Origin of the sequence: Streptomyces sp. RKAG290 (assembly GCF_023701695.1) — a bacterium.
Taxonomy (GTDB): domain Bacteria; phylum Actinomycetota; class Actinomycetes; order Streptomycetales; family Streptomycetaceae; genus Streptomyces.
Genome location: NZ_JAJOZC010000001.1, coordinates 5913134 through 6026899 on the forward strand (window position 1 = coordinate 5913134; position 113766 = coordinate 6026899).

At 71.1% G+C, this 113766-nt stretch carries 89 protein-coding genes, 3 rRNA genes, 18 pseudogenes and 1 riboswitch (2 of these 111 only partly in view); of the genes and pseudogenes, 60 read left to right on the forward strand and 50 right to left on the reverse strand.

The annotated features are described in order from the left end of the window. Positions 1-694: the 5' portion of an MFS transporter gene (locus LNW71_RS26110; protein WP_250970452.1), read on the reverse strand. 755 nt of this gene lie to the left of the window's left edge; the window shows 694 of its 1449 coding nt (coding positions 1-694); it begins with the start codon at positions 692-694; its stop codon lies off the left edge, out of view. Positions 695-764: 70 nt separating this feature from the next. On the opposite strand from LNW71_RS26110, the gene LNW71_RS26115 reads away from it, so the two are divergent. The 4 genes and pseudogenes from LNW71_RS26115 (at position 765) to LNW71_RS26130 (ending at position 4220) form a co-directional block, all read left to right on the forward strand. Continuing rightward, positions 765-1736: a GlxA family transcriptional regulator gene (locus tag LNW71_RS26115; protein ID WP_250970453.1), complete on the forward strand. Its 972-nt coding sequence runs from the start codon at positions 765-767 to the stop codon at positions 1734-1736. Then, complete coding sequence (locus LNW71_RS26120; RefSeq protein ID WP_374119451.1) at positions 1733-2242, forward strand: N-acetyltransferase family protein; 510 nt, start codon at positions 1733-1735, stop codon at positions 2240-2242. Before LNW71_RS26115 ends, LNW71_RS26120 begins: the two co-directional genes overlap by 4 nt. A 107-nt stretch (positions 2243-2349) precedes the next feature. Continuing rightward, positions 2350-3069 carry a DsbA family oxidoreductase gene (locus LNW71_RS26125; RefSeq protein ID WP_250970454.1) on the forward strand — a complete coding sequence of 240 codons (720 nt, stop codon included), beginning with the start codon at positions 2350-2352 and terminating at the stop codon, positions 3067-3069. 92 nt (positions 3070-3161) lie between these two features. Continuing rightward, positions 3162-4220, forward strand: a pseudogene (locus tag LNW71_RS26130) (aminotransferase class V-fold PLP-dependent enzyme). A gap of 22 nt (positions 4221-4242) precedes the next feature. Here the strand turns inward: LNW71_RS26130 and LNW71_RS26135 are convergent. Continuing rightward, entirely contained in the window at positions 4243-4728 is a 486-nt protein-coding gene (locus LNW71_RS26135) for a MarR family winged helix-turn-helix transcriptional regulator (protein WP_250970455.1), read from the reverse strand. A 155-nt stretch (positions 4729-4883) separates the two neighbouring features. On the opposite strand from LNW71_RS26135, the gene LNW71_RS26140 reads away from it, so the two are divergent. Beyond that, positions 4884-5954 carry an alkene reductase gene (locus LNW71_RS26140; RefSeq protein ID WP_250970456.1) on the forward strand — a complete coding sequence of 357 codons (1071 nt, stop codon included), beginning with the start codon at positions 4884-4886 and terminating at the stop codon, positions 5952-5954. 97 nt (positions 5955-6051) lie between these two features. Here LNW71_RS26140 and LNW71_RS26145 read toward each other — a convergent pair whose 3' ends face one another. The 6 genes and pseudogenes from LNW71_RS26145 to LNW71_RS26170 all read right to left on the reverse strand — a co-directional run bounded on the left by LNW71_RS26145 (position 6052) and on the right by LNW71_RS26170 (position 11845). Further along, positions 6052-7077, reverse strand: coding sequence for a VOC family protein (locus LNW71_RS26145; protein WP_250970457.1), 1026 nt, complete (start codon positions 7075-7077; stop codon positions 6052-6054). Positions 7078-7174: 97 nt separating this feature from the next. Continuing rightward, positions 7175-8068, reverse strand: a complete 894-nt coding sequence (gene thpD, locus LNW71_RS26150) for an ectoine hydroxylase (RefSeq protein WP_250970458.1) — start codon at positions 8066-8068, stop codon at positions 7175-7177. Between the two features lie 6 nt (positions 8069-8074). Continuing rightward, positions 8075-8473 (reverse strand): ectoine synthase, encoded by a 399-nt coding sequence (locus LNW71_RS26155; RefSeq protein WP_250970459.1) that lies wholly within the window; start codon positions 8471-8473, stop codon positions 8075-8077. A gap of 65 nt (positions 8474-8538) precedes the next feature. Then, positions 8539-9800: pseudogene (gene ectB / locus LNW71_RS26160) on the reverse strand (diaminobutyrate--2-oxoglutarate transaminase). 90 nt (positions 9801-9890) lie between these two features. Beyond that, positions 9891-10421, reverse strand: coding sequence for a diaminobutyrate acetyltransferase (gene ectA / locus LNW71_RS26165; RefSeq protein WP_285802198.1), 531 nt, complete (start codon positions 10419-10421; stop codon positions 9891-9893). Between the two features lie 317 nt (positions 10422-10738). Then, a complete protein-coding gene (locus tag LNW71_RS26170) occupies positions 10739-11845 on the reverse strand; it encodes an aminotransferase class V-fold PLP-dependent enzyme (RefSeq protein WP_250970460.1) in 1107 nt (368 codons plus the stop codon). A gap of 116 nt (positions 11846-11961) precedes the next feature. On the opposite strand from LNW71_RS26170, the gene LNW71_RS26175 reads away from it, so the two are divergent. Continuing rightward, on the forward strand, positions 11962-13062 hold the full coding sequence (locus LNW71_RS26175; protein WP_250970461.1) for an amidohydrolase family protein: 1101 nt from the start codon (positions 11962-11964) through the stop codon (positions 13060-13062). 326 nt (positions 13063-13388) lie between these two features. Further along, positions 13389-14510 carry an SCO1860 family LAETG-anchored protein gene (locus LNW71_RS26180; RefSeq protein ID WP_250970462.1) on the forward strand — a complete coding sequence of 374 codons (1122 nt, stop codon included), beginning with the start codon at positions 13389-13391 and terminating at the stop codon, positions 14508-14510. Between the two features lie 129 nt (positions 14511-14639). Here LNW71_RS26180 and cobC read toward each other — a convergent pair. From cobC to cobM, 5 genes and pseudogenes are all read right to left on the reverse strand, one after another. Next, a pseudogene (gene cobC, locus LNW71_RS26185) lies at positions 14640-15746 on the reverse strand (Rv2231c family pyridoxal phosphate-dependent protein CobC); the annotation flags it as partial. Beyond that, positions 15718-16629 (reverse strand): sirohydrochlorin chelatase, encoded by a 912-nt coding sequence (locus tag LNW71_RS26190; protein ID WP_250970463.1) that lies wholly within the window; start codon positions 16627-16629, stop codon positions 15718-15720. The gene LNW71_RS26190 and the pseudogene cobC, both read right to left, overlap by 29 nt. 50 nt (positions 16630-16679) lie before the next feature. Further along, positions 16680-18395 (reverse strand): precorrin-3B C(17)-methyltransferase, encoded by a 1716-nt coding sequence (cobJ, locus tag LNW71_RS26195; RefSeq protein ID WP_250970464.1) that lies wholly within the window; start codon positions 18393-18395, stop codon positions 16680-16682. Beyond that, positions 18392-19648 (reverse strand): precorrin-6y C5,15-methyltransferase (decarboxylating) subunit CbiE, encoded by a 1257-nt coding sequence (cbiE, locus tag LNW71_RS26200; protein WP_250970465.1) that lies wholly within the window; start codon positions 19646-19648, stop codon positions 18392-18394. The genes cobJ and cbiE overlap by 4 nt, the downstream gene beginning before the upstream one ends. Continuing rightward, positions 19645-20493, reverse strand: coding sequence for a precorrin-4 C(11)-methyltransferase (gene cobM, locus LNW71_RS26205; protein ID WP_250970466.1), 849 nt, complete (start codon positions 20491-20493; stop codon positions 19645-19647). The genes cbiE and cobM overlap by 4 nt, the downstream gene beginning before the upstream one ends. Positions 20494-20584: 91 nt before the next feature. Here cobM and LNW71_RS26210 point away from each other — a divergent pair. Continuing rightward, positions 20585-21306: pseudogene (locus tag LNW71_RS26210) on the forward strand (ZIP family metal transporter). A gap of 5 nt (positions 21307-21311) precedes the next feature. Here LNW71_RS26210 and cobI read toward each other — a convergent pair. The 9 genes from cobI to LNW71_RS26255 form a co-directional block, all read right to left on the reverse strand. Beyond that, a complete protein-coding gene (gene cobI, locus LNW71_RS26215) occupies positions 21312-22052 on the reverse strand; it encodes a precorrin-2 C(20)-methyltransferase (protein ID WP_250970467.1) in 741 nt (246 codons plus the stop codon). After that, a complete protein-coding gene (locus LNW71_RS26220; RefSeq protein WP_250970468.1) occupies positions 22049-23452 on the reverse strand; it encodes a cobyrinate a,c-diamide synthase in 1404 nt (467 codons plus the stop codon). Before LNW71_RS26220 ends, cobI begins: the two co-directional genes overlap by 4 nt. Further along, a complete protein-coding gene (gene cobO, locus LNW71_RS26225) occupies positions 23446-24045 on the reverse strand; it encodes a cob(I)yrinic acid a,c-diamide adenosyltransferase (protein ID WP_250970469.1) in 600 nt (199 codons plus the stop codon). Before cobO ends, LNW71_RS26220 begins: the two co-directional genes overlap by 7 nt. Then, on the reverse strand, positions 24045-26069 hold the full coding sequence (locus LNW71_RS26230; RefSeq protein WP_250970470.1) for a putative cobaltochelatase: 2025 nt from the start codon (positions 26067-26069) through the stop codon (positions 24045-24047). The genes cobO and LNW71_RS26230 overlap by 1 nt, the downstream gene beginning before the upstream one ends. Before the next feature lie 153 nt (positions 26070-26222). Continuing rightward, positions 26223-29900 carry a cobaltochelatase subunit CobN gene (cobN, locus tag LNW71_RS26235; RefSeq protein ID WP_250970471.1) on the reverse strand — a complete coding sequence of 1226 codons (3678 nt, stop codon included), beginning with the start codon at positions 29898-29900 and terminating at the stop codon, positions 26223-26225. Further along, the gene (locus LNW71_RS26240; protein WP_250970472.1) at positions 29897-31438 is read right to left on the reverse strand and encodes a cobyric acid synthase; all 1542 of its coding nucleotides are present in this window, start codon (positions 31436-31438) and stop codon (positions 29897-29899) included. Before LNW71_RS26240 ends, cobN begins: the two co-directional genes overlap by 4 nt. Beyond that, positions 31435-32523, reverse strand: a complete 1089-nt coding sequence (locus tag LNW71_RS26245) for a cobalamin biosynthesis protein (RefSeq protein WP_250970473.1) — start codon at positions 32521-32523, stop codon at positions 31435-31437. Before LNW71_RS26245 ends, LNW71_RS26240 begins: the two co-directional genes overlap by 4 nt. 144 nt (positions 32524-32667) lie before the next feature. Beyond that, positions 32668-32800: riboswitch (cobalamin riboswitch) on the reverse strand. A gap of 160 nt (positions 32801-32960) precedes the next feature. Further along, complete coding sequence (locus tag LNW71_RS26250; RefSeq protein ID WP_250970474.1) at positions 32961-33194, reverse strand: hypothetical protein; 234 nt, start codon at positions 33192-33194, stop codon at positions 32961-32963. 12 nt (positions 33195-33206) lie between these two features. Next, positions 33207-34463 carry an inorganic phosphate transporter gene (locus LNW71_RS26255; RefSeq protein ID WP_250970475.1) on the reverse strand — a complete coding sequence of 419 codons (1257 nt, stop codon included), beginning with the start codon at positions 34461-34463 and terminating at the stop codon, positions 33207-33209. Positions 34464-34699: 236 nt separating this feature from the next. Here LNW71_RS26255 and LNW71_RS26260 point away from each other — a divergent pair, with 236 nt between their 5' ends. The 3 genes and pseudogenes from LNW71_RS26260 (at position 34700) to LNW71_RS26270 (ending at position 38121) form a co-directional block, all read left to right on the forward strand. Next, on the forward strand, positions 34700-35494 hold the full coding sequence (locus LNW71_RS26260; protein WP_250970476.1) for a class II aldolase/adducin family protein: 795 nt from the start codon (positions 34700-34702) through the stop codon (positions 35492-35494). A 4-nt stretch (positions 35495-35498) separates the two neighbouring features. Continuing rightward, entirely contained in the window at positions 35499-36626 is a 1128-nt protein-coding gene (locus tag LNW71_RS26265; protein ID WP_250970477.1) for an alpha/beta fold hydrolase, read from the forward strand. A gap of 185 nt (positions 36627-36811) precedes the next feature. Beyond that, a pseudogene (locus LNW71_RS26270) lies at positions 36812-38121 on the forward strand (hypothetical protein). A gap of 40 nt (positions 38122-38161) precedes the next feature. Here LNW71_RS26270 and LNW71_RS26275 read toward each other — a convergent pair. Both LNW71_RS26275 and LNW71_RS26280 read right to left on the reverse strand, forming a co-directional pair. Further along, complete coding sequence (locus LNW71_RS26275; RefSeq protein WP_250970478.1) at positions 38162-38575, reverse strand: VOC family protein; 414 nt, start codon at positions 38573-38575, stop codon at positions 38162-38164. A 124-nt stretch (positions 38576-38699) separates the two neighbouring features. After that, entirely contained in the window at positions 38700-39590 is an 891-nt protein-coding gene (locus tag LNW71_RS26280; RefSeq protein ID WP_250970479.1) for a neutral zinc metallopeptidase, read from the reverse strand. Between the two features lie 279 nt (positions 39591-39869). On the opposite strand from LNW71_RS26280, the gene LNW71_RS26285 reads away from it, so the two are divergent. The 3 genes from LNW71_RS26285 to LNW71_RS26295 all read left to right on the forward strand — a co-directional run bounded on the left by LNW71_RS26285 (position 39870) and on the right by LNW71_RS26295 (position 43044). Then, positions 39870-41468: an ABC-F family ATP-binding cassette domain-containing protein gene (locus LNW71_RS26285; RefSeq protein ID WP_250970480.1), complete on the forward strand. Its 1599-nt coding sequence runs from the start codon at positions 39870-39872 to the stop codon at positions 41466-41468. A 412-nt stretch (positions 41469-41880) separates the two neighbouring features. After that, positions 41881-42102 (forward strand): helix-turn-helix domain-containing protein, encoded by a 222-nt coding sequence (locus tag LNW71_RS26290; RefSeq protein ID WP_007263382.1) that lies wholly within the window; start codon positions 41881-41883, stop codon positions 42100-42102. Between the two features lie 150 nt (positions 42103-42252). After that, the gene (locus tag LNW71_RS26295; RefSeq protein WP_250970481.1) at positions 42253-43044 is read left to right on the forward strand and encodes an enoyl-CoA hydratase/isomerase family protein; all 792 of its coding nucleotides are present in this window, start codon (positions 42253-42255) and stop codon (positions 43042-43044) included. A gap of 81 nt (positions 43045-43125) precedes the next feature. Here LNW71_RS26295 and LNW71_RS26300 read toward each other — a convergent pair. Further along, positions 43126-43859 (reverse strand): annotated as a pseudogene (locus LNW71_RS26300) (hypothetical protein). Between the two features lie 92 nt (positions 43860-43951). On the opposite strand from LNW71_RS26300, the pseudogene LNW71_RS26305 reads away from it, so the two are divergent. The 5 genes and pseudogenes from LNW71_RS26305 to amaP all read left to right on the forward strand — a co-directional run bounded on the left by LNW71_RS26305 (position 43952) and on the right by amaP (position 46292). Continuing rightward, positions 43952-44442, forward strand: a pseudogene (locus tag LNW71_RS26305) (Asp23/Gls24 family envelope stress response protein). 32 nt (positions 44443-44474) lie between these two features. Then, positions 44475-44666, forward strand: a complete 192-nt coding sequence (locus tag LNW71_RS26310; protein ID WP_136330255.1) for a hypothetical protein — start codon at positions 44475-44477, stop codon at positions 44664-44666. After that, the gene (locus tag LNW71_RS26315; RefSeq protein ID WP_374119452.1) at positions 44663-45025 is read left to right on the forward strand and encodes a hypothetical protein; all 363 of its coding nucleotides are present in this window, start codon (positions 44663-44665) and stop codon (positions 45023-45025) included. Before LNW71_RS26310 ends, LNW71_RS26315 begins: the two co-directional genes overlap by 4 nt. Continuing rightward, positions 45022-45708: a DUF6286 domain-containing protein gene (locus LNW71_RS26320; RefSeq protein ID WP_250970483.1), complete on the forward strand. Its 687-nt coding sequence runs from the start codon at positions 45022-45024 to the stop codon at positions 45706-45708. Before LNW71_RS26315 ends, LNW71_RS26320 begins: the two co-directional genes overlap by 4 nt. Next, positions 45705-46292 carry an alkaline shock response membrane anchor protein AmaP gene (amaP, locus tag LNW71_RS26325; protein WP_250970484.1) on the forward strand — a complete coding sequence of 196 codons (588 nt, stop codon included), beginning with the start codon at positions 45705-45707 and terminating at the stop codon, positions 46290-46292. Before LNW71_RS26320 ends, amaP begins: the two co-directional genes overlap by 4 nt. 67 nt (positions 46293-46359) lie before the next feature. On the opposite strand, the gene LNW71_RS26330 is transcribed toward amaP, so the two are convergent. The 6 genes from LNW71_RS26330 to LNW71_RS26355 form a co-directional block, all read right to left on the reverse strand. Beyond that, positions 46360-47115: an SDR family oxidoreductase gene (locus LNW71_RS26330; RefSeq protein WP_250970485.1), complete on the reverse strand. Its 756-nt coding sequence runs from the start codon at positions 47113-47115 to the stop codon at positions 46360-46362. Between the two features lie 4 nt (positions 47116-47119). Continuing rightward, on the reverse strand, positions 47120-48931 hold the full coding sequence (locus LNW71_RS26335) for a glycoside hydrolase family 15 protein (protein ID WP_250970486.1): 1812 nt from the start codon (positions 48929-48931) through the stop codon (positions 47120-47122). A 90-nt stretch (positions 48932-49021) separates the two neighbouring features. Beyond that, positions 49022-49831 carry an SURF1 family protein gene (locus LNW71_RS26340; protein WP_250972155.1) on the reverse strand — a complete coding sequence of 270 codons (810 nt, stop codon included), beginning with the start codon at positions 49829-49831 and terminating at the stop codon, positions 49022-49024. 71 nt (positions 49832-49902) lie between these two features. Continuing rightward, positions 49903-50136: a hypothetical protein gene (locus LNW71_RS26345; RefSeq protein WP_078852816.1), complete on the reverse strand. Its 234-nt coding sequence runs from the start codon at positions 50134-50136 to the stop codon at positions 49903-49905. Positions 50137-50200: 64 nt separating this feature from the next. Further along, positions 50201-51205 carry a DEDDh family exonuclease gene (locus tag LNW71_RS26350; RefSeq protein ID WP_250970487.1) on the reverse strand — a complete coding sequence of 335 codons (1005 nt, stop codon included), beginning with the start codon at positions 51203-51205 and terminating at the stop codon, positions 50201-50203. 40 nt (positions 51206-51245) lie between these two features. Beyond that, positions 51246-51914 carry a TetR/AcrR family transcriptional regulator gene (locus LNW71_RS26355; protein ID WP_250970488.1) on the reverse strand — a complete coding sequence of 223 codons (669 nt, stop codon included), beginning with the start codon at positions 51912-51914 and terminating at the stop codon, positions 51246-51248. A gap of 124 nt (positions 51915-52038) precedes the next feature. On the opposite strand from LNW71_RS26355, the gene LNW71_RS26360 reads away from it, so the two are divergent. The 8 genes and pseudogenes from LNW71_RS26360 to LNW71_RS26395 all read left to right on the forward strand — a co-directional run bounded on the left by LNW71_RS26360 (position 52039) and on the right by LNW71_RS26395 (position 59771). Continuing rightward, positions 52039-52839 (forward strand): acetoacetate decarboxylase family protein, encoded by an 801-nt coding sequence (locus tag LNW71_RS26360; RefSeq protein WP_250970489.1) that lies wholly within the window; start codon positions 52039-52041, stop codon positions 52837-52839. Next, positions 52836-53734: pseudogene (locus LNW71_RS26365) on the forward strand (SDR family NAD(P)-dependent oxidoreductase). Before LNW71_RS26360 ends, LNW71_RS26365 begins: the two are co-directional and overlap by 4 nt. Beyond that, a complete protein-coding gene (locus tag LNW71_RS26370; RefSeq protein ID WP_250970490.1) occupies positions 53731-55008 on the forward strand; it encodes an amidohydrolase family protein in 1278 nt (425 codons plus the stop codon). The pseudogene LNW71_RS26365 and the gene LNW71_RS26370 overlap by 4 nt, the downstream one beginning before the upstream one ends. Further along, positions 55005-56231: an amidohydrolase family protein gene (locus tag LNW71_RS26375; RefSeq protein WP_250970491.1), complete on the forward strand. Its 1227-nt coding sequence runs from the start codon at positions 55005-55007 to the stop codon at positions 56229-56231. The genes LNW71_RS26370 and LNW71_RS26375 overlap by 4 nt, the downstream gene beginning before the upstream one ends. Before the next feature lie 34 nt (positions 56232-56265). Further along, positions 56266-56979, forward strand: a complete 714-nt coding sequence (locus LNW71_RS26380; protein ID WP_250970492.1) for a VIT family protein — start codon at positions 56266-56268, stop codon at positions 56977-56979. Between the two features lie 151 nt (positions 56980-57130). Then, positions 57131-58041, forward strand: a pseudogene (locus LNW71_RS26385) (sterol desaturase family protein). Next, positions 58038-58706 (forward strand): lysoplasmalogenase, encoded by a 669-nt coding sequence (locus tag LNW71_RS26390; RefSeq protein ID WP_250970493.1) that lies wholly within the window; start codon positions 58038-58040, stop codon positions 58704-58706. Before LNW71_RS26385 ends, LNW71_RS26390 begins: the two are co-directional and overlap by 4 nt. 21 nt (positions 58707-58727) lie before the next feature. After that, on the forward strand, positions 58728-59771 hold the full coding sequence (locus LNW71_RS26395; RefSeq protein WP_250970494.1) for a zinc-dependent alcohol dehydrogenase family protein: 1044 nt from the start codon (positions 58728-58730) through the stop codon (positions 59769-59771). Here LNW71_RS26395 and LNW71_RS26400 read toward each other — a convergent pair. Both LNW71_RS26400 and LNW71_RS26405 read right to left on the reverse strand, forming a co-directional pair. After that, the gene (locus LNW71_RS26400) at positions 59761-61179 is read right to left on the reverse strand and encodes a CoA transferase (protein ID WP_250970495.1); all 1419 of its coding nucleotides are present in this window, start codon (positions 61177-61179) and stop codon (positions 59761-59763) included. The two genes, LNW71_RS26395 and LNW71_RS26400, sit on opposite strands and share 11 nt — an antisense overlap. Before the next feature lie 121 nt (positions 61180-61300). Then, positions 61301-62836 (reverse strand): S8 family serine peptidase, encoded by a 1536-nt coding sequence (locus LNW71_RS26405; RefSeq protein ID WP_250970496.1) that lies wholly within the window; start codon positions 62834-62836, stop codon positions 61301-61303. A 292-nt stretch (positions 62837-63128) separates the two neighbouring features. Here LNW71_RS26405 and LNW71_RS26410 point away from each other — a divergent pair, with 292 nt between their 5' ends. The 3 genes from LNW71_RS26410 (at position 63129) to moaA (ending at position 66317) form a co-directional block, all read left to right on the forward strand. After that, positions 63129-63494: a DUF485 domain-containing protein gene (locus tag LNW71_RS26410; RefSeq protein ID WP_250970497.1), complete on the forward strand. Its 366-nt coding sequence runs from the start codon at positions 63129-63131 to the stop codon at positions 63492-63494. Further along, positions 63491-65128, forward strand: a complete 1638-nt coding sequence (locus tag LNW71_RS26415; RefSeq protein WP_250970498.1) for a cation acetate symporter — start codon at positions 63491-63493, stop codon at positions 65126-65128. The genes LNW71_RS26410 and LNW71_RS26415 overlap by 4 nt, the downstream gene beginning before the upstream one ends. 199 nt (positions 65129-65327) lie before the next feature. Continuing rightward, on the forward strand, positions 65328-66317 hold the full coding sequence (moaA, locus tag LNW71_RS26420; protein WP_250970499.1) for a GTP 3',8-cyclase MoaA: 990 nt from the start codon (positions 65328-65330) through the stop codon (positions 66315-66317). A gap of 68 nt (positions 66318-66385) precedes the next feature. Here moaA and LNW71_RS26425 read toward each other — a convergent pair whose 3' ends face one another. Continuing rightward, positions 66386-66637, reverse strand: coding sequence for a hypothetical protein (locus LNW71_RS26425; RefSeq protein ID WP_250972156.1), 252 nt, complete (start codon positions 66635-66637; stop codon positions 66386-66388). 227 nt (positions 66638-66864) lie between these two features. Beyond that, a complete protein-coding gene (locus LNW71_RS26430; RefSeq protein ID WP_250970500.1) occupies positions 66865-67239 on the reverse strand; it encodes a DUF3099 domain-containing protein in 375 nt (124 codons plus the stop codon). A gap of 246 nt (positions 67240-67485) precedes the next feature. On the opposite strand from LNW71_RS26430, the gene LNW71_RS26435 reads away from it, so the two are divergent. After that, positions 67486-67764, forward strand: coding sequence for a GlsB/YeaQ/YmgE family stress response membrane protein (locus LNW71_RS26435; protein ID WP_250970501.1), 279 nt, complete (start codon positions 67486-67488; stop codon positions 67762-67764). Positions 67765-67857: 93 nt separating this feature from the next. Here the strand turns inward: LNW71_RS26435 and tyrS are convergent. The 3 pseudogenes from tyrS to LNW71_RS26450 form a co-directional block, all read right to left on the reverse strand. After that, positions 67858-69125: pseudogene (gene tyrS, locus LNW71_RS26440) on the reverse strand (tyrosine--tRNA ligase). A 74-nt stretch (positions 69126-69199) separates the two neighbouring features. After that, positions 69200-70592 (reverse strand): annotated as a pseudogene (locus LNW71_RS26445) (metallopeptidase TldD-related protein). Then, positions 70589-72111: pseudogene (locus tag LNW71_RS26450) on the reverse strand (TldD/PmbA family protein). The pseudogenes LNW71_RS26445 and LNW71_RS26450 overlap by 4 nt, the downstream one beginning before the upstream one ends. A gap of 267 nt (positions 72112-72378) precedes the next feature. On the opposite strand from LNW71_RS26450, the pseudogene fabG reads away from it, so the two are divergent. The 3 genes and pseudogenes from fabG to LNW71_RS26465 all read left to right on the forward strand — a co-directional run bounded on the left by fabG (position 72379) and on the right by LNW71_RS26465 (position 74432). Beyond that, a pseudogene (fabG, locus tag LNW71_RS26455) lies at positions 72379-73097 on the forward strand (3-oxoacyl-[acyl-carrier-protein] reductase). 5 nt (positions 73098-73102) lie between these two features. Further along, positions 73103-73870: an enoyl-ACP reductase FabI gene (gene fabI / locus LNW71_RS26460; RefSeq protein ID WP_250970502.1), complete on the forward strand. Its 768-nt coding sequence runs from the start codon at positions 73103-73105 to the stop codon at positions 73868-73870. Between the two features lie 160 nt (positions 73871-74030). After that, the gene (locus tag LNW71_RS26465; RefSeq protein ID WP_250970503.1) at positions 74031-74432 is read left to right on the forward strand and encodes a hypothetical protein; all 402 of its coding nucleotides are present in this window, start codon (positions 74031-74033) and stop codon (positions 74430-74432) included. 90 nt (positions 74433-74522) lie between these two features. Here the strand turns inward: LNW71_RS26465 and LNW71_RS26470 are convergent, their stop codons facing one another. After that, positions 74523-75197 carry a FadR/GntR family transcriptional regulator gene (locus LNW71_RS26470; RefSeq protein ID WP_250970504.1) on the reverse strand — a complete coding sequence of 225 codons (675 nt, stop codon included), beginning with the start codon at positions 75195-75197 and terminating at the stop codon, positions 74523-74525. Between the two features lie 111 nt (positions 75198-75308). Here LNW71_RS26470 and LNW71_RS26475 point away from each other — a divergent pair. From LNW71_RS26475 to LNW71_RS26490, 4 genes and pseudogenes are all read left to right on the forward strand, one after another. Then, positions 75309-76594 (forward strand): annotated as a pseudogene (locus LNW71_RS26475) (CynX/NimT family MFS transporter). Further along, a complete protein-coding gene (locus LNW71_RS26480; protein WP_250970505.1) occupies positions 76588-76731 on the forward strand; it encodes an SGM_5486 family transporter-associated protein in 144 nt (47 codons plus the stop codon). Before LNW71_RS26475 ends, LNW71_RS26480 begins: the two are co-directional and overlap by 7 nt. Before the next feature lie 147 nt (positions 76732-76878). Beyond that, positions 76879-77085 carry a hypothetical protein gene (locus LNW71_RS26485; protein WP_250970506.1) on the forward strand — a complete coding sequence of 69 codons (207 nt, stop codon included), beginning with the start codon at positions 76879-76881 and terminating at the stop codon, positions 77083-77085. Between the two features lie 74 nt (positions 77086-77159). Further along, entirely contained in the window at positions 77160-77678 is a 519-nt protein-coding gene (locus LNW71_RS26490; RefSeq protein WP_250970507.1) for a histidine phosphatase family protein, read from the forward strand. A 103-nt stretch (positions 77679-77781) separates the two neighbouring features. Here LNW71_RS26490 and serB read toward each other — a convergent pair whose 3' ends face one another. Beyond that, the gene (gene serB, locus LNW71_RS26495) at positions 77782-78954 is read right to left on the reverse strand and encodes a phosphoserine phosphatase SerB (RefSeq protein ID WP_374119453.1); all 1173 of its coding nucleotides are present in this window, start codon (positions 78952-78954) and stop codon (positions 77782-77784) included. 471 nt (positions 78955-79425) lie between these two features. Between serB and LNW71_RS26500 the strand changes: the two genes are divergently transcribed. Beyond that, complete coding sequence (locus LNW71_RS26500) at positions 79426-81906, forward strand: FHA domain-containing protein (protein WP_374119538.1); 2481 nt, start codon at positions 79426-79428, stop codon at positions 81904-81906. A 105-nt stretch (positions 81907-82011) separates the two neighbouring features. On the opposite strand, the gene LNW71_RS26505 is transcribed toward LNW71_RS26500, so the two are convergent. The 3 genes and pseudogenes from LNW71_RS26505 to LNW71_RS26515 all read right to left on the reverse strand — a co-directional run bounded on the left by LNW71_RS26505 (position 82012) and on the right by LNW71_RS26515 (position 84853). Next, positions 82012-82740 (reverse strand): transglycosylase SLT domain-containing protein, encoded by a 729-nt coding sequence (locus tag LNW71_RS26505; protein ID WP_250970509.1) that lies wholly within the window; start codon positions 82738-82740, stop codon positions 82012-82014. Between the two features lie 312 nt (positions 82741-83052). Then, a pseudogene (locus tag LNW71_RS26510) lies at positions 83053-84128 on the reverse strand (S-adenosylmethionine:tRNA ribosyltransferase-isomerase). Next, positions 84125-84853, reverse strand: a complete 729-nt coding sequence (locus LNW71_RS26515) for an SDR family oxidoreductase (RefSeq protein ID WP_250970510.1) — start codon at positions 84851-84853, stop codon at positions 84125-84127. Before LNW71_RS26515 ends, LNW71_RS26510 begins: the two are co-directional and overlap by 4 nt. Positions 84854-85082: 229 nt before the next feature. On the opposite strand from LNW71_RS26515, the gene LNW71_RS26520 reads away from it, so the two are divergent. From LNW71_RS26520 to LNW71_RS26530, 3 genes are all read left to right on the forward strand, one after another. After that, positions 85083-86228 (forward strand): GAF domain-containing sensor histidine kinase, encoded by a 1146-nt coding sequence (locus LNW71_RS26520; RefSeq protein WP_250970511.1) that lies wholly within the window; start codon positions 85083-85085, stop codon positions 86226-86228. Continuing rightward, positions 86221-86865 (forward strand): response regulator transcription factor, encoded by a 645-nt coding sequence (locus tag LNW71_RS26525; protein ID WP_250970512.1) that lies wholly within the window; start codon positions 86221-86223, stop codon positions 86863-86865. The genes LNW71_RS26520 and LNW71_RS26525 overlap by 8 nt, the downstream gene beginning before the upstream one ends. Before the next feature lie 147 nt (positions 86866-87012). After that, on the forward strand, positions 87013-87264 hold the full coding sequence (locus tag LNW71_RS26530) for a chaplin (RefSeq protein ID WP_250970513.1): 252 nt from the start codon (positions 87013-87015) through the stop codon (positions 87262-87264). Between the two features lie 169 nt (positions 87265-87433). Here LNW71_RS26530 and LNW71_RS26535 read toward each other — a convergent pair whose 3' ends face one another. Continuing rightward, positions 87434-88213 carry a hypothetical protein gene (locus LNW71_RS26535; RefSeq protein WP_250970514.1) on the reverse strand — a complete coding sequence of 260 codons (780 nt, stop codon included), beginning with the start codon at positions 88211-88213 and terminating at the stop codon, positions 87434-87436. Between the two features lie 198 nt (positions 88214-88411). On the opposite strand from LNW71_RS26535, the gene LNW71_RS26540 reads away from it, so the two are divergent. The 4 genes from LNW71_RS26540 (at position 88412) to LNW71_RS26555 (ending at position 91676) form a co-directional block, all read left to right on the forward strand. Continuing rightward, on the forward strand, positions 88412-89209 hold the full coding sequence (locus tag LNW71_RS26540; protein WP_250970515.1) for an ABC transporter ATP-binding protein: 798 nt from the start codon (positions 88412-88414) through the stop codon (positions 89207-89209). Positions 89210-89331: 122 nt separating this feature from the next. After that, positions 89332-89760, forward strand: coding sequence for an NfeD family protein (locus LNW71_RS26545; protein WP_250970516.1), 429 nt, complete (start codon positions 89332-89334; stop codon positions 89758-89760). A gap of 156 nt (positions 89761-89916) precedes the next feature. After that, positions 89917-90846, forward strand: a complete 930-nt coding sequence (locus LNW71_RS26550; RefSeq protein WP_250970517.1) for an SPFH domain-containing protein — start codon at positions 89917-89919, stop codon at positions 90844-90846. Between the two features lie 62 nt (positions 90847-90908). Beyond that, positions 90909-91676, forward strand: coding sequence for a sulfite exporter TauE/SafE family protein (locus LNW71_RS26555; protein ID WP_250970518.1), 768 nt, complete (start codon positions 90909-90911; stop codon positions 91674-91676). Positions 91677-91737: 61 nt separating this feature from the next. On the opposite strand, the gene LNW71_RS26560 is transcribed toward LNW71_RS26555, so the two are convergent. The 3 genes from LNW71_RS26560 to LNW71_RS26570 all read right to left on the reverse strand — a co-directional run bounded on the left by LNW71_RS26560 (position 91738) and on the right by LNW71_RS26570 (position 93847). Beyond that, positions 91738-92244, reverse strand: coding sequence for an HNH endonuclease (locus LNW71_RS26560; protein ID WP_250970519.1), 507 nt, complete (start codon positions 92242-92244; stop codon positions 91738-91740). 138 nt (positions 92245-92382) lie between these two features. Then, complete coding sequence (locus LNW71_RS26565) at positions 92383-92931, reverse strand: YbhB/YbcL family Raf kinase inhibitor-like protein (protein WP_250970520.1); 549 nt, start codon at positions 92929-92931, stop codon at positions 92383-92385. A gap of 133 nt (positions 92932-93064) precedes the next feature. Then, entirely contained in the window at positions 93065-93847 is a 783-nt protein-coding gene (locus LNW71_RS26570) for a sporulation protein (protein WP_250970521.1), read from the reverse strand. A gap of 73 nt (positions 93848-93920) precedes the next feature. On the opposite strand from LNW71_RS26570, the gene LNW71_RS26575 reads away from it, so the two are divergent. The 4 genes from LNW71_RS26575 (at position 93921) to rrf (ending at position 100336) form a co-directional block, all read left to right on the forward strand. After that, the gene (locus tag LNW71_RS26575; RefSeq protein WP_250970522.1) at positions 93921-94562 is read left to right on the forward strand and encodes a DNA-3-methyladenine glycosylase; all 642 of its coding nucleotides are present in this window, start codon (positions 93921-93923) and stop codon (positions 94560-94562) included. Between the two features lie 589 nt (positions 94563-95151). Continuing rightward, a 16S ribosomal RNA gene (locus LNW71_RS26580) occupies positions 95152-96677 on the forward strand. Between the two features lie 306 nt (positions 96678-96983). After that, positions 96984-100108, forward strand: a 23S ribosomal RNA gene (locus tag LNW71_RS26585). Positions 100109-100220: 112 nt separating this feature from the next. Further along, positions 100221-100336, forward strand: a 5S ribosomal RNA gene (gene rrf / locus LNW71_RS26590). The 16S, 23S and 5S rRNA genes sit together here, the layout of an rRNA operon. A gap of 224 nt (positions 100337-100560) precedes the next feature. Here the strand turns inward: rrf and LNW71_RS36570 are convergent. Beyond that, entirely contained in the window at positions 100561-102141 is a 1581-nt protein-coding gene (locus tag LNW71_RS36570) for a hypothetical protein (RefSeq protein WP_308294522.1), read from the reverse strand. Positions 102142-102171: 30 nt separating this feature from the next. Between LNW71_RS36570 and LNW71_RS26600 the strand changes: the two genes are divergently transcribed. Further along, positions 102172-102954: a tetratricopeptide repeat protein gene (locus LNW71_RS26600; RefSeq protein WP_250972158.1), complete on the forward strand. Its 783-nt coding sequence runs from the start codon at positions 102172-102174 to the stop codon at positions 102952-102954. Between the two features lie 90 nt (positions 102955-103044). Here the strand turns inward: LNW71_RS26600 and LNW71_RS26605 are convergent, their stop codons facing one another. After that, positions 103045-104322 carry a DUF1015 domain-containing protein gene (locus tag LNW71_RS26605; RefSeq protein WP_250970523.1) on the reverse strand — a complete coding sequence of 426 codons (1278 nt, stop codon included), beginning with the start codon at positions 104320-104322 and terminating at the stop codon, positions 103045-103047. 71 nt (positions 104323-104393) lie between these two features. Between LNW71_RS26605 and LNW71_RS26610 the strand changes: the two genes are divergently transcribed. From LNW71_RS26610 to LNW71_RS26625, 4 genes and pseudogenes are all read left to right on the forward strand, one after another. After that, positions 104394-105422 carry an HAD-IIA family hydrolase gene (locus tag LNW71_RS26610; protein WP_250970524.1) on the forward strand — a complete coding sequence of 343 codons (1029 nt, stop codon included), beginning with the start codon at positions 104394-104396 and terminating at the stop codon, positions 105420-105422. Between the two features lie 354 nt (positions 105423-105776). Further along, positions 105777-106736 carry an iron ABC transporter permease gene (locus tag LNW71_RS26615; RefSeq protein ID WP_250970525.1) on the forward strand — a complete coding sequence of 320 codons (960 nt, stop codon included), beginning with the start codon at positions 105777-105779 and terminating at the stop codon, positions 106734-106736. A gap of 101 nt (positions 106737-106837) precedes the next feature. Continuing rightward, complete coding sequence (locus LNW71_RS26620) at positions 106838-107827, forward strand: iron chelate uptake ABC transporter family permease subunit (protein ID WP_250972159.1); 990 nt, start codon at positions 106838-106840, stop codon at positions 107825-107827. Positions 107828-107904: 77 nt separating this feature from the next. After that, positions 107905-108746, forward strand: a pseudogene (locus LNW71_RS26625) (ABC transporter ATP-binding protein). Positions 108747-108816: 70 nt separating this feature from the next. On the opposite strand, the gene LNW71_RS26630 reads toward LNW71_RS26625, so the two are convergent. Then, the gene (locus LNW71_RS26630; RefSeq protein WP_250970526.1) at positions 108817-109164 is read right to left on the reverse strand and encodes an SCP2 sterol-binding domain-containing protein; all 348 of its coding nucleotides are present in this window, start codon (positions 109162-109164) and stop codon (positions 108817-108819) included. A 43-nt stretch (positions 109165-109207) separates the two neighbouring features. On the opposite strand from LNW71_RS26630, the pseudogene LNW71_RS26635 reads away from it, so the two are divergent. From LNW71_RS26635 to LNW71_RS26655, 5 genes and pseudogenes are all read left to right on the forward strand, one after another. Then, positions 109208-109535: pseudogene (locus LNW71_RS26635) on the forward strand (hypothetical protein). A gap of 7 nt (positions 109536-109542) precedes the next feature. Next, positions 109543-110357, forward strand: a pseudogene (locus LNW71_RS26640) (TlyA family RNA methyltransferase). Next, positions 110354-111259, forward strand: coding sequence for an NAD kinase (locus tag LNW71_RS26645; protein WP_250970527.1), 906 nt, complete (start codon positions 110354-110356; stop codon positions 111257-111259). Before LNW71_RS26640 ends, LNW71_RS26645 begins: the two are co-directional and overlap by 4 nt. A gap of 93 nt (positions 111260-111352) precedes the next feature. Further along, on the forward strand, positions 111353-113098 hold the full coding sequence (gene recN, locus LNW71_RS26650; RefSeq protein WP_250970528.1) for a DNA repair protein RecN: 1746 nt from the start codon (positions 111353-111355) through the stop codon (positions 113096-113098). A 5-nt stretch (positions 113099-113103) separates the two neighbouring features. Beyond that, positions 113104-113766 carry the 5' portion of a hypothetical protein gene (locus LNW71_RS26655; protein WP_374119454.1) on the forward strand. 120 nt of this gene lie beyond the right edge of the window, so 663 of the gene's 783 nt are visible here — the first part of the coding sequence; its start codon is at positions 113104-113106; its stop codon lies off the right edge, out of view.

Consider the following 113766-nt stretch of genomic DNA (forward strand, 5'->3'; position numbering starts at 1 on the left):
TCACCGCGAAGGCCAGTGCGGCCAGCGTCAGTACGGCGGTCAGCTGGCCGGGCAGGTCCAGCGGCGCGGGGCGCCGCGGCGAGCGCGGCAGCCGGAAGGTGAGCGCCAGCGCGAACAGGCCCAGTGGCAGGTTGATGAAGAAGATGGCCCGCCAGTCCCAGGCCGTGGTCAGCGCGCCGCCGACGACCGGGCCGAGCGCCCCTGCCGTCGTCCCGCCCGCCGCCCACAGCGACACCGCGCGTCCGCGCTGCGCGGGCTCGGCGTACGCCTGGCGGACCAGCGCGAGCGTCGTCGGCAGGACGACCGCGGCCGCCACGCCCTGGACGACCCGGAACGCGATGAGCGCCGGCAGGTCGGGGGCCAGTCCGCAGGCGGCGGAGGCGAGTGTGAACAGGGCGATCCCGAGCGCGTACGCCCGGGTGGCACCGATCCGGTCGGAGAGCGCGCCCGTGGAGAGCAGCAGCGCGGCGAACGCGATCGTGTACGCGTCGACCACCCACTGCAACCCGGACATGCCGCCGCCCAGATCCGCACCCATCGAGGGGAGCGCCACGTTCACCACGGACGCGTCCAGCATGATCAGCGCGAAGCCGAGGAGGGAGGCGAGAAGGGTGAGGGCGGGGGTGGGCCGGAACCCTTCGGCGGGCAACTCGCGGGAACCGGGAGGGGCTTGTCGGGCATTCTCTGTGGACATGACCTCAGCCTGGCGCCCGGCGAGCGCCTACAGTAGTGGCCTGAATGCCATACCTCCGGAGGTTCTGGCCATGCCGCCTGCGCACCGTGTCGTCGTCATCTCGACACCGCCCGTGTCGATGTTCAACATCGCGATCCCCGAGATGCTGTTCAGCAAGGTCGAGATCGACGGCAGCCCCGGCTACGAGACGCTGTACTGCACCCTGGACCCCGGGCCCGTCCGCACCAGCGGCGGACTCGACGTGCACATCGAGGGCGGACTCGACCTCATCGCGACGGCGGACACGGTGATCCTCGCGGGCGCCGGCTCGCGCGAGGAGCCCGACCCCCGCATCGTGGCCGCCCTGCGCCGCGCCTCGGCCGACGGCAGGCGCATCGCGTCCATCTGCACCGGCGCCTTCGCCCTCGCCGAGGCCGGTCTGCTCGACGGCCGCGCCGCCACCACCTACTGGACGTACACCGATCAGCTCGGCAACCGCTACCCCCGCGTCGACCTGCAGAAGGACGTCCTGTTCGTCCAGGACGGCCCGGTCCTCACCTCGTCCGGATACGCGGCAGGCATCGACCTGTGCCTCCACATCATCCGTACCGACTACGGCGCCGCCGTCGCCAACCACGTCGCCCGCCTCACGCTCGTCGCGCCGGTGCGGCCGGGCGGGCAGACGCAGTTCACCGACACCCCGCTGCCGCCCGAGCGCGGGGTCTCGTTCGCCTGCACCCGCGCCTGGGCGATGCAGCACCTGGACGAGCCGCTGACCCTGACCGACCTGGCCCGCAACGGGGGCGTCTCCGTCCGCACGCTCTCGCGCCGCTTCCACGCCGAGACCGGACTCAGCCCCCTCCAGTGGCTCCTGCACCAGCGCATCGAACGGGCCAGGGAACTCCTGGAGACCACCGCCCTTCCGATGGACCAGGTGGCCCGCGCGAGCGGTCTCGGCACGGCCGACTCGATGCGCCAGCACATCCAGCGCAGGCTGGGCCTCACCCCGAGCGCCTATCGGGCCTCGTTCACCAGAGTGGCCACGGCCGCAACCTCCGAATGACAGGGCGCGTCCCCTTCACCATGATCCGAATAGCGACCCCGGCCGATCTCGACGCCATAGTCCACCTGCACACCGAGGCACGCGCCACCTACTACCGGGGCCATCTGCCCGAGCAGGAGTACGCGGGCGCCGAGGAGGTCGGCCGCAGCAAGGGCGGCTGGGCGAGCGCCATCGACCGGGACGGCGCCACCGTGCTCTGCGCCGAGCGGGACGGCGCCCTCGCGGGGATCGCGGCCCACTCCGTACGCGACGGCGTCATGCACCTCTCCCAGCTCCACGTGGCACCGGCCCACTGGCGCGAGGGCGTGGGGACCGAGCTGCACGACGCGTGCGTGGCGGCCTGGCAGCGGGACGGTGTGACGGAGGCCCGCCTGGAGGTGTTCGTCCACAACACCCGCGCCCAGTCGTTCTACGTGGCCCACGGCTGGACCCCCGACCCGGCGCACCCCCGCGCGGGCACCCACCTGGTGCTGCGCCTCGCGGTGCCGGCCGCCGCGCACCCGTAGCGGGAGGGGCCGGGGAATGACGGCGTCCGGACTCGCGTTCCCCGGGAGCGGAGGGTTCCTCCGTGCTGTGCGAGCAGCCGCCCGAGAGCCTGGAGAGAAGAAGAGTCATGCGCGTCGAGATCTGGAGCGACATCGCCTGCCCGTGGTGCTACATCGGCAAGGCCCGCTTCGAGCAGGGCCTGGCAGGGTTCGCCCACCGCGACGAGGTCGAGGTGGTGCACCGCTCCTTCGAGCTCGACCCGGGGCGCGCCAAGGGCGACACCGTGCAGGTCATCGACATGCTGGCGCAGAAGTACGGCCGCACCCCCGAGGAAGCGCGGTCCATGGAGGCGAACGTCGCGGCCAACGCGCAGGCCGAGGGGCTCGGCTACCGCACCGAGGGGCGCGACCACGGCAGCACCTTCGACATCCACCGGCTGCTGCACCTGGCCAAGGCCCGCGGCCGCCAGGACGAGCTGCTGGGCCTCGCCTACCGGGCGAACTTCGCCGAGGAGCGGTCCGTCTTCGACACCGACGTGCTGGCCGCGCTGGCCGTCGAGGCCGGCCTGGACGCCGACGAGGCGCGCGCGGTGCTCGCCGACCCGCAGGCGTACGCGGCCGAGGTGCGGGCCGACGAGCAGGAGGCCTCCGAGCTGGGTGCCAACGCCGTGCCGTTCTTCGTGCTCGACCGGCGGTACGGGATCTCCGGCGGTCAGCCCGCCGAGGTGTTCGCCCAGGCGCTGGAGCAGGCGTGGCAGGACCGCGCGCCGGTCGTGACCGGCGGGGACGCCGCGGCGTGCGACGCCGACGGGGCGTGCGAGGTCCCGTCCGGCGGGGGCAACGGCTGATCCGCAACGGCCCGCACGCATAAGCATTGCTTGGGGCGACCCCTTAACTATTGGTGATTGACTATGAATTAAGGGGGCTTCAGGCTGAACGCATGACGATCACTTCGCTCAGCCGCGCCGTCGAAGCCGAGTTCGCGCCGGAGACCGCCTACCTCAACACCTCCAGTTGCGGGCTGCTGCCCCGCCGCACCGTCGAAGCCGTGAAGGCCCTCGCCGAGGGGAACGCCACCGGCCGCAGGGACGGTGCGGGCGACTTCGAGGCGGCGGACGGGGCCAGGGAGGGCTTCGCCCGGCTCGCCGGTGTCGACGCCGGCCGGGTCGCGGTCGGCAGCTCGGTCTCCGTCCACGTCGGGCTGATCGCCTGTTCGCTGCCGGCCGGGGCCGAAGTGCTGGCTCCTGAGGGGAGTTCAGCTCGGTCGTCACCCCGTTCGCGGTCCGCGGCGACCTCCGGGTGCGCTATGTCCCGCTGGCGGACCTGGCCGACGCCGTGCGCCCCGGGACCGCGCTCGTCGCCTTCTCCTGCGTGCAGTCCGCAGACGGGCGGATCGCCGACCTGGCCGCGGTGCGGGAAGCGGCCGCGGCCCACGGGGCCCGGACGCTGCTGGATGTCACCCAGTCCGCCGGCTGGCTGCCGCTCGATGCCGGGGCGTACGACTACACGGTCGCGGGCGGGTACAAATTCCTGCTCTGCCCGCGGGGCGCGTCCTTCCTCACCGTCGCCGAGGAGGCGCAGCAGTCCCTGCCGCCGGTCTTCGCCGGGTGGGTCGCGGGCGAGGACCGGTGGGGCAGCACCTACGGGCCGGTCGCGAAGCTCGCGTCCGATGCCCGCCGCTACGACGAGCCGCCCGCGTTCCTCTCGTACCACGGCGCCGAGCAGTCCCTCGCGCTGCTGAACGAGGTCGGCATCGACGCCGTCCATGACCACGCCACCGGGCTCGCGGCCCGGTTCCGCAGTGGTCTCGCCGGGCTGGGGCGCCCGGCCGTGCCGGGGACACCGCCGTCGTCGCGGTGCCCGGACTCGGGACCGGGCGGCGGAACTGGGACGGGCCGGGGTGATGGTCTCCGACCGGGCCGGCAATCTGCGGGCGGCCTTCCACCTGTACAACACCGAGGCCGACGTGGACCGCGCGCTGGACGTGCTGTCGGGCTGACCGCGGCCGGCGGCGTGCGGGGTCAGCGGTTCTCCGGGCAGTCCGCCGTCTCGCGGCAGAGGTTCTCCTCGACCCTGGCCAGCAGCCGCGCCAGTTCCCTGCGCTCGTCCCCGTCCAGGCCTGCGAGGGTGTGCTCCTCAAGATCCGTCCAGGCCCGCTCCACCTCGGAGAGCAGTGCGCAGCTGTTGTCGGTGGCCTCGACCAGGACGGCCCGGCGGTCGGCCGGGTCGGGGCTGCGGCGGACGTGCCCGGACTGTTCCAGGCGCTGGAGCATCTTGGTGACCGTGGACGGATCGAGGTCGACGGCCTTGATCACCTCCGACTGGCGGACGGCGCCCGCGTCCCAGAGGAACATCATCAGGAACTCCTGGCCCGGGTAGAGACCCGCGCTCTTGAGCAGCTTGCCCGCCGCGATCCGGTGGAGCCGCGCGACCCGCGAGACGGCATGGCTGACCGGGCCGCCCCGGGCGGCGCTGGGCAGCTCGGTACAGGCGGGATCGGACTTCATCGGACTCCTCGGGGTGGTGCGCGGCGGGCCCCCGGACCGGCTCCGCCGGCGGCAGCGGGCTTCCTGACGACTTTACCTTGGCCGGCCAAGTAATGCGCTACAGTGGCACACGTCGCAGATGCTTGGCCGACCACATAAATCCTTGGGGGCTCTCCATGACCACCGCATTCGACCCGTTCGACCTGGCCGGCACCCAGCTCGCCAACCGCATCGCCCTGGCTCCGATGACCCGCAGCCGGGCGGGCGAGGGCGGCATACCGACGGACCTCACCGCCGAGTACTACGCCCAGCGCGCCTCGGCCGGGCTGATCATCACCGAGGGTGTCCAGCCGTCCGTCGTCGGCCAGGGCTACCCCAGCACCCCCGGGCTGCACAGCGACGAACAGATCGCCGGCTGGCGCAAGGTCACCGACGCCGTGCACGCCAAGGGCGGCCGGATCTTCGCCCAGATCCTGCACACCGGCCGCATCGGCCACCCGGTGCTGCTGCCCGAGGGGCTCGCCCCGGTCGGCGTCTCCCCGGTCGCGGCCACCGGACAGGTCTTCACGCACGTGGGCCCGAAGGACTTCGTCACCCCGCAGGAGCTGACCGACGCCGAGATCCGGTCGACGATCGCCGACTTCGTGACTGCCGCACGCAACGCCGTGGACGCCGGCTTCGACGGCGTGGAGCTGCACGGCGCCAACGGATACCTGATCCACCAGTTCCTGGCACCCAACTCCAACGTGCGCACCGACGAGTGGGGCGGCTCCGTGGAGGGCCGCATCCGGTTCGCGGTCGAGGTCGTGCGCGCCGTCGCCGCCGAGATCGGTGCCGCGCGCACCGCGATCCGCGTCTCGCCCGGCAACCCGTTCAACGACATCGACGAGCCCGCGCCCGAGGCCACGTACAGCGCGCTGGTACAGGCCATCGAGCCGGTCGGGCTCGCCTATCTGCACGTCGTCGAGGCCACGGCCGCGGACCGGGCGCTGACCGAGACGCTGCGCAAGCAGTTCAACGGCACGCTCGTGCTGAACCCGGCGAGCGAGGGCCCGACCGGACCCGACGCGCTGGCCCTCGTCGAGGAGGGCGTGGCAGAGGTCATCGCGTACGGCGCGCTGTTCCTCGCCAACCCGGATCTGCCGGAGCGGCTGCGCGCGGGCGGCCCCTTCAACACCCCGGACCGGGCGACCTTCTACGGGGGCGACCACCGCGGCTACACGGACTACCCGGTGCTGGGGGCCTGAGGCCGCCCTTTCGGGTCAGGCCGGGCTTGCGTCCCCCGGCGCCGCACCTCGCGGCGTTGTCGTCGGCCGCGGCCTGGTTCTCCCACCGCTAGTGCGGCTACGGCTGCGGAGCCTCCTCCAGCGGCGCACCGTGCCACTTCCATGAGGTGACCCGCTCGCGGCCCGGCAGGTCGGCGCGGCCGGTGGACCAGAGCAGGACGGTCCACCGGTCCCCGTCGTCGGGGGCGTCCGGAAAGAGCCGGGCCAGCACCCGGTCGCACAGGTCGGCGGGCGGCGTCCAGGCCACGCCGAGGCCCTGGGCCAGGTCCTCCATGTGCACCAGGGTCTCCACCACGCCCATGGCGGCGAAGCCCTCCGCGTCCGACACCCCGAAGCCGTGGTACGAGCGGACGTCCGGCGCGGTCGTCCGCACCATCGCCGACAGCAGCGCCCCGCTGGTCTCCAGGGTCTGCAACAGCCCCGCCGTGCCGGCCGCCGGGTCGGCGAAGATTGCGTTGAACGGGCCGCCCTCGCGCCGCGGTGCCCAGTGGTACGGCACCTCGTTCTCCAACGGCGGTGACTGCGGGCCCAGTTGGGCCGCGTACGCGAAGAGGTCGTCGCTGAGGTGCTCGACGGTCTCCCAGCAGTCCCAGGTGAGCGTGCCCGCCGGGATGTGCCAGTCCTGTGCCGACGACTCCTTGAGCGCGGCGACCGCCAGCCGCACCGCCGACGTCACGTCGTCCGCGGTGACCGGCAGCCTGGTCCCGGTCAGCAGCGCGCGCTCTCGCGCACTGCACTCCACACAGAACTCGTTGCCCTCCGGATCGGCCAGGGTCGCCCAGCCGCGTCCGTTGGGCCTGCGATGGTCGCCGACCAGGGTGGCGCCGAGCGCGAGCAGGCGCTCGACCTCCTCGTCACGGGTGCGGTCCTGCGGCTGGATGTCGAGGTGGATGCGGTTCTTGGTGCTCTTCCGCTCGGGCACGGTGACGAACAGCAAGGCGGCGCGAGGCGTCTCGACCAGAGCCTCGGGGTCACCCGGAAAGTCGTCGTCGGCGAGGGAGGCGCCCAGCACCTGCGCCCAGAAGGTGGCGAGCTCGTACGCGTCGGCACAGTCGACGGTGACGTGTTGTACGTGTGAAGTCATGTGGATCACCATCGCTTGTGGCCGGCCCCGGGGTCCACCGGTATACGACGGTGGGGTGGGACGATAATCCGTCCCACCCCACCGTCGTATACCGGCTCTACTTCACCGGCGTGAAGTCCCGCGCCCCGATGAAGTCCGGGCGGCGGATCGGCGCCGCGAACGGCTCCTCGGCCTTGTTCTCCACGCTGTTGAACACGATGAAGACATTGCTGCGCGGGTACGGGGTGATGTTGTCCCCCGAACCGTGCATGCAGTTGCAGTCGAACCAGGTCGCCGAACCGGCCCGGCCCGTGAAGAGCTTGATGCCGTGCCGGTCGGCCATCTTCGTCAGCGCCTCGTCGGACGGGGTGCCCGCGTCCTGCATCTGCAGCGACTTCTTGTAGTTGTCCTTCGGCGTCTCGCCCGAGCACCCGAGGAACGACTTGTGCGAGCCGGGCATGATCATCAGCCCGCCGTTGGTGTCGTAGTTCTCGGTCAGCGCGATCGAGACGGACACCGCCCGCATGTTCGGCAGACCGTCCTCGGCGTGCCAGGTCTCGAAGTCCGAATGCCAGTAGAACCCGGAGGCACCGAAGCCCGGCTTGACGTTGATCCGGGACTGGTGGACGTACACGTCCGAGCCGAGGATCTGGCGGGCCCGGCCCACCACACGCTCGTCGCTGACCAGCCGCGCGAAGACCTCGCTGAGCCGGTGGACCTCGAAGACCGACCGTACGTCCTGCGACTTCGGCTCGATGATCGAGCGCTCGTCGGCACGCACCGCCGGATCGGCGATCAGCCGCTCCAGCTCGGCGTGGTAACCGGCCACTTCGTCCGGCGTGATCAGCTGGTCGACGGTGAGGAATCCGTCGCGTTCGAAGCCCTGAAGCTCCTTCGCGGCGACCGGACCCGGTGCGCCGGGCGCGGACCAGATGACCGGGTCCTGGCGGGGAGTGGTCATCTCGGCGGCGCCGCGCGATGGGTACAGATCGGCGCGTACATCAGTGGTCATGTTGGTTCAGGCCTCCTCGGTCAGCAGTGGGTAGACACCGTTCTCGTCATGGTCCTCCCGTCCGGTGACGGGGGGGTTGAAGACGCACACGCAGCGGAAGTCCGTCTTGGGGCGCAGCGTGTGGTGCTCGTGCCCGTTCAACAGGTACATCGTGCCGGGGGCGATCCAGTGCTTCTCGCCGGTCTCGTCGTTGGTGAGCTCGGCCTCGCCCTCGGTGCAGAGCACGGCCTCGATGTGGTTGGCGTACCACATCGACGTCTCCGTGCCCGCGTAGAGCACGGTCTCGTGGAGAGAGAAGCCGACCTTCTCCTTGGCGAGCACGATGCGCTTGCTCTCCCAGGTGCCGGAGGCGGACTTCACATGCCGGTCGGTGTTCTCGATGTCACTGAACGATCGGACGATCACGGTGGGTCAGTGCCTTTCTCTCTACAGCGGTGTTTCTCGTCGGGCCCGCCCGGGGCGGCCCCGGGTCAGGCGGTCTCGCGGACGCAGCGGGCCAGCGTGCGCAGGCCCTCGTCCAGTTCCTCGGGGTGATGGTGAGCGGCGGCAGCAGCTTCACGACCTCGCTCTGCGGGCCGGAGGTCTCCAGCAGGAGTCCGAGCTCGAAGGCGCGGGCGCAGACGGCCGACGCGCGCTGCGGGTCGTTGAACTCCAGGCCCCACACCAGTCCGCGGCCGCGGAACTGCGCGCTGTCGTGCTCGCCGCAGATCGCCAGCAGCGCGTGCTCGACCTGCTCGCCGCGGGCCAGCGTCTGCTTCTCCATCTGGCCGTCCGCCCAGTAGGCGTCGAGCGCGGCGGCGGCGGTGACGAACGCGGGGTTGTTGCCGCGGAAGGTGCCGTTGTGCTCGCCCGGCTCCCAGATGTCCAGCTCGGGCTTGAACAGGCAGAGCGACATGGGCATGCCGTAGCCGCTGATGGACTTCGACAGCGTCACGATGTCCGGCGTGATGCCGGCCTCCTCGAAGGAGAAGAAGCTGCCGGTGCGGCCGCAGCCCATCTGGATGTCGTCGACGATCAGCAGCATGTCCTGGCGGTGGCACAGCTCCTGGAGCGCGCGCAGCCACTCGACCCGGGCGACGTTGATGCCGCCCTCGCCCTGGACCGTCTCGACGATCACGGCGGCGGGCTTGTTGAGCCCGGACCCCTGGTCCTCCAGGAGCCGCTCGAACCAGATGAAGTCGGGGACCTGGCCGTCGAAGTAGTTGTCGAACGGCATCGGGGTGCCGTGCACCAGCGGGATGCCGGCGCCGGCCCGCTTGAAGGCGTTGCCGGTGACGGCCAGCGAGCCCAGCGACATGCCGTGGAAGGCGTTGGTGAACGAGACCACGGACTCGCGGCCCTTCACCTTGCGGGCCAGCTTCAGCGCCGACTCGACGGCGTTGGTGCCGGTCGGGCCGGGGAACATCACCTTGTACGGCAGGTCGCGCGGCCGCAGGATGACGTTCTGGAAGGTCTCCAGGAAGGCCCGCTTGGCGGTGGTCGCCATGTCGAGGCCGTGGGTGATGCCGTCGCGCTCGATGTAGTCGATCAGCGCGCGTTTCAGCACCGGGTTGTTGTGGCCGTAGTTGAGCGAACCGGCTCCGGCGAAGAAGTCGAGGTACGAGTGGCCGTCCTCGTCCGTCAGGCGGGCGCCCTGTGCGCGGTCGAACACAGCGGGCCAGCCGCGGCAGTAGCTCCGTACCTCGGACTCCAGGGTCTCGAAGACACTCAGGGCGGGCGGGGTGATGGTCACAGCGGGTCTCCTGCGTGAGGGGGGTGTGACGGGCGGTGGTGAAAGGGTGCGGCGACGGGCTGGGAGCCCGTCGGATGGAAGTGCGCGCTCTCAGGCGTGGAACGGGCCGATGCGGTAGAGCACTTCCGGCAGATGACTGCCCTCGGGGAACAGGCCGCCGTCGAAGAGCACCTCGTGCTCCAGTGCCACGTCGTGGCGCTGCGCGTAAGAGGTGAACAGGCGGTCCGACGCCGTGTTGTCCGGCGTGATGGTCGTCTCGACCGAGGCCAGTCCCTGGTTCGCGGCCACCCGTGAGGTCAGGGCGTCCAGCAGCTTCGCTGCCAGACCGGTACCGCGGTGGCCGTGGTCGACGGCCACCTGCCAGACGACGAGCGTCTCGGGGCGGTCTGGCCTGATGTACCCGGTCACGAAGGCGACCGGGTCGCCGGTCTCGTCGCGGGCGACCACGGAGGTCGCCGCGAAGTCACGGCACCACAGCAGGTAGCTGTACGAGGAGTTGAGGTCCAGGACCTTGGAATCGCGGGCAATGCGCCAGATCGCGGCTCCGTCCTCCACTCGTGGGGTGTCGATCGTGATGAATTCGCTTCGGGCACTTGCAAAGTCTGCGGGTGCGGCGGTCATGCGAATTGAATTTACCTAGCAAATTTCAAAATTGCATCGAGGGGAGGGGTTGGCTGAGGCGGTCTGCTGTGTTATCACGCGGGTGCGCGCCCCGGCGCGAATCGGCCTCACTTTCTTCCGATTTGACCCACATTTATCCGGCATAACGCCCTCGGTGTGGAGTCGGTCACAGCACCGTAACTCTCCCGAGACGCGGCCGAATTGCGCGTGACGACGCCGTGGGAACTGGGGCGTTTAGCTACAGGGAAAGCGGGAAGAAGAATGCGGGGAGCTGCTCTGGAAAAGGCAGCTCCCCGCATTGTGAATTACTTCCGGCCTTAGTTGCTGGGCCAGGTTTCCGAAACGGCATTGCGGGCAGCATCGAAATCGACCCGCAGGCCCGTGTCGGCCAGCGCCGCCCCCAGAGCCGCGAGCGAGGAGAGCACCGCGCCCCGCGTCGCGTCCACCCCGTAGTGATTGACCCTGATCATCTCCTTGGACAGCGCCCCACCGCCCGCGATCAGCGGCAGCGACGGGTCGGCGGCGAGCGCCTGCGCGACCAGCCCGGAGGCGTCCACGCCCTCCGGTGTGCGCAGCGTGGTCGCCACCGGCGCCGCGTCCTTCGCCTCGTGCACGTACGGGGTCAGGCCGCCGCCCAGCGCCACCGCGCCGGCCCGGGTGGCCGCGGCCGCCGCGGCGTGCCGGGCCATGAGCGCGTCCAGGCCCTCCGCCTCGATCCGCTCGACGCAGGCCTCCAGCGCCAGCATCTCCAGCTGGGCCGGGGCGTGCAGCAGCGCCTTCCGGCCGCCGTCGATCCAGCGCTCCTTCCAGTCCAGCAGGGAGAGGTAGGAGCGGCGGGGGGCCTGCGGGTTGGCGGCGAGCCGCTCCCAGGCGCGCGGGCTCACCGACACCGCGGACACCCCGGCCGGACCGCCCATCGCCTTCTGCGCGCCGATCACGCACAGGTCGACGCCCCACGCGTCCGGCAGCAGCGGCTCGGCGCCCACCGAGGCGACGGCGTCCAGCATGAACAGCGCCCCGTGCGCACGGACGACCTCGCCGATCTCCGCGACGGGGTTGGTGTTGCCGGTGGCCGCCTCCGCGTGGACCAGCGAGACGAAGTCGATCTCCGGGTGCGCGGCCAGCGCCTGCGCGACCTGGTCGGCGGTGACGGCCGCGTGGAAGGGCACCGCGAGGTCGACGACCTCGGCGCCGCAGTCGCGCAGCCAGTTGCCGAAGGTCTGCCCGTACGGCCCCGTGACGACGTTCAGCGCGGTCGAACCGGGCCGGGCGCCGCCCCTGATGCAGCCTTCGAGGGGGAGCAGCGCCTCGCCCTGCATGATGACGACGTCCTGCTCGGTGGCGAGGAGAGTGGCCACCCGCCGCTCGACGGCGGCGAACTGCGCTGCGGTGAACGGGGCGAGGTCGAGGAAGGGGTGCGTCACGGTGGAGCTCTCTTCGGGATCGGATCGGTGTGCGGCCCACCCTGCGGACCGGGCCTGCACCGAGGGTACCCAGCACCTCACCGACGGCCTGAGGGGCGCCTCGTACAGTGCTGTCCATGAGTGATCACGAGGCGCCGCGGGTGCTGCATGTGAAGGGGCGGGTGCTCGTCGGTCCCGAGGAGGTCAGGGACGAGCTCTGGGCGGTCGACGGACGCATCACGTACGAGCGGCCCGCCGGCGCGGACGGGGCGACGGTCGTCACCGGGTGGGCGCTGCCGGGCCTGGTCGACGCCCACTGCCACGTCGGGCTCGACCACCACGGGGCCGTCGACCCGGCGACCACCGAGAAGCAGGCCGTCGACGACCGGGAGGCCGGTGCGCTGCTCCTGCGGGACGCGGGCTCGCCCGCCGACACCCGGTGGATCGACGACCGGGAGGACCTGCCCAAGATCATCAGGGCCGGCCGGCACATCGCCAGGACTCGGCGGTACACCAGGAACTACGCGTACGAGATCGAGCCGGACGAACTGGTGGCCTACGTCGCGCAGGAGGCCCGCCGCGGCGACGGCTGGGTGAAGCTGGTCGGGGACTGGATCGACCGTGAGGTGGGCGATCTGACCGCGTGCTGGCCGCGCGAGGCGGCCGGGGCGGCCATCGCCGAGGCGCACCGGCTGGGCGCCCGGGTCACCGCGCACTGCTTCGCCGAGGACGCGCTGGCCGATCTCGTCGAGGCGGGGATCGACTGCGTCGAGCACGCGACGGGTCTCACCGAGGAGACCATCCCGCTCTTCGCGGAGCGCGGGGTCGCGATCGTCCCCACGCTGGTCAACATCGCCACCTTCCCCTCGCTGGCGCGGGGCGGTGACGCCAAGTACCCGCGCTGGTCGGCCCATATGCGCCGGCTGCACGAGCGCCGGTACGACACCGTGGGGGCCGCCCACGACGCCGGGGTGCCGATCTTCGTCGGCACCGACGCGGGCGGTGTGCTGGCCCACGGTCTGGTGGCCGACGAGGTCGCCGAACTCGTGAAGGCGGGTGTGCCGGCCCTGGACGCGCTGTCCGCGACGACCTGGCGGGCCCGGGAGTGGCTCGGCAGGCCGGGGCTGGAGGAGGGCGCCCCCGCCGACCTGGTGGTGTACGACGAGGACCCGCGGGCCGATGTGCGCGTGCTGGCCGCGCCGCGCCGGGTCGTGCTGAACGGGCGCGTGATCGGCTGACGGGTGCGGGTCCGGGGCCGCCGGTTGCACTGTGTTGACCGGCAGTTACCGGGAGTCGGCCCGCTCGTTGGACCACTTCTGCGGATGCTCCGGCGCGGTCAACCTTCGAGCCCCCGCGCTCAGTGAAACGGGTGAATTCAAGGAACGCGCGTGCCGGAATATTCGAATGTGTGCCCGGAAACCCCCCTTTGGAGTGAACTCACCTCAGGTATCCGCCAGTTCACCCTCTGTGCGTAAAGATTCACGGAGTCGAGGCCACCGGTGCCCGCGATGTCCCCATTGGACGGCGCCGGTGGCTCCATGTCTCTTGTGGGGGTTCCACCATCTTGAACAGCAACACCTTCCGCCTCGCCGCCCTGGCGGTCGCCGCCGCTCCCGTCGCCCTGCTGGTCGCCGTCCCGGCGCAGGCCGCCACCGCGACCACGGCCACCGGCGGCGGGAAGGCGAGCGCGGTAGTGCTCCGCACCGCACTCGACGTCTCGCTCCTGAACAAGACGATCGACGTGCCGCTCAGGACCACGCTCAATGAGGTGCAGGCCCCGGCCAGCGCCGCGGAGACCGCACTCAGTGTGAAGCTCGACGGCGTCGACCGCGGCAAGCCGTTCGACGTGCTGCGTGCCGATGTGGCCATGGCGGACGCGACCGTGAGCAAGCGCCGGGCCGAGGGCCACAGCAATCTGGCCAGGGCGCGGGTGCACCTGCCCGGTCTGCGGCTGCTCTCGCTGATCGAGGTGGAGCAGGTCACCTCCAAGGCGGTCTGCGAGGTGGGCCACAAGCCCGTCGCCGAGTCGAACGTCCTGGGGCACGTGAGGGTCCTGGGCAAGCGCGTCACGCTCACCGCCGGAGGCACCACGCAGGTCTCGGTCCCGGGGATCGGTGAGGTGACTCTCGACATCTCGAAGACGCACACCACCTCACGCACCGCGGCCGCTGCGGCACTGCGGCTGAAGGTCTCGGTGAACCCGCTCAAGCTGAACGTCGCGGATGTGCAGGGCGAGGTCACGCTCGCCGAGGCCACCTGCGAGACGCCGAAGGGGCACCGCCCGGGCGGGTCGGGCCACGGGGGCTCCAGTGGCGGCGGTTCGTCCGACGGGGGCTCCGACGGGGGCTCCGGTGACGGTGGTTCTTCCGCCGGGGGCTCCGACGGCGGTGGTTCCACCGACGGCGGTTCGAGCAGTGGTGGCTCGTCCGACGGCGGTTCCGGCAACGGTGGCTCGTCCGACGGCGGCAGCTCCGGCGACGGGGGTTCCACGGCCGGTGACTCCGGCTCCGCCGGCGGCGACGTGAAGCCGCAGACCGGGACCGATCAGGCCGCCGCGGCGCCCGATGCCGACCTCGCCGAGACGGGCAGCAGCTCCACCACGCCGTACGTCGCGGGTGGTGCGGCGCTCCTGCTGGCGGTCGGGGCCGGCGCCATGGTCGTGGCCCGGCGACGTGCGCAGGACTGACGCCCGGGGGAGCGGTTCAGGGCCCGAGGGGGCGGCCGGGGGGCCGTAGGAAGAGGGGGAGCGGGGAGCGGTGTTCCGTGGGAGGAACGCCGCTCCCCGCTCGTGGAAGAAACCTGACGGACGGGACCGTCACCGGCTGACCGCGCTCAGCGCCTGGAGAGCCTGGTCGAGCACCTGCAGAAAGCGGTTGGTCGTCGTACGGTCGCGCACGGCCAGCCGAAGCCAGTCGGTGCCGAGCCCCGGGAACGTGTCACCGCGCCGGGCCGCGAAACCCAGCATCCGCAGCCGCTCCCGTATCTCGGCGGCCCGCTCCAGCCGGACCAGGACGAACGATCCCTGGGCCGGCTCCACGACCTGTATCTCGGTGAACTCGCGCAGTCCCGCGACCAGATGGGCCCGGTCCACCGCGATGCGGTCCGCCGCGGCGGCCGCCTCGGCCAGCGCCCGCGGCTCCATGCACGCCTCGGCGGCCGTCAGCGCCGGCGCCGAGACCGGCCACAGCGGCTGCGCCTGTGCCAGTCGGCACACGGTCTCCGGCGCGGCCGTGACGTAACCGATCCGCAGCCCCGCGAGTCCCCAGGTCTTGGTGAGGCTGCGCAGGACGACGAGCCCGGGGACATCCGTCCGGCCGCACAGCGCCTCCTGCTCACCGGGCACCGCGTCCATGAACGCCTCGTCGACCACCAGCGTCCGCCCGGGGCGCGCCAGTTGCTCCAGCACGGCCGCGGGATGCAGCACGGACGTCGGGTTGGTCGGATTGCCGACCACCACTAGGTCCGCGTCCGCCGGAACGGCGTCCGGATCCAGCCGGAAGCCGTCCTCGGCCCGCAGCACCACCCGGCCCACCTCGTGCCCGGCCGCACGCAGGGCGGCCTCGGGCTCGGTGAACTGCGGATGGACCACGACCGGACGCCGGACCGGCAGGGCCCGCGCGATCAGCACGAACGCCTCCGCCGCACCCGCGGTCAACAGGACCCGTTCGGGCGGCAGTCCGTGCCGGGCGGCGACCGCCGCACGCGCCGGACGCCCGTCCGGGTAGGCGGCGAGCGAGCCCAGCGACGCGGCAATCCGCTCCTTCAGCCAGGCCGGCGGGGTACCGGCCCGTACGTTGACGGCGAGATCGGTCAGATCCCGGCCCCGTCCCCGTATCTCCGCGTCACCGTGATGCCGCAGATCGTGCGCGCCCGCGCCTGTCGCGTCGGGGCGTTCAGTGGGAGTGTGCATGACCGCCATGGTGGGGGTGGTGGTGATGGCCGTCGTCGTCAGGGTGGAAGTGCGGCTGCTGCGGCAGTCCCACCTTGTCCTCGAAGCCCGGCAGTGCGATCCGGTACACGCAAGAGTCGCAGTTCATCCGCAGATCGCCCTTGACGGCCTCCCGGTAGCGCTCCATGACCAGATCGAGCAGTTCCTCCGCGGCGCCGATCACCTCGGCCGACCGGACATCCAGCTCCGGATGGGCGGCGGCCCACTCGCCGGTCTGGTGACGCACCCGGTCCGGCAGGATGCCGGTGAAGAGGAAGTACGGCAGGACGACTATGCGCCCCGCACCCAGCTTCACGCAACGGTCCAGACCCGACGGCACATCGGGGGCGGCCAGCGAGACGAAAGCCGTCTCCACACCCGCGTAGCCACGGCCCTCCCAGAACAGCCGCGCCGCCTTGTACACCTCGGCGTTGGCATCCGGGTCCGTGGAGCCGCGCCCGACCAGCAGCACCGTCACCTCGGAGCGGTCGGTGTCGCCCAGCACCTCCTCGACCCGCCGCTCCAGCACCCTCAGCAGTGCCGGGTGCGGGCCCAGCGGACGCCCGTAGGTGTACGAGGTGCCGGGGTGGCGCTCCTTCTCCCGGGTCAGCGCCGCCGGAATGTCGCCCTTGGCGTGCCCTGCCGACACCAGCATCAGCGGGACGGCGGCGAAGTGCTTGACGCCCTGCTCGACGAGCTCGGTCACCGCGTCACCGAGCGGCGGCGGCGACAGCTCGATGAAGCCGCCCGCCACGGGCAGTTGCGGGTTGCGGGCGCCGAGCTCGGCCACGAAGGCACGGAAGGCGGCGGCCCCGCCCTCGTCCCGGGTGCCGTGGCCGGCGATCAGCAGTGCGGGCTGGGCGGACGGGGTGTTCACAGGTTCTCCTCGGTGTTCATGGGGGGTGCGATGCGGGCCGGCGGGGCTGTTCACCGGGCCGCCTCGTCGGCCGTGGCCGACTGCCAGCGGTAGCCGCGCGGGGTGACCATGCGGCCCGCGATCTCACGGGTGGCCGTGTTGCCCACCGTCACGACGGTCATCATGTCGACCGTCCCCGGGTCCAGCGCCGCCAACGACGTCACCCGGCTGCTCTCGTCGGGGCGCGAGGCGTTGCGCACGACCCCGACCGGGGTGGCCGGTTCCCGGTGCCCGGCCAGGATCGACAGCGCCTTCGGGAGTTGCCAGTCGCGGCCCCGGCTGCGCGGGTTGTAGAACGTCACGATGATGTCGGCCTCGGCCGCGGCTCGCACCCGGCGCTCGATGACCTCCCACGGCGTGTGCAGGTCGGAGAGGCTGATCGAGACGTGGTCGTGGCCCAGCGGGGCGCCCAGGATCGCGGCCGCCGCGAGCGCGGCCGTCACCCCCGGCACGCCCACCACGTCGATGTCGGCGCCGGCTTCGGCGAGCGCGGGCGAGGCCATCGCGTACACGCCGGCGTCCCCGCTGCCGATCAGTGCGACGGCATGCCCCTTGCGCGCCTCGGCGACCGCGGTACGGGCCCGCTCCTCCTCGGCGCCGAGCCCCGACTCCAGGATCGTGGTGCCCGGCCGCAGCAGGTCCCTGATCTGGTCGACGTACTGGTCGAGCCCGACCAGCACCGAGGCCCGCCGCAGCTCCTCGCGGGCGCGCGGCGTCAGCAGGTCGCGGGCCCCGGGCCCGAGCCCGACGACGGCGAGGCGCCCGCGCACCGCCCGGCGGACCACCGCGCAGGTGGCCATCGCCGCGCGCCCCTCGGGCTGCGACTTCCGCTTCGGCACGAGGAGTTCACCGCCTCCGGCGAGCGCGGCGGCCTCCGCCACCGAGGGCGTGCCGACGGCGGCGAGCGGCGCGTTCGAGGGGTGCGGCACTTCGATGCGGGCCAGCGCGTCGGCCGGGTACGTACGCAACGGCACGCCGAGCCGGGCGGCGGCGGCCACGATCCCCGGCTCCTGCGCCTTCGCGTCGACGGTCGCCAGCTCCGCGATGCTCAGCGGGGAGAGCCCGGCACCCGCCAGGGCGTCCCGGACCAGCCCGAGCACCTCGTCCTCGGGCGCGCCCTTGGACGCGCCGACCCCGACGACGAGCGAGGCGGGGCGCAACACGGCTTCCTGCGGCCCGAGTTCCAGCACCGTGTCGGTGAGGTGCAGCACGGCCGGGCCCGCGACATCGGGGCCCACGTTCGGCGGCAGCGCGGGCAACGGCCATGCCGCGTCCGCCCGCAGCACCACCGGGGCACCGTCGAGCATCGCCCGGGACACCCCCGCGACATCCCCCTCCACGGGGAGCCCCAGCATGTCCAGACCGGGCACGCCCACCGCGTCCGTCGCCGTCGTCACGACCGGCGTCGCGCCCAGCACCTCACCGACCGCCACCGCCAGGGCGTTCGCCCCGCCGCCGTGGCCGCCGAGCAGCGCCACCGCATGGCGCCCCGCCTCGTCGACGCAGACGACGCCCGGGTCCGCCGCCTTGTCCACCAGCAGCGGTGCGACCAGGCGCACCACGGCCCCGGTGGCCAGGAAGCACACCAGCTGCTCGCACTCGGCGAACGCCCGCTGCACGGCCTCGCGCACCGGGCCGTCGTAGACCACGGCGCGGCCGGGCCAGGCCGCGGCCAGCCGGTCGCGGGCGACGGCGCCCGCCGCCGTCGCGGAGATCAGGCCGATCACTGGGTTGCTCCTTCACTTGCACGAACCGCGGGGCGGGTGCCCCACAGCAGAAAGACCGGATTGGCCGCGGCGAGCCGGGTCACCTCACCGGGCAGCGGCGCCAGCCGGGAGGACTGCAGCAGCACCCCCTCGGGCGCGAACCCGGCAGCGGTCAGGGCCGACCGGACCTGCGGCACCCGGTCCAGGGCCGCCACCGTGACCACCACGGCCCGCCGCGCCCGCCGCGCGCACGCGGTCACTATCGCGGGCAGCTCACTGCCACCGCCCCCGATGAACACCGCGTCCGGGTCGGCCAGATCGGACAGCACGGTCGGCGCGGCCCCGCGCACCGCCCGGACGTACACCCCGTGCGCGGCCGCGTTCGCCCGGATCCGCTCTACCCCGTCGGCGGTCTTCTCGACGGCGACGGCGGCGGCCCCGAGCCGAGCGCACTCCACCGCGACCGATCCCGACCCGGCACCGATGTCCCACACCAGGTCACCGGTGCGCGGCCCGAGCCGGGCAAGGGCCAGCGCCCGCACCTCGAACTTGGTGATCATCGAGTCGCGGTGCTCGAACTCGGCCTCGTCCAGCGCCCACCCGGCCGGACCGGTGGCCGCCCCCGCCACCGTCCGTACCGGCGACAGCATCCGCGACTCGTCCAGGCACAGCACCACGCTCACCGGATCCGGCCAGTCGCGGGCCGCCGCCTCCCGGGGCGTCAGCCGCTCGACGCGCTCGTGCACCGGGTCCCCGAGCGCGGTCGCGACGACCAGGGTCCGCTCCTCGCACCGGTACAGCAGCCCGGCCGCCAGTTCGGCAGGCCCGGCGCCGGGCCCGGTCAGCACCGCGACCTTGGGGTGCGCGAAACACACGTTCACCGCGGTCCGCGGATCGCGCCCGTGCGCGCTGACCACCACCGCGTCGTCCCACGGCACCCCCAGCCGGGCGAACGCGACGGCGATCGACGGCGCCCCCGGCCGCACGTCGAGCGCCGCCGGCCCGAACCGCTCCGCCAGCGCCCGCACGATCCCGAAGAACCCCGGATCGCCGGAGGCCAGCACCACCACCCGGGCCCCGTCCTCGTCGAAGTGCTCACCGATCCGGTCGAGGGCCGGGGCCAGCGGCCCCAGCACCACCCGCCCGGCCCGCTCCGGGAGCGCCGCGCCGTCCAGATGGCGCCGCGCGCCGACCACCAGCGTGGCGCCGTCCAGAGCCGCCCGTGCGCCGGGGCCGAGCGGTTCCCCCGTCCCCGTACCGAAGACCCGGATCACGAGCCCGACCGCTGGGCACGCAGCTCGGCCCGCGCCGCCTTGTCGGCCTTGCGGTAACCGTGGAAGTGACCCGGGTGGTAGAGGTGCGAACGCGTGCCCGACGCCGACAGGGCGGGGCCGACCAGGAAGAGCGTGTGCTTCCAGAGCTTGTGCTCCTTGACCGTCTCCTCCAGGGTCTCGATCGTGCAGTGCAGGATCAGCTCCTCCGGCCATGTCGCCTGGTACGCGATCACGACGGGCGTCGAGGTCGGGTAGCCGCCCTCCAGCAGTTCCTGCGTCAGCTGACCGGACCGGGCCGCCGACAGGAAGAGCGCCATCGTCGTGCCGTGCCGCGCGAACTCGCGCACGTCCTCACCCGCGGGCATCGGTGTCTTGCCGCCGCCCAGCCGGGTCAGGATCACCGACTGCGCCACCTCCGGAATGGTCAGCTCGCGCTGCACGATCGCCGCGACCGCCGAGAACGACGAGACGCCGGGCACGATCTCCACCGCGACACCCAGCTCGCCGCACCGGTCGACCTGCTCCTGCGTGCCGCCCCACAGCGCCGGATCACCGGAGTGGATACGGGCCACCTTCAGCCCCTCGTCCGCCGCCCGCCGGTACACATCGACCACCTGCTCCAGGGACATCTGCGCCGAGTCGAGGATCTCGGCACCCTCCCGGGCGTGATCGAGGACCTCCGCCTGCACCAGGCTCGCGGCCCAGATGACGATGTCGGCGTCCGCGATGGCCCGCGCCGCCCGGAAGGTCAGCAGGTCGGCGGCGCCGGGGCCGGCACCGACGAACGTCACGGTGCCGCGGGTGGGGGCGGCGACTGCGCCGGCTGCGTCGGCTGCTTCGGACATGGGACGGGTCCTTTCGGGGACGGAGAGAGTGGGATACGACGGTGCGCGCCCTGAGATGCGCGCACCGGGGTCAATCGGCTAGCAAGAGCCCATGGCGGTGTTCGTCGCGCTCGGCGCGTTCCTGATGACCCTGGCCGGCGGCTGGGTCGCCCAGCGCGTCAGCGACCGCCGCCACCTGGTGCTCGGCTTCGCCGGCGGACTGATGCTCGGCGTGGTCGGCCTGGACCTGCTGCCGGAGGCGATCGCGGCCGCGGGCGGCCTCGTCTTCGGCGTACCGGCGGCCCTGCTGCTGTTCGTGGGCGGCTTCCTGGTCGCCCACCTGTGGAGCGGCTGCTCGCGGTACGCCAGGCGGCGCACGGCGCGAGCGACGAACGCGTGCCCCAGGTCGGCATGACAGCGGCCGCGGCGATGGTCGGCCACAGCCTGATGGACGGCGTGGCGCTCGGCGCGGCGTTCCAGGTCGGCGGCGGCATGGGAGCGGCCGTGGCCCTCGCCGTCATCACCCACGACTTCGCGGACGGCTTCAACACCTACACGATCACCAGCCTGTACGGGAACGCCCGCCGCAAGGCCCTCACGATGCTGTACGCGGACGCGGCGGCGCCCGTCGTCGGCGCGGCGACGACGCTCCTGTTCACCCTTCCGGAGGAACTCCTCGGCTGCTATCTCGGCTTCTTCGGCGGCGCGCTGCTCTACCTCGCCGCGGCCGAGATCCTCCCCGAGGCGCACCACGACCACCCGGCGCGCTCCACGCTCCTGTTCACGGTCGCCGGAGTGTGCTTCATCTGGCTGGTGGTGGGCATCGCGGACTGACCGCCTCACAGCTTGCCGCCCCGTCCCCCGTCGCGCGGCGCGGGCGCGATCAGCGTGGAGAGGTACGGCAACGGTCCGTCGGCCAGCTCCGCCGCGGGCCTGATCGACTCCTCCGGCAGCCCGAGCGCCGAACCCCACACCGCGTGCTCGGTGCGCCCCGTCTCGCGCAGCGCCGTGGCGACCTCCTCGGCCAGCCGGCCGAACTTGTACGCGACGACCGTCCCGGGGCCCTCCAGGGCCTCCTTCAGCACGGCCGCCCCCGCGGTCACCGGCACCAGCGTCAACGGCTCGGTGCCCTCGGTCAGCACCGCACCGCTGCGCGCCGCCAGGTCCTGCATGGCGGTGATCCCGGGCACGGTCGCCACGGCGGTGCCGGGCAGCAGTTCACCGATGGTGTGCGCGAGATAGGTGAACGTCGAATACACATTGGGGTCGCCGATGGTCGCGAACGCCACCGAACCATGGGTACGCAGCAGCTCCGCGACCCGCGCCCCCGCCGCGTCCCACGCCGCCTCCCGGCGCGCCCGGTCCGACCGCTCGTTGAGGGCGAACACGACCCGTACGACCTTCTCGGCCGGCACGTAATGCAGCACCGTCGCCTCGGCGCGCCCCCGCTCACCGGTGTCCATCACCGGCACCACGACGACCGCGGCCTCGCGCAGCGCGTTGACCCCCTTGACGGTCACCAGCTCCGGGTCGCCGGGGCCGACCCCGACCCCGACCAGTGTGTGCGTACCGTGGTTCATCCCTTGCACCTCTCAACGAATCGGCGGGCCGTGCCGGGCGCCGAGGCCCAATGCGTATGCAGATAACTCGCGTGCACGCCCTGCTGGACGAACCCCTCCACGCGCCGCTCCGGCTGGTGCATGCCCCAGGCCGGTTCACTCCCGGCGCCGGGCGCCAGCTCCGTGCGGTGGAACTCGTGTCCGCGCATCCGGGTCCCGGGCGCCGCGAGCACGCTGTCGCTGAGCGCCACGGCGTCCCGGTACCCGAGCGTCAGCCGCTCGGACATCCGCCCCTCGGCGTCCAGCACCCCGCACATCGGCAGCCCGTCGAGGGACCGCGCCAGATACAGCAGCCCCGCACACTCGGCGGCCACCGGCGCCCCGGAGGCCGCCAGCTCGGCAACGGCCTTGCGCAACGGCTCGTTGGCGGACAGCTCGGGGGCGTACACCTCGGGAAACCCGCCCCCGACGACCAGCCCGCGGGTCCCTTCGGGCAGCGCCTCGTCCCGCAACGGATCGAACGGCACCACCTCGGCCCCGGCGGCGGCGAGCAGCTCGACGTGCTCGGCATAGGAAAAGGTGAACGCGGCGCCGGAAGCGACGGCGACCCGCGGCCCCGCCGGCGTTTGAGGCGCGGGGTCCGGAGCGGAGCCCCGGGGCAGGGCCCCGCCGCCCGCTCCCGCGCCCACGGCCTGCGCCGCGTCCCACACCTCACCCGGCACGGCGGGCGCGGACCGCGCCAGGGCCAGCAGCGCGTCCAGGTCACATCCGCCCCGCACCTGAGCACCCATCGCCGCGACAGCGGCCACCGCATCGCCCCGCCGCTCGGCCACCGGCACAAGACCCAGATGCCGCGACGGCACCGCCACCGGCTCCGCCCGTCGCAACACTCCCAGCACCGGCACACCGGACTCGTCCAGCGCCTCGCGCAGCAACGCCTCGTGCCGGTCCGAGCCGACCTTGTTCAGGATCACCCCGCCGATCCGCACCTGCGGATCCCACGAGGCGAAGCCGTGCACGAGCGCCGCCACCGACCGCGACTGCGACGACGCGTCCACGACCAGCACCACCGGCGCCCGCAGCAACTTCGCGACCTGCGCGGTGGACGCGAGCTCACCCTGTCCCGAGGCCCCGTCGTACAGCCCCATCACGCCCTCGACGACCGCCAGGTCGCAGCCCTGCGCACCGTGCGCGAACAGCGGGGCCATCAGCTCCGGCCCGCACATGTACGCGTCGAGATTGCGCCCCGGGCGCCCCGTCGCCAGCGCGTGGTAGCCCGGGTCGATGTAGTCGGGCCCGACCTTGTGCCCGGACACGCTGAGCCCCCGTCCGGCGAAGGCGGCCATCAGCCCCGTCGCGACGGTGGTCTTGCCGCTGCCCGACGACGGCGCGGCGACGACCAGGCGTGGAACAGTCACCACTCGATGCCCCTCTGGCCCTTCTGCCCGGCGTCCATCGGGTGCTTGACCTTCGACATGTCGGTCACCAGGTCCGCCGCGTCCACCAGAGCGGCGGGGGCGTTGCGCCCCGTGATCACCACATGCTGGGTACCGGGCCGGGTCCGCAGCACCTCGATCACCTCTTCGGTGTCGACCCAGCCCCAGTGCATCGGGTAGGCGAACTCGTCGAGCACGTAGAGGCGGTACGTCTCGGCCGCCAGATCGCGCTTGACCTGCTCCCAGCCCTCGCGGGCCGCCGCCTCGTTGTCCAGCTGCTCGTCGCGCTGGACCCAGGACCAGCCCTCACCCATCTTGTGCCAGGCGACGGACCCGCCCTCGCCGCTCGCGCCGAGCACCTTCAGGGCGTTCTCCTCGCCGACCTTCCACTTCGCCGACTTCACGAACTGGAAGACCCCGATGGGCCACCCCTGATTCCAGGCACGCAGCGCCAGCCCGAAGGCCGCCGTCGACTTGCCCTTGCCGATGCCGGTGTGCACCACCAGCAGCTGGCGGTTGCGGCGCTGACGGGTGGTGAGCCCGTCGTCCGGCACCGTGGTCGGCTGTCCCTGCGGCATTACGCGGCCCTCCGGCTGATTCCCTGAACGTCCTTGACCAGACCGGCGATCGAGTCGGCCCGCAACTCGTCGAGCGTGACGGCGGTGCCGCCCAGCTCACCCGCCAGACTCCCGGCGAGACCGAGCCGCACCGGACCCGACTCGCAGTCCACGACCACGGAGGCCGTGCCGTCGGCCTCGTGCAGCCGGGCGGCGCGCGCGGCCAGCGCCACCGGCTCCGGCCCGCCGGTGGCCCGTCCGTCGGTCACCACGACCAGCAACGGCCGCCGCGACGGGTCGCGCAGCCTCTCCACCCGCAGCACGTCATGGGCCTTCAACAGCCCCGCGGCCACCGGGGTGCGCCCCCCGGTCGGCAGCATCTCCAGCCGGGCGGCCGCCGCGTCCACCGACGACGTCGGCGGCAGCACCACCTCGGCGTCCTTGCCCCGGAAGGTGATCAGGCCGACCTTGTCCCGCCGCTGGTAGGCATCCATCAGCAGCGAGAGCACCGCACCCTTCACGGCGGTCATCCGCTGCCGGGCGGCCATCGACCCCGAGGCGTCCACGACGAACAGCACGAGATTGCCCTCGCGCCCCTCCCGTGTCGCCTGCCGCAGATCGTCCCGCCGCACCACCAGACCCCGCCCGGACCGGCCCCGCGCCCGCTGGTGCGGGGCGGCGGCCTGCACGGTCGCGGCCAGGTGCAGCTTGGTCAGCGCGCCCTGCGGCCGCCGCGCACCGGTGGTCCGCCCGTGCTCGGTACGCGCCCGGGACCGCCGCCCCGCCGCGCCCTCGCCCAGACCGGGCACGCTCAGCATCTTCGTCCGGAACGGCTCGCCGGCCCGCACCGGCTGCTGCTCACCGCCCCCGGAGGACGCCCCCTGGGCCGGCTCCTGCTCCTTGCCCTGCTCCGGCACGGACTGCGCGGGCGTGTCGTCGGCGCCGCCCTCGGGCTCCGGCGGCGTGTCGGGCCCGTCGCCCTGCGGCGGCCGGCCGCCGCCACCGGGGCCGTCCGGGTCCGGATCGTCGTCCTCGCCGCTGTTCTGCTCCAGGGTGTCGTCGAGCTTGTCCTCGTCGAGCCCCGGCGCGTCGAAGGGGTTGCGCCGGCGCCGGTGGGGGAGCGCGAGCAGCGCGGCCTGCCGGACGTCCTCGGCGAGCACGTCCGTACGCCCCGCCCAGGCGGCCAGCGCGGTGGCCGTCCGGGCCATCACGATGTCGGCCCGCATCCCGTCGACCTCGAAGGCCGCACAGGTGGCCGCGATCTGGCGCAACGCCCCGTCGCCGAGGCGCACCTCGGGCAGCAGGGCCCGCGCCCCGGCGATCCGGGCCCGCAACGCGCCCTCCTCACCGGCCCACTCGGCGGCGAAGGCCGCGGGATCGTCGTCGTACGCCAGCCGCCGCCGCACCACCTCGACCCGCAGATCGGTCTCCCGGGACGCGGCGACCTCGACGGTCAGCCCGAAACGGTCGAGCAACTGCGGCCGCAGCTCGCCCTCTTCGGGGTTCATCGTCCCGACGAGCAGGAAGCGGGCGGCATGCCGTACGGAGACACCCTCGCGCTCCACGTACGAGGCACCCATGGCGGCGGCGTCCAGCAGCAGGTCGACCAGGTGGTCGTGCAGCAGGTTGACCTCGTCCACGTACAGGATCCCGCGGTGCGCGTCGGCGAGCAGACCCGGCTCGAAGGCCTTCACACCCTCGGCGAGCGCCCGTTCGATGTCGAGCGCCCCGACGAGCCGGTCCTCGGACGCGCCGACGGGCAGCTCCACCGTCCGGGCGGCCCGTGACACGCCGGACCCGGTCTCGTGGGGTCCGTCGGGACACGCCGGATCGGGCGCGGCGGGGTCGCACGAGAACCGGCACCCGGGGACGACGGACACCTCGGGAATCAGGGCGGCCAGGGCGCGGACGGCGGTGGACTTCGCGGTGCCCTTCTCGCCACGCACCAGCACACCGCCGACGGCCGGCGAGACGGCGTTGAGCAACAGCCCGAGCCGGAGATCGTCCTGCCCGACGATGGCGGTGAAGGGATAAGGCGTACTCACAGTGCCTCCTTGACGAGGGCGGTTCCGGGCCCCTTCGGGGCACGATCCAGCCCCTCCGGCGATTGAGGAGCGGGGGTCGGGGGCGGAGCCCCCGGTTACGGGAAGGGCCGGGCCAGGGGGGAACGCCCGCCGCAGGCGCCACGCGCACCCCGCTCACTCGTCCCCCTCCAGTTCGCCCTCGAGCTCCAGATACGTCGCCCGCAGCCGCTCCAGCGTCTGCGCGTCCGGCTCCGCCCACAGTCCCCGCTCGGCCGCCTCCAGCAACCGCTCGGAAATCCCGCGCAGCGCCCAGGGGTTGGACTTCTTCATGAAGTCACGGTTGGTCTCGTCGAACACGTACTCCGCCGACAACTTCTCGTACATCCAGTCGTCGACCACGCCCGCCGTGGCGTCGTACCCGAAGAGGTAGTCCACGGTCGCGGCCATCTCGAAGGCGCCCTTGTAGCCGTGCCGGCGCATGGCCGCCATCCACCGAGGGTTCACCACCCGGGCGCGGAACACCCGGTGGGTCTCCTCGCCGAGCGTCCTGGTCTTCACCTGGTCCGGTGTGGCGCTGTCGCCGACGTACGCCTCGGGCGACTCACCGGTCAGATGCCGGACCATCGCCACCATGCCGCCGTGGTACTGGAAGTAGTCGTCGGCGTCGACCAGGTCGTGCTCCCTGGTGTCCACGTTCTTCGCGGCCACCGCGATCCGCCGGAACGCCGTCTCCATGTCCCCGCGTGCCGCACGCCCCTCCAGCCCGCGCCCGTACGCGTAACCGCCCCAGACCGCGTACACCTCGGCCAGGTCCGCGTCGGACCGCCAGTTCCGTGCGTCGATCAGCGGCAGCAGCCCCGCCCCGTAGGCCCCCGGCTTCGAGCCGAAGATGCGTGCAGTGGCCCGTCGCCGGTCGCCGTGGGCGGCGGTGTCCTCATCGGCATGGGCCCGTACGTAGTTGGCGTCGGCCGGCTCGTCCAGCTCCGCCACCGCCCGTACCGCGTCGTCGATCAGCCCCACCACGTGCGGGAACGCGTCGCGGAAGAAGCCCGAGATGCGGACCGTCACATCGATGCGCGGCCGGCCCAGCTCGCTCACCGGCACCACCTCGAAGCCGGTCACCCGGCGCGACGCGTCGTCCCACACCGGCCGGCAGCCGAGCAGCGCAAGGATCTCCGCGATGTCGTCGCCCTGGGTGCGCATGGCGGAGGTGCCCCACACGGTCAGACCGACCGACTTCGGGTAGTCGCCCGTGTCGGCGAGATACCGGGCGATCAGCGAGTCGGCGAGCGACTGGCCGACCTCCCACGACAGCCGGGAGGGGATCGCCTTCGGGTCCACGGAGTAGAAGTTGCGGCCGGTCGGCAGCACGTTGACGAGTCCGCGCGTGGGCGACCCCGAGGGACCGGCCGGCACGAAGCCGCCGTCCAGCGCCAGCAGGATGTGGTCGATCTCGTCCGTCGTGCGGGCCAGCCGGGGCACGACCTCCTCGCAGGCGAAGCCCAGTACGGCCACCGCGGCCGGGAGTTCGAAGCCCAGCACCTCCCGTGCCAGGCCGGCCACGGCCGTGAGTTCCCAGCCGCGGGCCTCCATGCCCTCCGCGAGGCGGCGGCACAGCTGCTCCAGCAGGTCGATCGCGTCCGCGCCCGTCCTGGCCGGACCGTCGACCAGGTCGCTCAGCTCGGCCGGCACCTTCACGGCCGCGCCGGGCTCCTTCAGCAACTCCTTCTCGCTGAGCCCGAAGTGCTCGGCGATCGAGGCCCGCAGCCCCGGCAGCGCGTTCGCCGTGCCGCCCCACACCTGTGAGGCCCGCAGCACGGCCAGCACCAGGTTGACCCGGGCCTCCTCGACCGGGCCGCCGCCGAGGATGTGCAGACCGTCGCGGATCTGGACGTCCTTGATCTCGCAGAGGTAGCCGTCGATGTGCATGACGAACGAGTCGAACTCACCGTCGTCGGGCTGCTCGTCGACATGCAGGTCGTGGTGCAGCTCAGCGGCCTTGACCAGCGTCCAGATCTGCGCCCGCACCGAGGGCGCCTTGGTCGGATCCAGGTCGCTGACCAGCGCGTACTCGTCGAGCAGCTGCTCCAGCTTGGCCAGGTCCCCATAGGTGTCGGCGCGCGCCATCGGCGGCACCAGATGATCCACCACGGTGGCGTGCCCCCGGCGCTTGGCCTGGGTGCCCTCGCCCGGGTCGTTGACGATGAACGGGTAGATCAGCGGCAGTTCGCCGAGCACCGCGTCCGGGCCGCAGCCGGCGGACAGGCCGAGGCCCTTGCCGGGCAGCCACTCCATCGTGCCGTGCTTGCCCATGTGGACGACCGCGTCCGCGCCGAAGCCCCCCTCCGACGTCGCGGCCTCCAGCCAGCGGTACGTCGCCAGGTAGTGGTGCGAGGGCGGCATGTCCGGGTCGTGGTAGATCGCGATCGGGTTCTCGCCGAAGCCGCGCGGCGGCTGGATCAGCACCACCACGTTCCCGAACTGCAGGGAGGCCAGGACGATGTCCTCGCCGTCCAGGTACAACTGGCCCGGCGGCTCGCCCCAGTGCTCCAGCATCGAGTCCCGCATCGCCGGGTCCAGCTTCGCGAACCACTGCTGGTAGTCGGCCAGCGGCACCCGCGCGGGGGCCGCGGCGAGCTGCTCCTCGGTCAGCCACTCCACGTCGTGGCCGCCGGCGTTGATGAGGCGGTGGATGAGCTCGTCGCCGTCGTCCGGGTGCCCCTCGACGCCGTAACCGGCATCGCGCAGGGCGTCCAGGACGCGGACCGCGGAGGCGGGCGTGTCCAGGCCGACGGCGTTGCCGACGCGCGAGTGCTTGGTGGGGTAGGCGGTGAAGACCAGGGCGAGCTTCTTCTCGGCGTTGGTCTTGTGCTTGAGAACGGCGTGCCGCACGGCGATCCCGGCGACCCGAGCCGCCCGTTCGGGGTCGGCGCGGTACACCGGTACGTCGTCCGGGCCCTGCTCCTTGAAGGAGAACGGCACGGTGATCAGCCGCCCGTCGAACTCGGGGATGGCTACCTGCATCGCGGCGTCCATGGGGGAGAGCGCGGCGTCCGACGCGTCCCACGCCGCGCGCGAGGACGTCAGGCACAGCCCCTGCAGCACCGGAACGTTCAGATCGGCCAGTGCGCCGATGTCCCAGGCCTCGTCGTCGCCCCCGGCCGAGGCGTCCGACGCGCGGGTGCCGCCGGCCGCGAGCACCGTGGCGACCAGGGTGTCGGTCCGGCCGAGCAGCTCGTACAGACCGGGGTCCGCGCCGCGCAGCGAACCGCAGTACACCGCGAGGGCGTTGGCGCCGCGCGCCTCGACGGCATCACACAGCACATCGACGAACGAGGTGTTCCCGGAGAGGTGGTGGGCCCGGTAGAAGAGCACCCCCACGGTCGGGCGGCCCTCGGTGAACTCCCGGTTGCCGTGCACCCCCCACTCGGGCATCTTCTGCGGTTCGGCGAAGCCGTGGCCGGTCAGCAGGACGGTGTCGGACAGGAAGCGGGCCAGCTCCACCAGATTGCCGGGGCCGCCCTCCACCAGGTAGCGCAGCGCCTCGGCGACGACACCGGCCGGTGCGGAGGACTCGGCCATCAGCTCCGCGTCCGGCACGGCCTCGCCGCCGAGCAGCACGGTCGGGATGCCGGACGCCTTCAGGGCCGCGAGCCCGTCCTCCCAGGCGCGCTTGCCGCCCAGAAGACGCACCACGGCGACGGAGGAGCCCTCGATCAGCGCGGGGAGTTCGTCCGCCACGTCGATCCGGGTCGGGTTGCCGATCCGGAAGGGGGCCCCGGAGGCGCGGGCGGCGAGGAGATCGGTATCGGCGGTCGACAACAACAGCACGGTGCTCAGAGGGGCGTTCATGCGGGTGCTCCAGGTGCTCCGGGGGCGATGAAGGGAAGTCCTGCCGGTGCGCCCGACTCGATGAGTCGCCACAGCGCATCGGTGTCCGCGTGTTCTTCGATGAGGTCGCCGAGACGGTCGAGCTGTTCCTCGCGCAGCTCGGCGAAGCAGGTGTCGGGGGCGGGCACGAAACGGCGGCCGGCGGCGCGTGCGATCTCGGTCAGGAAGCGACGGCGGAACGCGTCGCTCTCCAGCGAGCCGTGCCAGTGGGTGCCCCACACGGCGCCGGACCGGCAGCCGTCGAGCCGCTGCCCCTGCCCGTCGGTGAGGAACGGTTCGCCGCCGCGCACGTCGGCGACGCCGTGGTGGATCTCGTACCCCTCGACGGGGGCGCCGAGGGCCTCGCCGGCCGGCCGGGCGAGGGTCTTCTCGCGGTCGAACCTGATGCGCACGGGCAGCAGTCCGAGGCCGTCGACCTGTCCGGCGCGCGACTCCACCTCGTCCTCGATGTGTTCGCCGAGGATCTGGTAGCCGCCGCAGATGCCGAGGACCGGACGTCCTTCGGCGGCGCGCCGCAGCAGCGCGTCGGCGAGTCCGCGCTCGCGCAGCCAGGCCAGGGCCTTCACGGTGCCGCGGGTGCCGGGCACGATGACGAGGTCGGCGTCGTGCAGTTCCTCGGCGCGGTCCACGAACCGGACCACGACGCCCGGTTCGGCGGCGAGCGCGTCCACGTCGGTGAAGTTGGACATCAGCGGCACCGCGCACACGGCGACGCGCAGGACGTCCTCGCCGTGCGGCGGGGCGACGACGGATTCGCGCACCGCGCCGCGCAGGGAGACGCGCAGCCCGTCCTCCTCGTCGATGCCCAGACCGTGGGCGAACGGCAGCACTCCGTACGTCGGCCGTCCCGTGAGGCCGAGCAGCATGTCGAGGCCGGGTTCGAGCAGGGAGACGTCGCCGCGGAACTTGTTGACCAGGTAGCCGGCGATCAGCGCCTGGTCCTCGGCGGCGAGCAGCGCCGTCGTACCGAAGAACGAGGCGAAGACCCCGCCGCGGTCGATGTCGCCCACGACCACCACCGGGAACCGTGCCGCCCGTGCGATGCCCATGTTCACGATGTCCGTGCGCCGCAGATTGATCTCGGCCGGACTGCCCGCCCCCTCGCAGATCACGGCGTCATACGTGCCCCGAAGCTGCTCCAGGCAGTCCACGACGGTGGACAGGAGCGACTCCTGCCTGCCGCCGTGGTACCCGCGTGCGCTCATCTCGCCGACCGCTTTGCCCATCAGGACGACCTGACTGGAGCGGTCGCTGCCGGGCTTGAGCAGCACCGGGTTCATCAGCGCGGTCGGTTCCACCCGGGCGGCCTGGGCCTGCATGGCCTGGGCCCGGCCGATCTCGGCGCCCTCGCGGGTGACGAAGGAGTTCAGCGACATGTTCTGCGCCTTGAACGGCGCGACCTTCACGCCCCGGCGCACCAGCCAGCGGCAGATGCCCGCCGTGACGACACTCTTGCCCGCGTCCGATGTGGTCCCGGCGACCAGCAGTCCGCCGCTCATGTCGGTCTCCGTCCTGAGATTCGAGATCCTGCGGTACGAGGTCGTGCGGCAGGAGGCCGTGCGGTACGAGGCCGTGCGGTTCGGGCCGCGCCGGCGCGGGTCCCGGTGGCGGGTGGCTCCGTGATGCCGCGTACCGCGATCCGTTGCGCGGCGGCGGCCGCGGCCAGGCGGGCCGCCACGCTCACGGCGAGGGCCAGCGCGCCGATCCGGCGCGACAGCCGTACGGCACGTTCGATGTCCCCGGTCTCCACCGCCCGGCCGGTCTCCCCGTTGAGCACGGGGCGGTGCTCGACCCGGCCCGCGTAGGCGAGGGTCCCGCCCAGGCGCACCCCGAGCGCACCCGCGAACGAGGCCTCCACCGGGCCCGCGTTGGGGCTCGGGTGCTTGGCCGCGTCCGCCCGCCAGGCCCGGACCGCTCCCCGTGGCCGCCCCCCGGCGGTCACGGCGAGCAGGGCCGTCAGCCGGGCACCGGGCCAGCCCGCGAGGTCGTCGAGGCGGGCCGAGGCCCAGCCGTAACGCAGGTAGCGGGGCGACCTGTGGCCGACCATGGCGTCAAGGGTGTTGGCGGCCCGGAAGCCGACGAGGCCCGGAACGCCGCCGAGCGCACCCCACACGAGGGCGCCGACCACGGCGTCCGAGGTGTTCTCGGCGACCGACTCCACCACCGCGCGGGCGATCTGCGGTCCGTCCAGGGACTGCGGGTCGCGGCCGCACAGCCTGGGCAGCCGCTCACGGGCGAGGTCGATGTCCCCGGCGGCCAGGGCGTCGCCGATGGACCGGGCCTCACGCCCCAGCGACGTACCGCCGAGGACGGACCAGGTGGCGGCGGCGGTCAGCGCGACGGACGCGGCGGGACGGCGGCGCAGCGCGCGGGCGGCCAGCGCGGCAGCCCCCGCGGCGCCTCCGGCGCAGACCAGGGTGTGCAGCGCGCCCCACCCGCGGTGGTCGTGCCACAGCCGGCGTTCGACGCCCGCAGCGGCCCGCCCGAAGCCGGCGACCGGGTGTCCCCGGCGGGGATCACCGAGCAGCAGATCGCCGATCAGACCGGCCGTGGCGCCGTACGCGAAGATGCGATCGGCACGCACGGCTCAGCCGGCCGTTGCGCCTCGAAGGACCTTCGTGCAGGAGACTTCTGGAAGGGGTGGCACAGGAACGGGCGCACGGCGGCCGGGCATGGCGATATGTCCTCACTCAGGGTCCGCGCCCTGGTTCGACGTGACCGGCGACGAGAGTGTCCTGGCTCCCGGATCCGCAGTTCCCCCGGTCTTCCAGTCCGCTTGCGTGGACCGTGACTTCCAGTGGTGGGGGACTGCTCCCCGGTGACAGTGGCGGGACCGCGCCGGATTCGCACCGGCTTCCTCTGCTGTCGCCGTAATGGCTCCGGCAGTCCACCACGCTCTGCGAACGCCAGTCAACCTGCCGTTGACCTGCGACGGCGCAGTGTGCTGAGACGCACATCGGGCCGGACGCGCACGAGGTGCGTCCGGCCCGATGTGGAGGAGCGGGGAGGGGGCTGTGGGGCTCAGGCGACGATCAGATAGATGCCGTAGGCCACCGCGGCAGCGCACAGTCCGAAGCAGACGTACGCGCCCGCGCGGGCCGCCAGCAGCGACCCGCCGGCCGTGCCGCCCTGCGCGGCCGGTTCGGGCTGCCTGGAGAGGCCGACGATGCCCAGGGTGAAGAGACCCACCAGTGCGACGGTGGCGACGAGAGAGACGCCGAAGACGGTGCCGAGGGCTGCCCAGTCGATGTTCATGTGGATCCGTCCTTACACCGTGGCGGGTCGTGCCGGGTCGGCGATGGTCCCGGCCGGTGCCGGGATGGTGGTCTTGAGCTCCTGGGCCTGGGCCTGGGCCGCGGTGGGCGGCGGGCTGACGGCCGCCATGGCGGTGGTGACGACGCCCGCGGGCTCGGTGGCCGGCGCGACGTCGTCCTGGCCGATGGGCTTGCGGCGCGACAGCATCCAGATCGCCCCGGAGCCCGCGATCAGCAGCGCCGCGACGACCACGACACCCCAGGTGCCCTGCTTGGTGAGGAATTCCGCGCCCGCACCGACCAGGCCGGCGGCAGGCAGCGTCAGACCCCAGGCGACGAACATCCGGGTGGCGGTGGACCAGCGGACCACACCGCCCCGGCGGCCGAGGCCGGCGCCCATCACCGCGCCGGAGCAGGACTGGGTGGTGGAGAGGGAGAAGCCGAGGTGCGAGGAGGCCAGGATGACCGTGGCCGCACTGGTCTGGGCGGCGAAGCCCTGCGGCGGCCTGAGTTCGGTGAGGCCGCTGCCCATGGTGCGGATGATGCGCCAGCCGCCCAGGTAGGTGCCGAGCGCGATGGCCATACCGGCGCAGACGATGACCCAGACCGGCGGGTTCGAGCCGGGGGAGAGCACCCCGCCGGTGACCAGGGCCAGCGTGATGATGCCCATGGTCTTCTGCGCGTCGTTGGTGCCGTGGGCGAGGGAGACCAGCCCGGCGGAGGCGATCTGTCCGGCCCGGTAGCCCTTGGCGGTCGCCTTCTCCTGGGCGCCGTTACGGACCTTCCCGCCGATCCGGTACGTCAGCTTGGTGGCCAGCAGCGCGGCCAGGCCGGCGACGACGGGGGCGGCGACCGCGGGGAGCAGCACCTTGGTGACGACCGTGCCGCCGTCCACCGACGACCAGCCGGCGGACATCACCGCGGCGCCGATCAGCCCGCCGAAGAGGGCGTGGGAGGAGCTGGACGGGAGCCCGACCAGCCAGGTCAGCAGATTCCACAGGATGGCGCCGACGAGCGCCGCGAAGATGACCTCGGTTCTGAGGCCGTCTTCGTTGATGATCCCGCCGGAGATCGTCTTGGCGACCTCCACCGACAGGAACGCGCCGACGAGGTTGAGAACGGCGGACATCGCCACCGCTGTCTTGGGTTTGAGTGCGCCGGTCGAGATGGTGGTGGCCATCGCGTTGGCGGTGTCGTGGAAACCGTTCGTGAAATCGAACACTAGAGCTGTCACGATCACAATCGCGAGCAGCAGCGTGATGTGTTCCATTTACCCAGGCAATCGTTCGACGTCAGTGGCACGTGGACCGTAGGCAACCTGGGTGAACGGAAGATGAACTGAACAGGGCGTTGTGGTGACCCCAATCGGAGTCCCGTCGCCCTGTTCCGCCGCCGGGTGAGGGTGAGGGGTGGGCGGAGGGCAGTGTGGGGCCCGATTCCGGGGCCCGGACGGGCCTTTGGGGGAGGGGTGGACATGGTCCGCTCATCAGTGGAAAGGATCTTCGTATGAGCGAGCAGGGGTGTGATCGTCCGGTCGAACGGGGCCGGAACGCCGAGGGGGCCCGGGACGACGACGGGCACGCGCGCGACATCGAGCACGCCTGGGCGGCGGTCGTCGCTACCGCCCGCAGGACGGCGGCCGAGGGGCTCGTCGTCGGTACCTCCGGCAATGTGTCGGCGCGGGTGGGCCGGACCGTGCTGGTCACCCCGAGCGGGGTGCCGTACGACCGGCTGCGCCCCGAGGACGCGGTAGGCGTCGACCTGGCGGGCGACCAGGTGCTCGGCGAGCTGGCCCCGACCAGCGAACTGCCGCTCCACCTCGCCGTCTACCGCCACACCGGGGCGGCCGCCGTCGTGCACACCCACGCGGTGCACGCCACCGCCGTCTCCACACTGGTCCGCGAGGTCCCGCCGATCCACTACGCGGCCGCGCTGCTGGGCGGCCCCGTCCGGGTCGCCGCCTACGCCAGGTACGGCACCGAGGAGCTGGCCGAGAACATGCTTGCCGCGCTGCGCGACCGCACGGGCTGCCTGCTCGGCAACCACGGAACGGTCACCTACGGAGCCACCCTCGACGAGGCGTACGACCGGACCGCCCAGCTGGAGTGGCTGTGCCGCCTCTGGCTCACCGCGAGCTCCCTCCCCGGCCGCTCCCCGGCCCTGCTCACCGAGGACCAGCTGAGCGATGTCCAGGAGGCGCTGAAGGGGTACGGACAGCCGGACCGGGCCCTGCCGGGGCGGGCGGCCGGCACCGGACGGCCCCCGTCCACTGGCCAAGCGCCGAAGTGCCCAGGAGACTGAAGCCGTGCGCCCGGCTACAGCGACGGCAGCAGCCGTCACCTCCATCCTCGGCGCCGGTGCGGCAGCGGTCGCGGCCGGCCGGTACGCCAGCGACGTCGCCCTCGGGGCGCCGTCCGGACGTCCGTTCCCCGCCGACCGCAGACTCACCGTGCACGCGACGGCGGCGGGGCAGGTCACGCTGACCCGGTCCTTCGCCGCGCTCCGGCCCGGCACCTACGGGCTGGTCGGCGACGACGTCCACGCCGTGGTCGGCCCGGTGATCGACCAGGCCCACCAGGCCGCCGACACCGTCGTGCGCCGGCTGGAGCGCGTCAACCGCGGCACCCTGCTCCCCGGGGCCAAGGTGCGCATCACGCCCGAGGTGCACAGCGGCGACCCGGCCACTGCCCTCGGCCTCGAATACCGCGAGGTGGAGATCACCGGCGAACTCGGCGCCCTGCCGGCCTGGTTCGTACCCGCCCCCCGCGACACCTGGGTCATCACCGTGCACGGCATCGGCACCACCCGGGAACACCCGTTGAACGTGCTGGGTTTCCTGCACGACCAGCAGCTGCCGGTGCTCGACCTCGCCTACCGCGGCGACCCCGGAGCCCCCCGCTCCCCGGACGGGCTCACCCACCTCGGCGAATCCGAATGGCGCGACCTGGACGCGGCCATCCGCTTCGCCGTGCGCTACGGCGCCGAGAAGGTCGTGCTGCACGGCTGGTCCACCGGCGCCTCCATGGCGCTGCACGCCTCCGTCAACTCCGCGCTCAGGGACCGGATCTGCGGCCTCGTCCTCGACTCCCCGGTGCTGGACTGGGCCACCACCCTGCGCGCCCTGGCCGCCGCCCGCGGCGTCCCGTCCGTCCTGCTGCCGCTCGCCGTCCGCGCCGCCCAGGGACAGACCGGACTGCGCGGCGCCCGGCTCCTGGACACCTCGCTGCCCCGGACCCTGCACGCCCCGACACTGATCTTCCACGGACCCGACGACACCCTGGCGCCCTGGCGGCCGTCCCGGCAGCTCGCGGCCCGCCGTCCCGACCTGGTCGCCCTGCACGCCGTACCCCAGGCTCCGCATGCGGCGATGTGGAATGCCGATCCGGCCCACTACGAAGAGACGCTGCGACGCTTCCTCACGCCCCTGATGTGAGCTGATGTGCCGCTTCGGCCGGTTGGTGCCGGGCGGTACGGACACCCCCGGACACGGGCAATCCGGGTTCCGTTTGGGCTTTCGGGCCGTCAGAGGCAAGACTGCTCCCCGTGACGTCCCGTACCCCGCGCGACTCCAGGCTGCGACTTGTCCGCCCGCGATCTCTCGCCACCGCCCGCAAGGCCGTGATCACCCGGCGCACCAGGCCGGCGCCCCGTCCGCCCGAGGGCACCCCGCCCCGGTCGGAACTGGCCCGTCAGGCCAGGGCGGCCCTCGCCGACGCCGTACGGATCGCCCGCTGGGCGGCCGAAGGCACGCGCCCCGGTACACCGCCGCTGGCCGCCCAGGCCCTCGAACGGGCCGCGGCGGCACTGGAGTTGTCCCCTGCGCAGGTGCGCTCCGGCTGGGACCGGGCCCGCCTGGCCGGTCTCGTCGAGCTGCACGGCGACACCGCACGTCCCGGCTGGCGGCTGCGCGCCTGGGACCGCGACGACTCCGCCGTGCTCCGCGGCTGGGTGGCGCTCTTCGACGCCTGGTCGCTCGTCCACCCCGCACCCCGGGACATCGAGTCCACCGCGGTCGCCGAGGCCGTCGAGGCCGTGCCCCAGGTGCTCTCCCTCCTCCAGCTGTCGGCGGGCCCGGTCACCGTGCCCGCTCTCCTCGATCTCCTCGGCCAGCGCGTCGCGGAGCTGCACGAGGAGCGCTGCGAGGTGCCGTACGGGCCGCAGCCGCTGCCCGCTCCCGCCGAGGAGGCGCCCGCCGCGCATCCGGAGGCCCTGGTCGCCCTCCTGCTGGACTGGGCCCTGGAAGGGCTGGCCGCCGTCGGGGCGCTCACCCTCGGCGCCGGGCACGCGACCCTCACCCCGCTCGGCAACTGGGCGGTCTGGGTCAAGCTGGAACAGATCTGCGTCGCCGCCCAGAGCCCGGCCGGGAACATCGAGCAGTCCGCCGCGGACATGCTGCTCGGCTGCGCCCGCCTCACCCCGGCCCGGCCCGCGCCGAGTACCGCGCCTGGCTGGCCGCCCGCACGGTCGGCAGCGCCGTCGCCGAACTCCTCGCAGTGGCCCGGGGCGAGGACGCGCTGCTGCGCGGGCTCGCCTTCGAGGCGCTGCGCGTCGTGGGCGCACCCGCCGAGCCGGAGGTGCGCTCCGTCGTCACCGACCCGTCGCTGCGGCCCTACGCGCTGCTGTGGCTCGCCGAGTACGACGGGGCCGACCCCGAGGACGCGCAGGAGGTGCTCAGCCGCGAGGAGGCCACCTGGCTCTGGGTCGACACCGCGGCGGCCGTGGCCGACCACGGGGAGACGGGCCTGCTGGTGCGCCATCTCGACTCGGCCGTGCAGGGCACCGTCCCGGCGCTGCTCGACGAGGTGCGGGCCGTCGGCCATCCGCGCACCGTCCAGGTCCTGGTGGCGCTGGCCGCCGCCCACCCCGACCCGGCGCTCGCCAAGGCGGTCCGCAAGGCGGCGTTCCAGGTGCACACCGGCGGCGCCTGAGCCGCGGGTGGCCCGGTCCGCCGGCGGCCGGCGGACCGGCTCAGCCGGCCGACCCCGGCGCGTACGTCCCGAAGCTCCACACGTTGCCCTCCGCGTCCCGCGCCATGTAGTCCCGCGAGCCGTAGTCCTGGTCGGTGGGCGGCATCAGGATCTCCACCCCGTGCTCCACCGCCCGCGCATGGTGGTCGTCGACCTCGTCGACGACCACGTAGACACCGACCGGCCCCGACCCCTGCATGGCCTTGGCGAAAACGCCCTCGCGGCCCTTGGAGCCCAGCATCACCCTGCCGTTCCCGCAGGACAGCTCCGCGTGCAGCACCGTGCCGTTCTCGCCCTCGTACACCGCTTCCTCGGTGAACCCGAGGCCCTCCGTCAGTGTCCTGATCGCGGCCTTCGCGTCGTCGTAGAGAACCGTCGGATAGACCGACGGGATCCCTGTCGTTGCGTCTGTCATCGCACTCACCCCTTCTCGCACCGCCCGGAGCCTCGCGCCCGGCTCGCATGTGATCTGCGTCTCAGTCTTCCACCGGGCGCTGACAATGCCCTGTCCGGCGGCGGCGCGAGAGGGTGCCCGCGGGTCACCGGAAGGTGTTGCAGTCGGCCATGTCGCCGCTGCGGAAGCCGGTGGTGAACCACTCCTGACGCTGGGCCGCCGAGCCGTGGGTCCAGGACTCCGGGGTGACCCGGCCCTGGAACTTCTCCTGGATCCGGTCGTCGCCGACCGACGCGGCCGCGTCCAGCCCGTCCCGGATGTCCGCCCTCGTGAGCTCGGTGATCAGCGGCCGTCCCGTCGACTCGTCCGGGGTGGTCGTTGCGTGGTGCGCCCAGACCCCGGCGTAGCAGTCCGCCTGCAGTTCCACCTTCACGGCGTTGCTGTTCGCGCCGGTCCGTCCGTCCTGCGACCGGCCCAGCGTGCCCATCTGGTTCTGGATGTGGTGCCCGTACTCGTGCGCGACCACGTAGGCCTGCGCGAACGGCCCGCCGCTCGACCCGAACTTGGTCCGCAGCTCGTCGAAGAAGCCCAGGTCCAGATAGACCTGCCGGTCGCCGGGGCAGTAGAACGGCCCCACGGCCGAGGTCGCCGATCCGCAGGCGGTGTTCACCCGGTCGGTGAACAGGACCGTGCGGGCGTTCGTGTACGTGGCGTTGCGCCGCGTGAATTCCTGCTTCCAGTAGTCCTGCACGCTGTTGACCACCGCGACGATCCGGCAGTCGTCCTTGGTGTTGGCGTCCCGGCCGGTCCGGCAGCTCTGCTCGACCTGCGCGGCCGAGGACGCGGTGGCGGTCGTGCCCGAGTCGCCCGAGGAGAGTCCGAGCTGGTCGGGGCCCACGCCGAAGAGCAGCCCCAGGATCAGTGCGATGACACCGGCGATACCGCCGCCCACGGTGGCCCTGCCCCCCGGGATGCGGCTGCCGCGCACGTCCTTGACCTCGGAAGTGTCCAGGTCGGCGTCGTCGTCGAACTGCATGGGAACCACCCTCTGCTCCGGTCGCGGCTGCGGCCCGACCCTTCGCCGAGTATCAGATACTTCACACGGGAATGCCCTTTTTTGCTCACGCGGCGGAGTGGATCAGGAGCGCGGGGCGAGCCTCGGTCGCTGCTCGGGAGCACGCGGCAAAGCGGTTGGACACCGCCAGTAGACTGGTTCTCATGCCCATCCTCCTTGTGCGTGTGCGTGAGTAACGGCGTCGAGTCGTGAATCGCTAGTCGTTCCTCCGCTGTCCATACCGCCCTGGAGTTTTTCCCCGTGATCACCGCTTCCGGCATCGAGCTGCGCGCCGGCGCCCGCATGCTCATCGAGTCCGCCTCCTTCCGCATCGCCAAGGGCGACCGCATCGGCCTCGTCGGCCGCAACGGAGCAGGCAAGACCACCCTCACCAAGTGCCTCGCAGGCGAGGGCACCCCCGCCGCCGGCACCATCACCCGCTCCGGCGAGGTCGGCTACCTCCCGCAGGACCCGCGCACCGGCGACCTCGACGTGCTCGCCAGGGACCGCATCCTCTCCGCCCGCGGCCTCGACGAGATCCTCCGCAAGATGCGCGAGAACGAGGAGCGGATGGCGAACGGCAAGGGCGCCACCCGCGAGAAGGCGATGAAGAAGTACGAGCGCCTGGAGACGGAGTTCCTCACCAAGGGCGGATACGCCGCCGAGGCCGAGGCCGCCACCATCGCCGCGGCCCTCAGCCTGCCCGACCGGGTGCTCGCCCAGCCGCTCCACACGCTCTCCGGTGGTCAGCGCCGCCGGGTCGAGCTGGCCAGGATCCTCTTCTCGGACGCCGACACACTGCTCCTGGACGAGCCCACCAACCACCTCGACGCCGACTCGATCGTCTGGCTGCGCGACTATCTCAAGAGCTACCGCGGCGGCTTCATCGTGATCTCCCACGACGTCGACCTGGTCGAGACCGTCGTCAACAAGGTCTTCTACCTCGACGCCAACCGGTCGCAGATCGACGTCTACAACATGGGCTGGAAGCTCTACCAGCAGCAGCGCGAGGCCGACGAGAAGCGCCGCAAGCGCGAGCGGCAGAACGCCGAGAAGAAGGCCGCGACCCTCAACGCCCAGGCCGACAAGATGCGCGCCAAGGCCACCAAGACCGTGGCCGCGCAGAACATGGCCAAGCGCGCCGACCGGCTGCTCTCCGGCCTGGAAGCCGTACGGGTCTCCGACAAGGTCGCCAAGCTGCGCTTCCCGGACCCCTCGCCGTGCGGCAAGACCCCGCTGATGGCGGAGGGCCTCTCCAAGTCCTACGGGTCGCTGGAGATCTTCACCGATGTGGACCTCGCCATCGACAAGGGCTCCCGGGTCGTCATCCTCGGCCTCAACGGCGCGGGCAAGACCACCCTGCTCCGGCTGCTCGGCGGCGCGGAGAAGGCCGACACCGGTGAGGTCATCGAGGGGCACGGGCTCAAGCTCGGCTACTACGCCCAGGAGCACGAGACCCTCGACCCGGACCGCACCGTCCTGGAGAACATGCGCTCCGCGGCGCCCGACCTCGACCTCGTCGCGGTCCGCAAGACGCTCGGCTCGTTCCTCTTCTCCGGTGACGACGTCGACAAGCCCGCCGGGGTCCTCTCCGGCGGCGAGAAGACCCGGCTCGCCCTGGCGACGCTGGTGGTCTCCTCCGCCAACGTGCTCCTGCTCGACGAGCCCACCAACAACCTCGACCCGGCCAGCCGCGAGGAGATCCTCGGCGCGCTGCGCACGTACAAGGGTGCGGTCGTCCTCGTCACGCACGACGAGGGCGCGGTCGAGGCGCTCCAGCCCGAGCGCATCATCCTGCTGCCGGACGGCGTCGAGGACCTGTGGGGTGCCGACTACCGGGACCTGGTCGCGCTGGCCTGACCCGGCCCGGCCGTGCCTCGGGCACGGCCCGCCGCCTCCCGGCGGTCCCGGTCGCCCGCCCGGCGGCCGGTTCCGGGGTCCGCGGCCCGCTGATCCACTTCCACTGGATCATTCGGCCTACGCGTGATCCATCATCTGTGTGAGTACGTCTCGTACCCCGGCGCGGCAGCCGTCCGCTGCCCGCCCGGCGCACCCGTGCGGGTCCGTGTGCCCCCTGCGGTCCTGACCTGGACGTTCGTCCGCGGCTGCGCCCCGCACGCCCCCTCAAGCCCGCGGAATGCGGGGCTCCGACCGGGTCGGCGCACTCCCGGGGCGCGAATCCGGTTGCACGGACCTTGCCGAATGGGTGGCCAGGAAGCTCGCGAGGGGTGATCATGAGAGTCCAGAGCGCACTTCCCTCGAGGAGGCACGGGTGGCCGAGACTCTGAAGAAGGGCAGCCGGGTAACCGGCGCCGCGCGCGACAAGCTCGCGGCAGACCTGAAGAAGAAGTACGACTCCGGTGCGAGCATCCGGGCGTTGGCCGAGGAAACCGGCCGCTCCTATGGATTCGTTCACCGGATGCTCAGCGAGTCCGGAGTGACGCTGCGGGGACGCGGCGGAGCGACACGAGGCAAGAAGGCCGCGGCGGCCTGACGGCCGTCAGCGGATCGGGACGGGTCCGAGGACCTGTCCCGGGGCTCACCGGTTTCGGGTGGCCACCCGGTCGGCCATGCGGTCGACCGGGTGGTTACTGTTCAGTCACTTAGCTCCATGTGCTGACTGCACCCGATCCGGAGGCGCTTCATGACCTCGCTCGACTCTGTGCTCGACAAGGACGGCGTACGACTCACCGTCGATGACGCGGTTGCCACGGTGACCCTCACCAACCCGGCCAAGCGCAACGCTCAGTCCCCCGCTCTGTGGCGGGCGTTGACAGAGGCCGGACGGGCCCTGCCCGGCAGTGTGCGGGTCGTCGTGCTGCGGGGCGAAGGCGTGTCCTTCTCCGCGGGTCTCGACCGGAAGGCGTTCACCCCGGAAGGGTTCGACGGCGAGCCGTCGTTCCTCGAGATGGGGCGTGGCCCCGAGGCCGAGCTCGACGCGGTCATCGCCGAGTACCAGGAGGCGTTCACCTGGTGGCGCCGCAACGACATCGTGTCGATCGCGGCCGTCCAGGGGCATGCCATCGGGGCCGGCTTCCAGCTCGCTCTCGCCTGCGATCTGCGGATCGTCGCCGAGGACGTGCAGTTCGCCATGCGGGAGACCAGCCTGGGTCTGGTCCCCGACCTCACCGGCACGCACCCCCTGGTGCACCTGGTGGGGTACGCCCGCGCGCTCGAAATCTGCGCCACCGGCCGCTTCGTGCACGCCGCCGAGGCCGAGCGCACCGGACTGGCCAACCTCGTGGTGCCCCCCGCCGAGCTCGAAGGGGCCGCCCGTGACCTGGCCGGCGCGCTGCTGGCCGCCCCGCGCGACGCACTCGTCGAGACCAAGGCCCTGCTGAGCGGTGCCGTCTCCCGTCCGTACGAGGAGCAGCGGGCCGCCGAGCGGGCCGCGCAGGGCCGCCGGCTGCGGGACCTGGCGGGCATGCTCGACTGATGTGTCACCCGGTCGGGGGCGCGCCGCCCCCGGCCGCACCGTCGTGCCCGGTCTTCCGCCACGGACGGCACTCCGGCGCACTCAGGCCTGCGACACCCCTGCCGCGCCCGACGGCGCCGATTCCTCCGTCACGGCGGTGACCAGCACCGCGACGGGCGGATGCCCGTCCACCGCTTGTGCCACCGCCGACCGCACCGCGCGTGCCACGTCGAGCGCGCGATGGCCGCCCTCCGTCGCCAGCTCCACCCGTACGTGGTCCGCATCCGTGTGCACCGCCGGGCCCAGCACCCGGGTCAGCGTCGCGACACCGGGCACCCGGGCCGCCGCTTCACCTGCCGCGCCCTCCGGTTTCGCCGTGCGCACCTCCGGCGGCGGCGGTTCCGCAAGTTCCGGCACCGTCTCCAGCAACTCCGTCACCTGCAGGTCCACCTCGGCGACCACCAGCCCGAGCCGCCGCGCGGCCGCCGCCAGCAGCGCCGAACGCAGCGCCGCCGCGGCGACGGGCAGCGGCTGCTCGGCCGTCGCCGCCATGGTCGCCTCGATCCGCAGCGGACTCGGCCGCAGCGCACTGGGGGCGGCGGGACCTGCGGAACAGGAGCGGAGCCCGGATCGGCCACCGCGATCCTCAGCTCCCCGAGCACCGGTCCCGCCCCGGAACCGCGCACCGCACGGCGCAGCACCGCGACCGCGGCCCGTTCCGAGATCCAGGCCCCGTCCGCCGGACCGCCCAGAGGGAGCAGTCGGCCCAGGCCGAGCCGTTGCCGCACCGCAGCGGTCCATCCGTCGGCCCTGTGCGGGCCGTCAGCCGTCGTCATTCCCCCACCCTGCCGCATCCACGGCGCGAGACGGGGCAAGCGCACTTAATGTGGGCAACGAAGTCCAATCTGCCCCGAAGGGAAGAACGGCGATGACCGAGACCCCACAGCGCAACCGGCCCGAGAACCCCGGCGACGAAGGGACGGGCGGCGACAGGAGCGGCTCCCTGACCAAGCGTGGAGGGGAGACCCCGCCACCCGTGGCCGTACGACCATCGCCGACGGTGTGGTCGAGAAGATCGCCGGATTGGCGGCACGCGACGTGGTCGGCGTGCACGCGATGGGCAGCGGTCTCTCCCGTACCTTCGGAGCGGTGCGCGACCGGGTCCCCGGCGGCGGCAAGTCCGTCACGCGGGGAGTCAAGGCCGAGGTCGGCGAGTCCCAGACCGCCCTCGATCTGGAGATCGTCGTCGACTACGGCGTGTCGATCGCCGATGTCGCCCGTGATGTACGGGAGAACGTTGTCGCGGCGGTCGAGCGTATGACGGGTCTCGAAGTCGTCGAGGTCAACATCGCCGTGAGCGATGTGAAGCTGCCCGACGAGGAGGACGACGACGACCAGCCCGAGCCACGTCTCCAGTAGTCCTCCCGTCCGAGGCAGTTGAGGAGCACACGATGAGCATGGCTGTGGTCGGCATGGTGGCCGGCATGGCGCTCGGATTCGCCGGATACTTCGGCGGGTTCGGTGCCTTTCTGCTGGTGGCCGCACTGGGGGCGATCGGCTTCATCGCCGGTCGCTTCCTCGACGGTGACCTGGAACCCGGCGACTTCTTCCGGAGTCGCGATCGCGGCGACCGACGACGGTGACGGCGGTGTCGGGGGCGAGCGGCCGGGTTGCCGCCGCGGAGCGCGGGGAGACCCGGATCGCCGACCGGGTGGTGGCGAAGATCGCCGCGCAGGCGGCGAAGGAGGCGGTCGACGAGCCGGCGAAGGACGCCGCCTCGCCGCGCGCGACGGTCACGGTGCACCGTGACGCCGCCCGGGTACGGGTGAGTCTGGAGCTCGGGTACCCGAGCGACGTGGGCCGCCAGTGCGGCGCGGTGCGTCGCAGGGTCGCCGAACGGGTAAAGGCGTTGGCGGGGATGGAGGTGCCCGAAGTGGCCGTACAGGTCGAGCGCCTGCACCCCTCAGGAGCGAGCCTGGCGGCACAGGGGAGGATCCGATGACCGAGCCCCAGAACCCGGAGCACAGCACGCAGCGTCTGCCCACCGTCCAGCCGGTCGAGCACGGCGACGTGCTCGCACTCGACCAGTCCGCCTCGGGCGCGTCGTACGAACCGGTGCCGGGCGGGGAGCGGGACGAGGGCGGCGCGGGCCGCTTCTGGTCCGCCCGCCGCATTCCGGCGGGCGTCCTCGCGCTGGTCGTCCTCGGCGGCTGCGGACTGCTCCTCTACGACGTGGCGGCGGTCCGGGCCGGCCATCCGGCGATGCAGTGGCGCCGCTCGCTGGCCGACGAGCTCGCCCGGCGCCCGCTGGACGACGTCTGGGTGCTGACCGGCGCGGCCGTCGCGGTCGCGCTCGGCCTCTGGCTGATCGCACTCGCGCTCACCCCCGGACTGCGTGCTCTGCTGCCGATGCGCCGCGACCGCCCGGGTGTACGGGCCGGGCTCGACCGGACCGCGGCCGCGACGGTCCTGCGCGACCGGGCCGTGGAGGTGTCCGGCGTGCAGTCGGTCCGGGTCCGGATGAGGCGGCACAAGGTGAAGGTGCGGGCCCTGTCGCACTTCCGTGAACTCGACGACGTACGGGCCGATCTGGACACCGCGCTCTCCCGGGGCATCGGTGAACTCGGCCTGGCCAGGCCGCCGCGCCTGTCCGTCCATGTCCGCCGTTCGGCGAAGAAGGGGTGAGCGGCGTGCTCAGGACCGTCAACCGGCTACTGCTCGGCCTTGCCGGGCTGGTGCTGCTCTGCCTGGGCGGCGGAGTGCTGGCCGCCGCACTCGGTCTCTCCGTACCGACCTGGTGGCCCTGGAGCGGCAAGCACGACGTACTGCTCAGCGAGGCCGACCGGACCCGCTGGCGCTCCGAGGGCTGGTGGTGGCCGACGGTGATCGCCGTCCTCGCCGTGCTCGTCGTGCTCGCGCTGTGGTGGCTGCTGGCCCAGCTGCGCCGGGCCCGCCTCGCCGAAGTGCTCGTGGACAGCGGGGACGGCGAGGGCGCGCTGCTGCGCGGCCGGGCTCTGGAAGGGGTGCTCGCCGGTGAGGCGGGGGCCCTGGACGGGGTGGCGCGCGCGCAGGTCAGGCTGACCGGCAAGCGAAGCGCGCCGCAGGCCCGGATCCGGCTGCGGATGGAGCCGCACGCCGCGCCTCAGGAGGCGCTGGGCCGGCTGAGCGACGAGGCGCTGGCCCATGCCAGGGACTCCGCCGGACTCGCGGAGCTGCCCGCCGAAGTCCGGCTGAAGGCGGTCAAGCACCGCGCGCAGCGGGTGAACTGACAGCCGGTACGCATCCGCGGGGCGGGCCCGGACATCCGGCCCGCCCCGCGTGCTGGGTCCGGCCGGCTCAGAAACCGTGCCGGCAGCCGCCGTCGACCGGGACCATGATGCCGGTCAGGTACGAGGCGGCGGGGGAGAGCAGGAAGGCGGCCGTCCGGCCGAACTCCTCGGGGGTGCCGTAGCGGCGCAGCGGGATGCGTGCCTCGTTGGCCGCGCGCGAGGCCTCCGCGTCACCCGAGAGCGCGTCCAGTTCCCGCACCCGGTCCGTGTCGATCCTGGAGGGCAGCACGCCCACCACCCGGATGCCGCGCGGGCCGAGCTCGTCGGCCAGCGACTTGGCGAAGCCGGCCAGGCCGGGGCGCAGACCGTTGGAGATGGTCAGTCCGGCGATCGGTTCGTGGACCGATCCGGAGAGGACGAATCCGATGACGCCGCCCTCGCCGAGCGCCGCGGCGGCCGTCCGGGCCAGCCGCACCGCACCCAGGAAGACCGACTCGAAGGCCGACTGCCACTGCTCGTCGGTGTTGTCCGCGACGAAGCCGGGCGCCGGACCGCCGACGCTGATCAGGACGCCGTCCAGCCGCCCGAACCGCTCCTGCGCGGCGTCCACCAGCCGCTGCGCCGCGGCCGGGTCGGAATTGTCCGCGGCGAGCCCGACGGCGTCCGGGCCCAGTTCGAGAGCGGCCGCCTCGACCCGCTTCTCGTCCCGGCCGGTGATGATCACCTTCGCGCCGTCGGCCGCCAGTGAGCGCGCCGTGGCGTTTCCCAGCCCCTTGGTCGCACCGGTGACGATGTACACACGGTCCTTCAGTCCCAGATCCATGCCCCTATCCTGCCGCCTCGTCCTGCGCCACGTCCTGCGGGGTTCGTGCCTCGGCCAGTGCGACGGCCGTGCCCACCAGCCCGATGTGGCTGAAGGCCTGCGGGAAGTTGCCGAGCTGGCGCATGGCGGCGGTGTCGTACTCCTCGGCGAGCAGCCCCACGTCGTTGCGGAGCGCCAGCAGCCGCTCGAACAGTTCGGTGGCCTCCTCGGTGCGTCCGGTCATCCACAACGCGTCCGCCAGCCAGAACGAGCAGGCCAGGAAGGCGCCCTCACCGCCCGGCAGCCCGTCGATCGAGGAGCCTTCGGTGCTGTAGCGGCGCACCAGCCCGTCGCTGCCCAGCTCGGCCCGGACGGCGTTCACCGTCCCCACCAGGCGCGGGTCGTCCGGCGGCAGGAAGCCCGTCCGGGCGATCAGGAGCGTGGCGGCATCCAGTTCCCGTGATCCGTAGGACTGGGTGAAGGTGTTGCGCACCGGGTCGTATCCCTTCTCGCACACCTCCTGGTGCACGGCGTCGCGCATCGCCCGCCAGCGGTCCGCGTCGCCGGTCAGAGACGGGTCCTCCTCCAGGCTGCGCACGGCCCGGTCGGCCGCCACCCAGGCCATCACCTTGGAGTGCACGAAGTGGCGGCGCTGTCCCCGGATCTCCCACAGCCCCTCGTCCGGCTCGCGCCAGGTGGACTCCAGGAAGCCGAGCAGGCTGAGCTGCAGGTTCCAGGCGTGCGGTTTGTCGCCGAGTCCCGCGTCGCGGGCCAGCCGGAGCGAGTCGATGACCTCCCCGTACACATCGAGCTGGCGCTGGCGGACCGCGGCGTTGCCGATCCGGACCGGGCCGGAGTTCTCGTGACCGCGCAGCCACGGCAGCTCCGACTCGGGCAGTCTGCGTTCGCCCGCGAGCCCGTACATGATCTGCAGGTCGGCCGGGTCCCCGGCGACGGCGCGCAGCAGCCAGTCCCGCCAGGCTGCGGCCTCCTCCAGGTAGCCGGCCGAGATCAGCGCGCCGAGGGTGAGCGTGGAGTCCCGCAGCCAGCAGAAGCGGTAGTCCCAGTTCCGTACGCCGCCGATCTCCTCGGGCAGGGAGGTGGTGGGGGCCGCCACGATGCCGCCTGTCGGGCCGTAGATGAGCGCCTTCAGGGTGATCAGCGAGCGGATCACGGCCTCCCGGTAGGGCCCCTCGTACTTGCAGCGGGCCGACCAGTCGGCCCAGTCGCTCAGGGTGTTCTCCAGCGCCTCGTACGGGTCGACGAGATCGGGCCTGGGCGAGTGCGAGGGGTGCCAGGTCAGGACGAACGCCACCTTTTCACCTGCGGAGACGCTGAACGAGGAGCAGGTGGAGAACTGCTGGCCCCAGGTCTTGACCGGCGGCTCGCTGCGCAGCCAGGCGGAGTCCGGCCCCGCCACCGCCACCCGCTGGCCCTGCGAGCGGCGGACCCACGGCACCACGGACCCGAAATCGAAGCGGAGGCGGATCACGGAAGCCATGTCGACGGTGCCGCTGATGCCCTCGACGATCCGCATCACGTCGGGTTCCTGATCGCGCTGCGGCATGAAGTCGATGACCTTGACGGTGCCGGTACGGGTCTCCCAGAACGTCTCCAGGACGAGCGAGTCACCCGCGTAGGCGCGCCGGGTACAGGTGTCCGCGCCCTTCGGTGCGATGCGCCAGTGGCCGTTGTCCTCGTCGCCGAGCAGCGCGGCGAAGCAGGCCCCCGAGTCGAAGCGGGGCAGGCAGAGCCAGTCGACAGAACCGTTCCTGCCCACCAGGGCGGCTGTCTGGAGATCGCCGATGAGGGCGTAGTCCTCGATGCGTGGGGTCACTTGTGGCGTGTTCCCGAACATCGCCCCCGCTAAGCAGCCGCTGCGCGAGGAGGGGCGGGAGTCACCCCGGCGGACGGTGCCGACACGCCGTCAGGCCTTCGCGGGCTCGGGCTTCCCGGGCTCCGCGGCGGCCTGTGCGGCGGCCTCGGCCGCTGCCGTGACCAGATCGCGCTTCTCCCGGCGGGCCAGCACCACGTAGCCGACCGGAACTCCGGCCGCGAACAGCCACCACTGCACGGCGTACGCCATGTGCGGGCCGATGGAGCTGTCGTCGGGGGCCGCGATCAGCTCGGGCGTGTCGCCGGAGGGCACCGGCCCGGTCTGCTCCATGTACCCGCCGAGCACCGGCCGGGAGAGCAGCTTGGCCTGCTGGGCGCTGTTGATCAGCATCACCTGGCGGTCCGGCAGGTCCGAGATGTCCTTGATGCCGCTGCTGCCCGTCGTCTCGTCGGCCTTGAGCCGTCCGGTGACGGTCACTTCACCCCGCGGCGCGGCCGGTACGTCGGGGAAGGCGCGCTGGTCGTCGGCGGTGGGGATCCAGCCGCGGTTGATCAGGACCGTGCCGCCGCCCTTGAGGTCGAACGGCACCAGCACGTGGAAGCCGATGCTGCCGTCGGTGGAGGTCCTGCGGCGTACGACGACCTCGTGCTTCTCGTCGTACGTCCCGGTGGCCTTCACCGCACGCCAGTAGTCGGAGCGTGGCACGACGTGGCCGGGATCGGTGAGCGCGGCGACCTGAACCGGCTTCGCCTTGAGGTTGTGCGAGATCAGGGAGTTCTGCGCGACCTTGTGCTCATGCCGGTGCAGCTGCCAGAAGCCCAGCTCGATCATCGTGGGAATCATGACGAGGGCGAGGAGGGCGAGGATCAGCCACTGCCGGGTCAACAGGAAGCGGTACACCCCATGACGGTACAACTGCGTCATGGGGTGCATCGCGCAGGGGGTGGGACAAGAGGGGCGCCGCCCGCCGCTCAGACTTTGTCGATGATGCCCACCTTCCCCTCCGCGCGGGCGCAGTGACCGCCGCAGAACCAGTGCCCGTCGACCTCCACGCCCTGGCCGATGACCTGGACCCGGCAGTGCTCACAGATCGGCGCCATGCGGTGAATGGCGCAGGAGAAGCAGTCGAAGACGTGCACCGCGCCCTGCGCGTGCACTTCGAAGGACATCCCGTAGTCGTTTCCGCATACCTCGCAACGTGCCATGCGCCACAGGGTGGGACGCGAGGGCGGCGGCGGGCGAGCGGCGGGCGGGCGAGTCGCCCCCGGTTCACTCCGATGACGGCGTCGGCGCCGGGGTCCTCCCCGCTGCGGCCACGTCCCGCAGGAGGTGGGTGAACGCGCTCTCCTCCAGGATCGGTGTGCCGAACGACTTCGCCTTGAGGGTCTTGGACGTCGCCGCGTCCGGGTCGTTGGTGACGAGCAGGCTGGTCAGCCGGGAGACGCTGGTCGCTACGTGCAGGCCGGCCTCCACCGCCCGGTCCTCCAGCAGCTCGCGGTCGATCGAGGTGTCCCCGGAGAACGCCACCCGCATGCCCTGCATGAGAGGTTTGTCCTTCTCGTACCGTCCCGGGTTCGGGTACGGGCAGGCCGGGCGCTTGCGCGAGGGGCGCCAGCTGGCCTGGCCGCCGTACGAGGCCTGGTAGCCGATCCGCGGGGTGACGGGGGAGTCCGACCACTCGGTCAGCGGCCGGCACTCCAGCAGCGGCAGCCGCACCCCGCCGTGCGCCGCCGCGTGCAGACTCGGCCGGAACGCCTCGGCAAGCACGCGGGCATCGTCCAGCGCGTGGTGCGCGCGCTGCTGGACGACCCCGAAGTGCGCGGCCAGCGACTCCAGCTTGTGGTTGGGCAGGGGCAGTCGCAGCTCCTTGGAGAGCGCGATGGTGCACAACCGCTGCTGCACGGGGGCGATGACCGCGGCCCGTGCGTACTCCCGGGCGAGCATCGACCAGTCGAAGGCGGCGTTGTGCGCGACGAGGACCCGGTCGGCGAGCCGCTCGGAGAGCTGGGCGGCGACCTCCGGGAAGAGCGGGGCGCCTTCGAGGACGTCACTGGTCAGCCCGTGGATCCAGACGGGGCCGGGGTCGCGCTCCGGGTTGACCAGGGTGTACCAGTGGTCCTCGACGTTGCCCTGTGCGTCCAGGCGGTAGACGGCGGCGGAGATTATCCGGTCGTCCCGTGCGAGGCCGGTGGTCTCCACGTCGACGACCGCGTACCCCTGCGGGTAGGCGGTCGGCCACGGTGCTGCGGTCTGGCGGTCGTCGAGCATGGTCACAGAGAATACGGGCCGGGACCGACAGTCCCCTATTCGGCCGTCACCCCCGGTTCCTGTCCGGCGGTTCGGGGTCGGCCGGGCCCTCGTTCCCGCCACCGGCCAGCAACCCGTCCACCAGTGCCCTTACGGATGTGTGGAACAGCCGGTCCGGGTCGGCGGGCCGGGTCAGCGCCCGGGCCAGTGCCGGATCGCCGCCGGCCGTCGACGTGCTCCACAGATCGCCCTCGCCCGGTGACTGGACGGGGGACCGCTCGCGGTTGCGCTCCACGAGCAGGAAGCCGACGGTGTGGATCTGCACGGCCCGGACCGCGGCCGCCGCCCGTGCGCCGCGCAGTCCGGCGGCATGCACCTCGTGGACCAGTGCCTGCTGCGCCGGCAGGAACATCCGTTCCGTCAGCCCGCGTTCGTGCACCATCGCGATCAGGTGCGGGCGGGCGCGCAGCTCGCGGCGCAGCGCGCGGGCGACGGAGACGATCCGGGGTGCCGGCGCCCGGCCGGCGGGCCGCAGGGTGCCCATCTCCTGGACGGTGCGCTCGACCAGGGCGTCCAGCAGTGACTCGCGGTTGCCGACGTGCCAGTAGATCGAGGTGACTGCGGTGCCCAGCTCGGCGGCCAGCTTGCGCATCGTGAGGGTCTGCGGACCGTGCTGCCGCACCAGCGCGGCAGCGGCCGACAGAACCTCCTCACGGGTCAGCGACGATCGCGCCACAGCGCCTCCTGTTTCCGTAACTCCGTTACACGCATGCCTATTTACCCTTCATCGCCGCCGGTGTAACTGTGTTACAGAACCCGGTGCGAGAGCCGGGACACGGTCGACCGAGAGGTGACACCCCATGGCACGGGTACGGTACGGCGCGCGCACCGAGGCCGAGATCGCGGCATCCCGCGAGGCCCGCTCCAGGCTCCCCGACATCTGGTCCACCGGCGTCACCGCCGTCTGGGAGAGCGACCCGGACGCGGTGGCGGCCGTCCTGCCGCCGCCCCTGAAACCCGCCGCGCGCCCGCTCGTCCGAGCGAGCGTCAGCACGGTCGACCTGCCCGGCTATCCGCTCGGCGCGGGCTCCGTCTCCGTCGCCGCCGTCCACGACGGGCACGAGGGCTGGTACCCGCTGGTCATGCCGATGACCCACGAGCGGGCACTGACCGGCGGGCGGGAGGTGTTCGGCGAACCGAAGAAGCTCGGCGAGGTGACCGTCGAACGCGACGGCCTCGTCGTCCGGGCCCGCCTCGCCCGCCACGGAATCGCCTTCGTCGAGATCCGCGGCGCGGTCGGCGAACAGCTCCCGCTGCCGCAGCCGGTCACGAAGCTCGACTTCTACTTCAAGTTCCTGCCGGCCGTGGACGGCGAGGGCTTCGACTCCGACCCCGTACTGATCCACTGCACCCGGCACGAGAAGGTCCGCCGGCTGGAGCGCGTCACCGGCGACGTGGTGCTGCGCGAGTCGGTGTACGACCCGGTCGCCGACCTCCCGGTGCGCAGGCTGCTCGACCTCACCATCGGCGAGAAGACGAGCGACCAGCAGGGCAGGGCCGTGGAGCGGGTGAGCGCCGCCGCCCTGCTGCCGTACATCCACCAGCGCTACGACGACCCGCAGCAGATCCACGACGGCCCGCCGCAAGGGAGCGTCCGATGAGGCTGGAGGAGGGCCAGACCGCCGTCGTCACCGGAGCCGCGAGCGGCATCGGCCTCGCGATGGCACGCAGGTTCGCGGCCGGGGGACTGAACGTCGTGCTCGCCGACGTGGAGGAGGGACCCCTCGGCGAGGCGGCGGACGAACTGCGCCGGGACGGTGCCCGGGTGCTGGCCGAGGTCGTCGACGTCAGCGAGCGGGACTCCGTACAGGCGCTGGCCGCGGCCGCGTACGACGCCTTCGGCGCCGTGCACGTGCTGTGCAACAACGCCGGCGTCGGATCGGGTGCCGAGGGCCGGATGTGGGAGCACGACCCCAACGACTGGAAGTGGGCCTTCGCGGTCAACGTGTGGGGCGTCTTCCACGGCATCCAGGCCTTCGTCCCGCGCATGCTCGAGGGCGGCGCCCCCGGCCACGTCGTCAACACCTCGTCCGGCGACGGCGGGATAGCCCCGCTGCCCACCGCCTCCGTGTACGCGGTCACCAAGTCCGCCGTCGTCACGATGACCGAGTCGCTGTACGCGCATCTGCGGGCGGAGGACGCGGCGGTCGGCGCCTCGGTCCTCTTCCCCGGCCCGCACATGCTGCGCACCGGCCTGTGGGAATCCCACCGCAACCGGCCCGAGCGGTACGCCAAGCAGCGGCCGCGCAGGACCCCGTACCGCAGCCTCGGCCAGTGGGAGAGCGCCATGCGGCGGCCGGCCACGACGTGGAGTTCACCCCGGTGGAGGAGGTCGCGCAGACCGTCGTGGACGGCATCGGCGCCGACCGCTTCTGGATGCTGCCGGACAGCGAGCACAGCGACCGGCAGATCCGCGCCAGGTCGCAGTCGATGCTCGACCGGGCCAACCCGACGTACCTGGAGAGTTTCGTACTCGACCGAAGGAGCGAGCGATGACCGACGACCCGTACCTGATCATCTCCTCCGACTGCCACGCCGGACTGCCCACCGAGGAATACCGGCCCTACCTGGACCGCCGCTTCCACCGGGAGTTCGACGACTTCCTGGGCGGCCGCGACCGCCGCCGCGAGGAGATGACCCGCCTCGGGGTGCGCAACGAGGCCTTCGCCGACAAGTGGTTCCTCGACAACGAGGAGGGGCTCAGGGGCGGCTGGGACGCCACCCAGCGGCTCAAGGAGCTGGACGGTGACGGCGTGGCGGCCGAGGTCGTCTTCCCCGACGCGGACGCCGTCGACAGCCGCACCGCGGCCCCCTTCGGCGTCGGCCTCGGCCTCTCCGGCGACCAGGACCCGGAGCTGGGCATGGCCGGCGCGCAGGCACACAACCGCTGGCTCGCCGACTTCGTCTCGCTCCACCCCGAACGCCACTGCGGCGTCGCGCTGCTGCCCGTCACCGGTGAGACCGACCGGGTCGTCGCCGAGATCCACCGGGCGAAGGAATCCGGTCTCGGGGCGCTGATGATCCCCTCCATGTGGGTGGACAAGGCCCCCTACCACGACCGGCGTTACGACCCCGTCTGGGCGGCCGCCGCCGAGACCGGCATGCCCGTCCTGACCCACTCGGGCGCGGCACCGCGCCACGAGTACGGCGACCACCTCGGCATCTACGTCTCCGAGGTCACCTGGTGGCCGTCCCGGCCGCTCTGGTTCCTCCTCTGGTCGGGCGCCTTCGAACGCCACCCCGGGCTCAGGTTCGGCGTGGCCGAGTCCGGCTGCTGGTGGCTGCCGAACCTGCTGTGGTTCATGGACCGGCTCTACCTCGGCGCCCACGGCGGCAAGAAGCTCTCCCCGTTCGCCGAACTGAAGCGCCCACCGCACGAGTACCTGGACCGCCAGGTGTTCATCTGCGCCACCAACACCAAGCGCCGCGAACTCGCCCAGCGCTACGAGATCGGCGTCGACAACATCCTCTGGGGCAGCGACTTCCCGCACCCCGAGGGCACCTGGCCGGACACCGCGAACTGGCTGCGCAACACCTTCCACGACATCCCCGTCGCCGAGACCCGCAGGATGCTGGGCCTGGCCGCCGCCGAGGTCTTCGGCTTCGACAAGGAAAGGCTCGCACCGCTCGCCGCACGCATCGGACCCACCCCGGCAGACCTGGGCCAGAGCGCCGACCAGACGGCGGTCGAGGCCTCCTGGGCCCGCTCGCGCGAGGTCGGCAGGCACTGGCTGACCGACCACGACTTCCCGGTCCTGGGGGCGTCGTGACGGAGCGCTACACGGTCATCTCCGCCGACTGCCACGCCGGCGCCGACCTCCTCGACTACAGGCCGTACCTGGAGTCGCGGCACCACGACGCCTTCGAGGCCTGGGCGGCCACGTACGTCAATCCGTACGAGGACCTGGTGGCCGACACCGCCGACCGAAACTGGAACTCGGACCGCAGGCTGGCCGAGCTGGAGGCGGACGGCATCGTCGCCGAGGTCGTCTTCCCCAACACCATCCCGCCCTTCTTCCCCTCCGCCTCCCTGATGGCCCCCGCACCCTCCCGGGCGGAGTACGAACAGCGCTGGGCCGGGCTGCGCGCCCACAACCGCTGGCTCGCCGACTTCTGCGCGGCCGCGCCCGGCCGGCGGGCGGGCGTCGCACAGATCCTCCTCAACGACCCGGCCGAGGCGGTGCGCGAGGTCCGCCGCACCAAGGAGGCGGGGCTCACCGGTGGCATCCTGCTGCCCGGCGCCCCGCCGGGCTCCGGCATCCCGGAGCTGTACTCCCAGGTGTACGACCCGCTCTGGGCGGTCTGCGCGGAGCTGGACGTCCCCGTCAACCACCACGGCGGCTCCGCCTCCCCGCCGCTGGGTGACGAACCGGCGGCCCGCGCCGTCTTCATGGTGGAGACCACCTGGTTCTCCCACCGGGCGCTGTGGCACCTGATCTTCGGCGGCGCCTTCCGCCGCCACCCCGGCCTGAAACTCGTCCTCACCGAACAGGGCTCCGGCTGGATCCCGGGCATCGTGGAGATGCTCGACTACTACCACGGCCGACTCGTCGCGGCGGCCTCCCGGGCGGCCACCGCGGAGTCCAAGTTCGGTGCGGGGCTTGCGGATTCGATGGGCGCGCGCCCCAGTGAGGTATGGCGCGACAACTGCTTCGTCGGCGCCAGCTTCATGCGCCCGCACGAGGTGCCGCTGCGCGACCGGATCGGCCTGGACAAGATCATGTGGGGCAGCGACTACCCGCACGACGAGGGCACCGCCCCGTACTCGCGCGAAGGTCTGCGGATCGCGTACGCCGGGCTGCCTCCCGCGGAGGTCGCGGCCATGACCGGCGGCAACGCGGCCCGCGTCTACGGATTCGACCTGGCCGCCCTCGACCGCGTCGCCGCCACCGTCGGCCCCACGGTCCAGGAGATCGCCGAACCCCTCAAGGAGGTCCCGCAGGACGCCACCAGCCCCGCCTTCGCACCGGGCGGGTCGGTGAGGGTCTGGTGACCCCGTGCGGGCCGGGAGGTGAGACCATCCCCGGATGACGGATACCCCGGCGCACGACGAACCTCACGGCAACGGTCTGGGCGCGCGGCTCAACTGGCTGCGCGCCGCGGTCCTCGGGGCCAACGACGGTGTGGTCTCCACCGCGGGCCTCGTCGTCGGCGTCGCCGGGGCCACCGGCAGCCGCAGCGCGCTGCTCACGGCGGGCCTGGCCGGGCTGCTGGCCGGCTCCATGTCGATGGCCGCCGGCGAGTACGTGTCGGTCTCCACCCAGCGCGACTCCGAGAAGGCGGCGCTGGCCACGGAGAAACGCGAGCTCCAGGAGACGCCCGAAGCGGAACTCGCGGAACTCACCGGCCTGTTGGAGGAGAAGGGCCTGAGTCGTGAGGTCGCCCGCGAGGCCGCGGTCCAGCTCACCGAACGCGACGCGCTGCGCGCCCACGCGGAGGTCGAGCTGGGCATCGACCCGGACGAGCTGACGAACCCCTGGCACGCGGCGGGCGCCAGCTTCCTCGCGTTCACGGCGGGCGCGCTGCTGCCCCTGCTCGCGATCGTGCTGCCCCCGTCGTCGCTGCGGCTGCTGGTGACCGTGCTGTCGGTCCTCGCGGCGCTGGCCGTGACGGGCTGGTGGAGCGCCCGGCTGGGCGAGGCGGCGGCGGGCCCGGCCGTGCTGCGGAACATGGGCGGGGGAGCGCTGGCGATGGCGGTCACCTATGCGGTGGGGGAGCTGCTGGGGGCGGCGGGGGTGTGAGTGGCGGTTCCTTCCCGAGGGAGACCCCCGTACGCGGACCGGGTGGCTCCGACGCTGTCAGAAGGTGACAAAGACTGCTGACAAGGCGTCTCGCATACTTGTTGGTAACAACGTCTAGTCCCCGGCCGACCTGCGGCTCTACGGTGCAGGCATGCCGACGAACCTGCCCGATGTAGTGCTTTGGTCCATACCGGCCTTCGTCCTGCTCACTGTCCTGGAAATGGCCCTCCACCACTTCCACCCCGACGAGGAGGCAGCCGGTTACGAGGCGAAGGACGCCGCCACCAGCATCACCATGGGGCTGGGCAGCCTGGCCTTCGACCTGCTGTGGAAAGTACCCATCGTCGCGATCTACAGCGCGGTGTACGAGCTGACCCCGCTCCGCGTACCCGTCCTGTGGTGGACGGTCCCGCTGATGCTGCTCGCACAGGACTTCTTCTACTACTGGTCCCACCGCGGCCACCACGTCATCCGCATCCTCTGGGCCTGCCACGTGGTCCACCACTCCAGCCGGAAGTTCAACCTGTCCACCGCGCTGCGCCAGCCCTGGACCTCGCTGACCGTCTGGCCGTTCTACCTTCCGCTGATCGCCTGCGGTGTCCACCCGGCGGCGCTCGCCTTCTGCTCCTCGGCCAATCTCGTCTACCAGTTCTGGGTGCACACCGAGCGGATCGACAAGCTGCCCCGGCCCTTCGAGTACGTGCTGAACACGCCCTCCCACCACCGGGTGCACCACGCGTCCCAGGCGGGTACCTCGACCGGAACTTCGGCGGCATCCTGATCCTCTGGGACCGGTGGTTCGGGTCCTTCACCGTGGAGACGCAGCGGCCGGTGTTCGGGCTCACCAAGAACATCGACTCGTTCAACCCGCTGCGGGTCGCCACCCACGAATATGCCGCCATCGCCCGCGACGTACGTGCGGCGGGCAGCTGGAGCGAGCGGGCCGGGCGGGTCTTCCGCGGCCCCGGCTGGCAGCCGGCCGGGACCGCCGCGCTCGGCAGCAAGGCACCCACGGCCGCTCCCGCCGTCCCCGCCGTCCCCGCGCCCGAACACACCGGATGAGCGCCGGCCCGCTCCCGGACCGGCGGGACCGCCTCGTACGGCCCCTGCTCCTCGCGTTCCTCGCCGCCTGCGCCGTCGATCTCGTGGGGGTCCTCACCGACTGCGGCCTCGCGCACTTCGTCGCCAAACCGCTGCTGATGCCGCTGCTGGCCGGGTACGCCGCCGCCCGGCGCGGACCGCGGCTGCTGATCGCCGCACTGCTCCTCGGCTGGGTCGGTGACGTCTTCCTGCTGGCCGACGCCGACGTGGCCTTCCTCATCGGGATGGGCGGCTTCGCCGCGGGACACGTCTGCTACCTGCGGCTCTTCGGACGGGCCCGCGGAGCCCTGCTGCCCGCGATCCTGTACGCGGCCGTCCTGGCCGTCTTCCTGATCCTGATCTGGGGCGCGCTGCCCGCCGGTCTGCGGATCCCGCTGGCGGGCTACAGCCTGCTGCTCACCGCCATGGCATACCGCTCCGGCGTCCTCGGCCGGTACGCCGCCGCCGGGGGCGCACTCTTCCTGCTCTCCGACGCCCTCATCGCCACCGGCATCGCCGACTGGCCGCAACTGCCCGCACCCGACTTCTGGGTCATGCTCACCTACGTCGCGGCGCAGCTCCTGCTGACCCTCGGAGCACTCGCCCCGGACGGGGCGGCGTACCGTGGACGGCGTATCAGCATCTGAGATCAGCAAGGACCCCCACGCATGCGCGCCACCGTCATCCACGCCCCCCACGACATACGCGTGCAGGAGGTGCCTGACCCGGCGATCCAGCGGCCCACCGATGTGGTGCTGCGGGTCCTGCGGGCCTGCATCTGCGGCAGCGACCTGTGGGCCTACCGCGGTGAGTCCGCCCGGCAGCCCGGCCAGCGCATCGGCCACGAGTTCCTGGGGATCGTCGAGGAGGCGGGGTCCGAGGTCAACGGCTTCGCCGTCGGCGACCTCGTCGTCGCCCCCTTCGTCTGGTCCGACGGCACCTGCGCCCACTGCGCCGAAGGGCTGACCACCTCCTGCCCGCAGGGCGGCTTCTGGGGCTCGGTCGGCTCCGACGGAGGGCAGGGCGAGGCCGTACGCGTCCCGTTCGCCGACGGCACGCTAGTCAAGCTGCCGGCCGCGGCGGCCTCCGACGACCGCCTGCTCACCGCGCTCCTCGCCCTCTCCGACGTCCTCGGCACCGGCCACCACGCGGCCGTCGGCGCGGGTGTGCGGCCGGGCTCCACGGTCGCCGTCGTCGGCGACGGCGCCGTCGGTCTGTGCGGCGTCATGGCCGCCAAGCGGCTCGGCGCCGAGCGGATCATCGCGCTCGGCCGCCATCAGGCACGCACCGACATCGCCCGCGCCTTCGGCGCCACGGACGTCGTCGCCGAACGCGGCGACGCGGCCGTGGCCGCTGTACGGGAACTGCTCGGCGGCGAGGGCGCACAGGCGGTGATCGAGGCCGTCGGCACCGAACAGTCGATGCGCACGGCCGTCGGGATCACCCGCGACGGCGGCTCCATCGGCTACGTCGGCGTACCCCACGGCAGCGGCACCGGACTGGACCTCGGCGTCATGTTCGACCGGAACATCGCCCTGCGCGGCGGGGTCGCCCCCGTCCGCACCTACATCCCGGAACTGCTCCCCGACGTCCTGGCCGGCAAGATCGACCCGTCACCCGTCTTCGACCTGGCCATCGGTCTCGACGAGGTCCCGGCCGGCTACAAGGCGATGGACGAGCGCACGGCGCTGAAGGTCCTCATCAAGCCGTGAGCCAGCCGGCCGCGTCCGCCCCCAGGATGCCGGGCGGACGCGACCAGTCGGCGGGTGAACCGTCGAACGCGACCGGCGGCAGTGCGTGGCGCAGCAGTCCCAGCGGACCGCCCGTCTCCGTGAGCCATTTCGCCGGGTCGTAGCTCCCGTCCGCCACACCGCCCGACGTTGCGGGAAGCTCGTCGACCAGCCAGCCCGCGGTACGGGCCAGCGAAAGGGTGACCAGCCGGGAGCCGCCCTCGTCGTGCTGCTCGGTCAGGGCCCGCAGCACGGCCGCGGCCAGCAGATAGCCCGTGCCGTGGTCCAGGGCCTGGGCGGGCAGCGCGCCCGGCGGGCCGTCCGGCGCTCCCGGTGCCGCCTCGGCCACGGCGATACCGGTGGCGACCTGCACCAGGCTGTCGAAGCCGCGCCGTGGAGCCCAGGGACCGTGCCCCCAGGCCGACAGCCGCCCGATCACGAGGCCCGGCCTGCGCGCCGTCAGGGCCTGCGGCGTCAGCCCGAACCGCTCCAGCGCACCGGGCCGGTATCCGGCGACCACCACGTCCGCCCCGGTCAGCAGTTCGTCGAAGGCGGCGCGTCCGGTGCGGCTCGCCAGGTCGAGGCTCGCCGAGCGTTTCCCGAACCCCGTGTCGCAGTGCGCGTCGGGGCTCTCCGGGAACCGCGGGCCATCGATCCGCAGCACGTCGGCGCCGAGCAGCGCGAGCGTGCGGGTGGCGACGGGCCCCGCGATGACCCGGGTGAGGTCCAGGACGCGTATCCCCGCAGCGGGCCGCAGCGGTGCACCGGCAAGCGCGGGCGTCCGCCGTACCGGGGCGGCGTCGATCCGCTCCCGCTCCACCAGCGGCACACCCGAGAGCGCGAGGCCGCGCGGGTCCGCGGCCCAGGTGCCCGGTGTCCCGGCGGCGACGGCCAGGCCGCCCGCCGCGTACACCGTCCGCTCGATCTCGGCCGCCTGACGCCCCGCGAACGAGGCGGTGACGGCAGCCACGGCCAGGTTGTCCGCTGTGTCCGCGGACAGGCCCAGCGCGCCCAGCAACCGGGCCCGGTGGTGCGGGTAGTTGGCGTGCGTACGGACCCAGCCGTCAGCCGTGCGCCAGAACCGGGACAGCGGGGCGAACGCGGTCGGTGCGCGGCCGCCGATCCGCAGATGGCGCTCGCTGACGAAGGCGGTGGCCACCGCGCCGTCGTCGACCCGGACGCACGGCACGGGCCCACCGGTGCGGCGGGCCGTCAGCTCGGCGGCCGCCAGGGCGCAGACCGCGACCGCGGAGCGGGCCAGCTCCATCACGGGCAGCCGGGCGGGCAGCAGTCCGGCCGGTCCCGACGTCTCGACGCGGCCGAGAAGCGCGGGGTCACCGCCGAGGGCGGCCCAGGCCTGCTCCGTGCCGGGAAGGGGAAGGGAAGTCATTCCCGCACTATGGCACCGGGTGCCCTAGTGCGGGAGGCGGCTACGGGTGGGCGGGGACGGCCGGTTGTGCCCGGCCTGTCCGGTACGGGGCCCGGACAGGCCGGCCCCCGTACCGGAAGCACTACCAGCGCACCGCGTCCAGCGCGTCCACCACACCGGCTCCGTAGAAACCGTTGCGCTGCTTGCCGCCCTCGCAGACCGCGTCGACGGTGCCGTCACCGTCGATGTCGTACGGGGCGCCGCACGCGGTGGCGTCGGCCTCCGCCGTCAGCAGGGCCTTCACCGCGGCCGCCGACGCGTACGGGTGCTTCGACTTGATCAGCGCGACGACTCCCGCGACATGCGGGGAGGCCATCGACGTACCGGCCATGTACCCGTACGCGCCGCCCGGCAGCGTGGACAGGATCAGACCGCTCGTCGCGGGCGGCTCGGGCGTCTGGTAGACCGTCGAGTCGCCGCCCGGGGCGGCGACGTCGATGACGCCGTTCCCGTAGTTCGAGTACGAGGCCTTCAGCCCCTTCGCACCCGTCGCCGAGACCGTCACGACTCCCGGCAGCATCGTCGGGATGTCCAGGCACTGCTTCGGGTCGATCGTCCGGGTGACCGGAGTGGTGTCGTTGGGGCTGCCCGTGTCCTCGATCGAGTCGGCAGCCAGGTCCTCGGCCGAGTTGCCCGCCGCGGCCACGTTGACCGTGCCCCTGCTCTCCGCGTACCGCGTGGCCCGGGCGACGGCCTCGACCAGCGCACCCTGGTCCGGGTCGTTCTTGCAGTTGTACATCCACGGGTCGGTGTAATAGCTGTTGTTGGTGACATCGACACCGTGGTCGGCCGCCCAGACGAAGCCGCAGACGACGGACTCGGTGTAGAAGAACCCGTCCGGGTTCGCCACCTTGATCCCGGCGACCTTCACCCCCGGCGCCACACCCGTCACCCCGACACCGTTCTTCGCGGCGGCGACGGTGCCCGCGACATGGGTGCCGTGCGGGCTCTCACCGGTCTTCGGACGCCAGGAGCCGTCCGTGGTGTCCGGTGCGCCGGAGACACAGTTCGCCGAGGCGCCGCGGTCGAAGTTCGGAGCGATGTCCGGGTGCGTGTCGTCGACACCCGTGTCGATGACCGCGACCGTCACCTTCCGGCTGCCCAGCGACTTCTCGTGCGCCTTGTCCGCCTTGATGGCGGACAGGTCCCACTGCAGCGGCTCCATCGGGTCCTGGTCCGCCGTCGCCCGTGCCGCGGCGCTGCGCTCCTGCTGCGCGGTGAGCGGCTGCTCCACCCCGATGTCCTTGGTGGCCTGCGGGACGATCGGGTTGGTACGGGTGGCGCCCGCCGAAGCCACGCCCCTGACCCGGCGTATGGACTGCGCGAAGTCCGGGTTCTGCGAATGGACGACGAGGACACCGATCCGGTCGTAGGCGATCACCACCGTGCCGCCGGCCCGCTCCACCGCCTTGCGCACCTGCTTGACGGTGCCGTGGCCGCCCCGTGTGTTGACCACGTACGACAGCTTCGGTCCGTCCGTCGACGCCGCCGCCGCGGGCCGCCCGTCCACCGGTGAGGCAGTGGCGGCACCGGTCGGCAGGAAGCCGAGCGACGCGGTGAGGGCCAATCCGACGGGCAGCGTCAGTGCGCGCGTCCGTCTGGATCCCAGATGAGCCATGGGGTCTCCACTTCATCCGTGTCAGTCGACCGGACACCGGGCGCGTCCAGTCGCGTACATGACCAGTGAAGCTATCGCTGATCATCCCGGCTCATCAATGAGTTGGCGTGAACCCGTCCGCACCGGTGCCCCCGTAGGAGTGAGGAGGAGAACGAGGAATCCGCGGTGAACCGCTTCGCCGCGCGCTGCGTGCCGTTGTCAGGGGAGGCGCACCATCACCCCCCGATATCGAGGTTCCGCAGTGAAATCAACCGTCCCCACCACCACCGCACCCGCGTCGCGAGGAGATTCCGTGGCTACCGATGCACCGCCGCCCGAGGGCAATACGGAGACAGGGCCGGCCCAGCCCACGACCGAGGTCTTCATCGCGGAGCAGGAGAGCGCGGAATTCGGCGAACTGCGCCGCTCGTACCGCTCGTTCGCCTTCCCGCTGACCGTCGCCTTCGTCCTCTGGTACCTGCTGTACGTGCTGCTCTCCAACTATGCGGGCGGCTTCATGGGCACCAAGGTCTACAGCAACTTCAACGTGGCCTTCGTCTTCGGACTCGCCCAGTTCCTCACCACGTTCCTCATCGCCTGGTTCTACTCGCGGCACGCCGCGGCGAAGCTCGATCCGAAGGCCGAGGCCATCAAGTCCCGTATGGAGGCAGACGTATGAGCGCCGCTTACCACTCCCACACCGCCGTGCTCGCCGCCTCTTCCACCACCGAGCACCGGCCGTTGATCATCACGCTCTTCGCGGTCTTCGTCGCCGCGACCCTCGGCATCACCGTCTGGGCCGGCCGTCAGACCAAGAGCGCGTCCGACTTCTACGCGGGCGGACGCCAGTTCACCGCCTTCCAGAACGGACTCGCGGTCTCCGGCGACTACATGTCCGCCGCCTCGTTCCTCGGCATCGCCGGAGCCATCGCCCTCTTCGGCTACGACGGCTTCCTCTACTCGATCGGCTTCCTCGTCGCCTGGCTGGTCGCCCTGCTGCTGGTGGCCGAACCGCTCCGCAACTCGGGCCGTTACACCATGGGCGACGTCCTCGCCTACCGGATGCGACAGCGCCCGGTGCGCACCGCTGCCGGTGTCTCCACCATCATCGTGTCGATCTTCTACCTGCTGGCACAGATGGCGGGCGCGGGTGTGCTGGTCTCCCTGCTCCTCGGCATCACCAGTGACGCCGGAAAGATCCTCATCGTTGCGCTGGTCGGCGTACTGATGATCGTGTACGTCACCATCGGCGGCATGAAGGGCACCACCTGGGTGCAGATGGTCAAGGCCGTGCTGCTCATCGCGGGCGCCATCCTGATGACCTTCATGGTCCTGTGGAAGTTCGACTTCAACGTCTCCGACCTGCTGGGCACCGCCGCCGAGAAGAGCGGCCACGGCGCGTCGTTCCTGGAGCCCGGCCTCAAGTACGGCGCCACCGGCACCTCGAAGCTGGACTTCCTCTCCCTCGGCATCGCCCTGGTCCTGGGCACCGCGGGCCTGCCGCACATCCTGATCCGCTTCTACACGGTGCCGACCGCCAAGGCCGCCCGTAAGTCGGTCAACTGGGCCATCGGCATCATCGGCGCCTTCTACCTGATGACGATCGCCCTCGGATTCGGTGCCGCGGCCCTCATCGGCCCGAAGGAGATCATCGCGAAGAACCCGGCAGGCAACGCGGCGGCGCCCCAGCTCGCCGAGTACCTCGGCGGGGTCGGCACCACCGGCGGAGCCGTCATGCTCGCCGTCATCTCCGCCGTCGCCTTCGCCACCATCCTGGCCGTCGTCGCGGGTCTCACCCTCGCCTCCTCGTCCTCCTTCGCCCACGACATCTACGCCAACGTCATCCGCAAGGGGAAGGCCAGCGAGAAGGAGGAGATGCGGGCCGCCCGCTGGGCCACCGTCTTCATCGGCGCGGCCGCCATCCTGCTGGGCGCCTTCGCCCGCGACATGAACGTCGCCGGCCTGGTGGCGCTCGCCTTCGCCGTCGCCGCCTCGGCCAACCTGCCGACGCTCCTCTACAGCCTCTTCTGGAAGCGGTTCACCACCCAGGGCGCGCTGTGGTCGATCTACGGCGGTCTGGCCAGCTCCGTGATCCTGGTGCTGTTCTCGCCGGTCGTCTCCGGCAACGCGAAGACCTCGATGTTCAAGGGCGTCGACTTCTCCTGGTTCCCGCTGGAGAACCCGGGCCTGATCTCCATCCCGCTGGGCTTCCTGCTCGGCTGGATCGGCTCCCTCCTGTCGAAGGAGGAGCCGGACAAGGGCAAGTACGCCGAGCTGGAGGTCAAGTCCCTCACCGGTATCGGAGCGCACTGAACCGGAACCGGCCGAGAGCTGGAGATTCACCCAGGAGTTCGCCCCGCACACACTCCTTGCCCGCGGCCGCGTCGTAGAGTCCTACGACGCGGCCGCGCCGCTCCTCGTGCCAAACGGGCCCCTTCGTTGTCACTCGACTCGCGTAGTCTCGGAAGAGTCAGCAACCAGGACCGGGAAGTCACCGGAGGAGGGGCCCACCATGCTCATCGACACTTTCGACCGGGTCGCCACCGACCTCCGCGTCTCGCTCACCGACCGGTGCAATCTGCGCTGCACCTACTGCATGCCCGAGGAAGGCCTGCAGTGGCTGGCCAAGCCCGACCTGCTCAGTGACGACGAGATCGTCCGGCTCGTCCGGATCGCCGTCACGCAGCTGGGGATCACGGAAGTCCGCTTCACCGGCGGAGAGCCGCTGCTGCGCCCCGGACTCGTCTCCATCGTCGAACAGTGCGCGGCCCTGGCGCCCCGCCCGAAGATGTCGCTGACGACCAACGGCATCGGGCTGAAGCGGACCGCCGCCGCGCTCAAGGCCGCAGGCCTGGACCGGGTCAACGTCTCTCTGGACACCCTGCGCCCCGACGTGTTCAAGACCCTCACCCGCCGTGACCGCCACCACGACGTCCTGGCCGGTCTCGAAGCCGCCCGGGACGCCGGGCTCACCCCGGTCAAGGTCAACACCGTCCTGATGCCGGGGCTCAACGACGACGAGGCCCCCGACCTGCTGGCCTGGGCCGTGGAGAACGCGTACGAGCTCCGCTTCATCGAGCAGATGCCGCTCGACGCGCAGCACGGCTGGAAGCGCGACGGCATGATCACAGCCGGTGACATCCTGGAGTCGCTGCGCACCCGCTTCGACCTCACCGCGGAAGGCGACGACGAGCGCGGCTCCGCACCGGCCGAGCGCTGGCTGGTCGACGGTGGCCCCCACCGGGTCGGCGTCATCGCCTCCGTCACCCGGCCGTTCTGCCGGGCCTGCGACCGCACCAGGCTCACCGCCGACGGCCAGGTGCGCACCTGCCTGTTCGCCCGCGAGGAGACCGACCTGCGCGGCGCACTGCGCTCGGAAGCGCCGGACGAGGAGATCGCCCGGATCTGGAAGGTCGCGATGTGGGGCAAGAAGGCCGGATCCGGCCTCGACGACCCGTCCTTCCTGCAGCCCGACCGCCCGATGTCGGCGATCGGCGGCTAGCCGGACCTCAGGTCTGCCGGTCGGGTCGGGCCGGATCAGGCGTTACCGGCATGATCCAGCCGAGAGACCTAGACGGGGGGCGAGTCCGGTGACTCCCACTCCGCCAGCGTCACCACGTCCTTGAGGAAGCCCCGCACTCCCAGGAACGAGGACAGGTGCTCCCGGTGCTCGTCACAGGCCAGCCAGGTCTTGCGGCGCTCCGGGGTGTGCAGCTTCGGGTTGTTCCAGGCAAGCACCCACACGGCGTCGGCACGGCAGCCCTTCGCCGAGCAGACCGGGGCGTCGCCGGCACTGCCGGCCGCAGATTCAGGGGAGTTCACGTTCACGGACTCAACCCTAGGCCAGCCACCACGGCCGCCTTCATATGCATCCCCAGCCGGAGAAAGGGCGACGCCGAGCAGCCACGGGGGGAGCTGCCCGGCGTCGGTCCGTCGCTCCGACGGGGGATGCGGAGCGCCTACGAAGTATGTCACGCACACCGGGGTGCAGTGCACTGGAACTTCATGATTGATCTGAGGTTTTCTTGAGCTTGGGCCCCGCCGCGGGCTCAGGTGTGCTGTTGCGGATCCGGGGTCCGGAAGACCTGTTCGCTATCCGGTCCCGCCTCCGCCGGAGCGGCCGCCGGAGCCGTGCCGAGCACCGGCCGCGTGGGGGCCGGGACGAAGGTCGACGGCAGTGAAGGGGCGTTCTCCCGGCCCGCGTTGGCGATGACCACGGCTACGTACGGGAGCAGGACGCCCAGCGCGAGCCCCACGATCGCCACATGCCGTTCCACGTTCCACAGGACCGCCGCGGCGACCACCGACAGGGTGCGCACGGACATCGAGATCACGTACCGCCGCTGCCTGCCGCGCACATCGTCGGCGAGTCCCTGCCGGGCACCCGTGATCCGGAAGACCTCGGTGCCGCTCTGCTTCCGCATCACGTCTCCACCCACCTTCCCCCGGTTCCTCGCGAACCCGGGGGACCCCATGCCTGCGCCGGACACTTCCCGGACCGGACCGGTCCCACGGTACGCCCGGCATCCGCCGCGTTCGAGACCGGGGCGCGCCGTATACGTACATCACGTGCGCCTGGCGCACGTACGGACCTGTCCGACATGCGGTGTACACGCCCAGGACGGAGACTGATCGGACATTCGCGACACTTCGTCGCACGAGGAGGCGGCATGAGCTGGTTGTGGGCAATCATCGTGGGCCTGGTTCTCGGTCTGATCGCGAAGGCGATCCTGCCGGGGAAGCAGGAGATCCCACTCTGGCTGACGACCATTTTCGGCATCATCGGCAGCATCCTCGGTAATGCTGTCGCCACCTGGATCGGTGTCAACGACACCAAGGGCATCGACTGGACGCGCCACCTGCTCCAGCTGATCGGTGCGGTGGTGGTGGTCGGTGTCGGCGACATGCTGTGGGCTTCGATCCGTGGCACCAAGCGGCAGAAGACCTGAGCTCCGGACCCCGAAGACCTGAGCTCCGGACACGACAAGCACTGCGGCCGGGCACGCGCGATGCGTGCCCGGCCGCAGTGCTTGTTCCCAGGTTCAGCCGGCCGTGACCTCGATGGCCGCGAGGTTCTTCTTGCCCCGGCGCAGCACCAGCCAGCGCCCGTGCAGCAGCTCCTCGCGGGCCGGCGCCACCTCGCCGTCGGCGACCTTGACGTTGTTCACGTACGCGCCGCCCTCCTTGACCGTGCGGCGCGCGCCCGACTTGCTGGGCGCCAGACCGACCTCGACGAGCAGGTCGACCAGCGGTGCGAGCTCGGTGACCTGCGCGTGCGGTACCTCGGAGAGCGCCGCGCCCAGCGTCGCCTCGTCCAGTTCGCCGAGCTCGCCCTGGCCGAACAGCGCCTTCGACGCGGCGATGACCGCGGCGCACTGGTCCGCGCCGTGCACCAGCGTCGTCAGCTCCTCGGCCAGCGCACGCTGCGCCGCCCGCGCCTGCGGCCGCTCCTCGGTGACCTTCTCCAGCTCCTCCAGCTCGGCAGGGCTCAGGAAACTGAGGATGCGCATGTAGCGGGAGATGTCCCGGTCGTCCACGTTCAGCCAGAACTGGTAGAACGCGTACGGCGTCGTCATCTCCGGGTCGAGCCAGACGGCACCGCTCTCGGACTTGCCGAACTTGGTCCCGTCCGCCTTCGTCATCAGCGGCGTCGCCAGCGCGTGCACCTCCGCGCCCGGCTCCAGGCGGTGGATCAGGTCCAGGCCCGCGGTGAGGTTGCCCCACTGGTCGCTGCCCCCTGCTGGAGGGTGCAGCCGTGGCGCCGGTACAGCTCCAGGAAGTCCATGCTCTGGAGCAGCTGGTAGCTGAACTCGGTGTAGCTGATGCCCTCGTCGGACTCCAGCCGCCGGGCGATGGAGTCCTTGGTGAGCATCTTGTTGACCCGGAAGTGCTTGCCGATGTCCCGCAGGAACTCGATCGCGGACATCCCCGCGGTCCAGTCCAGGTTGTTCACCATGACCGCGGCGTTCTCGCCCTCGAAGGACAGGAACGGCTCGATCTGGGACCGCAGCCGCGACACCCAGAGCGCGACCGTCGCCGGGTCGTTGAGCGTGCGCTCGGCGGTCGGCCGCGGGTCACCGATCTGGCCCGTGGCCCCGCCCACCAGGGCGAGCGGCCGCAGCCCGGCCCGCTGGAGCCGGCGCATGGTGAGCACCTGCACCAGGTGGCCGACGTGCAGACTCGCCGCGGTGGGGTCGAATCCGCAATAGAACGTGACGGGACCGTCCGCGAGAGCCTTGCGCAGTGCGTCCTCGTCAGTGGACTGGGCGAACAGCCCGCGCCACTTCAGCTCGTCGACGATGTCCGTCACGGTTCCGTGTCTCCTCAGCTACCTGTATGGATACGTGTTACGTGTATGGAAAGGCACCCGCCAGTCTAGGCGGGTCACACCCCCGCGCTGACCGAGCTCATGTTGAAGTCCGGGATGCGCAGCGCGGGCATCGCGGCCCGGGTGAACCAGTCGCCCCACTCGCGCGGCAGCGTCTTCTCGGTGCGGCCGGCCTCCGTGGCCCGCGACAGGAGGTCCACCGGTGACTCGTTGAAGCGGAAGTTGTTCACCTCGCCCACCACCTCGCCGCCCTCCACGAGATACACCCCGTCCCGGGTCAGCCCGGTCAGCAGCAGTGTGGCCGGGTCGACCTCCCGGATGTACCACATGCACGTCAGCAGCAGCCCGCGACCGGTCGTCGCCGCCACCATGTCCTCCAGGGACCGCTCGCCGCCGCCCTCCAGCAGCAGGTTGTCGATCGACGGTGCGAGCGGCAGCCCGGTCAGCTCCGCCGTGTGCCGGGTGGTCGTCAGCTGCTCGAGTCTGCCGTCCCTGACCCAGTCGGTCCGGCTCAGCGGCAGCCCGTTGTCGAAGACCGAGCCACCGTCCCCGGAGGAGTGGGCGAGGACGAACGGCGCCGACTCGAGACCCGGCGCGTGCGGGTCGCTGCACAGCGTCAGCGGCAGCTCGGAAAGCGTCTCGCCGAGCCGGGTGCCGCCGCCGGGCTTGGAGAACACCGTCCGGCCCTCAGTGGCGTCCCGGGCGGTCGAGGACCACAGCTGGTAGATCAGCAGGTCCGCGACAGCCGTTGGCGGCAGCAGCGTCTCGTACCGTCCGGCCGGCAGCTCGATGCGGCGCTCCGCCCAGCTCAGCCGCTGGGCCAGCTCCGCGTCCAGCTCGGCCGGGTCGACGTCCTTGAAGTCGCGGGTGGCGCGGCCCGCCCAGGCGGAGCGAGAGCGGTCGGGGGACTTGGCGTTCAGCTCCAGCGTCCCGTTCGGCTGGTCGTGGCGCAGCCGCAGCCCCGTCGACGTCCCGAGATAGGTCGAGGTCATCTCGTGGTTGGCGAAGCCGTACAGCTCCCGGCCGCCGGAACGGGCCCGGGCGAAGGCGTCGCCGAGCGCGGGGCGAACGCGGCGAACACGTCCGAGTCCGTCTCCGCGGGCGCGTCCGTGAAGTCGGGGGAGGCGGGCACCCCGGTGACCAGCGGCTGCGCGTCCTCGGCCGGCCCGGCCCCGCGTGCGGCGGCCTCAGCGGCCCGCACCAGCGGCTCCAGATCCGCCGCGGTGACGGCGGACCTGGACACCACGCCGGACGCGGCGCCCTGGGACCCGTCGACCGTGGCGATCACGGTCAGCGTGCGGCCCTGGTCACCCCGTTCGTGGTGAGCGCGTTGCCCGCCCAGCGCAGGTTGGCCGACGACTCCTCGTCGGCGATGACCACACAGCCGTCGGCGGTGGACAGTTCGAGTGCGCGCTCGACGATCTCGTACGGCTTGCTGACGCGGCTCATCGCCCGGCCTCCTGCGTCGTGTTGAGGATGTTCACGCCTCGGAAGAGGGCGGAGGGGCAGCCGTGCGAGACCGCCGCGACCTGGCCCGGCTGGGCCTTGCCGCAGTTGAAGGCGCCGCCCAGGACGTAGGTCTGCGGGCCGCCGACCTTCTCCATCGAGCCCCAGAAGTCCGTCGTCGTCGCCTGGTAGGCGACATCGCGCAGCTGCCCGGCGAGCTTGCCGTTCTCGATGCGGAAGAACCGCTGCCCGGTGAACTGGAAGTTGTACCGCTGCATGTCGATCGACCAGGACCGGTCGCCGACCACGTAGATCCCGCGCTCCACCCCGCCGATCAGGTCCTCCGTGGAGAGCCCGCCCGGATCCGGCTGCAAGGACACATTGGCCATGCGCTGCACGGGGACATGGCCCGGCGAGTCCGCGTACGCGCAGCCGTTGGACCGGCCCAGACCCGTCAGCTTCGCGATCCGGCGGTCCAGCTGGTAGCCGACCAGCGTCCCGTCCTTGACCAGGTCCCAGGACTGCGCCTCGACGCCCTCGTCGTCGTAGCCGATCGTCGCGAGCCCGTGCTCGGCCGTGCGGTCGCCCGTCACGTTCATCACCGGGGAGCCGTACGCCAGCTTCCCCAGCTGGTCGAAGGTGGCGAACGAGGTCCCCGCGTACGCCGCCTCGTACCCCAGCGCCCGGTCCAGCTCGGTGGCGTGTCCGATCGACTCATGGATGGTCAGCCACAGATTGGACGGGTCGACCACCAGGTCGTACGTCCCCGGCTCCACACCGGGTGCCCGCATCTTCTCGGCCAGCAGCCCGGGAATCTGCTCCAGCTCCGCGTCCCAGTCCCAGCCGGTCCCGGTCAGGTACTCCCAGCCGCGCCCGGCCGGCGGCGCGATCGTGCGCATCGAGTCGAACCCGCCGGTCGTCGCGTCCACCGCCACCGCCGTGAACTGCGGATGCAGGCGCACCCGCTGCTGGGTGGTGACCGTGCCCGCCGAATCGGCGTAGAACTTGTTCTCGTGGACGGTCATCAGGGAGGCGTCCACGTGCGCGACGCCCGCCGCCCCAGGAGCCTGCCGCTCCACTCGGCGAGCAGCCCGGCCTTCTCCTCGGCCGGTACGTCGAAGGGGTCGAGGTCGTACGCCGACACCCAGCTCCGCTCCCCGTGCACCGGCTCGTCCGCCAGTTCCACCCGCTCGTCGGACCCGGCGGCGGCGATCACCTTGGCCGACAGCTTCGCCATGGCGACCGCCTGTGAGGCCACCTTCGCCGCGGCGTCCATCGTCAGGTCCACCCCGGAGGCGAACCCCCACGCCCCGCCGTGCACCACCCGCACCGCGTAGCCGAGGTCGGTGGTGTCCGATGACCCGGCCGGCCGGGCGTCCCGCAGCCGCCACGTGGCGCTGCGCACCCGCTCGAAGCGGAAGTCGGCGTGCACGGACCCGAGCGCCCGCGCGCGGGCGAGCGCCGCGTCGGCCAGGGGCCTCAGCGGAAGGGCAAGGAACGACTGATCTACCTCATGGGGCACGGGCGGCCATCTCCTCTTCGTCGCATACCCTCGGATCGTTTACGAGGCAGTGAAGCATGGTCAACACGGTGTCGCGGGCGAATTGTGTGCCGGACGGGCGGCCGTCCGGCCGGGCCGGTGGCCGGGCCGGGTCCGGTGCGACCGGGGGTGCGACTGTAGGAACCCGACAGTGCCCGGGGGTAGGCCCTGTCAGGGGCCGATTCCTCGTCGGGCGGGCGGTACCGATAGGTTTTCGGTGTACCAGACCGCCAAGGAAAGGGTGATCCGTTGAGCCGCTCGGTTCTCGTCACCGGAGGAAACCGGGGCATCGGCCTCGCCATCGCGCGCGCTTTCGCCGACAACGGCGACAAGGTCGCGATCACCTACCGTTCCGGTGAGCCACCCGCGGCGCTCACCGAGGCCGGTGTTCTCGCGGTCCGTTGCGACATCACCGACGCCGAACAGGTGGAGCAGGCCTACAAGGAGATCGAGGAGAAGCACGGCAACGTGGAGGTGCTGGTCGCCAACGCCGGTATCACCAAGGACCAGTTGCTGATGCGTATGTCCGAGGAGGACTTCACGTCCGTCCTCGACACCAACCTCACCGGCACCTTCCGGGTCGTCAAGCGTGCCAACCGCGGCATGCTGCGCGCCAAGAAGGGCCGCGTGGTCCTCATCTCCTCCGTCGTCGGTCTCCTCGGCTCGGCGGGACAGGCCAACTACGCCGCGTCCAAGGCCGGTCTGGTCGGCTTCGCCCGTTCGCTGGCCCGTGAGCTCGGCTCGCGGAACATCACGTTCAACGTCGTCGCGCCCGGCTTCGTCGACACCGACATGACGCAGGCACTCACCGAGGAGCAGCGCAAGGGCATCGTGTCCCAGGTGCCGCTCGGCCGCTACGCGCAGCCCGGGAGATCGCCGCCGCGGTGCGCTTCCTCGCCTCCGACGACGCGTCGTACATCACTGGAGCCGTCATCCCCGTTGACGGCGGATTGGGCATGGGTCACTGATCACCATGAGCGGAATTCTCGACGGCAAGCGCATCCTCATCACCGGGGTGCTGATGGAGTCGTCCATCGCGTTCCACACCGCCAAGGTGGCCCAGGAGCAGGGCGCGGAGGTCATCCTGACCGCCTTCCCGCGGCCCACGCTGACGGAGCGCATCGCCAAGAAGCTGCTCAAGCCGGCCAAGGTCCTCGAACTGGACGTGACCAACGCCGAGCACCTGGACCGGCTCGCCGGTCTGGTGCGTGACGAGCTGGGCTCGCTCGACGGTGTCGTCCACTCCATCGGCTTCGCGCCGCAGGACGCGCTCGGCGGCAACTTCCTCAACACCCCGTTCGAGTCGGTCGCCACGGCCATGCACGTCTCGGCGTTCTCGCTGAAGTCGCTCGCCATGGCGTGCAAGCCGCTGATGAGCGAGGGCGGTTCGATCGTCGGCCTCACCTTCGACGCGCAGTTCGCCTGGCCGCAGTACGACTGGATGGGTCCGGCGAAGGCCGCCCTGGAGGCCACCTCCCGCTACCTCGCCCGTGACCTGGGCAAGGACGGGCTGCGCTGCAACCTGGTCTCCGCCGGGCCGATCGGCTCGATGGCCGCCAAGTCCATCCCGGGCTTCGGTGAGCTCGCCGACGTGTGGAACACCCGCTCCCCGCTGGCGTGGGACATGTCCGACCCGGAGCCGGCGGGCCGCGGCGTCGTCGCGCTCCTGTCGGACTTCTTCCCGAAGACGACGGGCGAGATCGTCCACGTCGACGGTGGCGTGCACATGATGGGTGCCTGACCCCTCACACCCCCGGCCGCGCACCGCCTCCCCGGAGGCGGTGCGCGGCCGTTTGCCTTCTCCCGCCCGGCCTCCCGGCGCTCAGGTCGAAAAGCTGGTCGATCCACCGCAGAATGTGGAGGAACCGGACTTCTGGTCAGGCTGAGGGGAGGAGATCGCCGTGCGCGGCACACGTCACCGAACCCGGACCCGGTCCCTGCTGGCGGCCTGCGCGGTCGTCGCCGGACTGCTCGTACCGGCCGGTCTCCTCGTGGCCGGGCACGTCGGGATCACCGGCGCGGCCGCGGCCGCGGCGCCCGACCCCGAGCCCTCCGGCGCCGAGTGCCGTACCTCCGTCCGGGACTCCCGGGTCGTCGCCTACTGCCACAACCCGTACCCGTCCTCCGACCGCGTGCAGCTGCACACCGAGTGCGCCCGCTGGTGGGACATCGACGCGGACTCGAAACCGGTCGACGTCGGGCCTGGGCGGACCGTACGGCTGGAGGACCGCTGCTGGAAAGAGGTCGGCTCCGCCTGGGTGACCCACGCCGGTGAACCCCGCGCGGGTACGCCCAAGGCTTAGGGGCCTTCGTTTGGATCAGCCCGGATCGGGCTGCGGCGCCGGGGCACGCGGGCCCCGGCATGATCCGAACGAGAGGCAGAGGGGCAGCCCTTAGACCCGGTCGACCAGGCAGCTGAGCGCGTGGCTCGCGGCCTCGGTCGCCGCGGTCTCCGCGTCACCGGCCCGGATCGCCTCGACCAGCCGCCCGTGGTCCATGTGGTTCTCCGGCCGCAGCTCGTGCCCCACATCGACCCGCAGGTAGTCCCGCAGCAGATCACCCAGGTCGGCGTAGAGCCCGGTCAGCACGTCGTTGTGCGAGGCGGCGACCACGGCCAGGTGCAGCGTCGCGTCCGCCGCCACGAAGGCCTCGGCGTCCCCCGCGGCCCAGGTCTCCTCCCGGCGCCGCATGAGGGCGTCCAGCTGCTTCAGGTCCCGCTCGGTGCGCCGGGCGGCTGCCAGCCGGGCCGCCGACGACTCCAGCGTCGAGCGCAGCTCGGCGATGTGGCGCGGGTCGGCGGACGCGAACCGGCGGTGCATCACCCCGGCCAGCTCGCTGGTGGCGGCCACATAGGTGCCCGAGCCCTGCCGGATGTCGAGCAGGCCGTTGTGCGCGAGCGCGCGCACCGCCTCGCGGACGGTGTTACGGGCCACCCCGAGCTGTTCGACCAGCTCGGGCTCGGTCGGGATGCGCGAACCCACGGGCCACTCGCCCGAGGTGATCTGGTTCCTCAGCTGGGCAATCACCTGGTCGGCGAGTGCCGAACGCCGCGGGGACGTCAGCGCCATGGTGCTCCTTGTTCGGGTGTCCGGGGCGGGGACCATCCCGCCGTTCTCGGGGTATCCGAATGCTCTCAGAGGATTGGACAACTAATCATCCCATGATTCTATGATGGCCCCATGCGTGACGACGAAACCACTCCCCAGACCGCGACCCGGACCCTGAGTCCCGCCACCCCGGCGGCCCCCCAAGCCGACGCCCCCGCCTCACCGGCCGGCCCCGCCCCGTGGCTGCTCCGTCTGGTCGTCGTCGGGCTCGTCCTCACCGCGCTCAACCTCCGCCCCGCCATCACCAGCCTCGGCGCCCTCCTGGAAGAGGTGCGCGACGGGCTGCACATGAGCGGCAGCGTCGCCGGGGTGCTCACCTCCGTCCCGCCGCTCTGCTTCGCGGTCTTCGGTGTCATGGCGCCGCGCCTGGCCCGTCGCTTCGGCCCCGGAGCGGTCGTCTGCGCCGGCATGGTCGCCATCACGGCCGGCCTGGTGATCCGGCCCCTCATCGGCGGCACGGCCGGCTTCCTGGCCGCGAGCGCGCTCGCCCTCATGGGCATCGCCGTCAGCAACGTCCTGATGCCGGTGATCGTCAAGCGCTGGTTCCCGGACCGGGTCGGCTCCATGACCGGCCTCTACTCCATGGCCCTGGCCCTCGGCACCTCGCTGGCCGCCGCCGTGACCGTACCCATGACCGAGGCGATGGGCGGCAGTTGGAAGGCGGGCCTCGGCATGTGGGCCGTGCTGGCCGCCGCCGCGATCCTGCCCTGGATCCCCCTCGTACGGAACCGGAGCGGCGCCCCCGGGCAGCCCTCGGCCCACCGGTCGCAGGACCCGGCCCTGAGGATCACCCGCAGCCGTACCGCCTGGAGCCTCGCCTGCTTCTTCGGCCTGCAGGCCACCGCCGCGTACATCACGATGGATGGATGCCGCAGATCTTCCGCGACGCCGGGGTCTCGGCGGGCACCGCGGGCGTTCTGCTCGCCGTCACCATGGCGATGGGCGTCCCGCTCGCCTTCGTCATCCCGCGGGTCGCCGCCCGGATGAAGAACCAGGGCCCCATCGTCGTCCTCCTCGGCGCCTGCGGCCTCATCGGCTACGCGGGCCTCTACCTCGCACCGTCCGGCGGGGCCTGGGCCTGGGCGCTGCTCCTGGGCATCTCGAACTGCGCCTTCCCGCTCGCCCTCACGATGATCGGCATGCGCTCCCGCAGCGGTGCCGGAGTCGTCAGGCTGTCCGCGTTCGCCCAGTCCACCGGCTATCTGATCTCGATCCCGGGCCCGCTCCTGGTCGGCGTGCTCTACCAGCACAGCGGCGGCTGGGGGCTGCCGATCGCGCTGATGGCGGCCCTGATGGTGCCGCAGATGGTGGTGGGTGTCCTGGCCGGCCGGGACCGGACGATCGAGGACGAATGCTGAGATGCGAGACTGAGCCCATGTCTCCTGTGCTCGACCCGAATCCTCAGAACGGTCAGAAGAAGCTGCTCCTCGTCCTCGGGGCAATGCTGCTGATCTCGGTCGTCATCGCCGTCATCGCCACTCTCGCCTCCCCCTGACCCCGGGCCCCGCGACGATGGTGGGGCTAGCCCCACCATCCCCTAGGGGGCCAGGGTCAGGGGGAAGTGGGTGGGTCACCGGATGGGGTGGGCGGCCCCCGATCCGTAGGTTTCAGGTATCGGAACCGATGACCCACGGAGGCGGACATGCCGGCCCCAACGCACACCCGGTCCACCCGCCCCGATGCGGGCACCGTCGAGATCCGGCTGCCGTGGTGGGCCGTCGCGCTGCCCGCCGTGGCCTTCGGCGCGCTTCTGCTGCTGATCACCGCACCGGGCCAGGCGCACGCTGCCACGGGCGATCCGGCGGTCGGCCAGTTGCTTGAGCGAATCACGGACCTGCTGACCCGCTGACGGCCGGCGCCCCGGGCGGGGGAGCCCTCCAACACCCTGCGCCAGGTGGCACATTTCGTGCGAAGCTGAGGTGTATGAGCGTCGATACACCTCGCAGGATCGCCCTTCTCAGGCATGCAAAGGCGGAATGGTCGCAGGACGCGGACCATGAGCGGCCGCTCGCGGAGCGCGGCCGCAAGGACGCCCCCGTGGCAGGCCGCAAACTCGTGGATTCCGGGATCGCCTTCGATCTGGCCCTCTGCTCGACCGCCGCCAGGACGCGCGAGACGTGGAAGCTGGCCGTGCACGAGATGCCGGAGCGCCCCAGGACCGTGTACGAGGAGCGGCTGTACGAGGCCTCGCTCGGTGAGCTGATCGCGCTGGTCAACGAGACCCCGGACGAGGTCCGCGACCTGCTGGTGATCGGCCACAACCCGGGTATGCACGCGCTCGCCGACGCGCTCTCGGGTTCGGCGGAGGGCGACGCCCTGAGCCGGATGACGCGCGGCGGCTTCCCGACCGCCGCGTTCGCCGTGATCGAGCTCCCCGGCACCTGGAAAGGCGTGGAGCACGGCATCGGCAGACTCACCGAGTACTGGACTCCGAACGACTGACCCCACCCGGTCCACCTGAAGGGCCCCGGTGCGCACGCTTCGGCTTGCGCACCGGGGCCCTTCGTGCTGCCGGGCCGGAGCCCCGGTCGGCAGCGGCGAGGCCCTACTCGACGAGACCGTCGGCGGCCTCGACCTCCTCGCGGGTGATGCCGAGCAGATAGAGCACGGTGTCCAGGAACGGCACGTTCACCGCCGTGTGCGCGGCCTGGCGGACGACCGGCTTGGCGTTGAAGGCGACGCCGAGCCCCGCGGTGTTCAGCATGTCCAGATCGTTCGCGCCGTCACCGATCGCCACGGTCTGCGCCAGCGGCACCCCCGCCTGCGCGGCGAAACTGCGCAGCAGCCGGGCCTTGCCCGCCCGGTCGACGATGTCCCCGGTCACCCTTCCGGTGAGCTTTCCGTCGACGACCTCCAGAGTGTTGGCAGAGGCGAAGTCGAGCCCGAGCCGCTCCTTGAGGTCATCCGTCACCTGGGTGAACCCGCCGGACACGACGCCCACTTGGTAGCCCAGCCGCTTCAGCGTACGGATCAGGGTGCGGGCCCCCGGGGTGAGCCGTACCTCGGCGCGCACCTTCTCCACCACCGACACGTCCAGACCCGCCAGCAGGGCCACCCGTGCGTGCAGCGACTGCTCGAAGTCGAGCTCGCCGCGCATCGCCTGTTCGGTCACCGCGGCGACCTCGGCCTCGCAGCCCGCGTGGGCCGCGAAGAGCTCGATGACCTCGTCCTGGATGAGCGTGGAGTCGACGTCCATCACGACGAGCCGTTGCGCGCGGCGGCTCAGCCCGGCCGAGACCACTGCCACGTCCACGCCGATCCCGGCGGCCTCGACGGCCAGCGCGGTCCGCAGCTGCTCGGTCCCGGTGCCGGACACCGCGAACTCGACCGCGGTGACCGGATACTTCGCCAGCCGGAAGATCCGGTCGATGTTCCCGCCGGTCGCGGTGATCATAGCCGCTATGGCGGCGGTCGACTCCGCGGTCAGCGGGTGCCCGAGCACCGTCACATGGGAACGGCCGTCGCCACGGGGCCGGTTGTCGCCCGTACCGGAGATGATCTCCGCCTGCAGCTTCAGCGACTCGGCCCAGCTGTGCACGGTGGCCCGCAGGTCGCCCGCGGTGGTGCCGCCCGCGGTCGGGGCGGTGACCAGTGCGCACAGGACGATGCGGCCACGGGTGACGACCTGCTCGATGTCGACGACGTCGACCGAGTAGGCGGCGAGGGTGTCGAACAGCCCGGCGGTGATCCCGGGACGGTCCTTCCCGAAGATCTTCACGAGGAGGGTCGGTGCGTCTATGCCCTGACGTGACTCGGGGGAGTCAGGAGACGGGGAGGACTGAGGGGCTGAGATGCGCTCATGGTGCCCCCACCGTATCGGTCCGCGACGCGCCCGCGGCAGCCCGTCCCGAGGACCGGACAGCTCGCAGCATGTACCCGATACCCCCTTTGCGTGATGTCTGCCGCCACTCGTCGCCAATTGTCGGGGTACAGGGGATTCCGCTTGGGCGGGTCCGTGTCGGTACAGGTCTCGGTGCGGTCACCCTCGGCCGCCCGGCTTTCGTATCGGGGACTGCTCCTGGAATAGTTCCCCACGATGTTCAGCATCCCTAGACTCCCTGCGACGGGGGTAATCGGGGGACAACTAGTGGGGCGCGGAGTGCCGGAACTCGTACTGGAATTGAATGGAAGGACCTGGGCGCTCGATCCGTCCAGGTCGTACACCCTCGGACGCGATCCGCAGGGCGACATGACGATCGACGACGCCCGGGTGTCGTGGCGGCATGCCACGATCAGCTGGAACGGCCGCAGTTGGTCCATCGAGGACCACGGCAGCACCAACGGCACGTACGTGCAGGGCCAGCGGATCCAGCAGATGGAGATCGGGCCCGGCTCCACCGTGAACCTGGGCAACGCCACCGACGGGCCCCGGCTGAGTCTCAGCGGGGCCGCGGCCGGCGTGTACAGCGGGCAGGCCGCGGGGGCCCAGGCTCCCGCCCAACAGCCGCAGCAGGCACCGCCGCAGCAACCCCAGCAGGCCCCGCCCCAGCAGGGCGGACCCGGCTGGCAGGGCCAGCAGCACAACCCCGCCCAGCAGCCACAGGCCTGGCAGCAGCCTCCCCAGGCCCAGCCGCAACCCCATGTCCCGCAGCAGGGCATGGCGAACCCGCCCTTCGGCGGCCCGGCCGGCGGCGCCGCGGGGGCGCCACCGGTCTACGGCGACCGCAGCCCGACCACGTTCCACCAGGTGGCTCTCGGCCGGGTGATGCGCATCGGCCGTGCGCTGGAGAACGAGCTGGTCGTCTCCGACCTGCAGGTCTCGCGCAACCACGCCGAGTTCCACGCGACGCCCGACGGCCGCTTCGAGATCCGTGACCTGGGATCCCACAACGGCACGTACGTCAACGGCCAGCCGCTCTCCAAGTCCGGCTCCGCGCTCATCGGCCCGAACGACATCGTCGGTGTCGGCCACTCCACCTTCCGCCTGGTCGGCGACCGGCTCGAGGAGTTCGTCGACACCGGCGAGGTCTCCTTCGCGGCGCGCCACCTCACGGTGACGGTCGACGGCGGCAAGCAGATCCTCAAGGACGTCTCGTTCGGCGTCCCGGAGAAGTCGCTGATCGGTGTCATCGGCCCGTCCGGCTCCGGAAAGTCCACCCTGCTCAAGGCGCTCACCGGCTACCGGCCCGCCAACCAGGGCGACGTCCTCTACGACAACCGGAACCTCTACAAGCAGTTCGCCGAGCTGAGGCAGCGCATCGGTCTCGTTCCGCAGGACGACATCCTGCACAAGGAACTCACGGTCACCAAGGCCCTCAAGTACGCGGCCAAGCTCCGCTTCCCCGCGGACACCACCGAGGCCGAGCGCCAGTCCCGGATCCTGGAAGTCCTTGCCGAGCTCAAGCTCGACATCCACAAGGACAAGAAGGTCACCTCGCTCTCCGGCGGCCAGCGCAAGCGGGTCTCGGTCGCCCTGGAGCTGCTCACCAAGCCGTCGCTGATCTTCCTGGACGAGCCGACCTCCGGCCTCGACCCGGGCATGGACCGCGATGTCATGCAGCTGCTGCGCGGCCTGGCCGACGACGGCCGTACGGTCCTCGTCGTCACGCACTCCGTCGCCGAGCTCGCCATCTGCGACAAGCTCCTGGTGATGGCGCCCGGCGGGGCCGTCGCCTACTTCGGCCCGCCGGAGGAGGCGCTCAACTTCTTCGGCTACACCACCTGGGCCGACGTCTTCTCCGCGTTCGAGAACTACCGCGACTACGACTGGGCGGGCCGCTGGCGCGGCTCGCAGCACTACCAGATGTACGCCGCCGACATCGACGCCGTCGCCGCACAGCCCGTACACATGCCGCCGCACCAGCAGATGCGTCCGCCGAAGCCGCAGGGCTGGGCGACGCAGCTGTGGACGCTGATGCGCCGCTACGTGTCGGTGATCGCGTCCGACAAGGGCTTCATGGGCCTGATGGTGATCCTGCCCGCGGTGCTCGGCATCGTCAGCGTGGTCATTCCGGCCGACTTCGGCCTGGGCCCGCCCAAGCCGCCGTCCCGGTTCAACGGCGACGCCGGAACGATCATGCTGATCCTCGTGGTCGGAATGACCTTCTCCGGCGCGGCCAACTCCGTGCGGGAGCTGATCAAGGAACGCGTGATCTACGAACGGGAACGGGCCACCGGCCTGTCCCGCTCCGCCTACCTGATGTCCAAGGTGATCGTGCTCGGCCTGATCACGGCCATCCAGGGCGTCATCATCTGCGGCATCGGCTTCGCCACCCGGGACCTGCCGGCGGAGGGCCTGATCATGCCGCCGGCCGTCGAGCTCTGCGTGACGATCATCGCGCTCGGCTTCACCTCGATGATGTTCGGCCTGGTGATCTCCTCGCTGGTGAAGACCTCCGAGAAGACCATGCCGCTGCTGGTCATGTTCGCGATCGTCCAGGTCGTCTTCACCGGCATTCTCTTCCAGGTCTACGGGTCGCCGGGCCTGGAGCAGTTCGCCTGGCTGATGCCGTCCCGCTGGGCCATCGCGGGCGCGGGCTCGACGCTCGACCTCGCGCACCTCATGCCGCCGTGGGACCAGAAGAACCCCACGGACCTGGACCCGCTGTGGGAGCACACGGCCGGCCAGTGGGGGATGAACATCGCGGTGCTGCTGTTCCTCGGCATCATCTGCGGTTTCGCGGTCGCGCGACTGCTGCGCCGCCACGAGCCCGAGGTCATGCGCAAGTAGCCGCGGGCGGCTGCGCACCGTACGACGCCGAAGGGCGGCACCCCGCACGGGGTGCCGCCCTTCGGCGCGTGTACTACTGCTGTGCCACGGTCTACGGGACCGGGCTCAGTACGCGCTGTCGACGTTGTCGATCGAGCCGTACTTGTCGGCGGCGTAGTTGGCCGCTGCCGTCAGGTTGGCGACCGGGTCGTACTGGCTGTGGGGGGTACCGCTCACGTGGTACGCGTCGAAGGTCGGCTTGATGATCTGGAGCAGACCGATCGACGGGACACCGTTGATGGCGTTGACGTCCCAGCCGTTCATGGCGTTCGGGTTGCCGCTGGACTCACGCATGATGTTGCGGTGCAGACCCTCGTACGTACCGGGGATGCCCTTGTCCTTCATGATGGACAGGGCCTCGTCGATCCAGCCGTCCAGGTTGTTCGCGTAGACGGGCTTACGGGCCTCGGAGCGGCTCGCGGCCTGCTTGCTGCGCTTGGCGGCGGCCTTCTTGGCCTTCGCCTTCTTCGCCTTCTTGGCCTTGGCCTCGGCCTTCTCCTTCACGGCCTCGGCCTTCTTGGCCTTGGCGGCGTCGGAGGCCTTCACCAGCTGCTCGGCGGTGGAGTGCTGCTCGATGATGCTGTTCTGAATGGTCTTGGCCTGCGGCGCGCCGGCGGCGGAAGCGAAGACCACCGGGGCGGCGGAGATTGCCTGCGGCTCGGTCTCGGCCTGTGCGTTACCGGGGACCAGGGACAAGGAGAGTGCCGCGGCGGCGACGGCGGAGACGCCGGCGACGGAGAGCTTCTGGGTCTTGTTCAGGCGGCGGAGACGGCCGGGAATGCTGGACGCGGACATACAGACGTACCTCTTCGAATCGCGGAAGTCCTCACGGAGGACGAAGACGGGAAGCGACTGCGCATCTCCGTCGGGGACGAGTGCAATTCTTAGCGGCGGCAAAATGCTGTGGCAAAGGTGTGACGTACGAAGCCGGGTAGTGGAACCGGGCCTCCCTCCCAGGGGGATATCGGAGCCCATGCCCACCCAAATCGCCCTTATGGGTCCACTAGCGGGCTTCGTAAGTGACGTGGGTCCTATGCGCGGCCTCACATCGGCCGGGTAACAAACTCACCGAACGTTGCACGAGCAATACGGAATGTGGCGTTCCGTTCAGCGTGGCGACCCGACGGGTGACTCCGGCGGGCCTGCCGGGAGCAGCAGATGGACATCCCCGAACTCGTGCCAGAGGTACCGCCGGCGCAGCGCCTCGGCATATCCGCAGCTCAGCGCCTGTGCACCCGCGATCGCCTCCAGCATCAGCAGGTGCGAGGCGGCCGGCTCGTGCAGCCCGGTCAGCAGCCCGTCCACCGCCCGTACGCCCCGCTGCGGCGTCACCACCAGATCCGTCCAGCCCGCGGCGGCCCGCACCACCCCGTCCGGCCCGGCGCAGGACTCCAGGGCGCGCACCGCCGTCGTCCCCACCGCGATCACCCGCCCGCCGCCCGCCCGTGCCGCGTTCGCCAGCCAGGCCGTCGCCCCCGGCACCTCGAAGCGCTCCGGGTAGGGCGGCTCGTGCGCCTCCACCGAGGCCACCCCGTGTGCAGCGTCAGCGGGGCGAACTGCACCCCTCGGCTCACCAGCGCCGCCACCAGCGCCGCGGTGAAGGGCCGGGCCGCGCTCGGCATCTCCGCCGAACCGCTCCCGTCGGCGGTGGGCAGCGCGAACACCGTCTGGTAGGCGGAGAGCGGCTGGTCCCGCTCCGTGTAGCCGTACCGGATCGGCCGCCCGTGGCGGCGCAGCAGTCCGGGCACGTCGACCGAGGCCCGCGCCCACCACAGCCGGGCCCCCGCACCGGCCAGCGGCTCCTCCAGCACCAGCCGGGAGCCGCCCGGCAGCCGGACGGCCGCCCCTGCCGGCCCACCACGGCGCGGCGCCGTCGCCCCGGCCCCGTCCGGCCGCCGCAGCTCCACCGCCCAGCGCCCGTCCTCACCCCGGGTCGAGAAGTGCACCACCACGCGGTCACCGCCCACCCGCCCGTTCACCGCGGCGGCGAGCGTCGGGGAGGTGTTGACCACCAGCACGTCGCCGGCCCGCAGCTGACCCGCCAGCTCCCGGAACGCGTGGTGGGACACCTCCCGCCCCCGCGACACCAGCAGCCGTACGTCGTCCCTCCCGGTACCCCGCTGCTCGGCGGGCACCCGTGCCGACAGCTCAGCGGGCACCCGGAGCGCGTCGAGGGCGGTCACCGCTCCGCCCCGGCCGTGATGTCCGCCCCGGCCGTCCGCAGCAGTGCGGGCGCCGCATAGCGGCCGCTCGGCGGCCGCAGGTCCAGCAGCCGCAGGAACGCGGGCGCCACATCCGCCGGGTCCGGCCGGGGACTGTCGTCGTCCGGCACCGCCGCCGCGTAGAGCGCGGTCCGCATGTCACCCGGATCGACGGACCACACCCGCAGCTGCGGCTCCTCCGCCGCCAGCACCGCGGCCAGCTGGTCGAGCGCGGCCTTCGACGCCCCGTAACCGCCCCAGGTCGGGTACGCCTCCGCCGCCGCGTCCGAACTCACCACCACGACCGCACCCGCCGCCGCGGACCGCAGCAGCGGCAAGGTCTCCTGCAGCAGACCGAGCGCCGCCACCACATTGGTCTCCAGCGCCTGCCGCAGGCCGGCCGGTGCCAGCGCGTCCAGCCGTACGAGGGGCTCGGCGCCCAGCGCGCTCGCGTTGCTCACCAGCAGATCGAGCCCGCCCAGTGCCCCGGCCGCCACGGCCAGCTCCGCCCGGTGTCCGGCATCGGTGACATCACCGGCGAGGGCCACCACCCGCGTCCCGTACCGGCCCCGCAGCTCCTTCGCCGTCTCCTCCAGCGCCCCGGCCGTCCTGGCGTCCAGCACCAGATCCCAGCCCCGCCCGGCGAGTGCGTCCCCCAGCGCCCGGCCCAGCCCCTTGGAAGCACCCGTAATCAATGCGACAGACATGTCAACCGTCCCCTTCGAACCGCCGAGCAGCCTCGTGGACCGGCCACGGGCCCGCCCCGGACACCCCCAACCTAGGAACCTCCGCCCACGACGCGCCTCGTTCCCGGGGCGCACCACGGCAAGGCACTTCGACCTAGGGCCGTTCGTCCGGAGGCCCTAGTCCCTGCGCCCTGATCAGGGCCGTCCACAGGCCGATACGGGTCCGGCGGGCCGCCGGTACGGTGAGCCCATGAGTCATCGCCCACCGTCGGGCCTCGCAGCGGTGAGTACCGCGCTCCTCGCCATGAGCCGGCACCTCGAAATGCGGGACGTCCTGAAGACGATCGTCGCCTCGGCCCGCGAACTCCTGGACGCCGAGTACGCGGCGCTCGGGGTTCCCGACGACCACGGCGGCTTCGCCCAGTTCGTCGTCGACGGGGTCAGCGACGAGCAGTGGAAGGCCATCGGCCCGCTTCCCCGGCAGCACGGCATCCTCGCCGCGATGCTCCACGAGGCGAAGCCCGAGCGCCTCGCCGACGTCCGCGAGGACCCGCGTTTCGAGGGCTGGCCGGCCGCCCACCCCGACATGTCCGACTTCCTGGGCCTGCCCATCAGGGACGGCGACGAGATCATCGGCGCCCTCTTCCTCGCCAACAAGCGCTGCCCGAAGCCACAGGGCGGCTGCGGCTTCACCGCCGAGGACGAGGAACTGCTCTCGATCCTCGCCCAGCACGCCGCGATCGCCCTCACCAACGCCCGGCTGTACGAGCGCAGCCGCGAGCTCACCATCGCCGAGGAACGCTCCCGCCTCGCCCACGAGCTGCACGACGCGGTCAGCCAGAAGCTCTTCTCGCTGCGCCTCACCGCCCAGGCGGCGGCCGCCCTCGTGGACCGCGACCCGGCCCGCGCCAAGGGCGAGCTCCAGCAGGTCGCAGCCCTGGCCGCGGAGGCGGTCGACGAACTGCGTGCCGCCGTCGTCGAACTGCGGCCCGCCGCGCTCGACGAGGACGGCCTGATCGCCACCCTCCGTACCCAGATCCAGGTACTGGACCGCGCCCACGAGGCCCGCGTCACCTTCGAGAGCCTGGGCGTGAGGGCGCTGCCCGCCGCTCAGGAGGAGGCACTGCTCCGGGTCTCCCAGGAGGCCCTGCACAACGCCCTGCGCCACTCGGGAGCCGCGCACGTGGACGTCACCCTGGCCCGCAGCGACGCCGGCACGGTGCTGCGGATCACCGACGACGGCCGCGGTTTCGAACCGTCGGCCACCCGCCGGGCCGGCCGGCACCTGGGCCTGGTCTCGATGCGGGACCGCGCGAGCGGTGTCGGCGGAGAACTCACCGTTGAATCGGCGCCCGGCAAGGGCACCACGATCGAGATGGAGGTACCCGGTGGCTGACAGGATCATCAGGGTGCTGCTGGTCGACGACCACCAGGTGGTCCGCCGCGGTCTGCGTACGTTCCTGGAGATCCAGGACGACATAGAGGTCGTGGGGGAGGCCTCAGACGGCGCCGAAGGGGTGGCCAGGACCGAGGAGCTGCGCCCCGACGTGGTGCTGATGGACATCAAGATGCCGGGCACCGACGGCATCGAGGCGCTCCGCAAGCTCCGTGAGCTGGCGAACCCGGCCAAGGTGCTGATCGTCACCAGCTTCACCGAACAGCGCACGGTGGTCCCCGCGCTGCGGGCCGGCGCCTCCGGCTACGTGTACAAGGACGTCGACCCGGACGCACTGGCCGGCGCCATCCGCTCGGTGTACGCGGGACACGTCCTGCTCCAGCCGGAGGTGGCCGGAGCACTGCTCGCCCAGGACGACCCGGGCAGCGGTACGGGCCGGGGGAGCACCCTCACCGAACGGGAGCGGGAAGTGCTGGGCCTGATCGCAGACGGCCGCTCCAACCGGGAGATCGCGCGGGCGCTGGTCCTCTCCGAGAAGACCGTCAAGACGCACGTGTCGAACATCCTGATGAAGCTCGATCTGTCGGACCGCACCCAGGCCGCGCTCTGGGCCGTCCGGCACGGGGCGGCGGGCTGACCGGGAGCCGCAGCGGACCCTTTCCACCGGGCTGAGATTCATACTGTCGGGTGTATGTCACTCGAACGGCGCATCCTCTGTGGCGCCGGGGCGTTCTTCATGGCGTGCTGCGGCGGCTGGCCGCAGCGACGCTAGGAGGATCCTGAAGTGAAGAACCTGAAGAAGGCCGCTGCCGTCACCATGATCGCCGGTGGCCTCATCGCCGCCGGTGCCGGCGCGGCCTCCGCCACCGGGCACAGCAGCGCGGACGCCCGCGGTGTCGCGGCCCACTCCCCGGGCGTGGCCAGCGGCAACCTCGTCCAGGTCCCGGTGCACATCCCGGTGAACGTGGTCGGCAACACCGTCAACGTGATCGGCCTGCTCAACCCGGCCTTCGGCAACCTCGGCCTGAACGGCTGACGCCTCGCACCCTCCGCAATGCCGCCGGCCGACCCGCACCAGGGCCCGCCCGGCGGCATCGCCGCATCCGCATCCCCCCACTCACCTCAAGCCCGCCGGCGATTGGGGGCGGCGTTTCAGCCCGCCCGGCGATCGAGGGCAGAGCGGCCCCCGGCCGCCCGGGGCACCCCTACCGCGCCCGCTCCTCCACATACGCGTTGTACGCGGCAACCTGCGCCCGCCGAGCCACCCGCTCCACCGGCCGCAGCGCATCCCCCCGCGCCGCCATCTCCGACGCGCTCACCGCCCCGCCGGGCCCGTTCTCGTACGCCACCGAGACCAGCAGCCCCACCCGCTGCGCCAGCTCCAGCACCCGCACCGCCCGCGGCGGATATCCCGGAGCGAGCACCTCGCGCCCCCGCTCCGCCCGCGCCCGGTACGCGTCCACCGCCGCCTCGGCCACCGGCCCGGACCCGGCCACGTCGAGCCGCGACAGCACCGCCGTCGCATCCCGCAGCGCCTCGGCGAGCTCCCGCTCCGCCTCGCCCAGCGACGGCACATCCGCCGGCGGGGCCTCCCGCACATCCAGGCAGTGCCACGCCACCTCGACGTGCCGATCCCCGGCGGGCCCCGCCTCGCGCACCTCGGGCACCAGCCCGTACGGCGCACCGTAGGTGACCACCGCCTCCTCGGCCTCCAGCGCCCTGGCATTGAACTCCGCGGGTCCGCTGAGCCCCAGCGGATGACCGGGGACCGGCAGAGCGACCCGGAAACCGGTCACCCCGAACCCCCGCAGCCGCCCCAGCGCGAGGGTGAGACCGACCGGCCCCGCCTCACCCGGCAGCCCCTCGACGCGGTGCACCGCGTCCTCCCCGACAATGGCGAGCGCCGCGTCGTCCGGCGAGACGAGTCCGGCCAGCAGTGCGTTGCCCCAAGCGGCCAGCAGCCCTGAGCGTGGTTCCGAAAGCATGGCAACAGCCTAGGGAACGGACCCGGCACCTGTCCTCACCCTCCCAGGAACCGGTCTCCGGCCGGGCGGGGACCGTACGACAACGGGCGACGACGGGCCCAGCGCCTGAAGCACTCGTGCAGTGGCGTAGGTTTTCCCTGGGAGCTGTGCCCACAGGCACGCGACGATCTCGAAACTGCATGGGGAGACAACGCGCTCATGAGCGATGTACTGGAGCTGGTGGACGTATCCGTGGTCCGCGACGGACGCGCTCTGGTGGACGACGTCTCCTGGTCGGTCAAGGAGGGGGAGCGCTGGGTCATCCTCGGCCCGAACGGCGCCGGCAAGACCACGCTCCTCAACGTCGCGTCCAGCTACCTCTTCCCGACCAAGGGCAGCGCCACGGTCCTGGGCGAACTGCTCGGCGGCGTCGGCACCGACGTCTTCGACCTGCGCCCCCGCATCGGTATCGCGGGCGTCGCCATGGCGGAGAAGCTTCCCAAGCGCCAGACGGTCCTGCAGACGGTGCTCACCGCCGCCTACGGCATGACCGCCACCTGGAACGAGAACTACGACAAGGTCGACGAGGACCGCGCCCGCGCCTTCCTCGACCGGCTCGGCATGACCGACTACCTCGACCGGAAGTTCGGCACCCTCTCCGAGGGCGAGCGCAAGCGCACCCTGATCGCCCGCGCGATGATGACCGACCCCGAACTGCTGCTCCTGGACGAGCCCGCGGCCGGTCTCGACCTCGGCGGCCGCGAGGACCTGGTCCGCCGTCTCGGCCGGCTGGCCCGCGACCCGTACGCCCCCTCCATGATCATGGTCACGCACCATGTCGAGGAGATCGCGCCCGGCTTCACCCACGTCCTGATGATCCGCCAGGGCAAGGTGCTCGCCGCGGGCCCCATGGAGACCGAGCTCAGCTCCCGCAACCTCTCCCTCTGCTTCGGGCTGCCGCTCGTCGTCGAGCACACCGGCGACCGCTACACCGCCCGCGGACTGCCGCTCTCCTAGGGCTCTCGTTCGGAAGGCCTGATCCGAACGAAAGGCCCCAGGGCCGTTCGGCCGCCGCCCGCCTCAACCCCCGTCCGCCCGCGCCCTGTCGGCGAAGGCGTTCGCGGTCATACGATGACCACGTGGAAATCGATGCGTGGGTGTGGTGGCTGATCGGCGCGGTGGGGCTGGGCATCCCGCTCGTCCTGACCGCCATGCCCGAGTTCGGCATGTTCGCCGTCGGAGCGGTCGGCGCGGCGGTCGTCGCGGCACTCGGCGGCGGAATCGTGGCCCAGGTACTGGTCTTCGTCGTCATCTCGGTGGCGTTGATCGCCGTCGTCCGCCCGATCGCCAACCGGCATCGCGCCGGCCGGCCGCATCTGGCCACCGGCATCGACGCGCTGAAGGGCCGTCAAGCCGTCGTTCTGGAACGGGTCACCGGTGACGGCGGCCGCATCAAACTGGCCGGAGAGATCTGGTCGGCGCGCGCCCTCGACGCGGAACTGAGCTACGAACCAGGCCAACAGGTCGATGTCGTCGACATCGACGGAGCGACGGCCGTCGTCATGTGACCGAACTGCCCACGCGACGGCACCCGTTCTGTCAGACTCGATGTCGATCATCATGAGAACCGGACGGTACGACAACCGGCCCGGACCACGGACCCTCATACGATCTCGACCTCGATCATCGCGATCCGTCGGCAACCGAAGGACACGAGGAACACGATGCAACCGATCATCATCGTCCTGATCATTCTGGTGGTGCTCGTCTTCATCGCTCTGATCAAGACGATCCAGGTGATCCCACAGGCCAGCGCCGCCATCGTGGAGCGTTTCGGCCGGTACACCCGCACCCTCAACGCAGGCCTGAACATCGTCGTTCCGTTCATCGACTCGATCCGCAACCGGATCGACCTGCGTGAACAGGTCGTCCCCTTCCCGCCGCAGCCGGTGATCACGCAGGACAACCTGGTGGTCAACATCGACACCGTCATCTACTACCAGGTGACCGACGCCCGCGCGGCCACGTACGAAGTCGCCAGCTACATCCAGGCCATCGAGCAGCTCACCGTCACCACCCTCCGCAACATCATCGGCGGCATGGACCTGGAACGGACCCTCACCTCCCGCGAGGAGATCAACGCGGCCCTGCGCGGAGTCCTCGACGAGGCCACCGGCAAGTGGGGCATCCGCGTCAACCGCGTCGAGCTCAAGGCGATCGAGCCGCCCACCTCCATCCAGGACTCGATGGAGAAGCAGATGCGCGCCGACCGTGACAAGCGCGCCGCGATCCTCCAGGCCGAAGGAACACGGCAGTCCGCGATCCTCACCGCGGAGGGCGAGAAGCAGTCCGCGATCCTGCGAGCCGAGGGCGAGGCCAAGGCGGCCGCCCTGCGCGCGGAGGGCGAGGCCCAGGCCGTCCGTACAGTCTTCGAGGCGATCCACGCCGGCGACCCGGACCAGAAGCTCCTCTCGTACCAGTACCTCCAGATGCTCCCGAAGATCGCCGAGGGCGACGCCAACAAGCTCTGGATCGTGCCCAGCGAGATCGGCGACGCCCTCAAGGGCCTCAGCGGCGCCTTCGGGAACCTCGGCACCGGCATGCCCGGCTTCAACACCGGCAAGGAACGCCGCGAGGAACCCCCGGTCGACTGACCCGCACACCCCCTCGGGCATGATCGGTGCACCAAACACCGATCATGCGCGGGGGATTCGGAATGACCATCTGGGAGATGCTCGCGGTCTTCGTCGCGGGCATCAGCGCCGGCACGATCAACACGATCGTGGGCTCGGGCACGCTGATCACCTTCCCGGTGCTGCTCGCCACCGGTCTGCCCCCGGTCACCGCGACCGTCTCCAACGCACTCGGCCTGATCCCCGGCTCCATCAGCGGCGCGATCGGCTACCGCAAGGAGCTCGAAGGCCAGCGGCCGCGCGTCCTCAAACTCGCCGTCGGCGCCCTCATCGGCGGTCTGACCGGCGCCACCCTGCTGCTCGCGCTGCCCTCCACGGCCTTCGAGACCATCGTGCCGATCCTGGTCGCCATGGCCCTCGTCCTGGTCATCCTGCAACCACGCATCAGCAAAGCGGTCCAGCGCCGGCGCGGACGCACCGGCATCCCGGCCCGTCCCGACGGCGGCCCGCTGCTCTTCGTCGGACTGATGCTCGCCAGTGTCTACGGCGGCTACTTCACCGCCGCCCAGGGGATCATCTACCTCTCCCTGATGGGCATGCTGCTCGACGACACCATGCAGCGCCTCAACGCCGTGAAGAACGTCCTGGCCGCCGTCGTCAACAGCGTCGCCGCGCTCTTCTTCCTCTTCGTCGCGGACTTCGACTGGACGGCCGTCGTACTGATCGCGGTCGGCTCCGCACTGGGCGGCCAGATCGGCGCCACGGTCGGCCGCCGGCTGAGCCCCAGCATTCTGCGCGCGCTCATCGTCACCGTCGGCACGGTCGCCATCGTCCAGCTGCTGCTCCGCTGACGCACGGAAGCCCGCCTCCCCACGGAGACGGGCCTCGGGTACGTCACCAGGCGTACGGCACCTACGCCGCGGACTGGGCCAGCCATTCCGGCAGCGCCGACCGGTCACCGGCACCCAGCGCCAGCAGCATCGCATCCGCCGGGGTGGGCACGAACGGCTGCCGCAGCAGCGGCATCCCCGCCTGCTCCGGCGTACGGGCCGCCTTGCGGTGGTTGTCCTCGGCGCAGGAGGCCACCGTGTTGAGCCAGGTGTCCTGACCCCCCTGAGCCCGCGGCACCACGTGGTCGACGGTGCTCGCCCGCCGCCCGCAGTACGCGCACCGGTGCTGGTCCCGTATCAGCACGCCCCTTCTGGACCACGGAGCCTGTCTTCGGAACGGCACGCGTACGTACCGGCAGAGCCTGATCACGCGGGGCACCGGAATGTCCACGGCGGCACCACGCATACGGAGGCCGGGGTGCGACTGCTCGACGACGGCCTTGTCCTGCAGAATCAGCACCACCGCACGGTTCAGCGTCACCGTCGACAGCGGCTCGAAGCTCGCATTCAGCACCAGCGTGTCCCGCATCCCGCCCACCTCCCGTGTGCCGCCTGCCTCCTGGCAGGCCCGGATCAACTCTGGCCGGGCAGGCCGTGATGGACAACGCAATAAAAAATGCCCTGCCCTGATCTCTCCAAGACCAGGGCAGGGCAAACAGGGGTGGAACTATCGACTTTGCGCGCTCTCTGCGGGCTCCGCGTACTCACCGATCAGCTGGGCACGGCCGAGCGTGTGGAACCGCAGGTTGAAACCGACGACCGCGGGCGACACGTCGCTGTCGATACCGAGCTTCTCGCTGTCCACCGCGTACACGGTGAACACATAGCGGTGGTTCTCGCCGGGCGGCGGCGCGGCACCGCCGAATTCCTTCGACCCGTAGTCGTTACGGACCTGCACGGCGCCCGCGGGCAGCCCTTCGAACCTGCCGCTGCCCGCACCCGCCGGGAGCTCCGTGACCGACGCCGGGATGTCGAAGACCACCCAGTGCCAGAACCCGCTGCCCGTCGGGGCATCCGGGTCGAAGCACGTCACGGCGAAACTCTTCGTCCCGGCCGGGAACTCCTCCCACCGCAGCTGCGGCGAGGTGTTCCCCGCCGCGAGCACCTGTGCATCCGCAAGCACGGCCCCCGGGGCGACGTCCTCGCTCACCACGGTGAACGAGGGGACCTCGGGATGGAAGTCGTGCGGCAACGGGGCCCTCTTCGGCTCGGTCACGTCAGCACCTCTCCTGGATCGGTTGCAGGTCTCCCACCGACCCTAAGGGCTCTTCCGTGATCCCTTGCGGGCGCACGCGCACAGCTGTGTGGATCATGTCGGGCTCGCGGCGCCCGAACCGCACGAGGAGACGCTAGAGCCAGTTGCGCTGGCCGCCGACCTGGGCGAGCCACTGGTTCAGATACGCCGCCCAGTCGGTCCCCTGGTAGTCGTTCAGCCCCACCTTGAAGGCGCGGTAGGAGTCGCTGCCCTCACTGAAGAGACCCGGCTTCTTGTCCATCTCCACCACGACGTCCATCTCGCGGTCGTCCGCGACGAACGTCAGCTCGACCTGGTTCAGCCCCCGGTACTGCGACGGCGGGAAGAACTCGATCTCCTGGTAGAAGGGCAGCCGCTGACGCGTGCCGCGGATGTGGCCGCGCTCCATGTCCGCGCTGCGGAAGCCGAAGCCCAGCTGCCCGAAGGCGTCCAGGATGGCCTGCTGGGCCGGCAGCGGGTGCACGTTGATGGGGTCCAGGTCGCCCGAGTCCAGAGCCCGCGCGATCTCCAGCTCCGTGGTCACCCCGATGTTCATGCCGTGCAGGTTCTGGCCCGCGAACATCGTGATCGGCGTCTCCCACGGGATCTCGAGCCCGAACGGCACGACGTGCACCGCACCCGCCCGCACCTCGAACGCGCCGCCCAGCCGCAGCTTGGTGAACTCGATGTCCTGCTTGGTCTCCTGGTCCTGGCCCTCGACCTCGACCCTGGCCTGCAGACCGACGGAGAGTCCCTCGACCTGCTGGTCCACGGATCCGCCCTGGATCCGCACCTCGCCCTGGACAACCCCACCCGGTACGACGTTGAGCTCGGTCAGCTCCGTCTCCACCGAAGCACCACCGGCGCCCATGCTCGCGAGCAGTCGCTTGAAGCCCATGTTCTCTCCTCCTTGGTCCTGACCCCTACATACGCGCCATGACCGTAGTCGGTTCCCGGTAACCTCGAACGTCATGATCGATGGCCAGGACCGTACGCCGCTGACGCGGGACTTCTTCGACCGCCCCGTACTGGACGTGGCACCGGATCTGCTGGGCCGGACCCTGGTCCGCAGTACGCCCGACGGTCCCATCGAACTGCGCCTCACCGAGGTGGAGGCGTACGCGGGGGAGATCGACCCCGGATCACACGCGTTCCGCGGCCGGACCCCCCGCAACGGCGTGATGTTCGGACCGCCCGGTCACGCGTACGTCTACTTCACCTACGGCATGTGGCACTGTCTCAACCTGGTGTGCGGACCGGAAGGGATGGCGAGCGGTGTGCTGCTCAGGGCCGGCGACATCCGCAGGGGCGCCGACCTCACCCGTAAACGTCGAGTCTCGGCCCGCAATGACCGAGAACTGGCCAAAGGGCCGGCCCGCCTCGCGACGGCGCTCGATGTCGACCGGGCGCTCGACGGCACCGACGCGATCGCGCATCGAGGTGCGGAACTCTCCCTGCTGCACGGCACCCCGCCACCCCTCGACCAGGTACGCAACGGTCCGCGGACCGGGGTGGGCGGTGACGGGGCCACTCACCCGTGGCGTTTCTGGATCGACGGAGACCCCACGGTGAGCCCGTACCGGGCACACGCTCCACGCCGTCGGTCAACTTGACTCGCCCTGGAGCGGCCCCTAATGTAGTCCGAGCCGCTTGAGACGGGTACAGCCAAAGGTTCGGTCCATCGGATCGAATGCCGGGCAACTCGAAGCGGCCAACCACTACTACGACTCACCTCACAAGGTGCGAATTTCGGCATGCCGAAATTCTGCCCACTGACTCGATTATGAGTCACCGGGGGAATCGGCTAAAGTAGTGAACACGCCGAAAGGGAAAGCGCGAAAGTGAATTCCCCGAAAGCAATCCAGTAAGAATCCCGCTTCGACCGGGAATCGGACACGAAAGAGTCTGATAGAGTCGGAAACGCAAGACCGAAGGGAAGCGCCCGGAGGAAAGTCGCAGAAAATGTTCTGCGGTGAGTACAAAGAAAGCGTCCGTTCCTTGAGAACTCAACAGCGTGCCAAAAGTCAACGCCAGATATGTTGATACCCCGACCTGCTTCGGCAGGTTCGAGGTTCCTTTGAAAGTCCTGCGAGGTCACTGACCTGGCAGGCAATGCACATAGCGAGGACACAGTGGACGGTCGGTCTTATTCCGACTTGATCGTTCCGCTCTCGTGTGTGTGATCCCGATTACGGGAAAACATTCACGGAGAGTTTGATCCTGGCTCAGGACGAACGCTGGCGGCGTGCTTAACACATGCAAGTCGAACGATGAAGCCCTTCGGGGTGGATTAGTGGCGAACGGGTGAGTAACACGTGGGCAATCTGCCCTTCACTCTGGGACAAGCCCTGGAAACGGGGTCTAATACCGGATAATACTTTCCCTCTCATGGGGGAAGGTTAAAAGCTCCGGCGGTGAAGGATGAGCCCGCGGCCTATCAGCTAGTTGGTGGGGTAATGGCCTACCAAGGCGACGACGGGTAGCCGGCCTGAGAGGGCGACCGGCCACACTGGGACTGAGACACGGCCCAGACTCCTACGGGAGGCAGCAGTGGGGAATATTGCACAATGGGCGAAAGCCTGATGCAGCGACGCCGCGTGAGGGATGACGGCCTTCGGGTTGTAAACCTCTTTCAGCAGGGAAGAAGCGAAAGTGACGGTACCTGCAGAAGAAGCGCCGGCTAACTACGTGCCAGCAGCCGCGGTAATACGTAGGGCGCAAGCGTTGTCCGGAATTATTGGGCGTAAAGAGCTCGTAGGCGGCTTGTTGCGTCGGTTGTGAAAGCCCGGGGCTTAACCCCGGGTCTGCAGTCGATACGGGCAGGCTAGAGTGTGGTAGGGGAGATCGGAATTCCTGGTGTAGCGGTGAAATGCGCAGATATCAGGAGGAACACCGGTGGCGAAGGCGGATCTCTGGGCCATTACTGACGCTGAGGAGCGAAAGCGTGGGGAGCGAACAGGATTAGATACCCTGGTAGTCCACGCCGTAAACGTTGGGAACTAGGTGTTGGCGACATTCCACGTCGTCGGTGCCGCAGCTAACGCATTAAGTTCCCCGCCTGGGGAGTACGGCCGCAAGGCTAAAACTCAAAGGAATTGACGGGGGCCCGCACAAGCAGCGGAGCATGTGGCTTAATTCGACGCAACGCGAAGAACCTTACCAAGGCTTGACATACACCGGAAAGCATCAGAGATGGTGCCCCCCTTGTGGTCGGTGTACAGGTGGTGCATGGCTGTCGTCAGCTCGTGTCGTGAGATGTTGGGTTAAGTCCCGCAACGAGCGCAACCCTTGTTCTGTGTTGCCAGCATGCCCTTCGGGGTGATGGGGACTCACAGGAGACTGCCGGGGTCAACTCGGAGGAAGGTGGGGACGACGTCAAGTCATCATGCCCCTTATGTCTTGGGCTGCACACGTGCTACAATGGCCGGTACAATGAGCTGCGATGCCGCGAGGCGGAGCGAATCTCAAAAAGCCGGTCTCAGTTCGGATTGGGGTCTGCAACTCGACCCCATGAAGTCGGAGTTGCTAGTAATCGCAGATCAGCATTGCTGCGGTGAATACGTTCCCGGGCCTTGTACACACCGCCCGTCACGTCACGAAAGTCGGTAACACCCGAAGCCGGTGGCCCAACCCCTTGTGGGAGGGAGCTGTCGAAGGTGGGACTGGCGATTGGGACGAAGTCGTAACAAGGTAGCCGTACCGGAAGGTGCGGCTGGATCACCTCCTTTCTAAGGAGCATCTAGATTCCGCAAGGAATCGAGAGCCACTTCGTCGACAAATGTTCGACGGTGGTCAGCTCATGGGTGGAACGTTGACTATTCAGCACCTGGGGTTCAACCGGGTCGTAAGTACTGCTCTTCGGAGCGTGGAAAACGAACCGAGTGAATTCGAGGTGCTGGGCACGCTGTTGGGTGTCTGAAGGTATGGCCGCAAGGTCGCCTTCAAACGCCGGCCCCAGTGAACTCGCCTGTAAGGGCGGGGTGATGGGTGGCTGGTCGTTGCTTGAGAACTGCACAGTGGACGCGAGCATCTGTGGCCAAGTTTTTAAGGGCGCACGGTGGATGCCTTGGCACCAGGAACCGATGAAGGACGTGGGAGGCCACGATAGGCCCCGGGGAGCTGTCAACCAAGCTTTGATCCGGGGGTGTCCGAATGGGGAAACCCGGCAGTCGTCATGGGCTGTCACCCGCTGCTGAACACATAGGCAGTGTGGAGGGAACGAGGGGAAGTGAAACATCTCAGTACCCTCAGGAAGAGAAAACAACCGTGATTCCGGGAGTAGTGGCGAGCGAAACTGGATCAGGCCAAACCGTATGCGTGTGATACCCGGCAGGGGTTGCGCATGCGGGGTTGTGGGATCTCTTTTTCACGGTCTGCCGGCTGTGAGACGAGTCAGAAACCGTTGATGTAGGCGAAGGACATGCGAAAGGTCCGGCGTAGAGGGTAAGACCCCCGTAGCTGAAACATTAACGGCTCGTTTAAGAGACACCCAAGTAGCACGGGGCCCGAGAAATCCCGTGTGAATCTGGCGGGACCACCCGTTAAGCCTAAATATTCCCTGGTGACCGATAGCGGATAGTACCGTGAGGGAATGGTGAAAAGTACCGCGGGAGCGGAGTGAAATAGTACCTGAAACCGTGTGCCTACAAGCCGTGGGAGCGTCGCGCATCGAGCTTGCTCGGTGCGTCGTGACTGCGTGCCTTTTGAAGAATGAGCCTGCGAGTTTGCGGTGTGTTGCGAGGTTAACCCGTGTGGGGAAGCCGTAGCGAAAGCGAGTCCGAATAGGGCGATTTAGTAGCGCGCTCAAGACCCGAAGCGGAGTGATCTAGCCATGGGCAGGTTGAAGCGGAGGTAAGACTTCGTGGAGGACCGAACCCACCAGGGTTGAAAACCTGGGGGATGACCTGTGGTTAGGGGTGAAAGGCCAATCAAACTCCGTGATAGCTGGTTCTCCCCGAAATGCATTTAGGTGCAGCGTCGTGTGTTTCTTGCCGGAGGTAGAGCACTGGATAGGCGATGGGCCCTACCGGGTTACTGACCTTAGCCAAACTCCGAATGCCGGTAAGTGAGAGCACGGCAGTGAGACTGTGGGGGATAAGCTCCATGGTCGAGAGGGAAACAGCCCAGAGCATCGACTAAGGCCCCTAAGCGTACGCTAAGTGGGAAAGGATGTGGAGTCGCAGAGACAACCAGGAGGTTGGCTTAGAAGCAGCCACCCTTGAAAGAGTGCGTAATAGCTCACTGGTCAAGTGATTCCGCGCCGACAATGTAGCGGGGCTCAAGCGTACCGCCGAAGTCGTGTCATTCATACACATATCCCCAACGGGAGTATGGATGGGTAGGGGAGCGTCGTGTGCCGAGTGAAGCAGCCGCGGAAGCGAGTTGTGGACGGTTCACGAGTGAGAATGCAGGCATGAGTAGCGATACACACGTGAGAAACGTGTGCGCCGATTGACTAAGGGTTCCTGGGTCAAGCTGATCTGCCCAGGGTAAGTCGGGACCTAAGGCGAGGCCGACAGGCGTAGTCGATGGACAACCGGTTGATATTCCGGTACCCGCTTTGAAACGCCCAATACTGAATCAGGCGATGCTAAGTCCGTGAAGCCGGCCCGATCTCTTCGGAGTTGAGGGTAGTGGTGGAGCCGACGAACCAGACTTGTACTAGGTAAGCGATGGGGTGACGCAGGAAGGTAGTCCAGCCCGGGCGGTGGTAGTCCCGGGGTAAGGGTGTAGGCCGTGTGGTAGGTAAATCCGTCACACATTAAGGCTGAGACCTGATGCCGAGCCGATTGTGGTGAAGTGGATGATCCTATGCTGTCGAGAAAAGCCTCTAGCGAGTTTCATGGCGGCCCGTACCCTAAACCGACTCAGGTGGTCAGGTAGAGAATACCGAGGCGTTCGGGTGAACTATGGTTAAGGAACTCGGCAAAATGCCCCCGTAACTTCGGGAGAAGGGGGGCCATCACTGGTGATTGGATTTACTCCATGAGCTGGGGGTGGCCGCAGAGACCAGCGAGAAGCGACTGTTTACTAAAAACACAGGTCCGTGCGAAGCCGTAAGGCGATGTATACGGACTGACGCCTGCCCGGTGCTGGAACGTTAAGGGGACCGGTTAGCTGACTTTCGGGTCGGCGAAGCTGAGAACTTAAGCGCCAGTAAACGGCGGTGGTAACTATAACCATCCTAAGGTAGCGAAATTCCTTGTCGGGTAAGTTCCGACCTGCACGAATGGCGTAACGACTTCTCGACTGTCTCAACCATAGGCCCGGTGAAATTGCACTACGAGTAAAGATGCTCGTTTCGCGCAGCAGGACGGAAAGACCCCGGGACCTTTACTATAGTTTGATATTGGTGTTCGGTTCGGCTTGTGTAGGATAGGTGGGAGACTTTGAAGCGGCCACGCCAGTGGTTGTGGAGTCGTCGTTGAAATACCACTCTGGTCGTGCTGGATGTCTAACCTGGGTCCGTGATCCGGATCAGGGACAGTGTCTGATGGGTAGTTTAACTGGGGCGGTTGCCTCCTAAAGAGTAACGGAGGCGCCCAAAGGTTCCCTCAGCCTGGTTGGCAATCAGGTGTTGAGTGTAAGTGCACAAGGGAGCTTGACTGTGAGACCGACGGGTCGAGCAGGGACGAAAGTCGGGACTAGTGATCCGGCAGTGGCTTGTGGAAGCGCTGTCGCTCAACGGATAAAAGGTACCCCGGGGATAACAGGCTGATCTTCCCCAAGAGTCCATATCGACGGGATGGTTTGGCACCTCGATGTCGGCTCGTCGCATCCTGGGGCTGGAGTCGGTCCCAAGGGTTGGGCTGTTCGCCCATTAAAGCGGTACGCGAGCTGGGTTTAGAACGTCGTGAGACAGTTCGGTCCCTATCCGCTGTGCGCGTAGGAATATTGAGAAGGGCTGTCCCTAGTACGAGAGGACCGGGACGGACGAACCTCTGGTGTGCCAGTTGTCCTGCCAAGGGCATGGCTGGTTGGCTACGTTCGGAAAGGATAACCGCTGAAAGCATCTAAGCGGGAAGCCTGCTTCGAGATGAGTATTCCCACCCTCTTGAGGGGTTAAGGCTCCCAGTAGACGACTGGGTTGATAGGCCAGATGTGGAAGCCCGGTAACGGGTGGAGCTGACTGGTACTAATAGGCCGAGGGCTTGTCCTCAGTTGCTCGCGTCCACTGTGTTGTTCCCGGGTTGCGAACAGTTATCGCACCGGTTGAACAGCTTCACTAACTTAATTGAAAAGTGTGCTTGTTCGCTAGAACCCGATAGGGTTTCGGTGGTCATTGCGTTAGGGAAACGCCCGGTTACATTCCGAACCCGGAAGCTAAGCCTTTCAGCGCCGATGGTACTGCAGGGGGACCCTGTGGGAGAGTAGGACGCCGCCGAACAATCTTTGAAGGACCCTTGGTCCCAGCGTTCAACGCTGGGACCAAGGGTCCTTTTTGTTTTGTCGAAGCGCGTCGGATGTCCGGCTGCGCGAGAATGTCTGTAGTACCCGATGACAGGAGCACCACCGATGTCCACCAACTCTCCCGACGATCGTTCGGAGCGCGAGCCGCACCGCCGGGACGGCGGTGACCGGGGCGGCGTCAGCGGTGGTCGTGACGACCGGTCAGGCGGCCAGCGTCGGGACAACGACCGAGGTGGAAGCCGGCGTGACGACAGCCGGCCCACCCACAGCGGCGGTCCTCGTCGCGATGACAGTCGCCCCTCCAGCAGTGGTGGCGGCGGTTTCCGCCGTGACGACAACCGCGGCGGCGACCGGGACCGTGCCCCGCGGCGCGACGACAGCCGTGGCGGCTCGTCCGGTGGTGGTTTCCGCCGTGATGACAGCCGTGGTGGTTCGAGCGGTGGGGGTTTCCGCCGTGACGACCGGGGTGGTTCTGGCTCCTCCGGTGGTGGCTTCCGTCGCGACGACCGGGGCAGCTCCGGTTCGTCCGGTGGTGGGTTCCGTCGTGATGACCGTGGTGGTTCCGGTTCGTCCGGTGGTGGGTTCCGTCGTGATGACCGGGCTCCGCGTCGTGATGATGACCGTGGTGGGCGTTCCGGTGGTGGTTTCGAGCGGCGCGATGACCGGCCGCGTGGCCCCCGTCGCGACGACGACAGCCGTGGCGGCAGCACCGGCGGCGGTTTCCGCCGCGACGATAGCCGTGGTGGCTCTTCCGGCGGTGGCGGCGGCTTCCGCCGCGACGACAACCGCGGCGGTTCCTCCGGTGGTGGCTTCCGTCGCGACGACCGTGGTGGCTCCGGTTCTGCCGGTGGTGAGTTCCGTCGTGATGACCGGGGTGGCTCGGGTTCGTCCGGTGGTGGGTTCCGTCGTGATGACCGAGCTCCGCGTCGTGATGATGACCGTGGTGGGCGTTCCGGTGGTGGCTTCGAGCGGCGCGATGACCGGCCGCGTGGCCCCCGTCGCGACGACGACAACCGTGGCGGCAGCACCGGCGGCGGCTTCCGCCGCGACGATAGCCGTGGTGGCTCTTCCGGCGGTGGCGGCGGCTTCCGCCGCGACGACAACCGCGGCGGTTCCTCCGGTGGCGGTTTCCGTCGTGATGACCGGGGCGGTTCTGGCTCGTCCGGTGGTGGGTTCCGTCGTGATGACCGGGCTCCGCGTCGTGATGATGACCGTGGTGGGCGTTCCGGTGGTGGCTTCGAGCGGCGTGACGACGGGCCGCGTGGCCCCCGTCGCGACGACGACAGCCGTGGTGGCAGCACCGGCGGCGGTTTCCGCCGCGATGACAGCCGTTCCTCCAGCAGTGGCGGCGGCTTCCGACGCGACGACAACCGCGGCGGCGACCGGGACCGTGCCCCGCGGCGCGACGACAACCGTGGCGGCTCCTCCGGCGGCGGTTTCCGCCGTGATGACAGCCGTGGTGGTTCCAGCGGTGGTGGCTTCCGGCGCGATGACAGCCGTGGTGGCTCCTCCGGCGGCGGTTTCCGCCGTGATGACAGCCGTGGTGGTTCCAGCGGTGGCGGTTTCCGGCGCGATGACAGCCGTGGTGGCTCCTCCGGTGGTGGCTTCCGGCGCGATGACAGCCGTGGCGGTTCCAGCGGTGGCGGCTTCCGCGGTCGGCGGGACGAAGGCGACCGGGGCGGCTACCGCGGCCGCGACGACCGTGGTGGGTACGAGCGTCGGGACGAGCGCGAGCGTGAGCCGATCAAGCGCCTGCCCATCCCCGACGAGGTCACCGGTCACGAGATCGACAAGGACGTCCGGCAGGAGCTGATGAGCCTGCCCAAGACCCTGGCCGAGGATGTCGCCAGGAACCTGGTCATGGTGGCGCGGCTGCTCGACGAGGACCCCGAGCAGGCGTACGCGTACTCGCGTATCGCCCTGCGACTGGCCTCGCGGGTCGCAGCTGTGCGTGAGGCGGCGGGCTTCGCGGCCTACGCGACGCAGAAGTATGCGGAGGCGCTGGCGGAGTTCCGGGCGTCCCGTCGGATGACCGGTTCCGTGGAGCTGTGGCCGGTCATGGCCGACTGCGAGCGCGGCCTCGGCCGGCCGGAGCGGGCGATGGCCATGGCCGGTGAGCCCGAGGTGCAGAAGCTGGACAAGGCCGGACAGGTCGAGATGCGTCTGGTCGCCGCCGGCGCCCGTCGGGACATGGGGCAGATCGATGCCGCCATCGTGACCCTCCAGAGTTCCGAGCTGGCCTCCAGCGCCGTCCACCCCTGGACGCCGCGACTGCGTTATGCGTACGCGGACGCGCTGCTGGCCGCCGGTCGCGAGGACGAGGCGCGTGAGTGGTTCGGGAAGGCCCTGGAGGCCGACAAGGACGGCTCCACCGACGCGTCGGACCGGCTCGCCGAGCTGGACGGTGTCGAGTTCGTCGATGCCCTCGGTGACGACGAGGACGGCGCCCAGGCTCCCGCGCCCGCCGACGCCGTCGATGACGTCGAGGCGCCGGTGGTGAACGCCGCGGACGACCGCCGCGTCGAGGACGAGGACGGCGACGACCTGGACGAGGACGGCGACGACCTGGACGAGGACGGTCCGGTCAAGGCGTAACGCAGAAGAAGAGGGCGGCACCCCACTCGGGGTGCCGCCCTCTTCTGTGTCCGGGCCCAGCCGAAGGCCGTGCCGAGCCGAAGGTCGTGCTCAGCCGAAGGTCAGGCTTCGCAGGACCAGGCCCGTGGCCGGCTTGGGGCCGAAGGAGGTCGACTTGCGCGGCATGGTGACGCCCTGTCGGGCCAGGTCACGGACGACTTCCTCGCGCACCGGATGCATCAGCACCGCCGTGGCGTCGTGCCGTTCGGCCTGCTCGACGGCAGCCGCTGTGTCGTGGATGTACGCGATGTGCGCCGGGTCGTCGGGGATCTGCCAGACCTGGTCGAGCAGCGCCGAGTGCAGGACCGTCGCGTCGAGGCTGCGCCAGGCGGCCGGCCGGTCCGCCGGAACGGTGCGGGCCAGCAGGTTCTCGTCGGGGCGGTCGACCAGATGGAATCCACCGTCGCCCGCGAGGAGGAAGGCGTTGCCCGCTGCGGCTGCTTCGGCCAGGGCTTCCAGAGCCAGGGGGAGTGGTCCCCGGACGTCGCGGATCCGGAAGAGGCCGGTCAGTGCGGCGAGGGCATCGGCCACGGGCAGTCCGTGCAACAGCCGGTGGATGGACCGCACCCGCAGCGGGTACCGGGCCGTGTCGACCAGGAGGACGAGGCCGAAGTCCCAGGGGCCGGGCGCGGAGTGTTCCTGTTGCAGCCGGAGGTAGGTGGCCCAGCGGTGGTGACCGTCGGCGATCAGGGCCTGGCGACGGGCCAGATCCGTCTCGATCACCGAGCGGTCGGCGAGGTCGGTGACCGCCCAGAGCCGGTGGCTGAAGCCGTCCTCGGTGGTGGTGGCGAGCAGTGGCGGCTGCTGGATCGTCCGCTCGATGACATCGGCGGCGCCGGTGGCGCTGCCGTCGCTGCGGTAGGTCAGCAGCAGTGGTTCGAGATGGGCCGCCGTGGTCCGCATCAGGTCGGCACGGTCCTCGACGACGTCGGCCATGACGTCCTCGTGCGGGAGGACGATGCCGTCGGCGGGGCCGGAGAGCGCCAGCGCACCGACGACGCCGCGCTGCAGGATCTCGCTGTTGCGCTGCTCGTACACGTACAGCGCGGGCTCGGCATCGGGGGCGAGGATGCCCTCGGCCAGCCATTGGTCCAGCGTCGCGGCGGCCTGCTCGTGGCGGGCGGACGCGGTGTCGGCCTGCGGCAGGATCAGGCGCACGATGTTGTGCGGATCCGCCGATTCCAGATGGAGGAGTCCATCGGGCCGTACGACGACGTCGTACGGGGGCGAGGTCACCGCGGCGAGACTGCCGACCCGCTCGGGGACGTATCGCAGTCCACGGAACGGGATCAGGTGCAGTCCCTGGTCCGCGCGGCCTGATGTGTTCATTTCTGCATCGTATGTGCGGTCCGGGGATACGCGATGATCGGGGGAGACGCAGGCAACGAGGAGCGCACGATATGAGTCAGGCGAGCAGGACCAGGCCGAGCGGGAGCAGCACGGCGTTGAGCGAGGCGTACGACACGGCGCTGCTCGATCTCGACGGGGTGGTGTACGCGGGCGGGCAGGCGATCGACCACGCGGTCGAGGCCCTCGGCACGGCGCGGGACGGTGGCATGCACCTGGCGTACGTGACGAACAACGCGCTGCGGACGCCGGACGCGGTGGCGGAGCATCTGACCGAACTCGGGGTGCCGGCCGAGTCCGCCGACGTGATCACCTCGGCGCAGGCCGTGGCCCGGCTGATCGCCGATCAGCTGCCCGCCGGCGCCCGGGTGCTGGTGGTCGGGGGCGAGGGGCTGCGGGTGGCGCTGCGCGAACGCGGGCTCCAGCCGGTGGAGTCGGCGGACGACGGGCCGGTGGCGGTGGCGCAGGGATACGGCGGGCCCGACATGACGTGGGGCCGGTTCGCCGAGGCCGCCTATGCGGTCAACAGCGGTCTGCCGTGGTTCGCGTCCAATACGGATCTGACCATTCCGAGTGCCCGGGGCATCGCGCCGGGCAACGGGGCGGCGGTGGAGGTCGTGCGGATCGCGACCGGTGCCGAGCCGCAGGTGGCCGGGAAGCCGCTGCCCCCGATGCACAGGGAGACGGTGCTGCGGACCGGTGCCGAGCGGCCGTTGGTGGTCGGTGACCGGCTCGACACGGACATCGAGGGGGCGTTCAACGGCGGCGTCGACTCGCTGCTGGTGCTGACCGGGGTGACGGACGCGGCGCAGCTGCTGGCCGCGAAGCCGGAGCACCGGCCGACCTATGTGGACGCCGATCTGCGGGGACTGCTGACGGGGCAGCCCGAGGTGACCCAGGACGACGAGAGCTTCGGCTGCGGTGGCTGGACGGCGTCCGTCCGGGGCGAGGAGCTGGCGCTGGACGGTGACGGGGAGGCGCTCGACGGGCTGCGTGCGCTGAGCGCGGCGGCATGGTCGCACGCCGGGGAGGGCTCGTGCGGGCTGGACGCGGCGAAGGCGGTCGCCAGGCTCGGGCTGTAGCACCCGCGGATCTGCGAAGCCGCCCGCCCGGGACCAGCCGCGGACCTCCACAGCCCCTGCGCGGGACGGCAGCCGCAGAAAAGCCTCCGAGGCCCCCGCCGGGGACGCAGCCGCGACACCGCAACGGCCCCGCTGCCGGCCGCCGGGGGGTTCCCGGGCCGGCCGCCGGAGGTTCCCGGGCAGGCCGGGCCTCCTTCACAGGTACGGAGGCCGGATCGAGGTCACGGGAGGGTAGGCTAACCTAACCGCGTGTTCGTTGAGAGTCCCCCGGAACCGAGTGCAGGCCCGATAGCCGCGCCGGAGAAACCTGCGCCCCGCAGGCGGCGCCATGCGGTACGAGCCGCAGGGCTCCTGGTGGCCCTGGCGGTACTCGTGCTGGTGTGTCTGGCGAGTATCGCGATCGGCGCCAAGGCGCTGCCCCTCGCCGACGTATGGCACGGGCTGTTCCACTACGCCGGGGGCGGCGACGACGTCCTCGTGCGCAAGGTGCGGATCCCGCGGACCGTGCTCGGGCTGATCGTCGGCACCGCACTCGGCCTTGCCGGCGCGGTGATGCAGGCGCTGACCCGTAACCCGCTGGCCGAGCCCGGACTGCTGGGTGTCAACGCGGGAGCGTCGGCCGCGGTCGTCTCCGCCATCAGCTTCTTCGGCGTCACCTCGCTGACCGGGTATGTCTGGTTCGCCTTCGCGGGTGCCGCGATCGTGTCGGTGGCCGTGTACCTGCTCGGCGGCAGTCGGTCCGCCACCCCCGTACGGCTCGCGCTCGCCGGGACGGCGGTCACCGCCGCGCTCTACGGGTACGTCAACGCCGTACAGCTGCTGGATTCGGCGGCGCTGGACCGGCTGCGGTTCTGGACCGTCGGCTCGCTGGCCTCTGCGAACACCGAGACCCTCGGCAAGGTGTGGCCGTTCATCGCGATCGGTGTCGTACTGACCCTGCTCATCGCGCGGCCGCTCAACGCCCTGGAGATGGGCGACGACACGGCACGGGCCCTGGGCGCGCACCTGACCAGGACACGGGTCCTCGCCATGCTCGCCGTCACCCTGCTCTGCGGGTCGGCGACCGCCGCGTGCGGGCCGATCGTCTTCATCGGGCTGATGATCCCGCACCTGGTCCGCGCCATCACCGGCCCCGACATGCGGTGGATCCTGCCGTACGCGGCGGTGCTCTCCCCGGCGCTGCTGCTCGGCGCGGACGTGGTGGGCCGCGTCGTGGCCCGCCCGTCCGAACTGCAGGTCGGCATCGTCACCGCGCTGCTCGGCGGGCCCGTCTTCATCCATCTCGTACGACGCAAGAGGATGTCCCAGCTGTGAAGGCCACGAAGGGGACAGCAGGGACAACGCGGACAGCGCGGCCGGTGGGTACCGCCCGGTCGGTGAGAGCGGTGCGGGCGGCGGGCAGGTACTCGTTCCGGATGAACGTCCGGGCGGCCGTGGTGGTCGTGCTGCTCGCCGCCGTGGTGGCGGTGTCCGGTGTGGTCCTCATCGGCAGCGGTGACTTCGCCATGACCCCGGAGGAAGTCGTCAGCACGCTCTTCGGGCACGGCACCTTCCAGCAGGAGCTGATCGTCACGGACCTGCGGCTGCCGCGGGTGCTGGTGGGACTCCTCGTCGGTACGGCGCTCGGTGCGGGCGGCGCCGTCTTCCAGACCATTTCGCGCAATCCGCTCGGCAGCCCCGACGTGCTCGGTTTCGGCCAGGGCGCCACGGTGGGCGCGCTGAGCGTGATCGTCCTGTTCCAGGGCGGGGCGACGGCGGTCGCGGGCGGTGCCGTGGCCGGCGGTCTGCTGACGGGGGTGGCGGTCTACCTGCTGGCATGGAAGCGCGGGGTGCACGGCTTCCGGCTCGTGCTGGTCGGGATCGGTGCCGCCGCCATGCTGACCGCCGTGACCCAGTACCTGATCACCAAGGCCAACCTGGTGGACGCGACCCGGGCCGTCGTCTGGATGACCGGCTCGCTCGACGGCCGGGACTGGGCCCAGGTCTGGCCGCTGCTCGTGGTCTGCGGTGTTCTCCTGCCGCTCGTGTTCGGCCACGGTCCGGCCCTGCGGGTGATGGAGATGGGCGACGACGCCGCCTACGCACTCGGTGTACGGGTCGAACGCACGCGGCTCGTCCTGATGGGCTCCGCCGTCCTCCTCGTCGCCGTCGCCACCGCCGCGGCCGGGCCGATCGCGTTCGTCTCGCTGAGCGCGCCGCAGCTGGCCCGCCGGCTGACCCGCTCGACCGGCCCCAACCTGGTGGCCTCGGCCTTCATGGGCGCGGCGCTGCTGCTGGTCGCCGACTGGGTCGCCATGGAAGCCTTCGGTGACCGGCAACTGCCGGTCGGGGTGGTCACCGGCGTGCTCGGCGGCTGCTATCTGCTGTGGCTGCTGGTGTCCGAGCGCAAGGCGGGCCGCATTTGAAGACCCGTGCAGGCGGCGCGAAGCCGTCACCCGCCACCCATTGCCCCAGCACCCCGACCGACTCACGGAGTACGACCATGCAACGCCTCACCGCGGACTCGGTGACCCTCGGCTACGACCAGCGGATCATCGCGGAGAACCTCTCGGTCGAGATACCCGACCAGTCGTTCACCGTGATCGTCGGCCCCAACGCCTGCGGCAAGTCGACTTTGCTGAGGGCGCTCTCCCGGATGCTGAAGCCGAGCCGGGCCAGGTGCTGCTGGACGGGCAGGCGATCCACCGGATGCCGGCGAAGAAGGTCGCCAGGACGCTGGGGCTGCTGCCCCAGTCCTCGATCGCGCCCGACGGCATCACCGTGGCCGACCTGGTGGCCCGGGGACGCTATCCGCACCAGGGACTGCTGAGGCAGTGGTCACCCGAGGACGAACGCATTGTCGAGGAATCGATGGCGGCGACCGGTGTCGGTGAGCTCGGTGATCGCTATGTCGACGAATTGTCAGGCGGACAGCGCCAGCGCGTCTGGATCGCGATGGCGCTCGCGCAGCAGACGCCGCTGCTGCTGCTCGACGAGCCGACGACGTACCTCGACATCCAGCACCAGATCGATGTACTCGACCTGTGCGCGGAGCTGCACGAGACGCAGGGGCGCACGCTGGTGGCCGTCCTGCACGATCTGAACCACGCCGCGCGGTACGCCACGCATCTCATCGCGATGCGGAAGGGCGAGATCGTCGCGGAGGGTGCGCCCGGGGAGATCGTCACCGCGGAGCTGGTGGAGCGGGTGTTCGGGCTGCGGTGCCAGGTGATCCCCGATCCGGAGACCGGGACGCCGCTGGTGGTGCCGGCCGCGCGGGTGCGGGGAGCGCGGAGCGGCGGGGTGGCTGTCGGGCGCGGAGCGGGTGCGCAGGCGGGGCGGTGACGGGCGGCGGCGTGGCCTGCGGCCCCGCTTTGTCCTCAATCGCCGGACGGGCTTGATGCGGCCGGTGTTGTCACAGCAGGGATCTGAGTTTCAGGAGGTCGCGGAAGCCTGCCTCCAGGCGGACGCGGCCCGAGCCCCAGGCCTTGGCGAAGTTCAGGTCGCCGTTCACCATGGCCACCAGGTCGTCGCCGGTCATCGCGAGGCGGATCTCGGCCTTCTCCGGCGGCGGCCCCTCGACCGTGTCCAGGACCCGGATCCGGCCGCCCGCCAGCCGCCCGGTGAAGGTGATGTCCAGGTCCTTGATGTGACAGCTCAGCGAGCGGTCGAGGGCAGCCGCGCTGCGCACGTCGCCGTCGGCCCCCGCGAGGTTGTCCGAGAGTCTGTCGAGTGCGCTGCGGCACTCCGCCATGGTCGCCATTGTGATCGACGGTACCGCAGCCCTTCGGGGTAGCGTTTCCCGCATGAGCGACTCGATGCCGGGGCCGGGACGGCTGCCGGAACAGCGCCCGGGGGATCCCGCAGGACGTACCGCAGGAGCCGCCCGCGGCCGTCCCGCACGAGCCGGTGGGGCCCGCGCCCCTCGGTGTCGTACGCACGCCCACCGGCAACGCCGAAGTGGACGCGGGACTGGAGCGTCTGGCCGATGCCGACCACCTCCCGGCGGACGGACACATCGAGGTGTACGAGGATGTACACCGTGGCCTGCGCGACGCGCTGACCGCGCTGGACGCCAGGCCCGCACCCGCACCGGTACCCGCACCGATGCCCTCGTACGACAACAGGAGCTGAACCGAACGTGGCAGGAGTGGCCCGTCGCCGCCTCGACGCCGAGCTGGTGCGCCGAAAGCTCGCCCGCTCACGCGAGCATGCGAGCCAGCTGATCGCCGCAGGGCGGGTGACCGTCGGCGGCAACACCGCGACCAAACCGGCCACCCAGGTCGAGACGAGCGCCGCGGTCGTCGTCACCAAGGACGACAGCGACCCCGAGTACGTCTCGCGGGGCGGCCACAAGCTGGCAGGCGCCCTGGCCGCCTTCGTACCCCTCGGACTGAAGGTGGAGGGGCGGCGGGCGCTGGACGCCGGGGCGTCGACCGGCGGGTTCACCGATGTGCTGCTGCGGGCCGGGGCCGACCGCGTCGTCGCCGTGGACGTCGGCTACGGGCAGCTCGCCTGGTCGCTCCAGTCCGATGACCGCGTCATCGTCAAGGACCGCACCAACGTGCGCGAACTGACACCGGAGGCCATCGACGGCGAGCCCGTGGACCTGGTGGTGGGCGACCTGTCGTTCATCCCGCTCGGGCTCGTACTGCCCGCCCTGGCGCGCTGCACCGCCCCCGGTGCCGACCTGGTCCTCATGGTCAAGCCGCAGTTCGAGGTGGGCAAGGAGCGGCTCGGCAGCGGCGGTGTGGTGCGCAGCCCGGAGCTGCGTGCCGAAGCGGTACGGGAGGTGGCGCGCCGGGCCTGGGCGCTTGGCCTGGGGTCCAGGGCGTCACGGCGAGCCCGCTGCCCGGCCCTTCGGGAAATGTCGAGTACTTTCTGTGGCTGCGGGCCGGAGCACCTGAGCTGGATCCCGCAGATGTCGACCGTGCAGTGGCGGAGGGGCCTCGTTGACGACGAATGCGGCACGAACAGTCTTTCTTTTGGCGCACACCGGCCGGCCGGCCGCGATCCGAAGCGCCGAGCTCGTCGTCCAGGGGCTGCTCCGCAGCGGCCTGGGCGTACGGGTGCTGGCGACCGAGGCGGCCGACCTGCCGCTGCCGCCGTCCGTCGAGACGGTCACCGATGCCACCCCCGAGGCGGTCAACGGCTGTGAGCTGCTGATCGTGCTGGGCGGCGACGGGACGCTGCTGCGCGGCGCCGAGCTCTCGCGCGCGTCCGGGGTGCCGATGCTCGGCGTCAACCTCGGCCGGGTCGGCTTCCTCGCCGAGGCCGAGCGCGACGACCTGGACAAGGTCGTCGACCGGGTCGTCACCCGGGCGTACACCGTCGAGGAACGCATGACGATCGACGTCGTCGTGCACAGCAACGGCACGGTCGTCCACACCGACTGGGCGCTCAACGAGGCGGCCGTGCAGAAGGTGTCGCCCGAGCGGATGCTGGAGGTCGTACTGGAGATCGACGGCAGGCCGGTGACCGGGTTCGGCTGCGACGGCATCGTGTGCGCGACGCCCACCGGCTCGACCGCGTACGCCTTCTCGGCCGGCGGCCCCGTCGTCTGGCCCGAGGTCGAGGCGCTGCTGATGGTCCCGATCAGTGCCCACGCACTGTTCGCCAAGCCGCTGGTCACCTCACCGACCTCGGTGCTCGCCGTCGAGGTCCAGCCGCACACCCCGCACGGCGTGCTGTGGTGCGACGGGCGCAGGACGGTGGAGCTGCCCGCCGGTGCGCGGGTCGAGGTGCGGCGCGGCGCCGTGCCGGTCCGGCTGGCCCGGCTGCATCAGGCGTCGTTCACGGACCGGCTGGTGGCCAAGTTCGCGCTGCCGGTGTCGGGGTGGCGGGGCGCCCCGCACTGACCCCGGCCGGTACGGGCGCAGTCCCTCGCGGCGGTCGATCGGGGCTCCCGGCCGCGGCCCGTGTGCACGCGGGCCAGGAAACCTCGTATGGTCATGTCCGTGTTGGAGGAGATGCGGATACGGTCGCTCGGAGTCATCGACGACGCGGTGGTGGAGCTGTCACCCGGTTTCACCGCGGTGACCGGTGAGACCGGCGCGGGCAAGACCATGGTCGTCACCAGCCTGGGGCTGCTGCTCGGCGGGCGCGCCGATCCCGCCCTCGTACGGATCGGGGCCAAGGCCGCGGTCGTCGAGGGGCGGATCACCGTGGCCGAGGGCGACGCGGCGGCCCTTCGGGCCGAGGAGGCAGGGGCCGAGATCGAGGACGGTGCGCTGCTGATCAGCCGCACCGTTTCCGCGGAGGGGCGCTCGCGCGCGCATCTGGGCGGCAGATCAGTGCCGGTGGGTGTGCTGGCCGAACTCGCCGACGAACTCGTCGCCGTGCACGGCCAGACCGATCAGCAGGGGCTGCTCAAGCCGGCCCGGCAGCGCCAGGCGCTGGACCGGTACGCGGGAGACGGCGTCGCCGTGCCGCACGCCAAGTACGCGGCTGCCTACCGGCGGCTGCGGGACGTCGCCGGTGAACTCGACGAGCTGACGACGCGCGCCCGCGAACGCGCCCAGGAAGCCGACCTGCTGCGCTTCGGCCTGAACGAGGTCGCCGCGGTCGAACCGCTGCCCGGCGAGGACACCGAGCTCGCCGCCGAGGCCCAGCGGCTCGGCCACGCCGACGCCCTCGCCTCCGCCGCCGCCCTCGCGCACACCGCGCTGGCCGGCGACCCCGAGGACCAGGAAGCGGTCGACGCGACCACGATCGTCGCCGCTGCCGGACAGGCCCTGGAAGGGGTCCGGGCGCACGACCCGGCCCTGGCCGCGCTGGCGGACCGGGTCGGCGAGATCTCCATCCTGCTCGCCGATGTCGCGGGCGAACTCGCGGGCTACGCCGACCAGCTGGACTCCGATCCGCTGCGGCTCGCCGCGGTCGAGGAGCGGCGCGCCGCGCTCACCGCGCTCACCCGCAAGTACGGCGAGGACATCACCGCCGTCCTGGCCTGGGCCGAGGACGGGGCCGCGCGCCTCACCGAGCTGGAGGGCGACGACGACAGGATCGGCGAACTGACCGCGGAACGGGACGCGCTGCGTGCCGAACTCTCCGGACTGGGCCAGGCGCTGACCGACGCCCGCACGGCGGCGGCGGCGCTCTTCGCCGAGGCCGTCACCGAGGAGCTCTCCTCACTGGCGATGCCGCACGCCCGCGTCTCCTTCGACATCCGGCAGACCGAGGCGGCCGACGAGGCGTCCGGCATCGAGATCGGCGGACGCAACGTGGCCTACGGGCCGTCCGGGGCGGACGAGGTCGAGCTGCTGCTGGCCCCGCACCCCGGCGCCCAGCCCCGGCCGATCGCGAAGGGCGCCTCGGGCGGTGAGCTGTCCCGGGTGATGCTCGCCGTCGAAGTGGTCTTCGCCGGCTCCGACCCCGTACCCACCTATCTGTTCGACGAGGTCGACGCGGGTGTCGGCGGCAAGGCCGCCGTCGAGGTGGGCCGACGGCTGGCGAAGCTGGCCAGGACGGCCCAGGTCGTGGTCGTCACCCACCTGCCTCAGGTCGCCGCGTTCGCCGACCGGCAGCTGCTGGTCGAGAAGACCGTGGACGGCTCGGTCACCCGGAGCGGTGTGACGGTCCTGGAGGGCGAGGACCGGGTACGGGAGCTGTCCCGGATGCTCGCCGGCCAGGAGGACTCCGAGACGGCCCGCGCCCACGCGGAGGAACTGCTGGCCACGGCGCGGGCGGACGGTTAGGGCCGGTGGTGCGGGACGCGCGGCACGGCACGGCCCTCGTCGGCGCGACGAGGGCCGCGGCAGTCGCCGGGCCGGTGGCCGGCGTGGTGTACCGGGCATTGCGGGCGCGGCCGAGGCGTGCCTGGCAGCGCACCAACTACGCGGGCCGCACCGTGGATCTGTACGCGGGCCCAGCCGTCGCCCTGGGAACAGCCGCCGGAGCCGCCGCCCTTCGCCTCCCGCCGCGCACCCGTGCCGCGGCCGTACTCGCCGTGGTGGCGGCGGCCGCCTGCGGTGCCTACGACGACCTCGCGGGTGCCGATGATCCGCGCCGCGGGTTCAGGGAGCACCTGACCGCGCTGCGGCACGGCGAAGTGACCAGCGGGGCGGTGAAACTCCTCGGGATCGGGGCCGCCGGGCTCGCCGCGGGCGCGCTGCTCAAGGACCGTCCGGTCGACCGTGTCCTCGGCGGGATCGTGATCGCGGGGACCGCCCACCTGATCAACCTGACCGACGTGCGGCCCGGCGCCGCCGTCGCCGCCGTGCTCACCCTCGGGGCCCCGGGGCTGTTGCGGGGCCCCCTGGTCGCCGCGCCGATGGCCGCCGCCGCGGCGCTCGCCGGCGACGACCTGGGGGAGCGCACCATGATCGGGGACACCGGCGCGCACGCCCTGGGCGCAGCCCTCGGT

What these genes read in the sequence shown, in the direction of transcription:
- LNW71_RS26115 (WP_250970453.1), top strand. Translation starts at nt 765, where the DNA reads ATGCCGCCTGCGCACCGTGTCGTCGTCATCTCGACACCGCCCGTGTCG.
- LNW71_RS26120 (WP_374119451.1), top strand. Translation starts at nt 1,733, where the DNA reads ATGACAGGGCGCGTCCCCTTCACCATGATCCGAATAGCGACCCCGGCC.
- LNW71_RS26125 (WP_250970454.1), top strand. Translation starts at nt 2,350, where the DNA reads ATGCGCGTCGAGATCTGGAGCGACATCGCCTGCCCGTGGTGCTACATC.
- LNW71_RS26135 (WP_250970455.1), bottom strand. Translation starts at nt 4,728, where the DNA reads ATGAAGTCCGATCCCGCCTGTACCGAGCTGCCCAGCGCCGCCCGGGGC.
- LNW71_RS26140 (WP_250970456.1), top strand. Translation starts at nt 4,884, where the DNA reads ATGACCACCGCATTCGACCCGTTCGACCTGGCCGGCACCCAGCTCGCC.
- LNW71_RS26145 (WP_250970457.1), bottom strand. Translation starts at nt 7,077, where the DNA reads ATGACTTCACACGTACAACACGTCACCGTCGACTGTGCCGACGCGTAC.
- thpD (WP_250970458.1), bottom strand. Translation starts at nt 8,068, where the DNA reads ATGACCACTGATGTACGCGCCGATCTGTACCCATCGCGCGGCGCCGCC.
- ectA (WP_285802198.1), bottom strand. Translation starts at nt 10,421, where the DNA reads ATGACCGCCGCACCCGCAGACTTTGCAAGTGCCCGAAGCGAATTCATC.
- LNW71_RS26175 (WP_250970461.1), top strand. Translation starts at nt 11,962, where the DNA reads ATGAGTGATCACGAGGCGCCGCGGGTGCTGCATGTGAAGGGGCGGGTG.
- cobM (WP_250970466.1), bottom strand. Translation starts at nt 20,493, where the DNA reads ATGTCCGAAGCAGCCGACGCAGCCGGCGCAGTCGCCGCCCCCACCCGC.
- cobI (WP_250970467.1), bottom strand. Translation starts at nt 22,052, where the DNA reads ATGAACCACGGTACGCACACACTGGTCGGGGTCGGGGTCGGCCCCGGC.
- cobO (WP_250970469.1), bottom strand. Translation starts at nt 24,045, where the DNA reads ATGCCGCAGGGACAGCCGACCACGGTGCCGGACGACGGGCTCACCACC.
- cobN (WP_250970471.1), bottom strand. Translation starts at nt 29,900, where the DNA reads ATGAACGCCCCTCTGAGCACCGTGCTGTTGTTGTCGACCGCCGATACC.
- LNW71_RS26240 (WP_250970472.1), bottom strand. Translation starts at nt 31,438, where the DNA reads ATGAGCGGCGGACTGCTGGTCGCCGGGACCACATCGGACGCGGGCAAG.
- LNW71_RS26250 (WP_250970474.1), bottom strand. Translation starts at nt 33,194, where the DNA reads ATGAACATCGACTGGGCAGCCCTCGGCACCGTCTTCGGCGTCTCTCTC.
- LNW71_RS26255 (WP_250970475.1), bottom strand. Translation starts at nt 34,463, where the DNA reads ATGGAACACATCACGCTGCTGCTCGCGATTGTGATCGTGACAGCTCTA.
- LNW71_RS26260 (WP_250970476.1), top strand. Translation starts at nt 34,700, where the DNA reads ATGAGCGAGCAGGGGTGTGATCGTCCGGTCGAACGGGGCCGGAACGCC.
- LNW71_RS26275 (WP_250970478.1), bottom strand. Translation starts at nt 38,575, where the DNA reads ATGACAGACGCAACGACAGGGATCCCGTCGGTCTATCCGACGGTTCTC.
- LNW71_RS26280 (WP_250970479.1), bottom strand. Translation starts at nt 39,590, where the DNA reads ATGCAGTTCGACGACGACGCCGACCTGGACACTTCCGAGGTCAAGGAC.
- LNW71_RS26295 (WP_250970481.1), top strand. Translation starts at nt 42,253, where the DNA reads ATGACCTCGCTCGACTCTGTGCTCGACAAGGACGGCGTACGACTCACC.
- LNW71_RS26310 (WP_136330255.1), top strand. Translation starts at nt 44,475, where the DNA reads ATGAGCATGGCTGTGGTCGGCATGGTGGCCGGCATGGCGCTCGGATTC.
- LNW71_RS26320 (WP_250970483.1), top strand. Translation starts at nt 45,022, where the DNA reads ATGACCGAGCCCCAGAACCCGGAGCACAGCACGCAGCGTCTGCCCACC.
- LNW71_RS26330 (WP_250970485.1), bottom strand. Translation starts at nt 47,115, where the DNA reads ATGGATCTGGGACTGAAGGACCGTGTGTACATCGTCACCGGTGCGACC.
- LNW71_RS26345 (WP_078852816.1), bottom strand. Translation starts at nt 50,136, where the DNA reads ATGGCACGTTGCGAGGTATGCGGAAACGACTACGGGATGTCCTTCGAA.
- LNW71_RS26360 (WP_250970489.1), top strand. Translation starts at nt 52,039, where the DNA reads ATGGCACGGGTACGGTACGGCGCGCGCACCGAGGCCGAGATCGCGGCA.
- LNW71_RS26370 (WP_250970490.1), top strand. Translation starts at nt 53,731, where the DNA reads ATGACCGACGACCCGTACCTGATCATCTCCTCCGACTGCCACGCCGGA.
- LNW71_RS26380 (WP_250970492.1), top strand. Translation starts at nt 56,266, where the DNA reads ATGACGGATACCCCGGCGCACGACGAACCTCACGGCAACGGTCTGGGC.
- LNW71_RS26390 (WP_250970493.1), top strand. Translation starts at nt 58,038, where the DNA reads ATGAGCGCCGGCCCGCTCCCGGACCGGCGGGACCGCCTCGTACGGCCC.
- LNW71_RS26395 (WP_250970494.1), top strand. Translation starts at nt 58,728, where the DNA reads ATGCGCGCCACCGTCATCCACGCCCCCCACGACATACGCGTGCAGGAG.
- LNW71_RS26400 (WP_250970495.1), bottom strand. Translation starts at nt 61,179, where the DNA reads ATGACTTCCCTTCCCCTTCCCGGCACGGAGCAGGCCTGGGCCGCCCTC.
- LNW71_RS26405 (WP_250970496.1), bottom strand. Translation starts at nt 62,836, where the DNA reads ATGGCTCATCTGGGATCCAGACGGACGCGCGCACTGACGCTGCCCGTC.
- LNW71_RS26415 (WP_250970498.1), top strand. Translation starts at nt 63,491, where the DNA reads ATGAGCGCCGCTTACCACTCCCACACCGCCGTGCTCGCCGCCTCTTCC.
- moaA (WP_250970499.1), top strand. Translation starts at nt 65,328, where the DNA reads ATGCTCATCGACACTTTCGACCGGGTCGCCACCGACCTCCGCGTCTCG.
- LNW71_RS26430 (WP_250970500.1), bottom strand. Translation starts at nt 67,239, where the DNA reads ATGCGGAAGCAGAGCGGCACCGAGGTCTTCCGGATCACGGGTGCCCGG.
- LNW71_RS26435 (WP_250970501.1), top strand. Translation starts at nt 67,486, where the DNA reads ATGAGCTGGTTGTGGGCAATCATCGTGGGCCTGGTTCTCGGTCTGATC.
- fabI (WP_250970502.1), top strand. Translation starts at nt 73,103, where the DNA reads ATGAGCGGAATTCTCGACGGCAAGCGCATCCTCATCACCGGGGTGCTG.
- LNW71_RS26470 (WP_250970504.1), bottom strand. Translation starts at nt 75,197, where the DNA reads ATGGCGCTGACGTCCCCGCGGCGTTCGGCACTCGCCGACCAGGTGATT.
- LNW71_RS26480 (WP_250970505.1), top strand. Translation starts at nt 76,588, where the DNA reads ATGCTGAGATGCGAGACTGAGCCCATGTCTCCTGTGCTCGACCCGAAT.
- LNW71_RS26485 (WP_250970506.1), top strand. Translation starts at nt 76,879, where the DNA reads ATGCCGGCCCCAACGCACACCCGGTCCACCCGCCCCGATGCGGGCACC.
- LNW71_RS26490 (WP_250970507.1), top strand. Translation starts at nt 77,160, where the DNA reads ATGAGCGTCGATACACCTCGCAGGATCGCCCTTCTCAGGCATGCAAAG.
- LNW71_RS26500 (WP_374119538.1), top strand. Translation starts at nt 79,426, where the DNA reads ATGACGATCGACGACGCCCGGGTGTCGTGGCGGCATGCCACGATCAGC.
- LNW71_RS26505 (WP_250970509.1), bottom strand. Translation starts at nt 82,740, where the DNA reads ATGTCCGCGTCCAGCATTCCCGGCCGTCTCCGCCGCCTGAACAAGACC.
- LNW71_RS26515 (WP_250970510.1), bottom strand. Translation starts at nt 84,853, where the DNA reads ATGTCTGTCGCATTGATTACGGGTGCTTCCAAGGGGCTGGGCCGGGCG.
- LNW71_RS26520 (WP_250970511.1), top strand. Translation starts at nt 85,083, where the DNA reads ATGAGTCATCGCCCACCGTCGGGCCTCGCAGCGGTGAGTACCGCGCTC.
- LNW71_RS26535 (WP_250970514.1), bottom strand. Translation starts at nt 88,213, where the DNA reads ATGCTTTCGGAACCACGCTCAGGGCTGCTGGCCGCTTGGGGCAACGCA.
- LNW71_RS26540 (WP_250970515.1), top strand. Translation starts at nt 88,412, where the DNA reads ATGAGCGATGTACTGGAGCTGGTGGACGTATCCGTGGTCCGCGACGGA.
- LNW71_RS26550 (WP_250970517.1), top strand. Translation starts at nt 89,917, where the DNA reads ATGCAACCGATCATCATCGTCCTGATCATTCTGGTGGTGCTCGTCTTC.
- LNW71_RS26555 (WP_250970518.1), top strand. Translation starts at nt 90,909, where the DNA reads ATGACCATCTGGGAGATGCTCGCGGTCTTCGTCGCGGGCATCAGCGCC.
- LNW71_RS26560 (WP_250970519.1), bottom strand. Translation starts at nt 92,244, where the DNA reads ATGCGGGACACGCTGGTGCTGAATGCGAGCTTCGAGCCGCTGTCGACG.
- LNW71_RS26570 (WP_250970521.1), bottom strand. Translation starts at nt 93,847, where the DNA reads ATGGGCTTCAAGCGACTGCTCGCGAGCATGGGCGCCGGTGGTGCTTCG.
- LNW71_RS26575 (WP_250970522.1), top strand. Translation starts at nt 93,921, where the DNA reads ATGATCGATGGCCAGGACCGTACGCCGCTGACGCGGGACTTCTTCGAC.
- LNW71_RS26600 (WP_250972158.1), top strand. Translation starts at nt 102,172, where the DNA reads ATGAGCCTGCCCAAGACCCTGGCCGAGGATGTCGCCAGGAACCTGGTC.
- LNW71_RS26605 (WP_250970523.1), bottom strand. Translation starts at nt 104,322, where the DNA reads ATGAACACATCAGGCCGCGCGGACCAGGGACTGCACCTGATCCCGTTC.
- LNW71_RS26610 (WP_250970524.1), top strand. Translation starts at nt 104,394, where the DNA reads ATGAGTCAGGCGAGCAGGACCAGGCCGAGCGGGAGCAGCACGGCGTTG.
- LNW71_RS26620 (WP_250972159.1), top strand. Translation starts at nt 106,838, where the DNA reads ATGAACGTCCGGGCGGCCGTGGTGGTCGTGCTGCTCGCCGCCGTGGTG.
- LNW71_RS26630 (WP_250970526.1), bottom strand. Translation starts at nt 109,164, where the DNA reads ATGGCGACCATGGCGGAGTGCCGCAGCGCACTCGACAGACTCTCGGAC.
- recN (WP_250970528.1), top strand. Translation starts at nt 111,353, where the DNA reads ATGTCCGTGTTGGAGGAGATGCGGATACGGTCGCTCGGAGTCATCGAC.